This is a genomic window from Enterobacter cloacae complex sp. I2 (assembly GCF_014896205.1).
GTDB classification, from domain to species: Bacteria; Pseudomonadota; Gammaproteobacteria; order Enterobacterales; family Enterobacteriaceae; genus Enterobacter; species Enterobacter quasihormaechei.
The window spans coordinates 56,356-171,698 of sequence record NZ_JADBRA010000011.1; the positions used below are offsets into that span (position 1 = coordinate 56,356).

A 115,343-nucleotide genomic window follows, 5' to 3' on the forward strand; every position below is an offset into this window, starting at 1 on the left:
CGTTGACACGCACCATCCGGATGGTTTCGTCTCGCGCACCTGTAAGCGTAAGGGCTACGACATTGACGGCAAAAACAATAAGTCGTTCAGCGCCGTAACCTGTAGCCAGGAGCATATAGCGGCGTTAATCGAGAAAATTAAAGCGTCGCCCTATTTCAAAAATACGGTCATCGTCGTGTCGTCTGACCATCTGGCGATGAAAAACAGCGCCTGGGATGAGCTGAACAAGCGGGATCGCAGCAACCTGTTCTTTGTACTGCGCGGCGATAAACCGCAGCAGGAGGTCATTGCCGCTAAGCGTAACTCGATGGATAACGGCGCTACCGTGCTCGACATTCTGGGCGGCGACAACTTTATCGGCCTGGGCCGCAGCACGCTGTCGGGACAGTCCCTGTCGGAAATCTTCCTCAACATGAAGGAAAAAATCCTCGCCTGGAAGCCGGATATCATTCGCCTGTGGAACTTCCCGAAAGAGATAAACGATTTCACCATCGATCGGAATAAAAAAACGATCGCCTTCTCCGGCAGCCACTTCCGCCTGCCTCTGCTGCTGCGCGTGTCGGATAAGCGCGTCGAGCCGCTGCCGGAAAGCGAATACTCCGCGCCGCTGCGCTTCCAGCTGGCGGAATTCGCCCCGCGCGATAATTTCGTCTGGGTCGACAGGTGCTACAAAATGGGCCAGCTCTGGTCGCAACAGCTGTCGCTGTCCACCGACTGGTGCGTTTCTCAGGGGCAACTCGGCGGTGAGCAGACCGTGCAACACGTTGACAAACCGCAGTGGCAGGGAAAAACCGCGTTTAACGATACGGTCATTGATACCGCACGCTATCAGCGCAACGTTGACCTGCTGAAAATCGTCGACAACGACATTCGCTACAAAGCAGACAGCTTCATCTTCAATGTTGCCGGCGCGCCGGAAGAGGTGAAGCAGTTCAGCGGAATTTCACGTCCCGAATCCTGGGGGCGCTGGTCTAACGCACAGCTGGGGGATGAGGTTAAAATTGAGTATAACCATCCGCTGCCGGAGAAATTCGATCTGGTGATCACCGCCAGGGCATTTGGTCCCAATGCAAACCGCCCGATTCCGGTGCGCGTCGGTGATAAAGAACAGATGCTGACGCTGAGCAATGATGTCTCCACCAGCACGCTGCATTTTGATAACCCCTCGCACAGCAATACGCTGGTGATCGTGCCGCCAGACCCGCAGTCCACTAACGAAGGAAATATCCTCGGCCATGCCCCGCGCCAGCTTGGGATCGGCATGGTGGAAATCAAAATCGTCAAAAACAGCGGCTAACGCGCACAAAGCCCGGCTTCCAGCCGGGCATTTTTGAAATTATATAATCCTTTATAATGTTTATAAATTAGATAAAAACGCTATATATAAGCAATTTTTATTTATAAATATCCCGCCAAATTCACAATTTATAAAATGTGCAGCTTCTGAATTCACCACGGAGCGTTACGCACTTTTATCATGCTAACCGGCTACAAGTTCGAATCCATCCGGGCACTGCGCAGCGAAAACGTCATTGCCTGGGAGGTATTGTCCACGGCGATGCCTCACGTCGATCTCGAAGACTATTTTTGCTCAATGTCCGCGACGCAGCGTAAAGCGCATTTCTTTGCGCAGCTTCGTCATGCCATGTTCTGCGAAGCGGGCGACAAATATTATCTCAACGCGACGACGGATCTGCTGCTGGAAACGGACTTCCTGGACAGGCTGAAAGAAGAGACGCCCAGCCCGGAGAGGCTTGCTATCGAAGTCACCGATCTTCACAGGCTGGTACACCTTGACGATACGCAAAGCCGGGCCCTGCGGACGTGCATCGCCACGCTGCACCAGTGGGGAATAGAAGTGTGGGCCGACGATGTGTGCGAAGACATTCTTCCCGACCTGCTTGCCAGCCAGATCCGCTTCTGCGGCGTAAAAATTGACAAGCATACCTTCTGGAGCGGACGCACCGAGCGGGAAAAGTTTTTACAGCTCACCCGCCAGTGCAAACGTCTCGCCGGCAAGGTGTTGATAGAAGGCATCGAAACCGCGGGGGATTTCGCACTGGCCCGCGCCAGCGTGGCCGATTACGGCCAGGGTTATCTGTGGGGCAGATCGTGACGTCTTGTATCGTTAACGCTGGCTATCAGGTCATCGTCCTGAGCGAAAACGCCTATTTATGGCTTGGCCTCGAGTGGCTCATCTCGACGGCGGTCACCCCTCGCCCTGATATGTACTGGATCAAAAATGCGAGTCCGGAAGGGCTTGTGCGCCTACAGGAGCGCCTGCTGGATACGCATGCCGGCGTGGACTGGCTGATATTTACCGATGCGGACCGGGTCAGCGACGTCAACGCCTTCCTGCGCGGCGAGCGGGCGAGAGCGGTGGCGGACAATGTATCGCTTGCCCAGCTGAGCCGCTGTTTTAGCGACACGACCTTCACCTTCGAAAACACCGCCACGCTGACGTATCAGGAGATGCGGGTTTGCATGCTGTTTCATAAAGGATTTAGCCCGGCACGTATCGCGCAAATCCTCAATAAATCACCAAAAACGATCTACACCCACAAGCGTAACGCGATGAACAAATTTTGCTGCCATACCCTGGCGGAGTTTCATCGGAAGCTCTGCCTGCTGGACGCTCAGTCCTCTTCTTTGTCAATGCACCGTTAATCACGTTAGGAAATACAATCATGAGAATTATCTCCACCGCTGTATGTTGTTCAGTTCTCCTGCTTCCTGCCGCTGCAATCGCCGCAGACAACAGCACCGCGAGCGCGACGATGCACGTCTCACTGGAGGTGGTAAAGTCCTGCACCCTCAACGCCAACGATCTCAACTTCTCGCGCCACGGTACGGATGAAGCCGGTGAAATTGAGGCCAGGACGCAGGTCGATATCGTCTGTACCAACGGTACCCCGTTCACCCTTTCCGCGACCAGCAGCGACAGCAGCGAGAACGGGACCTTCTGGCTGAAGCCGGAAAACGGCGAAACGGGCGCGCAAAAGATTGCGTGGAAGCTGTTTGCTGACGAAGGCAAACAGACGCAAATCACCGGCACCGGGGGGCTCACCGATACCGGCAACGGGATGAAACAGGAAGAGACGCTGTATGGCGTGATTGATGCGGGCGCCCTGACGACTGCCCAGGCGGGTACCTACAGCGACGATGTTACCTTAAACCTGGAGTACTGATCGTGCGTCGCTTTCTTCCCTGCTTCATTATCTGGCTCATGATGCTGGCGCTGCTGTCACGCTACGCGCTGGCCGCCACGCTTCAGGTCGCGCCCATGACGCTCGACATGCAGAGCGGTCAACGCGCAACGGCCGTTTACCTCACAAACAGCGGGAAAACGGCCATCCACGCTCAGATACGGGTGTACGAATGGTCCCAGAAAAACGGCAAGGATGTGCTGGAAGGGACCGAGGAAGTCGTCAGCAGCCCGGCGATGACCTCGCTGGCACCGGGCCAGCAGCAGCTGGTGCGTATTATCGTGATGCAGCCGGGTGCTCATGAACAGGAGCAAAGCTACCGGCTGATCATCGATGAGCTGCCAGACGCCGCGTCCCGTGCGGCCAACCCCAGCGCGGTCCACTTCCTGCTGCGCTATTCGATTCCGGTCTTCATCGCCGGAAGCCAGACAACGCCCGTCAGCCAGGCTGTCCTGAGCTGCGAACAGGCCGACATTCCGGCCACGCTGCGCTGCTATAACGCCGGAAACCGCCATATTCGCCTCAGCCACCTTCAGGTGCTGACGGCCGACGGGCAGGTTGCTGCCGCAGTCAAAGGACTGGCGGGCTATGTGCTGCCGGGACAGACCGCGCTTGTGCCGCTTAAGCAGACTCCCCGCCACGCGCTCAGCGCGTTACGCGCCTACATCAATGACGATCGCCATGCCAGCCAGATCCCACTGCGCCCGCTCGCTGCTCGCGCTCCTGCTTTGGCTACCGCTCATGCTGCCAGCAGCCCGGGCTGAACCTCCGGTTGACGCCGTTCAGTGGCTGGCCATTACCGTAAACCACGCCCCGCGCGGCGAGCTGTGGGCCTGCCGCGTAGAGGGCGATGCGCTGTGGATTGGCCGCAGCGACATCGCAAAGCTGGGGCTCCGCGCCCCGGAAGGCCGCAGCGAGTGGGTTGAACTGACGTCCCTGCCGGGCCTGAAGGTCAGCCTCGACGTGCTTTCGCAGCAGGTGTCCATCAGCGCCGAGGCGAAGGCGCTTGAGGGGCAGCAGCACGTGACGTTCGGGAGGCCTCCCTCGCAGTACCGCTATCCTGAAGCGCAGCCCGTCAGCGCCTTTACGCTCGGGTACGCGCTCTATGCCAGCGAGTCCGAGGGAAAACGCCAGCTTAACGCGCAAACCACGCTGTCCGCTTCCGGGCCGCTGCCCGGCCTGTTCAGCAGCAGCTTTTCCAGCCATGCCGGGGAGGAAAACAGCGCGGGTCGCCCCACCCATACGCGCCTTGAAACCCGCTGGCAGCGGGATAACCCAGACTCGCTGACCAGCCTGGCGCTGGGGGACAGCATCACCACCGGCACCCGCTGGAGCCGCCAGGTTCGCTTCGGCGGGCTGCACTGGGCGCGCAACTTTGAGCTCAATCCGCAGCTCAACACCGAACCGCGCAGCCGCTACAGCGACACGGCCGTGTTGCCTTCAACGGTCGATCTTTACATCGACGGCCTTAAGCAGAGCAGCCAGCAGGTAACGCCGGGAGATTTTCTGCTCGATACCCTGCCCGCCTTTACCGGCAGCGGGCAGGCGCAGGTGGTGATTACCGACATCAACGGCCAGCGGCGCACCGTTCAGCTCGATTTGTACGGCGCGCCGGGAATGCTGGCGGAGGGGCTCAGCAGCGGCTCGCTGGACATCGGCTGGATGCGGCAAAACTATTCGCTGCGCTCCGATGATTATGCCGCCTCGCCGATGCTCGACGCCGGCTGGCGCTATGGCGTGAATAACCAGCTAACGCTGGCGCTGCATACGGAACAGCAGCGAAAGCTGCGCAACGTGGGAACAGGCGCGGACTGGCTAATATCCCCCAGTGCGGGCATTCTCAGCCCGCACGTTGCCCTGAGCGACAGCGCCTACGGTAAGGGGATGCAGTGGGGCATCGGCTGGCAGTGGAACGGTAGCGGAACAGGATTTTCCGCCAGCACCGTTCGTACCGACGCCGCCTTCGCCGATAACGCCCGCATGAGCGGGGCCGAGCCCGCCCGGCGCAGCGACAGCGTATGGGTCAGCCACGCATTTCCCCACTTCGGTACGCTGGGTGCGGGCTGGGTGCAGCAAAATATACAGGGCAACCGGCAGCGCTATCTCAATGCCTCCTGGTCCGTTTCGCTCCCGGCCCATCTCTCTACCACGCTGAGCTATACCCGCTCGTTTACGGACGGGTCGAGCAACATCCAGCTTATGCTCTCCGTCCCGCTGGGCCGCCAGAATACCCTCTCGGTTCAGGCCAGCCGGGAAAGGCCGCGCGTGGACTATCGTCACCAGCCAGACAATCAGGCGGGCGGCTGGTCCTGGCAGCTGGGGCAGGGCTTTGGTCAAAACCGGGAAAGGTATGCAGACGTGGGCTACCTTGGCCGCGCCGGAGAGTGGCACGTCGGGCTGGAGCAGAGCACTAACGCGGTCAACCAGTACGCCTCGGCCGAAGGCAGCCTGACGCTGCTGGACAACAGCCTGCACGCTTTACGCTACAGCCAGCAGGGGCTGGCGCTGGTCTCCACGCGCGGTATCGGGCACGTGCCGGTGATGCTGGAAAACCGCCGGGCGGGCGAGACCGATGAGAAGGGATACCTTCTGCTGACCGACCTGCCGCGCTACCACAACAGCAAAGTCACCATCGATCCGCTGGATCTGCCGCCCGACGTCATCGCCCCCGTCACCGACATGTATGCCAGACCGGGCAACGGCAGCGCGGTAAAAGTCGATTTTAACGTCCATCGCGCCGTGACGGTTCAGGCCCGGCTGGTCGACAGGCGCCGCCAGCCGCTGCCGCTGGGCAGCGTCGTTTCAACGCCACATGGCGCCACTATCGTGGGTCGCGACGGGTTTATCTGGCTTGAAGATCCGCCCCTGCCGGGCGAGCTGGTGGTGAAAACCGGTGAAGGCGAGTGCCGGGTCACGCTTCCGGCCCCGCGCACCGCGTCAACCGTAATCAATATTGGAGAACAGCTGTGTCAATAAAAACGCCGTTAACATTGTTGCTTGTGCTGTCCATGAAGGCGATGGCGGCAGCGTGCTGGATTACCTCCCCCGCAGTGATTAACTTCGGCAACGTCGTGCCGGGTAACGCCGCCTCGACCAACACCGAGGTAAAGTTTAGCTGTCAGGCCGATAACTTCGGCACGGCAGAGTACATCAACGTCTGTCTGAGCAGCATCGACGCCCCGCCCTTTCAGATGCTTTCGACGGGCGACCAGGAGGGAAAGCAGTACACCCTGCTGTTTCGCCTGCTTAACGGCCTCGCGCGATCGCAGGAGCTGGGCCCCGCCAGCCGCGGGGATCTCATCCAGCAGACCCTCACGGCGCGAAGCAACGCCAGCGTCAGCGGCAGCTTTCCGCTTAACGCCACCCTGCCGGCGGGGCAAAGCCAGCTCCCCGCGACCCACTATTACAACTACAACATGAATCTGCGCATCGCCTGGCACAGCGCCACCCGCCAGGATGCCCTGCAAAGCTGTGCAGACGGCTCCGCGGAGGGGGAACAGGTGCAGGGCGGGAGCAATGCGCAGGCCGAAATCAGCGAGGGATGCTACATAGAGCGTGTCACCCCGCTGAACTTCGGCACCCTGACCAGCACCACCGCGCTGCGCCCCACGCGCTCGACGGCGACCCTCACCACGCGCTGCCCGACCGGAACCGCATTCACGCTTGCCATGGGGAAAGGCAATCATGCCAGCGGCGACTGGCGGCAGCTTTGCAACGATGAGGGGCAGTGCCTGCGCTATGGGCTCTGGCAGGATGCGGGGGCGACGCAGCGCTGGGGCGATCAAAGCAGCGGCGATACGCTGAACGTCACCAAACCCGCCGGCGGCACGCAGGACTTCACCGTTTACGGGGAGGTTCCGGCCCAGCCCCTGAGCGGGACGGGGGAGTTCATTGACGACGTGATAGTCACGCTGACTTATTAAACTCACCAAAAAACCGTCTGGATCAATGTTATCGGTAACAGTGGCGCTAAAATAACCAACAACGCTGTTTGCTCAGGCGTAATGCCTGTTTTTTTTAATTGAATATCTCTGTTTGTATTACAACAACTTATGAAATACCTGCTTGCTGACGCCCTCGTTTACAACGACGAGGACGGTACCATTGCTCCTGTTAATGCGCCGGACGAGGATGCGCAGATCCTCACCTGTACGGCCAATACCATCCTGAAGCTGCTGGTGAAGCATCACGGGAACGTCGTTGAACGGGAAACGTTCCTTAATGAGGTCTGGGATCGGCGCGGGCTTCAGGGATCCAACAACTCGTTAAACCAGTACATCAGCATCTTGCGCAAAATGCTGGCCAGCCTGCTTCCCGACGTGCTGTTTATCGTCACGGTGCCGAAAACGGGCTTTATGCTCTGCGCGGACGTCACGGTCACGGCGCTGGAGGAAGAGGCGCCAGCGGGCGAAACGGCGAAACCGACATGGCGCCTTCGTCCGGAACTGCTGTTCTGCGGCGCGCTCACGCTGGCGATTGTTGCGCTGTGCGTCTGGATAACGGCCATTAAGCCAGATGCCCCGCAGAGTGAAATTCACCTGCTTACCCATATCGACACGTGTCCGGTTTACACCTTTACGCCGCTGGCGGATGTGTTCCACGACAGGGCAATTGCCCTGGCGCAAAAGCTTCAGCAGGACGGTCATCTCCCGTGCCTGAAAAATTCGATCTTTTACATGCACATTCAGAGAACGCTTTTCTACGGTCACGAAGGGCGGCTGGTGCTCTCCCAGTGCTCGCTCACGCACGATAAAGCCAGCGCCTGTCGTACGCTTTACTATTACGAGTGGTGATATGAAACACAAAAAAGTGTGGCTAATACTGGTCCTCAACCTGCTGCTTCTGGGCGCCGCGCTGGCGTGGTATTACTACACGCCCCCGCTGTCGGTGGCCTGCGATGGCAACCTGACCTTCTCCGACAGGCGCGACAACCATGAATTCACGTTCGACGGGGAGATCATAATGCGTTTTCACCCGGATAAAACGGGCTATATCACGCTTAACGGCAACGTCGAGAATGCCCCGAACAGCTGGGAGGTTTCTCGTCAGGAGATGTTTAAATGGCGGCACGTGGAGGGAGAGCTGTATGAAATTATTATTCAAAAAGTGGAGCGCTTCAGCCATGACGCCATGCCGCCGGGGGTGTTTGAAAAGTACGTCGCGGGCCTGACGCTGGGGAAAAAAAGGCTCCTGACGATAGAGCGCACGCCGCAGAGCGCGCTGGTGATCAGCAATTTTTACTCGCCGGTGCTGGTTTGCTCGGAGTAATAGCGGTCGCTCAGGCTATACTTCCCGCCATGAATATTGAAATCCGCCCCACAACCTGCGATGACGCAACCGCCCTGCCCGCGATCGAACGCGCGGCCGGGCAGCGGTTTCGTGACGTTCCTGAGCTGGCCTGGCTTGCCGACGGCGACGTAATTTCGATTGAGGATCACCTCGGCTATGCCGCGCGGGGATTAAGCTGGCTGGCGCTGGCTGACGGGTGCCCGGTGGGCTTTATTCTCGCCGAAGCCCATCCATCATCGCTGTTTATCGTGGAACTGTCGGTTGATCTGGACTGGCAGGGACAGGGGATCGGACGCCGGTTGATTAACCGTGTTGCAGAGTGTGCCCGCGCGCTGGGGCTCGCCTCGCTGACGTTAACGACGTTTCGTGATGTCCCGTGGAACGCGCCGTTCTATGCGCGGCTGGGGTTTGACATGATGGCAACGCTGACGCCGGAGCTGCATCAGAAACGTGAGGAAGAAGCGGCGCACGGTTTAGCGTATGGTTCCCGCTGCGCCATGCGCCTGCCTCTGTAAAATCGCCCGGTGGCGCTGCGCTTACCGGGCCTACAAAACACGCGTTTCGTAGCCGCGATCCCACACCGTAGGCCGGGTCAGGCGCAGCCGCCACCCGGCAAAACGCACATCCCGTAGGCCGGGTCAGGCGCAGCCGCCACCCGGCAACACGCACAATCCGTAGGCCGGGTAAGGCGTAGCCGCCACCCGGCAAACCGCACATCCCGTAGGCCGGGTCAGGCGTAGCCGCCACCCGGCAACACGCACATCCCGTAGGCCGGGTCAGGCGTAGCCGCCACCCGGCAACACGCACATCCCGTAGGCCGGGTCAGGCGCAGCCGCCACCCGGCAAACCGCACGCGATCAGAACGTTTCCCAGTTATCGCCCGCATCTGCGGTCGCCGGTTTACGCGCTATCACCGGTGCGGCAACGCTTTTCGCGGAGGCGAACTCGCGCGCCTTCATCTGCTCCTGCTGGATACGGAACACCGCAACGGCCTGCGTCAGACGGCTCGCCTGCTCTTCCAGTGCCGCTGCCGCTGCCGCAGACTCTTCCACCAGCGAGGCGTTCTGCTGGGTCACGCGGTCCATCTCCGCCACCGCCAGGCCGACCTGGTCGATACCGCGGCTCTGCTCGTCAGACGCAGAGGCAATCTCGCCCATGATGTCCGTCACGCGGGTAACCGCATTCACGATTTCACCCATGGTTTCCCCGGCGCTTTCCACCAGCGTTGAACCCACTTCCACCCGGCCAACGGAGTCCTCAATCAGGCTCTTGATCTCGCGCGCCGCCTGGGCGCTACGCTGCGCCAGGTTTCGCACTTCACCCGCAACTACCGCAAAACCACGGCCCTGCTCGCCCGCACGCGCCGCTTCTACCGCCGCGTTCAGCGCCAGAATGTTGGTCTGGAAGGCAATGCCGTCGATTACGCTGATAATGTCGGCAATCTTCTGCGAACTGCCGGCGATGTCGCGCATGGTCTGCACCACGTTATCCACCACTTTACCGCCTTTTTGCGCCGTCTCAGAGGCGCTCAACGCCAGGTTGCTCGCCTGACGGGCGTTCTCGGCGTTCTGCTTCACGGTGGCAGTCAGCTGTTCCATGCTGGCCGCCGTCTCTTCCAGAGAGGCAGCCTGCTGCTCGGTACGGGATGAGAGATCGTTATTGCCCATCGAGATCTCGCTCGCGCCGCTGTAAATGGCGTTTGCGCCGTTACGCACGTCACCCACGGTACGCACCAGTTCACCCTGCATATGGCGCAGGGAGTCGGCCAGCTCGCCCATCTCGTTGGAGCCTTCCACGTCGATGCGCTTCACCAGGTCGCCGCTGGCGATATGACGAATGCTGTCGATCAGACGGTTCAGCGGCGATATCAGCGCCTGCTTAATGCCCAGCCAGACGGCGACAATCACCACCAGCACGGCAACCAGCACGCTAATCAGCACCCAGATAGCCTGGCGGTAAGAGCTGTTGCTGTCTTCAACCGCGGTCTGGTACAGCGCGTCGTTCTGTTGCAGGTAGGCGACGTACTGCTTCTCAAAGCCGTCCTGATAGCTCTGGGTCGGCTGGTCGAAGAACGCATTGATCTTGCCTGCCCCCAACAGCTGGATCAGCTCGGCCAGCGCGCCGTGGTAGATATCGTAATTACGTTTAATTTCCAGCGCCGCAGCGTCGCTCTGACGCGGGTCGCGCGGCAGCGCTTCGTAATCCGCCCAGTTTTTTTCCGCCTGCTTCAGGGACGCAGACGCAATTTGCATCAGCTCGGCGACGGTAGAGCCGCTGCCGATATTGTTCTGATCCATCATGTAGCGGATACCCGCGCGGTTCAGGGTATTACGGGTTTGCAGCAGCGCCACCCAGCTACCGTTCAGGGTGGATTGTTGCTGTCGAATGGTTTGCAGGACGGTGAAATTCTCTTTGTCATGCTTCAGGGCATTGAAGAAAAGACCACCGGACGTGAGTTGTAAAAGGCCAAATATCGCTAAAACCAGCAGTAAGCTGGTGACAATCTTGATTCGGTTTAACATGTTTTCTCTTTCCTCAGACAGATACAGAATATTCGGCCTGGCATGAGAAAACTTTACGAAAATCATCCTGGAATTTAGGGTTTTTACGCTTCGTCCCGCGCGGCGATATGTCGGTTTCCGAGTTCAATAAACTCTTCCAGCAGCGCCGTGAGCTGCTTCATCTTCTCCGGCGTATATTCCGCCTCAATCTGCTGGTACGCCTCTTCCACCTGCGCCTGAGCACGCTGGTACAGCGCGTTACCTTCTTTCGTCAGCGACACGTACAGCTTGCGCTGGTCGTTCACCGGCTTTAAGCGCAGCACCAGACCGTCGCGCTCCATGCGCGTCAGAATGCCGGTCAGGCTCGGGCGCAAAATGCAGGTGCGAAACGCCAGATCGTGAAAATCCATGGAGGGATGCTCGGCCAGCACGCGGACGATACGCCACTGCTGCTCGGTCAGATTATGCTGCTTCACTATCGGGCGGAAGTAGCCCATCGCCGCTTCACGCGCCTGCAACAGCGCGATGGTTAATGAATCATGCATAGCCTTCCCCTTACATCATTAACAAGTAAACAATTCAAAACAGATGCTTTTATCAACAGCACGTTTTTACCTAAAAAGTCTAACAGAAACAACGCGCTTTTTTTAATGCATTGATTCAATAGTACATTTACCTGTTTATGTAAATTTATTGTTACTCATATCACAAATTATTCACTTCTGATTGCGAAACGTTCAGCAAAAGCATAAAACCAGATCATTAACATATTAATGAAATCCAAACCGGATATCCGGTCTGAGGAGTATGGGAATGAAAGGTACTGTTTTTGCCGTGGCGCTAAACCACCAGAGCCAGCGTGCTGCCTGGGCAGAGGCGTTTGAAAAAGCCCCCTATAACGCGCCGCCAAAAACGGCGGTATGGTTTATCAAGCCACACAACACCGTTATCCGCGCAGGCGAACCGATTCCTTTTCCGCAGGGGGAAACGGTGTTAAGCGGTGCGACGGTGGCGCTGGTGGTGGGAAAAACCGCCAGCAAAGTACGCGCTGAAGAGGCGGCGGCGTACATCGCCGGGTATGCGCTGGCCAACGAAATCAGCCTGCCGGAGGAGAGCTTTTATCGCCCGGCCATTAAGGCCAAATGTCGGGATGGATTTTGCCCGCTCGGCGAGCCTGTCGCCGTTGATAGCGTGGACAACCTGACCATCATTACCGAGATCAACGGCCGCGAAGCGGACCACTGGAATACCGCCGATCTGCACCGCAACGCCGCCGAACTGCTGAGCGCCCTGAGCGAATTTGCCACCCTGAATCCCGGCGATGCCATATTGCTCGGCACGCCGCAAAGCCGCGTCGAGATCCGTCCGGGCGATCGGGTACGCATTCTGGCAGAAGGATTTCCGCCGCTGGAAAACCCTGTGGTGGATGAGCGCGACGTCGCCCTTACCCGTACCGCGCCGCCGCACGCCACGCTGTTTGCCCTCGGCCTTAACTACGCCGATCACGCCAGCGAGCTGGACTTCAAGCCGCCCACCGAACCGCTGGTGTTTATCAAAGCGCCAAATACCTTTAACGGCGACAACCAGACCTCGGTGCGTCCGAACAATATCGAATACATGCACTACGAAGCCGAGCTGGTGGTGGTCATCGGCAAGACGGCGCGCAGGGTCAGCGAAGCCGAGGCGATGGAGTATGTCGCGGGCTATACGGTCTGCAACGACTACGCCATCCGCGACTACCTGGAAAATTACTACCGCCCGAACCTGCGGGTAAAAAGCCGCGACGGGCTGACCCCCATCAGCCCGCACGTCGTGCCGAAATCAGCGATTCCCGATCCGCACAACCTTCGTCTTCGCACCTACGTCAACGGCGAACTGCGTCAGGAAGGCACCACCGCCGATCTCATTTTCAGCATCCCCTACCTGATTGCGTATCTGAGCGATTTTATGACCCTGCAACCCGGCGACATGATTGCCACCGGCACGCCGAAGGGGCTGTCCGACGTGGTGCCGGGCGATGAAGTGGTGGTGGAGGTGGAAGGCGTGGGCCGCCTGGTAAACCGAATTGTCAGTGAGGAGACTGCAAAATGAAAAAGATTAACCACTGGATCAACGGTAAAAACGTCGCCGGAAGTGAGTACTTCCACACCACTAACCCGGCCTCCGGCGAGGTATTAGCGGAAGTCGCCTCCGGCGGTGAAGCGGAAATTCATCAGGCCGTTGCCGCCGCTAAAGAGGCGTTCCCGAAATGGGCCAACCTGCCGATGAAGGAGCGCGCGCGCCTGATGCGTCGCCTGGGCGAACTGATTGACCAGAACGTGCCGGACATTGCCGCAATGGAAACCGCCGACACCGGCCTGCCGATCCATCAGACCAAAAACGTGCTCATTCCGCGCGCCTCGCACAACTTCGAGTTTTTCGCTGAGGTGTGCCAGCAGATGAACGGTAAAACCTACCCGGTCGACGACAAGATGCTCAACTACACGCTGGTGCAGCCGGTGGGTGTCTGCGCGCTGGTGTCGCCGTGGAACGTGCCGTTTATGACCGCCACCTGGAAGGTCGCGCCCTGTCTCGCGCTGGGCAACACCGCGGTGCTGAAGATGTCCGAACTTTCGCCGCTGACCGCCGACCGACTGGGCGAGCTGGCGCTGGAGGCGGGCATTCCGGCGGGCGTGCTGAACGTGGTGCAGGGCTACGGCGCCACGGCGGGCGACGCGCTGGTGCGTCATCACGACGTGCGCGCCGTCTCCTTCACCGGCGGCACCGCCACCGGGCGCAACATCATGAAAAACGCCGGGCTGAAGAAATACTCCATGGAGCTGGGCGGCAAATCCCCGGTGCTGATATTTGAAGATGCGGATATCGAGCGCGCGCTGGACGCCGCGCTGTTCACCATCTTCTCCATCAACGGCGAGCGCTGCACCGCCGGCTCGCGCATTTTCATCCAGCAGAGCATCTACCCGGAATTCGTCAGGCGCTTTGCCGAGCGCGCCAACCGCCTGCGCGTGGGCGACCCGACCGATCCGAACACCCAGATTGGCGCGCTCATCAGCCAACAGCACTGGGAGAAAGTCTCCGGCTATATCCGCCTCGGCATTGAAGAAGGCGCAACCCTGCTGGCGGGCGGCCCGGACAAACCGACCGACCTGCCCGCGCACCTGAAAGGCGGCAACTTCCTGCGCCCGACGGTGCTGGCGGACGTCGACAACCGCATGCGCGTCGCGCAGGAGGAGATCTTCGGGCCGGTGGCCTGCCTGCTGCCGTTTAAGGATGAAGCGGAAGGCCTGCGCCTGGCGAACGACGTGGAGTACGGCCTGGCGTCGTACATCTGGACCCAGGACGTCAGCAAGGTGCTCCGTCTGGCACGCAACATTGAAGCGGGCATGGTGTTCGTGAACACCCAGAACGTGCGCGACCTGCGCCAGCCGTTTGGCGGCGTGAAGGCCTCCGGCACCGGGCGCGAAGGCGGCGAGTACAGCTTTGAGGTGTTCGCGGAGATGAAGAACGTCTGCATCTCCATGGGCGACCATCCGATTCCAAAATGGGGGATCTGACAATGGGCAAGCTAGCGTTAGCGGCAAAAATCACCCACGTGCCGTCGATGTACCTTTCCGAGCTGCCGGGGAAAAACCACGGCTGCCGCCAGTCGGCCATCGACGGGCATAAAGAGATCAGCAAGCGCTGCCGCGAGCTGGGCGTGGACACCATCATCGTGTTCGACACCCACTGGCTGGTAAACAGCGCGTACCACATCAACTGTGCGGATCATTTTTCAGGCGTCTACACCAGCAACGAGCTGCCGCACTTTATCCGCGACATGACGTATGACTACGACGGCAATCCGGCGCTCGGGCAGCTGATCGCCGACGAAGCGGTGAAGCTCGGCGTGCGCGCCAAGGCGCACAACATCCCGAGCCTCAAGCTGGAGTACGGCACCCTGGTACCGATGCGCTACATGAACGCGGATAAGCACTTCAAAGTGATCTCCATCTCCGCGTTCTGCACGGTTCACGATTTCGCCGACAGCCGCAGGCTGGGCGAGGCCATCGTCAGCGCCATCGAAAAGTACGACGGCACCGTGGCGGTGCTCGCCAGCGGCTCGCTGTCGCACAGGTTTATCGACGACCAGCGCGCCGAGGAAGGGATGAACAGCTACACCCGCGAGTTCGACCGCCAGATGGACGAGCGCGTGGTCAAGCTGTGGCGTGAAGGCCAGTTTAAAGAGTTTTGCAGCATGCTGCCGGAGTATGCCGACTACTGCTACGGCGAGGGCAACATGCACGACACGGTGATGCTGCTGGGGATGCTCGGCTGGGACAACTACAACGGCAAGGTGGAGTTTCTCACCGAGCTGTTCGCCAGCTCCGGCACCGGCCAGGTTAACGCCGTTTTCCCGCTGCCCGCGTAAGGAGTCGTTATGCCGCACTTTATTGCTGAATGTACCGACAACCTCCGCGCGCAGGCCGACCTGCCGGGGCTGTTCGCCAAAGTGAACGAGGCGCTGGCCGCCACGGGGATCTTCCCGCTCGGCGGCATCCGCAGCCGCGCCCACTGGCTGGACACCTGGCAGATGGCGGACGGTAAGCATGATTACGCCTTTGTGCATATGACGCTGAAGATCGGCGCGGGCCGGAGCCTGGAGAGCCGGGAAGCCGTGGGGGAGATGCTGTTTGCGCTGATCAAAACCCATTTCGCGGCGCTGATGGCGGAGCGCTATCTGGCGCTGTCGTTCGCCATGGAAGAACTCGATCCGACGCTCAACTACAAACAAAACAACGTACACGCGTTGTTTAAGTAGACATCTTTTTCGCCCGGTGGCGCTTCGCTTACCGGGCCTACAACGGCTCGAACGTAGGCCGGGTAAGCGAAGCGCCACCCGGCAACAGCCGCACAAAGGATACGCCATGCTCGACAAACACACCCATACCCTGATCGCCCACCGCCTGCATCAGGCGGAACAGTCCCGGGAGCAGATCCGCGCGATCTCGCTGGAGTACCCGGAGATCACGATTGAAGACGCCTACGCAGTCCAGCGCGAATGGGTGAGCCTGAAAATTGCCGAAGGCCGCGTGCTGAAAGGCCACAAGATTGGCCTCACCTCGAAGGCGATGCAGGCCAGCTCGCAGATCAGCGAGCCGGACTACGGCGCGCTGCTGGACGACATGTTCTTCCACGACGGCAGCGACATCCCCGTTGACCGCTTTATCGTCCCGCGCATTGAAGTGGAGCTGGCCTTCGTGCTGGCAAAACCGCTGCGCGGCCCGAACTGCACGATCTTCGACGTTTACAACGCCACGGACTACGTGATCCCCGCGCTGGAGCTGATCGACGCCCGCTGCCACAACGTTGACCCGGAGACCCAGCGCCCGCGCAAGGTGTTCGACACCATCTCCGACAACGCCGCCAACGCCGGGGTGATCCTCGGCGGTCGTCCGATTAAGCCCGACGCGCTGGATCTGCGCTGGATCTCCGCCCTGCTCTACCGCAACGGCGTGATCGAAGAGACCGGCGTCGCCGCTGGCGTGCTTAACCACCCGGCGAACGGCGTGGCGTGGCTGGCGAACAAGCTCGCGCCGTACGACGTGCAGCTTGAGCCCGGACAAATCATCCTCGGCGGCTCGTTTACCCGTCCGGTTGCCGCCAGCAGAGGCGACACCTTCCATGTTGACTACGGCAACATGGGCTCCATCAGCTGTCGCTTTGTGTAAGGAGGCGATCATGCAAAACGCATTCAAAGCGGCGCTGAAGGCGGGCCGTCCGCAAATCGGCTTATGGCTGGGGCTGACCAGCAGCTACAGCGCGGAGCTGCTGGCCGGGGCCGGTTTTGACTGGCTGCTGATCGACGGCGAGCACGCGCCGAACAGCGTGCAAACCGTCTTAACCCAGCTCCAGGCCATCGCCCCCTATCCCAGCCAGCCGGTGGTGCGCCCGTCGTGGAACGATCCGGTGCAGATCAAGCAGCTGCTGGACGTGGGGGCGCAAACCCTGCTGGTGCCGATGGTGCAAAACGCCGACGAGGCGCGGCTGGCGGTAAGCGCCACCCGCTACCCGCCTGCGGGCATTCGCGGCGTCGGCAGCGCCCTGGCACGCGCGTCGCGCTGGAACCGCATCCCGGATTACCTGCATCAGGCTAACGACGCCATGTGCGTGCTGGTGCAAATCGAAACCCGCGAGGCGCTGAAAAACCTGCCGCAGATCCTGGACGTGGAAGGGGTGGACGGCGTGTTTATCGGCCCGGCGGATCTGAGCGCCGATATGGGCTTTGCCGGCAACCCGCAGCACCCGGAGGTGCAGGCCGCCATTGAGCAGGCGATCGCCCAGATCCTCAGCGCGGGTAAAGCGCCCGGCATCCTGATGGCGAATGAACAGCTGGCGAAACGCTATCTCGGCCTCGGCGCATTGTTTGTGGCGGTCGGTGTGGATACCACCCTGCTCGCCCGCAGCGCCGAAGCGCTGGCGGCCCGCTTTACCGACGTCACCACAGCAGTTGATAACAATAAATCCGTCTACTAAACGTACGATGTGGAGCGCAACATGACGACCTCAACCCTGCATAATAAAGATGTAGAACATCGCGCAATAAATAAGCTGTTCCGTCGTTTGATCGTGTTTCTCTTTATCCTGTTTGTTTTCTCGTTTCTCGATCGCATCAACATCGGCTTTGCCGGACTGACGATGGGCAAAGATCTGGGCCTCACGTCGACCATGTTTGGCCTGGCCGCGACGCTGTTTTACGTCACCTACGTGCTGTGCGGGATCCCCAGCAACATCATGCTGGCGAAGGTCGGCGCGCGGCGCTGGATCGCCGGGATCATGGTGGTGTGGGGCATCGCCTCCACCTGCACCATGTTCGCCACCAGCCCTGAAACGCTTTACGTCCTGCGCATGCTGGTGGGCATTGCGGAAGCCGGTTTCCTGCCGGGGATTCTGGTCTATCTCACCTGGTGGTTCCCGGCCTATCACCGCGCCCGCGCCAACGCGCTGTTTATGATCGCCATGCCGGTGACCATGATGCTTGGTTCGATCCTCTCCGGGTATATTCTGGCGATGGACGGGCTGTGGAACCTGAAGGGCTGGCAGTGGCTGTTTCTGCTGGAGGGATTGCCGTCGGTGGTGCTCGGCGTGGTGACCTGGTTTTACCTCAACGACACGCCGGATCAGGCCACATGGCTGGATGAAGACGAAAAGCAGGCGCTGAAAACGATGATCGCCCGCGAGCAGGAGGTCGCTATCGCCCAATCCGTCACGCCGCGATCGACACTTCGCGAGGTGCTTACGCCCGCCGTGCTGCTCTACACGCTGGCCTACTTCTGTCTGACCAATACGCTGAGCGCGATCAACATCTGGACGCCGCAGATCCTGCAAAGCTTCAACACCGGCAGCAGCAATATCGTGATTGGCCTGCTGGCGGCGATCCCGCAGTTTTGTACCATCCTCGGGATGATCTGGTGGAGTCGCCGCTCCGACAGGCTGAAAGAGCGAAAAAAGCACACCATCCTGCCGTACCTGTTTGCAGCGGCGGGATGGATGCTGGCCTCCGCGACGGATCACAGCCTGATCCAGCTGCTTGGCATCATCATGGCCTCAACCGGATCGTTTACCGCCATGGCGATATTCTGGACCACACCGGACCAGGTTATTAGCCTGCAATCCCGCGCGGTGGCGCTGGCGGTGATCAACGCCATCGGCAACGTCGGATCTGCCGTCAGCCCGCTGCTGATTGGTATTCTGCGCGACGCGACCGGCAGCTTCAGCTCCGGGCTGTGGTTCGTGGCGGGTCTGCTGGTGGTCGGCGCGCTGGTGCTGACGCGCATCCCGATGACGCAGCGGGTTCAACAGAGGAACGAGCATGTGCCAGAGCCCTATCGCCAACATTGATATCAGCAAGGAGTACGACGAAAGTCTGGGCTCCGACGACGTGCACTACCAGTCGTTCGCGCGCATGGCGGCCTTTTTTGGCCGCGACATGCAGGCGCACCGTCACGACCAGTATTTTCAGATGCACTTTCTCGACACCGGGCAGATTGAGCTCCAGCTCGACGACCACCGCTATTCGGTGCAGGCGCCGCTGTTTGTGCTGACGCCGCCGTCGGTGCCGCACGCGTTTATCACCGAATCCGACAGCGACGGCCACGTGCTGACGGTGCGCGAGGATCTCATCTGGCCGCTGTTAGAAGTGCTCTACCCCGGCACGCGGGAAGCGTTCGGCCTGCCGGGGATCTGCCTGTCGCTTGCCGACAAGCCTGACGAGCTGGCGGCGCTGAAGCACTACTGGCAGCTCATTGCCCGGGAATCCACGGCACAGCTGCCGGGCCGTGAGCATACGCTGGTCCTTCTGGCGCAGGCGGTCTTTACCCTGCTGCTGCGCAACGCGAAGCTCGACGACCACGCGGCCAGCGGCATGCGCGGCGAGCTGAAGCTGTTTCAGCGCTTTACCCAGCTGATCGACACCCACTATCACCAGCACTGGACGGTGCCGGAATACGCCAGCGAACTGCACCTCACCGAATCCCGCCTGACGGACATCTGCCGCCGCTTCGCCAACCGCTCGCCGAAACGGCTGATCTTCGACCGGCAGCTGCGCGAGGCCAGGCGTCTGCTGCTGTTTTCCGACAGCGCGGTCAGCGAGATTGCCTGGCAGCTGGGATTTAAAGATCCGGCCTATTTCGCCCGCTTTTTCAATCGCCTGACGGGCTGCTCGCCCAGCGCGTATCGGGCGCAGAAAGTACCGGTTTCCTGAGCGCATCGCGGTATGTAGGGCGGGTAAGCGCAGCGCTACCCGCCAAAAACCCGCACAGATCACAAATCCCAATCCCGCCCGAAAAGTACCCGCCGTTGTCCCAATCGTCCCTTCACGTTCCGCCCCTCTCACGCTTCAATTAAACAACAAAAACAAAACATAAATTTAACAATCATCTTCCGATACGAGGTCCCTATGAAGCCTGAAGATTTCCGCGCTGATGCCAAACGCCCGTTAACCGGTGAAGAGTATTTAAAAAGCCTGCAAGATGGCCGTGAGATTTATATCTACGGCGAGCGCGTTAAGGACGTCACTACCCACCCGGCATTTCGCAATGCGGCGGCGTCCATCGCCCAGATGTACGACGCCCTGCACAAGCCAGACATGCAGGATACGCTGTGCTGGGGCACCGACACCGGCAGCGGCGGCTACACCCACAAATTTTTCCGCGTGGCGAAAAGCGCCGACGACCTGCGCCAGCAGCGCGACGCCATCGCCGAGTGGTCGCGCCTGAGCTACGGCTGGATGGGGCGCACGCCGGACTATAAAGCGGCGTTCGGCTGCGCGCTGGGAGCGAACCCTGCCTTCTACGGTCAGTTCGAGCAGAACGCCCGCAACTGGTACACCCGCATTCAGGAAACCGGCCTGTACTTTAACCACGCCATCGTCAACCCGCCGATCGATCGCCATAAGCCGGCGGACGAGGTGAAGGACGTTTACATCAAGCTGGAGAAAGAGACCGACGCCGGGATCGTTGTCAGCGGCGCGAAGGTGGTGGCGACCAACTCGGCGTTGACCCACTACAACATGATCGGTTTTGGCTCCGCGCAGGTGATGGGCGAAAACCCGGACTTCGCGCTGATGTTCGTCGCCCCCATGGATGCCGAAGGGGTGAAGCTGATCTCCCGCGCCTCGTACGAGATGGTGGCAGGCGCAACCGGCTCCCCGTATGACTATCCGCTCTCCAGCCGCTTCGACGAGAACGACGCGATTCTGGTGATGGATCACGTGCTGATCCCGTGGGAAAACGTGCTGATTTACCGCGATTTTGACCGCTGCCGTCGCTGGACGATGGAGGGCGGCTTCGCCCGCATGTATCCGCTTCAGGCCTGCGTGCGCCTGGCGGTGAAGCTCGACTTCATCACCGCCCTGCTGAAAAAATCCCTGGAGTGCACCGGCACCCTGGAGTTTCGCGGCGTGCAGGCGGATCTCGGCGAAGTGGTGGCGTGGCGCAACATGTTCTGGGCCTTGAGCGACTCCATGTGCTCCGAAGCGACGCCGTGGGTGAACGGCGCGTACCTGCCTGACCACGCGGCGTTGCAGACCTACCGCGTGATGGCGCCAATGGCCTACGCGAAGATCAAGAACATCATCGAACGCAACGTGACCTCCGGGCTGATCTACCTGCCGTCCAGCGCGCGGGACCTGAACAACCCGCAGATCGACCAGTATCTGGCGAAGTACGTGCGCGGCTCCAACGGGATGGATCACGTCGAGCGCATCAAGATTTTGAAACTGATGTGGGACGCCATCGGCAGCGAGTTTGGCGGTCGCCACGAGCTGTACGAGATTAACTACTCCGGAAGCCAGGACGAGATCCGCCTGCAATGCCTGCGTCAGGCGCAAAGCTCCGGCAACATGGACAAGATGATGGCGATGGTTGACCGTTGCATGTCCGAATACGACCAGCACGGCTGGACCGTGCCGCACCTGCATAACAACACTGATATCAACATGCTGGATAAGCTGCTGAAATAGCGCAGCGGGAGGTTTCAATGCAATCTGAAGAACGCCTGCGTTTTCGCGACGCAATGGCCAGCCTGTCGGCGGCGGTCAATGTGGTCACCACCGAGGGCGACGCCGGTCGCTGCGGTATTACCGCCACTGCGGTCTGTTCAGTAACGGATACCCCGCCCTCGGTCATGGTCTGCATCAACGCCAACAGCGCCATGAACCCGGTCTTTCAGGGCAACGGCAAACTGTGCGTCAACGTGCTGAACCACGAGCAGGAGATCATGGCCCGCCACTTTGCCGGAATGACGGGCATGGCCATGGAGGAGCGCTTCGCGCTCTCCTGCTGGCAGAAAGGCCCGCTGGCGCAGCCGGTGCTGAAAGGCGCGCTGGCAAGTCTGGAAGGGGAGATAACCCAGGTGCAAACTATCGGCACCCATCTGGTCTATCTCGTGGAAATAAAAAACATCATTCTCAGCAGCGAGGGGCACGGCCTGATCTACTTCAAACGCCGTTTCCACCCGGTGATGATGGAGATGGAAGCCGCGGTTTGATCCCGTTGCACAAAAAGCGCTGCGTTTCCGCACAGGCGTGAACGGCCGCGCCCGAAGCGCCAGATTATCCTTAGTGATCTCAATCACATATTTCTTTCCGCCGGGGGTGAGCCTTAACCACTCGCCCCCGCTTTCGACCGCTCACGCATCGCTTTCAACCACTCACCCATTTACCGTGCTTTACGCGCGCGGGGATCTGGCACGATCGCTCCAGCATTAATCAATACCTCCTCACAACGAACCCTGACCCTTTTTTCTTTACATAAAAAACCAGGTCTTACTATGGATACTAAAAAACTACTCAAGCACGTGCCCTGGGCCTTACTCGGGATCCTCGGTGCTTTCTGTCTGGCGGTTGTCGCATTGCGCCGGGGCGAGCACGTCAGCGCCCTGTGGATCGTGGTCGCGTCGGTTTCCGTCTACCTTGTGGCTTATCGCTACTACAGCTTATACATCGCGCAGAAGGTCATGAAGCTCGACCCGACGCGCGCCACCCCGGCGGTCATTAACAATGACGGCCTGAACTACGTGCCAACCAACCGCTACGTGCTGTTTGGTCACCACTTTGCCGCCATTGCAGGCGCGGGTCCGCTGGTCGGCCCGGTGCTGGCCGCGCAGATGGGCTACCTGCCGGGCACGCTCTGGCTGCTGGCGGGCGTGGTGCTGGCGGGGGCGGTGCAGGACTTTATGGTGCTGTTTATCTCCTCGCGCCGTAACGGTTCGTCGCTGGGCGAGATGATCAAAGAAGAGATGGGCCGCGTGCCGGGCACTATCGCCCTCTTCGGCTGCTTCCTGATCATGATCATCATCCTCGCGGTGCTGGCGCTGATCGTGGTGAAAGCGCTGGCCGAAAGTCCGTGGGGCGTCTTCACCGTCTGCTCGACCGTACCGATTGCGCTGTTCATGGGCATCTACATGCGCTTCCTGCGCCCGGGCCGCGTGGGCGAGGTGTCGGTCATCGGTATCGTGCTGCTGGTCGCCTCGATCTACTTCGGCGGCGTGATTGCGCACGACCCGTACTGGGGCCCGGCGCTGACCTTCAAGGACACCACCATCACCTTCGCGCTGATCGGGTACGCGTTTATCTCCGCCCTGCTGCCGGTGTGGCTGATTCTGGCTCCGCGTGACTACCTGGCAACCTTCCTGAAAATCGGCGTGATCGTCGGGCTGGCGATCGGGATTGTGATCATCAACCCGGAGCTGAAAATGCCGGCGGTGACCCAATACATTGACGGTACCGGTCCGCTGTGGAAAGGCGCCCTGTTCCCATTCCTGTTTATCACCATCGCCTGCGGCGCCGTTTCAGGCTTCCATGCGCTGATCGCTTCCGGCACCACGCCGAAGCTGATGGCCAACGAAACCGACGCGCGCTTTATCGGTTACGGCGCGATGCTGATGGAGTCCTTCGTGGCGATCATGGCGCTGGTAGCGGCGTCGATTATCGAGCCAGGCCTGTACTTCGCGATGAACACTCCACCGGCGGGTCTTGGCATCACCATGCCAAACCTGCATGAGATGGGCGGTGAAAATACCGCGCTGATCATGGCCCAGCTGAAAGAGGCCAGCGCACACGCGGCGGCGACCGTCAGCTCCTGGGGCTTCGTGATCTCGCCTGAGCAGATCATGCAGACCGCGAAAGACATCGGCGAACCGTCCGTGCTGAACCGTGCCGGTGGCGCGCCGACGCTGGCCGTGGGTATCGCACACGTGTTCCATAAAGTGCTGCCATGGGCGGACATGGGCTTCTGGTACCACTTCGGTATTCTGTTCGAAGCGCTGTTCATCCTCACCGCGCTGGATGCCGGTACCCGTGCAGGCCGCTTTATGTTGCAGGATCTGCTGGGCAACTTCGTGCCATTCCTGAAGAAAACCGACTCTCTGGTGGCGGGTGTTCTGGGTACGGCGGGCTGCGTAGGCCTGTGGGGTTACCTGCTGTATCAGGGCGTTGTCGACCCGCTGGGCGGTGTGAAGAGCCTGTGGCCACTGTTCGGCATCTCTAACCAGATGCTCGCAGCCGTAGCTCTGGTGCTGGGCACCGTTGTTCTCGTGAAGATGAAACGCACCAAATACATCTGGGTGACCGTGGTTCCTGCGCTGTGGCTGCTGCTCTGCACCACCTGGGCGCTGGGTCTGAAGCTGTTCAGCACCAACCCGCAGCTGGAAGGCTTCTTCTTCATGGCTAACCAGTACAAAGAGAAGATTGCCGCAGGCGGCGCGGATCTGACCGCGCAGCAGATTGCCAACATGAACCATATCGTGGTGAACAACTACACCAACGCGGGTCTGAGCATTCTGTTCCTGGTGGTGGTGTACAGCATTATCTTCTACGGGATTAAAACCTGGATGAAAGTGCGCAACGCCGATGGACGTACGGATAAAGAGACCCCGTACGTGCCGGTGCCGGAAGGCGGCGTGAAGACCTCTTCACACCATTAAAAAAATGGCGGGTGGCGCTACGCTGACCCGCCCTACAACGGTACTGTAGGCCCGGTAAGCGTAGCGCCACCGGGCTTTGTCTTATCAGGATGCATTATGTTTGGTAACTTAGGCGAAGCGAAAAAATACCTCGGTCAGGCGGCGAAGATGCTGATTGGCATTCCGGACTATGACAACTACGTTGAGCATATGAAGACCAACCATCCGGATAAGCCGTACATGACCTACACCGAATTCTTCCGCGAGCGTCAGGAAGCGCGCTATGGCGGAAGTGGAGAAGGCGGCGTCCGCTGCTGCTAAAGGAGAGACCATGACCCCGATTGCCGTTACCCTGCTGACCGGTTTTCTCGGCGCAGGCAAAACCACCCTGCTGCGCCACATCCTGAACGAGCAGCACGGCTTCAAAATCGCCGTGATCGAAAACGAGTTCGGTGAAGTCTCGGTGGACGACCAGCTGATTGGCGATCGCGCCACGCAAATCAAAACCCTGACCAACGGCTGCATCTGCTGCACCCGCTCTAACGAGCTGGAAGACGCTCTGTTGGATCTTCTCGACAGCCGCGATCGCGGCGACATCGACTTTGACCGTCTGGTGATCGAATGCACCGGCATGGCCGACCCGGGCCCGATTATCCAGACCTTCTTCTCTCATGACGTTTTGTGCCAGCGCTACCTGCTGGACGGCGTCATCGCGCTGGTGGATGCGGTGCACGCCGACGAGCAGATGAACCAGTTCACCATCGCCCAGTCACAGGTTGGCTACGCCGACCGCATCCTGCTGACCAAAACCGACGTGGCGGGCGACAGCGAAAAACTGCGTGAGCGCCTGACGCGCATTAACTCGCGCGCGCCGATTTACACGGTAACGCACGGCGATATCGACCTGTCACAGCTGTTCAACACCAACGGCTTTATGCTTGAGGAGAACGTCACCACGAAACCACGCTTCCACTTTATGGGCGACAGGCAAAACGACGTGGCGTCGATTGTGGTGGAGCTGGACTACCCGGTGGACATCAGCGAAGTCTCCCGCGTGATGGAAAACCTGCTGCTGTCGTTTGCCGACAAGCTGCTGCGTTACAAAGGGATGCTGTGGATCGACGGCGAGCCGAACCGCCTGCTGTTTCAGGGCGTACAGCGCCTGTACAGCGCCGACTGGGACCGCCCGTGGGGCGATGAAGCGCCGCACAGCGTGATGGTGTTTATTGGAATACAGCTGCCGGAAGAGGAGATTCGGGCGGCGTTTGCGGGGCTACAGAAATAACCGCTTTGCTTCCCCTCTCCCCTTTGGGGGGAGGGGTAAGCCCTGGTATTATTTCAACGCCTCCGGCAGCGTCACGATCCACAGCTCGCTGTCAGATTCCGGCTTCTTCAGCGGCTTCACGCTGAGCGTGGTCTCCACCGGTTTGTCATCCAGCGTCAGCTTGCCTTCCGCGTTTACCCGATAATCCTTCAGCTTCTTGCCGTCGACCGGGTTCTGCATCGCGACCTTCACGCCAAAGTCGTTATCGTTCGCCACCGCAAGCGTTTTGCCGTCTATCAGCGCCAGTCCTTCGGCCTTTTCCTGCTGCCAGCCCAGCGCGCGCAGATCGACCACCTGCGTTTTTGCAGCAAGGGTAATGCCGCGCTGCGCCAGCGTTTTCTCATCGTCAAACTCCGGGTAGTCGCCCGGCTTGTCGAAGGCGGTCAGGTCGCTCGCTTTGCTCAGATCCACCTTGTAGATGAGGTTACGCATTGCGTCGTTTTTATCCTCACCCTGTTCAATCAGCAGGATAGTATGATTATCCAGCGCCACGATATCGCCGATTTTAGCGTCGCTGTTTTTGCTGTAGGCTGCGCTGTCAACGGGGTAACCGTACATCGCGGTTTTCCCGGTCGCCGGATCGAAGCTAACCAGACGCGTAAACAGCGCCTGCTTTTTGCTCTTACCGTCGATATCCAGCGTGCTTTGCACGGCGGCGATAATGCGCCCGTCCGGCATCCGGGTCAGGCCCTCAAAGCCACGGTTCGCCTGGCGCCATTTGATGATGTTTGGCAGACCGCCCGCAATGGATTTCTCCCCTTCCGTCGCCTGCGGGCCGTGGATCGCGAGGATTTTACCTTTGCTGTCGATATTGATCAGGAACGGACCATACTCATCGCACAGCCAGTAACCGCCCTTCCCGTCCGGCGTGATGCCTTCCGTATCCAGCCCGCGGTTATCGCCTTTGAGCACGTTTAAGGTGTCGCTGAACGCCACTTCATTGGTCGAGCCAATCACGCCGCTTTCCAGCGGCAGGCCGTTAATCTCGCCTTTATCATCATGCAGCGGGCGAGCATCGACGGCCTCCGCTTTGCCGTTCTGGACGCGGATGGTCATCAAGAGCGGAGCGAAATCCGGCGTAACAAAAATTTTGGCTTCGTTTTTGCCCTTCTTTGGCGCGTCGGCGTTTGGACCGCGATCGGTCACGGTCGCGAAGGTCAGGGTATCGCCCTGCTTGCCGGTGAACAGCAAACCAGAACCCACCCCCACAGGAAGCCCGTTCGGAAACGCGCTGGCAAACGCACCGCTGTATTTAACATGCGATCCTTCGGGGAAGCTGACGACGTAGCGCTCCGCGGTTGGCTGTGCCGCCAGGGCAGAGAAAGAGAGCGCACAACCGATCAGCACAGGAATGATTTTTCTTTTCATATTGTTAGCACCCAGTAAGTGAAGCCAACAACGTAATGAAGAAACGTGTCAGAAAAATGACATGTAACGACAGCGGATCGGCAAAGAAATACGTATAGCAACCACCAGAAATGTAAACCTCTGTCTTTATCTGTGACAGCTGAAATATTTTTGGAAATTATTAGAAACTTAATTAATTCACCTCAAACGGCTTTCTTCGCCTCGTTCATTAAACGTTTAGCCAAAAATATAAACTTTCCCTAAACGCGAATGGATTGGGGATTGACGATTTGCCTTACAAACATCTCATCAACATTTAAGATTAAAAAACCCAACAAAAACAGCATAAAACTGCGATACCCATCACATTTGCAGTCATAAACATCCCTTGTTAAGGTGCCCTCAGATTAATTTGATGACGAGGAAACACTCATGAAAAAGCTTAACGTTCTCATCCTTTCTGCTCTCACCGCCGTATCGGGCTCCGCACTGGCAATGGGCGGCAGCATTGAGCAGGGTAAAAACTTTACCAACCTGAATGTGGAAATGGGCAAATCTACCTCTGGTCTGTACACCGAAGGTAACTGGCTGAAAAACACCGACGACGGCACCACGACCGGTGGCGTGGGTGCAGGCTACAACTTCGAGGTCGGCCCGGTGATGCTGAACGCAGGCGCTAAGGCCCTCTACGTTGGCCCGAAGAAAGGCGATAACGGCGTGGCGTTCCCGGTCGGTGGCGGTGTGAACGTTGCCCTGACCGACAGCATCAGGGTATTCGGTGAAGGCTACGTTGCGCCAGACGGCCTGAACAACAGCGTGAAGAACTATGTTGAAGCTAACGGCGGCGTAAGCTGGACCCCGGTCAAACCGGTTACGCTGAAAGTGGGCTACCGCCACGTGAGCGTTGATGGCAAAGACGGTCGTCCAAACCACACGCTGATTGACGGCGCATATGTTGGCGGCGGCGTGTCCTTCTAAGACTGATTGCCCGTTTCGCCCGGCGGCGCTACGCTTGCACGGGCCTACAATGAAGGGTGCAATAGAGTAAAATTATTGCACATTGTAGGCCGGGTAAGCGCAGCGCCACCCGGCAAGAAAGGCGATGAAACTGTTAATAAAAAACCTGCCGGATGGCAGGTTTTTTTTATTTCCGACATTACTTGCGAACAACCACCAGCTTCTGGTTCACAAACTCTTTGATCCCCAGGTCCGACAGCTCGCGTCCGTAACCCGAACGTTTTACGCCGCCGAACGGCAGTTCTGCCGCCGTATCGGTGAGCCAGTTGATGTACACCATCCCGGTCTCAATACGCGACGCCATTTTCTTCGCGCGCTCGATATCCTGGCTGAACACCGCGCCGCCCAGACCGTAGTGCGAGTCGTTCGCCAGAGCGACCGCCTCGTCGTCATTTTTCACTACGTAGATCTGCGCCACCGGGCCAAAGAACTCTTCGAAGTACGCCGGGTTCTCACGCGATATATTCGTCAGGATGGTCGGTTCAAAGAAGCTCCCGTCACGCTGTACCGGTTTACCGCCATAGTGCAGCGTTGCGCCGTTTTTCACCGCCTCGTTGACCTGTTTGGTCAATGTTTCAAGCGCGTCTTTCGACGACAGCGGCCCCAGCGTAGTGCTTTCGTCCAGCGGATCGCCAATCTTCACCTGCTTAAACGCCTCGGTGAATTTCTCGAGGAAGGCGTCTGCGATGCTCTCGTGCAGGATAAAGCGCTTTGCTGCGGTACAGACCTGCCCGGCGTTATTAAGCCGCGCGTTAACGCCGATCTTCACGGCCTTCTCCAGGTCCGCATCGTCGAGCACCACGAAAACGTCGTTTCCGCCCAGTTCAAGGGTCGATTTTTTGATGTGCTTCGCTGCCTGCGCCGCAACCACGCTACCCGCTTTTTCAGAACCGGTCAGCGCCGCCCCCTGTACGCGATCGTCGGCGATGATGTTCGCTACCTGATCGGAGGAGATAAACAGGTTGGTCCACGCCCCTTCCGGCGCGCCCGCCTCACGTACCAGATGGGCAAAGGTCTCGGCACAGTGCGGCACGATGCTGGCGTGCTTGGCGATCACCGGGTTACCCGCCGCCAGGTTTGGCGCCAGAACGCGCATCAGCTGATAGTACGGGAAGTTCCACGGCTCTACGGCCATCAGCACGCCGATGGGGTGATGTTCCACCCACGCTTCCCCGAGTTCAGACGTATACTTCACCGGGGCCAGGAACTGCTTCGCATTGTCCGCATAATAGCGGGCGATTTGCGCGCACAGCTTCACTTCGCCGCGGCTTTGTTCGATGAGCTTACCCATCTCCTGACTGGCAATTTTCGCCAGCTCCTCGGTGCGCTCGTCGATCAGGTCGGCAAGCTTATGCAGTACCGGCAGGCGCTGACTGATGTCGCCTTTGGCCCAGTCAGAATGATAGAGCGCATCGGCCGCCTTCAGCGCCGCTTCAACATCCGCGTCGGTATGTGAGGGGTATTCTTTGATGAGCTGGTTGGTGGCAGGATTTACTGTCTGGTAAGCCATATCGAATCTCCTTGTTTTACCGCTTAGGGTATTAAGGGTAGTCAATGTGACTGGCTATGAAGGTAAAGTTGGGTATATACGGAAGGTTCTTAGTAAGACGCTGCCAGGGCAGGCGCATACATGGTATAAAAAAAGCTCATCACTGGAGCTCTTATGACCGATACCCGCCACATCCGCCAGACATTTCATCGCGCCGCAGGTCTTGAGCTGCGCAGTACGTGGCAGAGCACCCGGGCGTACAAACGTCATTGTCATCCGCAGCTCTCCATCGGCGCGATTATGGAAGGCCAGACCTGCTGCGTCAGTCATGGCAGAGAGTCTATCCTGAACCCCGGCGATCTCATTGTCATCCCGGCTTACGCGCCGCACAGCTGCAACCCCGTCAATGGGCAACCGCGCAGCTACCATATGCTCTATATCGACACCGATCTTCCCGTGGCGTTCCAGGTGATTCGCGACCCTGCGCTCTTTAAGCGCTACCTTGATGTTGTTGAGACGATGTCATCTGCATCCGTGGACACGCTACTTTCTGCCCTTCCCCGCTGCGTGGAAAACGCAGACGCGCTTCGCTCTACCAGTCAGCACCTTCAGCAGGCATTTCTTGCCGACCTGGCCGCACCGCCTTCGCTTGACGAACTTGCGCAACGATTCTCGCTGCGCAAAGAGACGCTGATCCGCACCTTCCGGCAGGACACCGGCCTGACGCCGGTCAGCTTTCTCAACGTCTCCCGCGTGGAGTTTGCCAAAGCGCGGCTGCGTGCCGGGGACGACATCGCCGACGTCGGCTACCAGAGCGGGTTTGCCGACCAGAGCCATTTTCATAAGACCTTTGTCAGCTATACCGCGGCCACGCCGCGTCAGTATGCGACAGGCCGATCAATATCTGACAATAAATAGCGTTTGCATCACCGTAGGCTGACCTCAGATTGTTAACCGAGGTTGCTATGGAACTGTTTTTCCCTTCCGCTTTTCTCGCCCTGGCGCTGGCGCATTTTGTCGCCCTGTTAAGCCCGGGCCCGGACTTCTTCCTGCTGGTGGGCTACGCCGCGCGCTACCGACTGCGCGGCAGCGCCGGGTTGTGCTTCGGTATCGCCGCGGGTAACGGGCTGTATATCTTACTGGTGATTATCGGCTGGAGCGCACTGCGCCAGTTTGCCTGGCTGTTTACGCTGATAGAGCTTTGCGGGGCGCTGTATCTGCTGTGGATCGGCTCGCATCTGGTGCGCAGCCAACCGCAGGCGCTGGCGCTTGCAGAAACCCGACAGCGGTGCCCTTCTCTGATGAAGCAGATCCTGCTGGGGCTGGGGTCGGCGCTGTTAAATCCGAAGAACGCGCTGTTCTACCTGGCGCTGATGACGGCGTTACTCGGTCCGGACGTCACGCTGCTTCAGCAAACAACGTGCGGCGTCTGGATGGTGACGGTGGTGCTGGTGTGGGATCTGGCACTGGTGTCGATGATGGGGCTATCGGCGGTGCAACAGAAGCTTAGCCGTTCGCTGTGGTGGATTGAGCGCACAGCGGGCGTGGTGCTGATGGGGTTTGGCGGGTGGGTGCTGTGGCGGTTTTTGCACATTCCCCCCGTCTCCCTCTATCCTTAACCCATGGAAAAAATAGCTGAACTCAAACGCGCCAAGCTTCTGGCGCTGTCGCTGCTGCTGATTGCCGCTGCGGCCTTTATCACCACCCTGTTTCTGCCGCAGACCTTCTGGGTACGCGGCGTGAAGGCCATTGCCGAGGCGGCAATGGTCGGCGCGCTGGCGGACTGGTTTGCCGTCGTCGCGCTGTTTCGCAGGGTGCCCATTCCATTCATTTCACGCCATACGGCAATCATTCCGCGCAATAAGGACCGGATTGGCGACAATCTCGGCCAGTTCGTGCAGGAGAAGTTTCTGGATACCCAGTCGCTGGTCGCGTTAATTCGCCGCTACGAGCCGGCGCAGATGATCGGTGCCTGGTTCAGCAAGCCCGACAACGCCCAGCGCGTCGGGCTGCATCTGATGCAGGTGATGAGCGGTTTTCTTGAACTGACCGACGACGGGCGCATTCAGCGCCTGCTCAAACGCGCGGTGCATAAGGCTATCGACAAGGTCGATTTCACCGAAACCAGCGCCGTGATGCTGGAAAGCATGACTAAAAACAACCGCCATCAGGTACTGCTGGACGCCATCATCAACCGCCTGATAACGCTGATTCAGCGGGAAAGCACGCGGGAGTTTATCTCTGACCAGATTGTCCACTGGCTGAAGACCGAGCACCCCCGTAAGGCGATGGTGCTGCCCACCGAGTGGCTGGGCGATCAGAGCGCAGAGATGGTGTCGAACGCGGTTAACACGCTGCTGGACGATATCAGCCACGACCGCACGCACCAGATCCGCCAGGCGTTCGACCGCGCCACGCTGAAGCTTATCGACAACCTGAAAAACGACCCGGAGATGACGGCCAAAGCCGACAACATCAAGCACTATCTGAAGAATGATGAAGCGTTTAACCGTTATCTGGGTGAAATGTGGGCCGACCTTCGCCAGTGGCTAAAGGCAGATATGCAAAGCGAGGACTCGCGCGTGAAGCAGCGCATTGCCAACGCCGGGCTGTGGTTTGGTGAGACGCTGTCGAATGATGCCAGCCTGCGCGCGTCGCTGAACGAGCATCTGGAGCAGGCGGCGCACCGCGTAGCGCCGGATTTTGCGGCGTTCCTGACGCGCCATATCAGCGACACGGTGAAAAGCTGGGACGCCAAAGATATGTCACGCCAGATCGAGCTTAACATAGGCAAAGACCTACAGTTTATCCGCGTCAACGGCACATTAGTGGGCGGGACGATTGGTCTGATCCTGTTTTTACTCTCGCAACTACCCGCCGTGCTGGCGCACTAATCCGCTTTTGGCGGCGCGATAACGTAGCGCGTCGCCTCGAAGCGGTTCAGGATCAGGTGCACCAGAAAGACCATCGTCAGGGTGACCACCAGCGCGAAGGTGACGGAGGTGATGCGGTACAGATCGCTGAACACCAGGTCGCTGTCCGGGTGCATGTTCTGTCCGAACATGATGCCGATGGTGGTAATACTGGCGAAGCCTACCCCGGCGCCGACCTTCTCCATCACGTGCAGACGTGCCCCAAACGCCAGCCCAAGGCCGATCAGCGGCATCATCAGCAGCATATGGCTGCTGTGATCGTACAGAATAAGCTGAACGACAAGGATATAGAGACACCCCAGCACCACGCCGACCACGCGCCAGATAGAGCTGATCACCGAGCCGCGATAGTGCATCGGGAACAGGATCAGAATGCCCGCCATCAGCGCCGACAGGGAATCGCTGAGATCGCTTATCTGGAAAACCACGAAAATCAGCGTCGCCACGGTGCCGGAGAGCAGCGACTCGTGGCGCACGCGGGCATCGTCTTTCTCGATCAGCGGCGGCGGCTTACGCGGCTCAACGTCCGGCAGCAGGTAATTCATCAGCGCGCTCAGACACACCGCCATCACGCTCGCTTCGATGTTAGAGAACAAAAGCGTGTGCCAGTTAGTGGTGGGGTAGCTCATAAAGTTGAGCATCACGCTCTGGCATACCACGCCCATTGAACCGAACAGGAACAGCGGACCCTTGCTCATAAAGCGAAAACGCATCACGTACAGGGCGAACACCACCAGCGTCATAATGACCGGCCATTGCGATAAATAGCCGATGATAATCACCATTTCGACGCAGTTCAGCGATGCGCTGAAGATAAACTGCTTCGCCACGTGGCGGTTAAATACCGGCACCAGCGAGAGGAGCATGATCGGGTAGACCACGAAGAACACGCCGTAGCTGGTGTTGTAGAAGCTCGAAATGCTCAGCGCAATCATCCCGGCGAAGACGATGCGCAGGGTCTGGCGAAAGTCGTTTGCCGTGTAGACAATGTTGCCGTGCGGGGTAAAGACCCGCGCCAGGGTGCTAATAGACATAGTGAAGCAGGCTCACCAGATGGATTTGCATTCCGGAGAAGAATCGCGCAAACGGCCCTTCGCTATTATAGAGCTGCACGGTGGCGCGCGCGCCGGTCGGCAGCGGCTTCGGTAAGGCTTCATCCAGCGCCACGTGAATGCGCATACGCTGGGCATCACGCACCCAGCGGTTGGACGTTTCCGGTTCAGAGAGTTGGCCGTTCACCGCCTCCTGGCCTGCAAGGATCCCCGCGTCGCTGCTGGTCACGTGGGCGCGGAAGACCTGCCCCGGGAAGGCGTCAAACACCACGGCGGCGTCGGTCCCCTGGTGGGTATGACGCAGGCTCTTCTCGCGGAAATCCGCCACAATATCGGTCTGGGTGTTCACCAGCGCCAGCGCGGCCGAACCGGACGAGGCGTAAAAACCGGGGCTTAGCTGCAAATTACTGACCGTACCGTCCGCCTCGGCGTAGACCTTCGTCCAGCCAAGGTTCAGCTCCGCGTCATCCAGCGCGTTACGGTATTTTTGCAGCGTCACGTTACGGTGCTCGTCCCGCTCGCCGCGCTGAATGCGCAGGTTATGAATATTCGCCTGAATCGAGCTGACGGACTGCTCGCTGCTCTGCCAGGTGGTGCGGACTTTATCCAGATCCGCCTGCGACACGTTCTGCAAGGTGCTCAGTTTCTGGTAGCGGTCGAAGGTCACCTTGTCGTTACGCGCCGTCAGCACGGCGGTTTTCAGGCTGGCCTGCGCCGCGGCAATCTGCGCATCCAGCTGATCGTTAGACAGACGCGCCTGCTCCAGCGCGATTTGCGCCGCTTCGACCTTATTGCGAAACGGCGTGGGGTCGAGCTCAAACAGCAGATCGCCTTTCTTGACCTGACTGTTATTGTGGACATGTACCGCCGCCACATAGCCAGAGACGCGCGCGGACACCGGGGTCACCACGCGCATCACGGTGGAGTCCGGCGTCAGCGGGATCCAGATATCCGCGACGATAAAGTAGACAAACATCAGCAGGAAAGAGGCAATACTCACCCTTACCCAGCGGGCAAACTTTTGTTCAGGAGTCATTATTTTTCGGTCTTATTATCTTCTTCGCGGATTGTCCGCAAATTGCAGGCGATTTGATTGAGTGTGGCGCTGAAAATGTCGATATGTTCCGGCGCAATGTTTTGCGATACGCGCGCCTGAAACGTCTCGATCACCTGAGTAAGCCTTTCAAGGATGGCTTTGCCCTCGGGCGTCAGCGTCAGCAGCCGGATACGCTTGTCGTATGGCGAGACGGTGCGCAGCAGATAACCCTGCTTTTCCAGCTGCGTCAGCGTGCGCATCAGCGGGGGCAGTTCAATACCCTGCACTTCCGCCAGCTCGCTGACCGAGACGTTATCCCCGAGCTGATGAAGCTGCATCATCACCGTCCAGCTCGACTGGGTTAGCCCGGTGTCGAGAATGGCGTCGTCGATGACGGCGCGCCACTGACGCACGATCATCGCCATCCGCATGCCCATCGGCCTGCGGCTAAACAGATCTTCTTCACGCATGGGGAATCCTCTCGTAATACGCCATTACGATAATAGTTATCAGGGTAAGTATCAAGAAACGAGAAGTTAAAGCGCAGGAATTGCGAAAATGGAATTCTCCCTCTCCCTGTGGGAGAGTGCCGGGGTGAGGGCATTAGCCCGCAGCGGAGTTTAGCGGCTAAAAAGTCTCTGAACGGCACGTTTCCCCGACACCGTTACCACCACCTCCCTGTACCCCGCCACCCGCTGGATCCACTCTTTGCTTTCCAGATAAATAAGCAGCGCCGCGCCGGCTTCTCCTCCGAGATGAAACCGCCGCTCGCTCCAGTCCAGGCAGGCGCAGCAGACTTTGCGGCGCGGGTGAGCGCTCAACGAAACGCCGAGTGTCAGAAACTGCTCCCGACCATACGGCGTGAGCGCTGAACCGTCCGCCTCCAGCCAGCCTTCCGCATGCATGAATTCGTAGATCTTTACCGCCACCGCGCCCGCGAGATGGTCATAGCAGGTCCGCGCCTCCCGCATGGCCTTCGGCGCGGTGGTTTCCGGCGGCGCAATACGGCGCCAGGAAAACCCCATCATCTGCTCGACTAACTCCGCCACGTCGTGCCCCGCCAGGCGATAGTAGCGATGCCGCCCCTGAGACAGACAGGTAATCAGTTTACCGTCCACAAGCCGGGCGAGATGCCCGCTGGCGGTCGACGGCGCAACGTCCGCCGCGGTGCTCAGTTCGGTCGCGGTCCATGCCCGCCCGTCCATCAACGCACAGAGCATTTTCACGCGCGACGGATCGGCCATTGCCGCCGCCACCGCCGCAATGGCCTGTTCCAGCGCCGCGCTGTTCTCAGGAGGTTGGCTCGTTATTAACATATGTTGCCCAGGACTCGGTGATCTCTGCGGCCAGCTTATCATCATCCGTCAGCAGAATAAGGTGATTCGCATGGTCGCTGTACTGAGTAAGGATAGACACGCCGCGCGCTGCCAGCGCAGCCGCAATTTCACCCAGCTCGCCGGGGCGCTCCTGCCTGAGTTTTCTGATAACCGGCCTGCGCACCGCCTGCACGGTAAACCCGGCCTCCATCAGCACGCGGCGGGCTTTTTCCCCGTCCTCCACCAGAAAATGGGCTTCCGTACCGAAAACGCCGCCCCCCTCAAGCCCCACGTCGTTGCGCCCCAACAACTGTCCAAAGCGCGCCAGCTCGCCGGGCCCGTCGTTGAAAACCACATAAACGTCATACATAAGCGTGTCCTCCGGTTTCGGAACTGTACTCCCGTACCAGCTGCGCCACGCGAATACGGTAGAAAGAGAAAATCGACTCCCGGCCTTCCGCCTGCGCGGCCTGATGAAAAACGTTCTGCTTCCAGTTGCGGATAGCCTCTTCGTCCCGCCACCATGAGAGCGAGAGAGTTTTTCCGTCGGTGGTCAGGCTCTGGAAACGTTCGATATCGATAAAGCCGTCAACATCCGCCAGCAGGGGTTTAAGTTCGGCCGCGAGCTGCAAATAGCGCGCCTGATGCGCCGGCGCGGCTTTGGCTTCGAAAATGACTGCGATCATGAAGGTCTCTCCGTTGTGATGTTATGGAGAGAATGCAGGACTAATGATGTGGATGCTTCGGTATGGAGCGAAGTGTTTGCCGGATGGCGCTGCGCTTATCCGGCCTACGGTGTTTTGCAGGCCCGGTAAGCGCAACGTTATCGGGATTATTCCAGATTAGCCTTATTCAGCCCATATGCCGCATCCAGCGAGCCCGGCTCCATGCGGGAAGTAATGCCCAGGCGGTTCCAGGCGTTGATCGCGACAATGGCGAAGTTCAGCTCTGAAATCTCCACGTCCGAGAAGTGCTCCGCCACGCTGCGGTACAGCGCGTCGCTCACCCCGTGTACGCCAATCTGGGTCAGCGCTTCGGTGAAGGCCAGCGCGGCTTTCTCGCGGGCGCTGAACAGCGGGGATTCACGCCACGCCGCCAGATGGTACAGGCGCAGCTCGCGCTCGCCGGCAATTTTGGCCTCTTTCGAATGCATATCCAGGCAGAAGGTACAGCCGTTCAGCTGCGACACGCGAATGTCAATCAGGTGCTTCAGCGCCGGGTCAATGGAGGTTTTCGCCACTTCCATGCTCAGGGCGGAAAGCGCGTTGGCGAGTGCAGGTGTGGCTTTGTGGTGGTTTACGCGAGTGCTCATTGTCTTTCCTCTTTTTTTGCCGTTTTTGTCATGCGATGAGGCAAATCTACGCCGTTAATGACATAGTAAAAAGACACAAAAGACATTAAATGAGGTAGGACATGAAGCTGGGCTATCACGAGATTTATACCCGCTACCGCGATAACATCACGCGCGGCGTGCTGAAGCCCGGCGACAAGGTGCCTGCCATCCGCGTGCTGGCGGAAGAGCTGAAGGTCGCGCGAAAAACCGTTGAAACGGCCTATGCCATTCTGACGGGGGAAGGGTATCTGGTAAGCCAGGGCGCGCGCGGGACGCGGGTGAACCCGGATCTTCTGCTGCCCGCGCAAAACGCCCCCGCAGAACAAGCGACCGGCACGCTGCCACCGTCGTTGATTAGCCAGCGCGAACGGGCCGGTTTTCTGCGCCCCGGCATTCCTGCGCTCGACAGCTTCCCCTACAAAAAATGGCTGCTGCTGGCGGGCCAGGCGACGCGCGCCATGCGTCAGGATGAAATGCTCAATCCGCCGGTGCTGGGCTGGTATCCGCTGCGCGAGGCGATTGCCCGCTATCTGAATATCTCGCGCGGGTTATCCTGCACTGCGGAACAGGTGCTGATTACCAGCGGCTACAGCGGCAGCCTGCGCCTGATCCTCGACACGCTCGCCAGCCGCAGCGACAAGGTGGTGTTTGAGGATCCGGGCTATTTTATGGGCCAGCAACTGCTCAAGCGGATTGTGCCCCGCCTGCACACCGTGCCGGTCGATCGCGCTGGGATGGATACGGACTACCTGCTGCGCAATCACCCCGATGCCCGCTTCGCCATTGTCACCCCGTCGCACCAGAGCCCGCTGGCGGTAACGCTCTCCCTGCCGCGCAAGCAGCAGCTGCTCGACTGGGCCAGCCAGAACGAGGCGTGGATCGTTGAAGACGATTACGACGGAGAGTTTCACTACACCCGCAAGGTGCTGCCGTCGCTGAAAAGCCTCGACCAGCACGACCGGGTGATCTTTATGGGCACCTTCAGTAAAACCATCATGCCGTCGCTGCGCATGGGCTACGTGGTGATGCCCGCCAGCACTGTCGGAGCGTTTACTGACTGCGCGGACATCCTCACCAGCGGCCAGCCGGTGCTGACGCAAAAGATCCTCACCGCGTTTCTCAACGAGGGGCATTTTTTTCGCCACCTCAGGAAGATGCGTGCCCTCTATCAGACCCGCCGCGACTGGATGATAGCCGCCCTGCGTGAGGTCTATGGTGACCTGTTCTTCACCGAACAAAACGACGGCGGGATGCATATTGTCGCGTTCCTCGCAAAGGGAAGCGCGGACCGGGAGATCGCCCGCTGCTGGCAGGAACACCAGCTCCAGGTAAATGCCCTCTCGGCGTGGTATCGCGGCTCGGGCAAACGCTACGGGCTGGTGATGGGCTATAACAACGTGCGGACGTATCAGGAGGCGGTGGATTTACTGGAAAGGCCGAAACGGCAGATGCTTGAACTGTTGAGCTGAACATCGCCGGGCGGCGGCGGCGCCTTACCCGGCCTACGATCCGCGTTATACATCATGTCGCGATAACCCTACGTCCCTGAGCTGCTCGTCGCTCATCTGGCTCAGGATGCGGCGGGTCCGGTTGATGCGATACCAGTTGCGGATCGCTTTGCCGATCCAGACAAACACGACGAACGGACGTTTTAAACGGTTCTCGTAGAATTCCATGATGCTCTCCTCACTGTGCCAGTGGAGTTATCATCCTGGAAATCGGCCTGCGCAATACAGATGCAAAAACAACTTTTGTTTAACATACAGATCCGCTAAAACGGTATCTGCATGCCGTTTTTTGCGGCAATCTGTACTGGTTTAACAATCTGTATGGTGAAAATAAAGGATACAGCATGACGCGCTATCAACATCTCGCCAACCTTCTGGCAGAACGCATTGAACAAGGGCTGTATCGCAGCGGCGAGCGTCTGCCGTCGGTGCGCGCCCTGAGCCAGGAGCACGGCGTGAGCATCAGCACCATACAGCAGGCCTACCAGATCCTCGAAAACCTTCAGCTGATCACCCCCCAGCCGCGCTCCGGCTATTTTGTCTCGAAACGCAAAGCCCAGCCGCCCGTTCCGGCGATGACGCGCCCGGTGCAGCGCCCGGTGGACGTCACCCAGTGGGATGAGGTGATGATGCTGCTGGACGCCCGCGCCGACAAAGAGATGATTTCGTTTGGCGGCGGCTCGCCGGACATCAACCAGCCAAGCCTGAAGCCCCTGTGGCGCGAGATGAGCCGCCTTGCGCAGCATAACCCGAGCGAGATGCTGAGCTATGACGTGCTCGACGGCCGCCTTGAGCTACGCGAACAGATCGCCCGCCTGATGCTGGACGGCGGCTCTACCGCCGCGGCAAACGAGATTGTCATCACCAACGGCTGCCACGGCGCGCTGTCGATCGCCCTGCTCTCGGTGTGTAAACCGGGGGACATCGTGGCGGTGGAGTCCCCGTCGTTTCACGGCACCATGCAGATGCTGCGCGGGTTTGACATCAAGGCAATTGAAATCCCTACCGATCCCGAGACCGGGATCAGCATTGAGGCGTTAGAGCTGGCGCTGGAGCAGTGGCCGATCAAGGCGGTGATCCTGGTGCCCAACTGCAACAACCCGCTCGGGTTTATCATGCCGGAAGCGCGCAAGAAGCAGGTGCTGGCGCTCGCCCAGCGGCACGATATCGTGATTGTGGAGGATGATATCTACGGCGAGCTGGCGGCGGAGTACCCGCGCCCGCGCACCATTCACTCGATGGACATTGATGGCCGCGTGATCTTGTGCAGCTCGTTTACCAAGACCGTGGCGCCGGGCCTGCGCGTCGGCTGGATTGTCCCGGGGCGCTATTACGACCGGGTGATGCACATGAAGTACGCCGCGGGCGGGTTTAACGTGCCGGGCACGCAGATGGCGGTGGCGGCGTTTATTCGCGACGGCCATTACCATCGCCACGTGCGCCGTATGCGCCAGATTTATCAGCACAATATGGAAACCTACACCTGCTGGGTGCGGCAATATTTCCCGGCAGAGATTTGCGTCACGCGCCCGCAGGGAAGCTTTCTGCTGTGGGTCGAGCTGCCGGAGACGGTGGATATGGTGTGCGTCAGCAAGCAGCTGTGTCGGCTGAAGATCCAGGCGGCGGCCGGGTCGCTGTTTTCCGCATCAGGGAAGTACCGCAACTGCCTGCGGATCAACGTGGCGCTGCCGCCGACGGATAAACATCGCGAGGCGTTGAAAAAGATGGGTGAAGCGATTGTGATTGCGATGGAGGAGTAGTACGTTTTTTGCCCGGTGGCGCTACGCTTACCGGGCCTACGGGGGAGAGTAGGCCGGGTAAGGCGAAGCCGCCACCCGGCAAAATCAACGACTCAGAACTTCCACGAAACGCTGCCCACAATGCTGCGTTCTGCACCGAAATAACAGTAAGAGAGCGAGTTACACGCCGCAACGTAGCTTTTGTCCGTCAGGTTATTAACGTTCAGCTGCGCGCTCACGCCCGTGAGCCCCACTTTCGACAGGTCATACCCCACGACCATGTCCACCAGCGTGTACGACGGAAGCGTATGGGTGTTCTGGCGATCGCTGGCGATCCCGTTGACATAGCGCACGCCGGAGCCGACGGTCAGGCCGTCCAGCGGGCCGGTTTTGACGTCGTAGCTCAGCCAGGCGCTGGCCATGTTACGCGGGGCATAGACGGCGCGCTTGCCCTCCTCTTCCGGGCTACTCTTCTTATAGCGAATATCCGTGTAGGTATACGCCGCCTGCATGCGCAGGCTGTCGGTCAGCTGACCAATCGCCTCCAGCTCAACGCCTTCGGATTCGATTTCACCGATGGAACGGTACGGATCGGTCGGCTCCTCTTTGGTGGCAATGTTCTTCTGGTTGATGCGGAACACCGAGGCGCTGAACTGGCTGTTCATCCCCTCCGGCTCATACTTCACGCCCGCTTCCCACTGCTTGCCCTTCATCGGATCCAGGATATTGCCCTGCTCGTCGGCAAAGCTGGTCGGCGTAAAGGCGGTGGAGTAGCTGACGTACGGGGCAACGCCGTTATCAAACAGATACAGCAGCGCCGCGCGGCTGCTGAAGTTGTTTTTATCCAGATCGCTGCGGGTGTGGTTAAAGTTGTCGACGTTCGACACGCTCACCTGGTCGTAACGCCCGCCGAGCGTCAGGCGCCAGCGGTCAACGGACATCTGATCCTGTAGGTAGTAACCGGTCTGGCGAAGCTTATGCTTTTCCCTGCTGTACTGGGTGATGTAATCCGGCTTCGCACCGTAAACCGGGTGGAAGGCGTCAATCGGCGGGAAGCCGCCATAGTAGCCGGTCACGTTGTTGGTGCGGTCCTGGTAGTCCATGCCGATCAGCACGCGGTGGTTTACCGCCCCGGTGTCGAAGCTGCCGTCGACCTGATTATCCAGGGTGATGGCGTTCATCTTCTCGTCGGAGCCGGAATAGCCGCGGTTCAGCTCGGTGTCATTCAACCAGCCTGCGGCATACACCTGGTTCAGCTCCACTTTGGTGTGCAGGTAGCGCAGCTTCTGGCGCACGGACCAGCCGCTGTCAAACAGGTGCTCAAGGTTATAGCCGACCATGTTTTCCCGACGATCGTACTTGTCGTAATCGTCTTCACCTTCAAAGAACGTGTTGGAGATTTTCTTCCCGCTGTGCGGCACAACGGTGCCCTCATACGGCAGGCCGGAGTGGCTGCCGCCTTCCGGATCGCGGTGCAGGTAGGCCATCAGATCCAGACGGGTGTTATCGGTGATACGCCAGGTCAGGCTCGGCATCAGCGCGTAACGCTCTTCCTTCAGCGGATCGAACTGGGAATCGGCATAGCGGGTCAACCCGCTGAGGCGCACCGCCACGCGGTCGTTATCATCAACCGGGCCGGTGACGTCGAACATTGCCCCACGCTGGCTATTGTTTCCGGCAAAGAGCTTGATCTCCCCGCCCGGATCGAACGATGGCTTACGGGAGGTAAGCGCCACAATCCCGCCCGGCGATGAACGGCCATAGAGCACGGAGGCCGGGCCGCGCACGACTTCGATACTGTCCAGGAACCAGGGATCAACCACCAGCGAGCTGTGGGAGTTGGTGTCGCCCATCATCTTCAGGCCGTCCAGGTAGACGTTGTCCAGGCTGCCGTCAGAGAAGCCGCGCAGCACCATGTAGTCAAAGCGGTTAGACGCCCCAATCTGGTTGCTGTAGACCCCCGGCGTGTAGCTCACGGCCTGACGCACGCTGGTTGCGCCCTGCTCTTCGAACTGCTCGCGCGTGACGATAGAGACCGACTGCGGAGTTTCAATATCCGGCGTTTCAAGCTTGGTGGCCGCAGACTGCATCTGCGAGGTCACCACCACGGTGTCAGTTTTTTGCGCATCCTGCGCCAGTAATGGAAAAGCGACGCTACCGGTAACCCATCCCACCAGCAGTGCCAGACGCGATTTAGCAAACATAACCCTCTCCAGAGATATTTCTTATTGTTAATAAGAATTATTACCTTTTTGAGAGTGCAAACGGCTATGCGCGCCGCCAGGTTACGTATGCGCGATGCTAAACCGCACGGGATGCGTTCGCGCGATGGGCGAAATTACGTTAGCGGAGTTTGCGCACGTCGCCCGGTGAAATCCCGTAATGACGACGAAACGCGGTGGCGAAGTTGGTGGCATGCTGATACCCGCACATCCAGGCCGCCTGCTGCACGCTGTGGCCCTCCAGCAGATAGCGGCGCGCCAGCGCAAGGCGACAGTCGCGGAGATAATCGAAAAGCGTGCAGCCGTAGCGCTGACGGAACTTGCTGCGCAGGCTGCTTGGGCTCATTGCAGCCAGGGCCGCCAGCTGCGCGAGAGTATGATCCCGTTCAGGAGATTGTTCCAGCATGCTCCGCACGCGTTCCAGACGCGCATGCTCAGGGCGGCTCGGGCAGGGCTGCTGGCGCTGGTTCAGGCCGTGGCCGAGCAGCTGGTACATCAGCCCCTCAAGCAACAGCTTACGCGCGAGCACGCTTCCCCTCTGCTGCTGCGCATGCTGAATGCCTGACATAACAAACTCGGGAACGTGCCAGACAAACGTGGGTGTATTCAGGTTTTGCCATTCCAGCAGCAGCGACTCAAGCAGGGCTTCACGCCCGGCTTCATGCGGGTACACGCCAAACGAGAGCGTTTTCAGCGAGCTGTCGGCGTCGTGACGCGCGCTCATCACCTGTTCCTCACTCAGACGGGCGCTGAACGCCATGCCGGGACGCACGTGATAGTCGATGCCATTGAGCGCGATCGTAACGCACCCTTCCAGGACTACCAGCATATAGAGCGGGCTGCTGTGGCGGGATGTGGTTTCGTAGGGTTGTAATACATGCACGTCGGAGTGGGTCAGCGAAATGCCGGACGAGAGCGTCATCTCTTCCACATTCCCCTGCAACACCGGGCTGCCGCTGACCTGCTCCCCTTTTAACAGCGGGAAACGGTAGTCGATGCCGTAGCGCTCGCCGAATATCTGAAAATCTTCAACAAAAAATAGGCGTTTCGCTGATCTATTTTCGCTCTGGAGCATAATTCGGGGCCTGCATCGGGGAAAGGTCAGGCAAAACAGTACCATCCCTTTGCCATGTCAGCAATCACCGGGCGCAGACACTATTACGCTCCGGACAAAGCCGGAGCGAAGGCGTATATTTCTTAACGAGAAATATATTTTATGCTTCCTGCCACTCAGCAAAAACCTCTTTATGGTTTTTGGTCAGGACAACTTTATTATCTTCGACCTTATCGACCCAGCCGAGAGGAATAAAGTGGTGCTTGCCGCCCGATTCCGGGTCGCTCTTCGCAAGCTTGATACGCTCACCGTCTAAATGGTCCACAACCCCGACGTGCGTTCCGCAGCTGGCGACAACCTGAGTGTGATCCTTAATTGCGCTTTTATCTACCATAATCATTCTCCTGTTTCGGTTATTTGCCTGTTGCACGAAATTAACTGTAGCGCATAAATTCAGGCTTAAAAGGCTTATTAGCATTTTGAAACATCATTGACAGAATGGAATATTATGTCTATTTAACGCCGAACTAAAAAAATAAGAATGAGATGAATTATTACCGAGTGATTATTTCCCGTTCATAATTAAATTATCGCAACCAACGAGGAGGTATTTATGACGATTCGCAACAATAATCGGGCAGAAATTTCGCTGGCTCTTGGTGAAGCGGTCTTAGACATCGTGCAAAAAGGCCATGAGGTATCGCGAGAGAATCTGGCCCAGGCGATGAAAATCAAAGCGGAGAAAGAGCGCGACGACGAGCGGCTTTTGAACTACTGGAAGGCGTGTAACATGCTGGTTTGAACGTAGCGGCGTTTAGGCTGACTAAACGCCGCCTGCTGTTACTCGTCGAAGAACCAGTAGCCCTGGTTAATCAATCCGGTCAGCTCGTCCACAAACGCCGGATTATTCAGCGCGTCGCCCAGCTCGGCCTGGCCGAGCTCGGTATAGCGGCACAGCGCGTCTGCCACGTTCATATCCGCCGTTTCCAGCTGTTCACTGTTGATAAAGACGCTGCCGTTGACGTTCAGCACGCGCAGCCCGCTCAGGCGGGAGAGCGTTTCGCCCCCTTGCAGCGCGTCGAGCACCTCTTCCGCTGAATACGGCGGCTCGGCGGCGGCAATATCCAGCTCGTGACGCGGCGTGGAGACGAAGCTGCCAAACCATTTCGTAAAATCGTCCGGCTTGCTAATCATGTCGATCATCATCTGGCGGATACGATCGAGCTCATACTGCTCGACGCGGCCCGGGTGTTTGCGGCAGGTCAGATCCGGATCGCTGTAGTGCTCGCCGCCCAGATCGTTTTCCAGCGCGTAATCAGCAAAGCTGCTGATCAGATCGCGGCCGTTCGGCCCGCGGAAGCCGACGGAGTAGTTGAGCGCGGTTTCATGGGTGAAGCCGTCATGTGGGAATCCAGGCGGAATATAGAGGATATCGCCCGGCTCAAGATCTTCGGCGATGATCGGCTCAAACGGATCGACATGCAGCAGCGCCGGATGCGGGCAGAACTGACGCATCGGCAGCTTGTCACCCACGCGCCAGCGACGGCTGCCCATCCCCTGGATGATAAACACATCGTACTGATCGATATGCGGCCCCACGCCGCCCCCCGGAACGGAGAAGGAGATCATCAGGTCATCAAGACGCCAATCCGGCAGCACGCGGAACGGACGCACCAGTTCGGCGGCGGGCATATGCCAGTGGTTCACCGCCTGCGCCAGCAGGGACCAGCCGGTTTCACCGAGGTTATCGAAATGCTCAAACGGACCATTGCTCGCCTGCCACTTGCCGTTGGCATGGCTTACCAGGCGGCTATCGACTTCCGGCTCCATCGCCAGACCCGCCAGCTCGTCCGGCGTAATCGGATCGACAAAATTCGGGAAGGCATTTTTCAGCACAACAGGTTGTTTTTGCCAGTATTTTTCAAGAAATTCCGGCCAGTTCAGGTTCAGTTGATACGCCATGGTTAGCACCAGTGAGAGGGTAAACAGGCGCGATTATAGGGGAGACGGCTGGGGGGGAACTTGTCATGGGTCAAACGAGCGCGCGTAGGTCGGGTATGGCGAAGCCGTCACCCGACGCACGCGCGGGCTAAAACTTAATCCAGGTTCAGCTCGTCATAATGGGTAATCAGCTTGCCCACAATCCCGTAGTCCAGCGCTTCCGCCGGGGACATCCAGAAGTTGCGGTCAGTGTCTTTCTTCACTTTCTCCAGCGGCTGGCCGGTGGCGTCAGCAATCAGCTTGTTCACGCGTTCCAGCATGCGGATGATCTCGCGCGCTTCGATCTCGATATCCGTCGCCTGACCGCGCACGCCGCCCAGCGGCTGGTGGATCATAAAGCGAGTATTCGGCAGCGAGTAGCGGTGCTCTTTTTTCGCTGCCAGGAAGATGGTGATCCCGGCGCTCGCCACCCAGCCAGTGCCGATCACGTGCACTTCCGGACGGATGAACTTGATGAAGTCGTGGATGGTGTCGCCCGCTTCCACGTGGCCGCCCTGGCTGTTGATGTACAGCTTGATCGGATCGTTGCTGACGCTTTGCAGCAGGATCAGCTGGGTGATGACCTTCTGGGCCAGCTCCTGGTTAATCTCACCGGAGATGACAATCGAACGGGATTCCAGCAGTTTTTGCTGTAGAGCGCCCGCGCCGGTCGTTCCTTCCGCTTTTTCTTTATCGTCACTGCTTTTCAGTGTGTAGTGCATTGTTATGTCCTCAGCTTGTCGCGCTCAAAACCAGAGTGTAGCCTGTTTTACCCGTCTCCGTCCTCACTCAAAAACATCGCGGGTTAAGATGCATATCGCCTTGCGGGCGTTCGGGTTCCGCAAGCAGAAAGCCTCTAAAAACAGCGTTTCGATACTAACTAAATCGCCACATTTTTATTACACTTTCATATCATCTTCATATTGATAAATGATAATGATAATTAATGTGTTAGTATGAATGAGCATAGCAAACAGTCCCTTACGTTCATTTCGGGGGCGTTTTTATTCTCAATGATTTACTGAGCGCACACCGGGGCGGTGAATGGAACACATAGTTTATGTGGTTGATGACGATGACGCGGTCAGGCAGTCCGTTATCAGGCTGCTGGAATCCGCGGATTTACACGCCCTTGGCTTTTCCTCGGCAGAAGCCTTTCTTCAACACCCCTTTGACGATTTGCCCTCCTGCGTGATCCTCGACATGCAAATGCCCGCCATCTCGGGTTTTGAGGTGGCGGACGCGCTCAAAGACAGCGGACGCGAGATCCCGATTATCTTTCTCACCGGCCACGGCACTATTCCCATGTCGGTGCGCGCCATTAAAGGCGGGGCTTATGAATTTCTCACCAAGCCCGTCGAATCCAGCGCGCTGCTCGACGCCATTGAATCCGCCCTTCAGCTGGCGGAAAACAACGCCGTGCGCAACAAAGAGCACTACGCCCTGAAGCAGCGCCATATGTCCCTCACCCCGCGCGAGCGTGAGGTGCTTGAGCTTGCCATCATCGGCAAGCTCAACAAGCAGATCGCCGCCGAGCTGGGCGTCAGCGAGATAACGGTAAAAGTGCACCGCCGCCGGGTGATGGAGAAAATGCAGGTTCGTTCCGTGGCCGAGCTGGTCAGGGCCGTCGAGCGCCTGACCCAAAGCCAAACCGTGGAATAACCCTTACGCCTCCGGGCCGGCAAGCGGCAGCGCGAAAGCAAACACCGTGCCGTGCGGCTCCCTGCGGCGCGCGCTCAGTTTTCCCCGGTGCCGCTCAATGATGCTGGCGCTGATGGTCAGCCCCATCCCCATTCCCTGCGCCTTGGTGGAGTAGAACGAGTCGAAGATCCGCTCGGTAAGCTCCGGCTCAATGCCGCTGCCGGTATCGGCAATCTCGAAGATCACCTTTCCTTCAATGCCGTTCGCGGTGGAGATCGTGATGCTGCACGGGCGATCTTTTATCTCCGCCATCGCTTCCACCGCGTTCATCACCAGGTTAAGCAGCACCTGCTGGATCTGCACGCTGTCGCCAATGATAAAACTGTCATGAGCGTTCAAAAGGTAATCAACGCTAATGTGTCGCAGCTCAAGCTCGCTGCGGGAAAGCATAATAATGTGGTGGATCAGGAAGTGCAGATCGATGCGCGTAAGCGTGGGATCCTGCTTGCGGGTCAGGGACTGAATGCTGCGGATGATCTCCCCCGCCCGCTCGCCCTCGGCGGCGATCTCTTCCAGCCCCTCGCGCACCTTGTCGAGCCGCGCCGGATCGCGGCCAAGCCAGCGCAGGCTCGCCCCGGCGTTCGAGACAATCGACATCAGCGGCTGGTTGATCTCGTGGGCGATCGAGGAGGTCAGCTGCCCGACGGTGGTGGCCCGGGACACCCGCGCCAGATCCGCCTGCGCCACCCGCATCGCATCCTCCGCCGCCCGCTGGCTGGTGATGTCGGTGATGATGCCGTAATACTCGTTCACCTCGCTGCCCACGCCCACCGGATCGCCAATCCCCAGAATGTAGCGCACGGAGCCGTCGGTGCGGATAATGCGAAACTCCGCGCGCATGGAAAGCCCGTCGCGCACGCTCTGGTTAACGAGGGCGCCAATCCGGCCATAGTCGTCCTCATGGACGTAGGTCAAAAACTCCGCCATTGACAGCATTTTTTGCTGTTCCGGCAGGCCGAGAATGCGGGCGTACTCTTCGGAGATAAACATCAGATCCTGCACCAGTTCCCAGCGCCAGCTGCCGGTGTGGCTGATCTGCTCGCCCAGCATGAGGGACGTCTGGCTGGCGCGCAGCTCTTTCTCCACGCGCCGACGGTGGATGTTTTCCGCCAGCAGCTCGGCGTAAAGCCGCGCCGTCTCCAGCGAAACCGCCGCCTGCGCGCCCAGCAGGCTGACCACGCGCGAGTGCTCGGCGGTAAACACCTCCGGCATCAGGCGGTTTTCCAGATAGAGTACGCCCACCAGCCGCGCCTGCTTGAACATCGGCACGCACATCACGGCAGCGCCGGACGTCACCAGATACGGATCCTGGCTGAACGGGTGGAACGCCTCCGGCTTGCCGGTGCGGATCTCCTGCCCGGTGCGGATCACCGCGGCCAGCACCGACAGCGGCATGTCCGTCGCCATCGGTGACTCTTTCACGATGCGCACCCGCACGCCGTCGGTGCTGGTCCAGGCGCTGGCTTCAATTTCCGGTATATGATTATCGCTGACGCGCAGCAGCAGACCGCGCTGCGCCCCGGCCCGTTCGAGCAGCAGCGTCATCAGGTTTTCGATTAAGCGTTCGAGGTTAATCTCTTCGGACAGGGCGCGCGAGGCTTTGATGACGCTCTGTAAATCGCGGATCACCTCGTCCTGGGCGAACGCCACCGACTCATACGCCCGGCTCTGCCCGGAGGCCAGCAGGTGCGGGAAATCCTGCTCCAGCTGGCGCACCTTGGCCTGCGCCCCGGCGCGGCCCCAGGCGGCAATCGACCCGCGGAAATGGGCGTCGGAGGCGGTCGGGTAGCCGCAGGCTAGCGAGAAACGCCCCGCCAGCTCGTGCGCCAGGGCATTGATCGGGTTAAACCCGCCCTCCCGCGAGAGGCGCACCGCCTTTTCATACTGTTCCAGCGCGATGCTGTTCATGCCGTCCAGACGGACGATTTCGGCGTAAATCAGCGCCTCTTTATCGGCAAACGTGCCCGGATTGATCCGCGCCCAGAGGGCAATTTTGTCGTAGTGGTGATGAATGCTGCGGCGATAATCCGCCGAAAAGGTCTCCGGCGTGAGCTGGCGCGAGAGGGCCAGCGCGCTGTAAAGATGGTAATCCAGCAGATGGATATGGCCCGGCGCGGACCACGCATACCAGCCCGCCATCTCTAAATCCGCCTGCGCGTCGGCATATTCGCCACAGGTAAAGTGCGCCATCCCGCGATAGAGCCAGTACCAGAACAGCATGGTCGACGTCTGCTCGGGCGCCTGCTCCGGCGGTGCGGGCAGCAGATCGTCAGGCAGCGCCTGGGCGGCACTCCAGGTGCCCGTCACCGGCGTGCGTAAAAACTCCACGTAGCGGCGCTGAATGTGCAGAACGGTTTCAATGTCCTGGAAATCCGTTTTACGCACGAAGGCCAGACCGCGATCGATGCTGGTCAACACGCCGTCCAGATGATCGCCTCGGGAGAGGAAGTTAATGATTTGATGACAGGCTGCGAAGCAGGCCATCGTCGTGTCGCCGTGCGTTACCGCTGAGGTAAAACAGGCTTTCGCGCACTCGATAGTGTACGACAGCGGCTGGGTCCAGACGCTGAGCTGGTCGAGCGGCAGCAGGGTTTTGGCTTCATAGGCATCATAGCCGTGGCGGTTTACCAGCTCGCGAGCCAGCGTGCCGTACTCAAACCCGAGACGGTATTCGGCGTAGCGGTGGCCAATCAGCACGCCAAACCAGGCCATCGCCGTGGTGGATGCCCCGGTAATGCCGTGGTCGAGCGTGAGGTGCATCATCCGGCACAGGAGTAAAAAGTGCAGCCGAGGGCAGGTAAAGCTGGCGAACATACTGGCACTGTAAAGCAGGTTCATTACCGCTTCAGTCTCTGCATTCTTCATCAGCGTCAGCTGAGAAAACGGGTTCTGCGGCGCGTCGGCGATGCGTTCGCAGAACTGCTGCCAGGCCTCGTCACAATCGGCATTTTCCGGATAGCGGCTGACCTGGATCCCGAACACGCCCAGCCAGCACAACGAGGCCTCCAGCGCCAGGCGGATCTCCGACTGGCGCATATAGACTTCCGCCAGCAGGTTGGCCGCCAGCGCTTTCTCCGTCAGCCCGCCCGGTGAGCCGAGGATCGTATCGCACAGCGCGCGCGTACGCTCCAGGTGCCCGAGCGCAAACTCGCAGCCCGCCTCTTCGATATCCAGCATAAAGTCCGAGACCGGACCCGCATTCCCGAGCGCTCTGGCAGTCTGGATATAGCTCAGGGCGGAGAGGTAATCGCCGGTACGCTTCGCACGCCGCGCGGCCTGGAGGCTAAGCTCACGGAATCTCTGGCGCTGCGGCGCAGGCTGGATGCAGTCCAGCGCGGCGCTGACGTGATGAACCGCGCGGAACAGCAGCTCATTGCCTGCCGCCTGGCGCGCGGCGTCCGCCAGCAGGCCGGCGGTGGTCAGGTGCAGATGGCTTTTCTCGCCCTCATCCAGCAGGGCAAAGGCGGCTTCCTGCACCCGATCGTGGGTAAAGGCGTACTCTTTTTCCGTCAGCACAATCAGCTGAGCGGTCACCGCCGGGTGAAGCGCGTAGCGGATTTCCGCCGCCGACAGCCCCACCACGCGGCACAGCATCTCCAGCTCGCCCGTGCAGCCGAGGCAGGCGATGCTGCCCAGCAGACGGCGCGTTTCGTCAGGCATCTCCTTGAGCTGTTCCAGCACCAGCGTTACCACGTTTTCGGTGTAGTGCCGGGCGCGGATCGCCTGAAGATCGTAATGCCATTTACCCTGATATTTGTTGTGCACTACCAGACCGTCATCGACGATGCGGCGGAAAAATTCCTGCACGAACAGCGGGTTGCCGCCGGTTTTTTCGTGGATCAGCGTGGCAAGATCGGTGGTGCCGGCGCTGCGGGCATGAAAAATTCCTCCGAGCCAGCGCGCCACGGCCTTCACCGACAGCGGCTGCGGAACGATCGTCGTGGCGTGCTGCGCCGCTTCCGGCAGGCTCGCGAGCGCGGTCTGCAAGCTGGGGTCAGAAAGCGAACTGAGATCGCGGTGCGCCACCACCACCAGCAGCGGAATGGCGCCGCAGGTACGCAGCAGGTGATCGAGCGTTTGCAGGCTGGCGACGTCGATCCACTGCACATCATCCAGCAGCAGCACCAGCGGCGTGCCCTGGGTGGTGAAGGTTTTCACCAGCGCCAGCACCATATGGCTGAAGCGCGCCCGCGCGTCGATGGAAAACGTATCCGCTGAGAAACGCGGTTTGTTCTCAAGGAGTAAATTCAGCTCCGGCACCAGGCTGACGGCCAGCTCCTCGTAGCCTTCCAGCGCGCGCGTCAGGCGGATCTTCCACGTCGCCACCTCCCCGGCTGGCAGCCCGAGCAGGTGCAGCGTGAGCGTCCGAAACGCCGAACTCAGCACGCCGTAGGGCAGCGTGGGGGAATATTGATCGACCTTGCCCACCGCCAGCAGTACCTTGCGCTGTTGCAGCGATTTCAGCGTGGTGGCGATCACGGAAGATTTGCCAATCCCCGACGGTCCGCCAATCGTAACAAGTTCCGGCGCACCGCTCTGGCTCACCCGCTCAAACGCGGCGATGACGTCGCTGGCCTGCGGATGAGCGGAAAAAAGCGAATCGGCCAAATGGATCGCCGGAGAGCGATCCTGCTGGCCGGGAATAAAGTCGACAATTTCGCCTTCAACGGTCAGTGTCGCCTGGCAGCGCCTGAGGTCGGCAATCAGCCCGTCGACGGTCTGATAGCGGTTCTCCGGATTCTTCTCCAGCAGCTTAAGGATGATGGTCGACAGCATGTCGGGTACATCCGGGCGCACCCGGCCCGGCGCGAGCGGCTCAGAGGCAATGTGGTAATGCGCCCAGCTGGTCTGGTCATCTGCGCTCAGTTCAAACGGTAATCGCCCGGTCAGAAGTTCATACAGCACGATACCCAGGCTGTAGAGATCGCTCCGGCTGTCGACGGCGCGACGGGTACGCGTGGTGTGTTCCGGTGACATGTAGGCGGGCGTGCCGCCAGACGCGGCAAGCCGGGTCTGGGAGAACGCGTCGGAGGTGCCGCAGGCGAGGCCAAAGCTGCACAGACGGCAGGTGGCGTCATGGTGAACGAAGATCGACCCGGGTTTGATATCGCCGTGGATCAGGTTGTGCAGATGCATCTGGCGCAGGGGACCGCAGATGCGGATTGCCATCTCAATAAAGCGGGCGATCCCGGAAATCGCCTTGCCTGCCCGGCACGCCAGCAGTTCAAAGCAGAACGGCGCGTAGACCAGCGCAAAACGTCCGCGGTACTGGGTAGAAGCGACGGGCCGGATGGCCCAGCCGTCATGAAGCCGATCGCGCAGGGCAAACTCGTTCTTCAGCAGGCGGGTTGCCCGCTCCTCTTCTTCATCGCTGACCGCGGTGGCAATAATAAACGAACCGCCGGACTGGGGATGCCGCGCATTCATCCAGGAGATGCCGCCCTCCTGCGCCAGCACGGTAAAAATAACATCCTCTTTCAGAACAAAAGCCCGCCCTTCATGGAGACTTCCCCGGGCGGGCCAAAATGCAGGCGACGTATGTTCGTTCATCCGCGATCCTTATTGTCGGCGGGTCAGCTCCCGCTGAATATGATCCAGCAGAATATCGATGTTAATCGGCTTACGCAAAAATGCAGCGGCGCCCAGACTGAGTGCATACCGCTGCATATTTTCATCAGCATGGCCGGAGATAAACAGTATTGGCGGCGGCGGCGCGGCCAGCAACCGCAGCTTCTCAAATAACTCGATGCCGTTCATGCCGCGCAGCTTGATGTCGGCGATTACCAGCGACGCGCCGGACAGGGCGAGAGGGTGGCTTAAAAACACCTCTGCCGAATCGAAGGTATCGGTAGCATACCCTTCCGATTGCAGCAGATTACTGAGCCCGCTGCGAACAGAGCGTTCGTCATCGATGATGGCAATGCGCCACGGCAGCGTCATGCTGTCTTTCCTCAAACAAATCGTTACGCGTCGCGGCTTTCCTTCGCGGGCGCGGGGGGCGCAGTACCGCTGATTTTCGGTACGCATTCATGACGAAACCAGGCCAGGGTCAGCGGTTCGCGGCTCACCAGACGACGCCCGATGGGGATCAGCTGTTCACCCACCAGCATGCCGAACAGGCCTAGCAGCGCGACGACCGGCGGCGCCGGAGAATGCACGTCAAGCAGGGCGTAAAGTACCCCAGCCGCGACCCCGCACACCAGCGAAATAATCCAGGCCTTCATGATGACGCTCCGGTCGGGTGTTGAATGTGGGGAACCGTCACCTGCACGGCAGCCGGATTATCGCGGGATAAAAGATGACGCATCGCCTGTTCGCCTGCCAGCATGCCCAGCAGGCCAATCAGCGCCAGCGCGGGCGGCGCGGGGGACCGCACCTTCAGCACGGCGTACATCAGGCCAATCAATACGCCTGCCGCGAGGGATATCAACCCTGTACTCATTGAGAACTCCAGAGAAAAAGGCGCGGCGAGCCGGATGAGGGACCAGCCCGCCGACGAGGCTTAGCGTGCCGGGACCGGCGCTAAGGTGCGGTGCTCGCTCTTCTGGCGAGACGGCGCTTTGTGCACCATGGTGTAGGCGTAGTCCACGCCCATGCCGTAGGCGCCGGAGTGCTCGCGCACGATATCCATCACCGCGGTGTAGGTCTCTTTGTGCGCCCAGTCACGCTGCCACTCCAGCATGACCTGCTGCCAGGTCACCGGGATCACGCCCGCCTGGATCATGCGCTGCATCGCGAAGTCGTGGGCCTCTTTAGAGGTGCCGCCGGACGCGTCCGCCACCATATAAATTTCGTAGTCGCCTTCCAGCATCGCGCACAGGGCAAAGCTGTTGTTGCACACTTCGGTCCACAGACCGGCGACAACCACTTTCTTCTTGCCGTTGGCCTTCAGCGCGTCACGCACTTTCTGGTCGTCCCAGGAGTTCATGGAGGTACGCTCCAGAATGTCCTGGCCCGGGAACACGTCCAGCAGCTCCGGATAGGTGTTGCCGGAGAAGCTTTCGGTTTCAACGGTGGTGATGATGGTCGGGATGTTGAACACTTTTGCCGCTTTCGCCAGCGCCACGGTGTTGTTTTTCAGCACCTGGCGGTCAATAGACTGCACGCCAAACGCCATCTGCGGCTGGTGGTCGATGAAGATGATCTGACAGTTGGCAGGGGTTAAGACTTCGAGCTTTGAAGTGGTCATAAGATTATCCAGTGAGGTTAAAGGTTAAAATCGTCGCGAAAGGCACGCCGATAAAATCGCATTCATCCTATGACCCACGCCGCCGGGGCGTAATTATCTCTTCGTATAGTTAACCTTAGGTATAGTTATACTTTGGTATACCTATCCTATTGTATAACTGGATCTTTCCCGAAACCGGTTCCCATAATCCTGACCATTCCCCTCTTAGTCTGGAGCTATTATGGTTACCCTCGGTAAAGCCGATCTCATTCTGGTTAACGGCCAGTTTCACACCGTCGATCGCGAGAATCCCCTCGCGGGGGCCGTTGCCGTGCGCGACGGGAAATTTCTGGAAGTGGGTACCGTCGCCGAGGTGATGCAACACCACTGCGACGGCACTAAGGTGGTTGATTTGAAAGGCCACACCGCCATCCCCGGCCTGAACGACTCGCACCTGCACCTTATCCGCGGCGGGCTGAACTACAACCTTGAGCTGCGCTGGGAAGGCGTGCCGTCGCTGGCAGACGCCCTGCGCATGCTGAAAGAGCAGGCCCTGCGCACGCCGTCGCCGCAGTGGGTACGCGTGGTGGGCGGCTGGAGCGAGTTCCAGTTTGCCGAGCGCCGCATGCCGACGCTGGATGAGATTAACGACGCCGCGCCGGATACCCCGGTCTTCATTCTGCACCTGTACGACCGCGCCCTGCTCAACCGCGCCGCGCTGAAGGTGGTTGGCTATACCAAGGATACGCCGAACCCGCCGGGCGGCGAGATCCAGCGCGACGCCAACGGCAACCCGACCGGGATGCTGATCGCCCGCCCGAACGCCATGATCCTCTATTCAACCCTCGCCAAAGGGCCGAAGCTGCCGCTGGAGCAGCAGGTCAACTCCACGCGCCAGTTTATGCGCGAGCTGAATCGCCTGGGGCTGACCAGCGCCATCGACGCAGGCGGTGGCTTCCAGAACTACCCGGAAGATTACGAGGTGATTGCCGAGCTGCACGAGAAAAAGCAGATGACCATCCGCATCGCCTATAACCTGTTTACCCAGCGTCCGGGCCACGAGCTGGAAGACTTTGAAAAATGGACCGACATGCTCACGCCGGGCCAGGGCAGCGACTTCTTCCGCCACAACGGCGCGGGCGAGATGCTGGTCTTCTCCGCCGCCGACTTTGAAGATTTCCTCGAGCCGCGCCCGGATCTCGCGCCGGGCATGGAGGACGAGCTGGAGCGCGTGGTGCGCCATCTGGTGGAGCACCGCTGGCCGTTCCGCCTGCACGCCACCTACAACGAATCCATCAGCCGCATGCTGGACGTGTTCGAGAAGGTGAACCGCGACATTCCGTTCAACGGGCTGCACTGGTTCTTCGACCACGCCGAAACCGTATCGCAGGCCAATATCGACCGCATCAAAGACCTGGGCGGCGGCATTGCCGTGCAGCATCGCATGGCCTTCCAGGGCGAGTACTTTGCCGAGCGCTACGGCATTGAAGCTACCCGCCACACGCCGCCGGTGGCCAAAATGCTTGAGACCGGCGTGCCGGTGGGCTTAGGGACCGACGCCACCCGCGTGGCGAGCTACAACCCGTGGACCGCGCTCTACTGGCTGGTCTCTGGTCGTACCGTTGGCGGGATGCAGATGTACGATCACAGCGCCCGTCTGGATCGCGATACCGCCCTGATGCTCTGGACCCAGGGCAGCGCGTGGTTCTCCAGCGAGCAGAATCAGAAGGGGCAGATTAAAGCGGGCCAGCTCGCGGATCTGGCGGTGCTCAGCAAAGACTACTTCCGCGTGCCGGAAGAGGAGATCAAGGGCATTGAGTCCGTCCTCACCGTGGTGAACGGCGATATCGTCTATGCCGCAGGCACCTTTGGCCCGCTCGCGCCGCCGGCCATTCCGGTCCTGCCCGAGTGGTCCCCGGTGGTGAAAGTGCCCGGCCACTACCGCAGCGCGCCGCCGCAGGCCGCACGCGTGGGTATGAGTGTGGCTCACCACTGTAGCGGCCCGTGCGGGGTTCACAGCCACCAGCATGATTTTGCCCGCACGTCAGAGATGCCGGTATCCGACGATAACGCTTTCTGGGGGGCGCTGGGTTGCAGCTGCTTTGCATTCTGATGAAACATTATGACGCTTCGCCCCGGATCGATCCGGGGCTGTTTTTCCTGCGCCTGACCGGCAGCCTGCTGTTGCTTTACGTGCACGGCCTGCCGAAGGTGCTCCACTTTAGCGAAGAGCTGACGCGCATCGAAGATCCGTTTGGCTTCGGGCCGTATGCCAGCCTGATCCCGGCGATCGTCGCCGAGGTCATCTGCCCGCTGTTTATCATTGCAGGCGTCTACACCCGCCTGGCGTGCCTGCCGATTATCGCCGTGCTGCTGGTGGCGATGCTGGTGGTCCACCCGGGCTGGTCGATTGCCGAGGGGCAGTTTGGCTGGCTGCTGCTGATTATCTTCACCACTCTCGCCCTCACCGGGCCAGGCCAGTGGCGGTTGCAGCGTAAGGCGACGGAGAGGTTCGCATGACCCAGGTTAACGACGTTCGCGACGCACACGTCGAGACGACGCCCGCACCAACGGTTTCGCCATGGCAGCCGCTGAGCCAGCCGGTGTTCCGCATGCTGTGGATCGCCACGGTGGTCTCTAACGTCGGCTCATGGATGAGCGACGTCGGCATCAACTGGAGCATGCTGACGCTCAGCGCCGATCCGCTGGATATCGCGCTGGTGCAGGCGGCCAGCAGCCTGCCGATGTTCCTCTTCGCCCTGCCGTCCGGGGTGATGGCGGACATTGTCGACCGGCGTAAATACCTGCTCTTCTCCCAGCTGTGGGTGTTCATCGCCGCCGCTGGGCTGACGGTGCTCTCTTTTACCGGACACGTCACCCCCACCGTTCTGCTGGCGGCAACGTTTCTGCTGAGCGTGGGCGCGGCCATGAGCTCGCCGCCGTTCCAGGCGATTGTGCCTGACCTGGTGAGCAAGCCCGAGCTGGGTTCCGCCGTGGCGCTTAACTCGCTCGGGGTCAACATCAGCCGGGCGATTGGCCCCGCGCTGGGCGGTTTTCTGCTGTCGCTGGCCGGGCCGTGGATGGTATTTGCCCTGAACGCGCTCTCCGTAATGGGCGTGGCGTGGGTGCTGTGGCGCTGGCGTCCGGCGCCGTCCGTGCAGCGCCTGCCGCCGGAGCACTTCTTCTCTGCGGTGCGGTCCGGCATCCGCTACGTGCACGCCGCGCCGGTGCTGCGTAACGTGCTGGTGCGGACCGTGGCCTTCTTCGTTTTCGGCAGCGCGGGCTGGGCGTTACTGCCGCTGGTGGCGCGCCGCGAGCTGGGCTTAGGCCCGGCGGGGTACGGCGTGATGCTGGCGTGTATCGGCCTGGGGGCGATTGCCGGAGCCATCCTGCTGCCGCGCCTGCGCCAGCGGCTGAACGCCGACCGCCTGATGGTGGCCGCCAGCCTGACGTTTGCAATCACCATGCTGGCGCTGGCGTTCGTGCGCCACTTCTGGCTGCTGAACCTGTTTGAGTTCTTTACCGGCTTCGCGTGGATTGCGGTGCTCTCGACGCTTAACCTCGGCGCGCAGCGCAGCGCCGCCCGCTGGGTGAAGGCCCGCGCGCTGGCGGTTTATCTGACGGTGTTCTTCGGCTCGATGTCCGCAGGCAGCGCCGTCTGGGGCCAGCTCGCCTCGCAGTTTGGCACCCCGACCTCGCTGGTTGTCGCCACGCTGGGGATGGTGCTGGCGAGCGCGACGGTGTTCCGCTGGAAGCTGGAGAAAGATCCTGACCTGAACCTCGACCTCAGCGGCCAGCCGCTGGACGGCGTGGAGATTGAACTCCCGAACGAGCGCGGCCCGGTGCTGGTGTCGCACGAGTACATCATCGACCCACAGAACGCGAAAGCGTTTTTGCAGGCCGTGCACGAGCTACGCCGGGTGCGCCGCCGCGCCGGGGCGATGAGCTGGGCGGTGTACGAGGATATCGAACGTCCGGGGCTGTTTATCGAGACTTTCCTGATGGGCTCGTGGATTGAGCATCTGCGCCAGCAGGAACGCCACACCATGAATGACCTCCTGTTGCAAAGCCGCGTTCTGGCTTTTCATCAGGGCACAACATCACCGGCAATTCGCTACCTGGTCGCGCCGGTATAACCATAACCATCACCTGTACAGGAACACACTATGGCAACGTTTAAGGCAAAAGACGGCACGCAGATTTACTACAAAGACTGCGGCGCGGGCAAACCGATCCTCTTCAGTCACGGCTGGCCGCTGGACGGCGATATGTGGGACAGCCAGCTGAACTACCTGGCGGAGCGCGGCTTTCGCGCCATCGCCTTTGACCGTCGCGGGTTTGGCCGCTCCGAACAGCCGTGGAACGGCTACGACTACGACACCTTTGCGTCCGACATTAACGATCTGATTACCACTCTGGATCTGCGCGACGTGACGCTGGTGGGCTTCTCCATGGGCGGCGGCGACGTGACGCGCTACATCAACAACTACGGCAGCGAACGCGTGGCCGGGCTTGCGCTGCTGGGCGCGGTAACGCCGATTTTCGGCAAATCCGATAGCTACCCGGAAGGCGTGGATCAGAGCGTGTTCGACGGTATTCGCGACGGACTGCGTAAAGATCGCGCCCAGTTCATCAGCGATTTCGCCACTCCGTTCTACGGCACCAACGCCGGGCAGACCGTTTCTGCGGGTGCTCTGACGCAGACGCTGAACATCGCCCTGCTGGCGTCGCTTAAGGGCACCATCGACTGCGTGACCGCCTTCGCCGAGACCGACTTCCGCCCGGATATGGCGAAAATAGACGTACCGACGCTGGTGATCCACGGCAGCAACGACCAGATCGTACCGTTTGAAACCACCGGCAAGCTGGCGGCGGAGATGATCAACAACGCCACGCTGAAGGTGTACGACAACGCCCCGCACGGCTTCGCGCTGACCCACCAGGACCAGCTCAACGAAGATCTGCTGGCGTTTGTGAAGTCGCTGTAATTTTCTGTAGGCCGGGTAAGGCGCAGCCGCCACCCGGCGCTTTCGCAGACGCGTTCCGCTCCGCCAGCAGCCGACAAATCTCCGCGTGCTTCTCCTCGGTGAAGGTAAAGCGCGACATAAAGCCCATGCGGATCAGCGAACCTATCGCCGGCAGCAGGCAGATCCCGAAGAACAGCCCCGATAGCACGCCTTCGCTCTGGATTTGCGCCTGCGGTACGTAGCCAATCATCGTCAGGAACACGCCGATGAGCCCGCCGCCCACCGCCACCGACATCTTGCCGGTAAAGGTCTGCCCGGAGAAGGTGATCGCCGCGCAGCGCTTGTGGGTGTGGTACTCCGCGTACTCGATGGTGTCAGCAATCATCGACGAGGTAAGAATGTTGGTCATCATCACGAATAGCGTGCTCAGGCCGAGCAGAATAAACAGCATCGTCACCTGCTGATAGCCAACAAACCACATCACCACGCGCACCGCCACGTCCAGCCCGCAGAGGATCATAAACAGCTTCCGCTTTTGCATCCGGCGCGTCAGCATCGGTGCGACCAGGCACAGCACCGCCGCCACAATGCCCATCATGCCAATGGCCATTTGCAGGCTGCCGTCGCCCATATTGTTGATAAAGAAATAGATATACAGCCCGCCCGCGACGTTGTGAAACACGCAGAAGAAGAACGACAGCAGGACGATAAACAGCGGCTTGTTCTGGCGCAGGTTGTGGAAGGTGTCGCGCATCGTCACCTTTTCCGGGCTCGGCGGCACGCGCTCTTTGATCTGCATAAAGCCGTTGAGCATCAGCGGCAGGCCCACCAGCATCATCACCAGCGCCGCCATAAAGTAGCCTTTATCGTTGCTGTACTGGGCGAAAAACGCTGCCAGCTTCGGGAAAAAGATGTTGGCGCAGGCAATCCCCGCGTTCACCCCGAGCATCGCCGCCGTTACCGCGCGGGTGCGCTGGCCGGAGTCGTTGGTCATCACCGACGACATCGACCAGAACGGGATATCGGAGATGGCGTACAGCGTCCCCCACAGGATGTAGGTCACCCCGGCGTAGAGGATTTTGGTGGTCATGTCCGCTTCGATTTTATAGAACGACAGCAGCGTGACGCCGGTAATCAGCAGCGGCGCGATCAGCAAAAAGTGGCGAAACTTGCCGAACCGGCTGTTAATGGTGTCCATAATGCTGGCAAACAGCGGATCGTGAACCGCGTCCCACGCACGGGCAATCAGGAAGATGGTGCTCGCCGCCAGCGCCGAGATCCCCAGCACGTCGGTGTAAAAATAGTTAATAAACGAACCCACTAAACCAAAGCTAAAACACTGACCTAAACCATAGCCAAAATAAGACCATAACTCGCGAGACGGTATTTTCATTGTCGTTGCCATAGTGCGTACCAGGTTGCCCGGCGACAGCGCGCCGGGTCGTTATTATTAGCCCTGCACCTTCGGGGCGATTTTGCGTAGCTTCTGCATCAGCGCGATTTCAGCGCGCGAGAACGGGATACCGTTCTCCTCAAACACGTCGTGGAACCAGAAGCGGCAGTAGTCTGTGGACTCCTTCATCACCACCGGCCACGGCAGCCACGTCTGGGTTTTGCCGCGCACCAGCCCCCACTGGTACGGCGCGACCTTCGCCATGTACATCAGCGGAAGCTGCTCTTCAATGGTGCTGCCCACATGGCGCGCCAGCCATTCGGTGCAGAAGATGGGGCGGCCCAGCGCCTGTAGCTGCTGGATAATCGCCGTCATGCGCCCGGTGTGGGTGTAGGCGTGGAAGCTCACCACGTCCGAGAGCGCCAGCGCAGTCTGGTCCAGCGGATGCTGGAAGAACGTCTCGCCTTCTTCTTCCGCAGGCAGACGCCACGCGCAGACGGTGAGCGGCTGGGTCGGGTCTTCCTCGCGCACCCAGCGAAACGCGAGCTTCATCAGTTCGTGGGCGCAGGTTTCCAGCTTCGCGTCGTACTGCACCTCCTGCGTGCCGGTCGCGAAAATGCCGCGGTTGCCCGGCTCGTTATAAAGATCCCACAGCAGCACGCGCTTATCGTCGCGGAACTGGCGGACAACGTCGCGGATATAGCGTTCAATGTCTGGCCAGCAGTCGGGATCGCACACCTTGTCGCGCCCCGGGCTCGCCGCCGCCTGGCTGTTGTGCTTGCCCGGCACGGGCGGCTTTTGCGGCCCGAGATACGGCTCGTCGCCGGAGAAGCCGCAGTCGTCCATCAGGGTCAGCATGGTGCTGAACCCGTGACCGTCGGCAATCGTCAAAAAACGATCGATACGCGCCATCAGCCCGTCGCGGTCGTGCTCCCAGACGATAAACGGCAGGTTGATGCGCAGGGTGTTGTAGCCCGCCTCCGCCGCCCAGCCCAGCTCGCGCTCGATGGTTGCAGCATCGAAGGTCTCCTCCTGCCAGATATCGGTCCAGTTCACCGCCGTCGACGGCAGATAGTTAAACCCGCACAGCCAGCCCTTCTGCTGATACCACGCCTGCGCCTGCTCCCTGCTCCACTGCTCTTTCATTACGCGCCCTCTTACTGATAATGTTTAGCTAATAAATATTAGCTGCGGAATAAATGCGCAAACCGCGGCGCTCTGAAAAGCGATGCCCCTCACAAAGTTCACGCTTCGATGAATGAGAAACGTGATCGACGGCGCTAAAGCGTGCGGTTAGGGTATGATGCGAAGTCGCGAAAGGGAGAGGACGGATGAAGCGAAAAACGAAGGTAACGATGAACGATATTGCGCGGGCGGCGGGGGTGTCGCAGGCGACGGTATCGCTGGTACTTAACCAGTCCCGCAACATCAAGCTCAGCGACGACACCCGACAGCGGGTGATTAGCGTCGCCACCGAGCTCGGCTACGACCGCCTCCCCGCAGTTCACGCCCCGCGCAACCAGGAGGAGATCGCCCTGCTCGTCAGCTCGTTGCAGAGCTTCGACCCGTTTATCGACGCCATCAGCCAGGCGCGGGAAGCGGCGTGGCGCAACGAGACCCTGCTCACCGTCTACGACTACGGTGACGACGTGGAGCTGGCGCTGAACATTATCCGCCAACTGGAGAAGCGCAACTGCATCGGGATTATTCTCGCCTCTCCGGTCACCACGCTGGTGGACATGACGGCGTTTCACGACTGCACCCGCATCCCGCTGGTGCTACTCAACCAGCGAGACCCCGGCTCGCCGCTGCTGCCGTCGTTTATCCCGGACGATTACGCCAACGCTTTTCAGGTCACCAGACACCTAATCGCCTGCGGGGCCACGCGCATCGCCCACATCACCGGGGAGAGCTGGATGGAGGCCTCCCGCCAGCGTCTGGCGGGCTACCGGGCCGCGCTGCAGCAGGCCGGACTCGCGTGCGACGACGGCCTGGTGCGCCAGACCAACTGGCAGTTCAGCGAGTCCTTTACCGCGACCACGGCCCTGCTGGAACTGGCCGAGCGCCCGGACGCCATCTTCTGCGCCAGCGACTGGCTGGCGATTGGTTGCTATCAGGCGCTGGCGGTGAACGGCGTGCGCATTCCGCAGGACATGCTGCTGGCGGGCTACGACGACCAGAAGATTTCCGAGCAGCTCACCCCGCCGCTGACCAGTATCCAGCTGCCCTACAGCGAGCTGGGACGGCTGGCGGTGGAGTACCTGTGCAATCAGGAAGATGCCGCCACGCACGTGACGCTGGCGGGCAGGCTGAAGGTGCGTGCCTCAAGCAGCGGCGCCTGAGGCGCTTTACCCCTGCGCTTTCGCATGATAGGTTAACTGGATGAACACACGCTCCGCCGTACTCACCGTTAAACGCTGGTGGCTGCCTTCTTAAAGGCGGCCCGGAGTAGTTTTCCCCATTTTCAGATAGCCGCCGAAAGGCGGCTTTCTCACATCTAAGACCCCTTTCGGCAATTGCACATTAAGGAGTCTTTATGAACGCACCAACCATCCTCACCGGCGATCGCCCAACCGGCCCGCTGCATCTCGGCCACTTCGTCGGATCGCTGCGCCAGCGCGTGGCGCTCCAGCATACGCACAACCAGTTTGTGCTGATTGCCGACCTTCAGGGGCTGACCGACAACGGCAGCAACCCGCAAAAAATTCGCGACAACATCCCCGAAGTGCTGGCCGACTACCTCGCCGCCGGTATCGACCCGAACCTGACCACGATCTGCCTCCAGTCCGCCCTGCCCGCCCTTGCCGAGCTGACGATGCTGTATATGAACATCGTCACCGTCGCCCGCGTGGAGCGTAACCCGACGGTGAAAAACGAGATTGCGCAAAAGGGCTTTGCCCGCTCGCTGCCAGTCGGGTTTATGGCCTACCCCATCAGCCAGGCGGCGGACATCACCGCGTTCAAGGCCGAGTGCGTGCCCGTCGGCGACGACCAGCTGCCAATGATTGAGCAGACCAACGAGATTGTGCACAAGATGAACAGTCTGCTGCCCGCCCCGGTGCTGCGCCATTGCAGGGCAATGCTGAGCGACACCAGCCGCCTGCCCGGTATCGACGGCAGCGCCAAGATGTCGAAATCGTTGGGCAACACGCTGCACCTTTCGGCCAGTGAAGAGACGATTCATCGTGCGGTCAGCGCCATGTACACCGACCCGAACCACCTGAAGGTAAGCGACCCGGGCCAGATTGAGGGGAACGTGGTGTTTACGTATCTCGACGCGTTTCATCCGGACAAGGAGAAAGTGGCGGCGATGAAGGCGCACTATCAAGCAGGCGGGCTGGGCGACCGGGCGTGCAAGAACGAGCTGGAGGGGTGTTTGCAAGAGCTGATTGGGCCGATGCGGGAGCGGAGGGCGATGTATATGCAGGACAAGGGGGAGCTGATGGCGATGCTGAAGCGCGGAACCGAACGGGCGCAGGGGGTGACGCAGGAGACGTTGAGGGAGGTGAAGGTGGGGCTGGGGGTGCCGGTGTTTAGTTAAAGTCGATTTAGCGGTGGAATGCGGGGGATTAGCATGAAGCCGCTATCTTGATTATTGCGGAAATAAGCAAGGCGCAATAAATTCTTAAATGCATTATTAGCCATTGTCGTTTGTTATTTTGTTAAGAGCGCTATATTTATAGACTCTTAATATTTTAAACGCCACGGCAACTGCTATGAGTAAGTTTATTATTCCCATGCTGAATACGTTACTTTGTGTTTTTGTAATTGTGTTATGCCTCATATGCGTGGGCGTCACTGATAACTGGAAAGAATGCACTATAGCTATAATCATCACTTTAGGATGCGCACATTTCATGGCCGTTTTACTGAATCGTGTATTGCCTCATAAGTTATCTATCTTAGAAGGAATACTGGAATTATTGGGAGGACCACTATTAGTTATAGGAGCAATTGTGTGCTTTGATGTATTCGAACCCTGGCCGTTAAAAATCATTGGGATGTTTGCGTGGATTATTTTGATTTTCTTTGTACCATCAATAATCAGTCCCAGGCGTTAACTCGGTCTATTAATAAGTGTCTACGTCATTTTTTCACCCACGGAATCCAACATAATGTACCCCACTCTTTCGCAGGTCATTGAGGTTGTACGTCAGTCCTCGGGACATCATCGCAAGCGCATTGATGAGAACACCCTAATCGAAGCCGACCTCGATATATGCGGCATGGATGGCGATGCCCTGATAGAAGACTGCGAGGAAGCGTTTGGCGTTACGCTTGTCACTGAAGAAGATGGCTATGAGAAAACTTTATCCCTCGCTGAAAACGAGTTTCTTTTTAGCACCGAGGGCATAGATTACTTTGGTATCTGCCGTTTGATTCGCAGGCTACGAGGCATACCCGAACCTGTGATACGCGATTTAACCGTTGGCGAACTCCATGCTGTACTGGTTAAGGCAGTGAAAGAACAAGTACATCATTATTGAGTGACTTTTGGCATAGTGCGGGCATGTGCTCATATGCCCGCACTCGTTAGTCTTTAGTTTAAACGGCCTTCCCACTCCCACGCTTAATCACCGGAACATCACCCGTATCATTCAGCGCTCCCGGAAAGGTCTTCAGCCACTGCGCGACTTTCTGCTTATTAATATTCACCACACTCATACCCTCCAGGCATCCCCATAGTTCTCTTGTATGCTGCGGCGTAATCACAATGCAGTCTTTCATGGCGCGGATTTTCACCGGCATACCGTTGATAAAGCCTGCACGGGTTAACCATTCACCGCCCAGCAGAAGATATTTCATGTCTATGCGCGCATACAGTTCGCAGCAAGCGGCACTGTCCTGCGGCGTTTCCGCGCGGGGATGGACGGGCGCCGCGTTAGGCGGGTTGCCGTGAAGACGGCGGGCGCTGTTTTTGCGTACCAGCTCGCGGTTTTCAATCATGCCGGTGAAAGCGTCTGATTCTGTTTTGCAAACAGTAAACTCTGGCTTAAAATTCGTCGCAGCCATTTTCAACTTCTCCGTAGTTGTTGGTGGTTAGCGGTATGGGGGTGTTGCAGCACCTTCATATCGCGAATTCCTTGTTAAATTCTCTTTGATACTTCCTTTGCCGATTGGCGTAAATTCTGGTGACCATTATACAGGGCTGAATATAAATACAGCGGTTTTGGGTGAGGTAAATTTGATTTTTGCGAGGGGGATTCAGGAAAAGGGTTGGGTCAGGGAAATTACGCAGCGAGGACTATCAGAATATAAGGTGAGCGCCCGCATGGACCTCAGAGCAACCATTCGCCGATCTGCGGGCTGGCAATGAGTCATTTTATTATCAAGTTCGGTGACCGACTGAGCGTTCACCTTTAATACGATGGCAGTTACACAGCATTACGGACAGGCTCCTTTGGGAGGATAAGCGTTAATAAAGAGGAGGCACTCAATGCCTCCGTTCTATTTGTTACGCTCTTACGTTCCAATCGTCCGTATACTGGACATTACCATCAACATAACGCCAGGTGATTTTGTCATACATCAGGGAAACAGATTCCATGTGGTTGATCTGCGAGTTTCCTGTCATCTTAGCGTTTGGCATCCCTGGGTTAATGCCCGTCACTTTCACACCCTCAATGGTCATGACGAAGTAGCACTCTTCTTGTCCTGCATGGTTAATGCGATACCAGCGAATCTCCGCACTTTTCAACGTTTGACCGGTGGCAACGGCTTTGTATAGGTACGGGCTGGAGCTATCAAACTCCTTTTCAATCATCATCGGAGAATGTGAACGCTTGCCAGTAATCTTCCCGTTGGCACTGTCTACTGGAATGTTCAGACCATGACTAAAGCCAACAATCTCTATACTCCCCTCACGCTCCTGAACGTCTACAGCTCCTTTAATGTCTGCGCCGCCATCGTCCTTAATCCACATGTAAGCCGGAATAGGCATTTTACAAACTCCTTTTAGTTGTGATTTTCTTCGTGATGAACCAGTAGCAAACAATCGTTAAGAGCAACTGAAAGCCCACAATCGCCGCTATTGTGAAATTTGAATACGTTTGATCCGGGAATAAAGACTGATAAGGCAGCAAGCGAAATAGCGCCCAAAACAGGAAGGTAAACCCGAAGATTTTAGCTAACCGTCGCAATGTGGAATTGAACCACTCTCTGGGGATGCCAGCTGGACTAACTTTGTGTGTCGCGCCACTGTACGCCGTGGTTATGGCGCTCATGACAGGTACGCTGATTAATGTATTGATTAAGATGCTAAAATAGCCGTCTAACGATTCCCAAACTTCTAAATCAGGTTCACCCAAAATGAAGCGGGTAAACTTGTCGGCGCTCTGGAAATCGAAAAGCCCCGTAATAGAATTAACTAATCCATCATGCGGAACTATTTCAGCAACGATCAGCACAACAACAGCGAACAGCACTATCTTGATGAATAAACTAAGGGCATGTTTTGCCATTGGAGATCACCTCAATCGTGCCGTATGCCTGTAGCTTCCTCATGCAAGGAACATATATTCTCTGGCTTCTCAACAGAGCATTACGCAACATGGCAAAATCAGAATCATGTGGGAGAGTGATACAACCTTCTGATAGTACGCCAGGATGCAAACGGAAATTGCCACGCTGAACGCTCTCAACCCATGTGTAATCGTCGATCCCCCAATCATCACGCCATAATGCGAACCATTCAGAATGTTTGAATGTTGCACCATTGGCGAAGTGATTATAAATGTCTCTTCCCACTGTGTTTAGCTGTGACTTGAGTCCACCCTGAGGGCGGTCAACAATCCAGTATTTACCCACTGGTGCTGGCCCCTCTTTGGGGATCATTCCACATGCCCCACGATTACGGTAAGCACCATTACCAGAGAAAGCTAAAAACGTGCCTATTCCAGGAAACGATAACGGGGGAGTAGTACGCATCATTAATTACGAACTTTCCATGTAGAGCCATAGATAATCCTTTTATCTATAATGATTTGTTGGCTTATCGTACTCCTACGCAATCGGACACAAGAAGATTTTCTTCCGAGAGACCTCTGATTTTCAGACAATAGCTCGTTGGTGGTAAGACAACGTGTAAGGCCGTTAGGCGGTAACATCAGAGGTGTTTAGGAAGCGAAGTTTATCAAGTTGACCATGTACCCTCAGGGGCAAGACCGAACCACTGGCAGAGTGACCTGCTCCCTGATGTTAGTTATGTCTTCATAAGCCACATGAGGACATCCCCATGAAGAGGCGTTTTTCCGACTGGCGTAATTACTGCTGCCTATTATACAGAACTGAATATAAATACAGCGGTTTTGCGATAGGTAAAATTGGGAAATACGATGGGGATTCAGGAAATGGGTTTGGGGGATACTGGTAAATCGCTGGCTTGAAAATCAGTCTTATTTTCCTCATCCAGAAATCTATTCATTCGCTAAAGTACCTTAGACGACAAATTCATCGCATCCAGCCTTTCTTCTCAGATCCCACAAAAATTCATCAAACCTATAGATTAACGATTTACATCACCCTGATTTTGTTATGTGATCCTGTTACAGGCTTTAGTAACGCCCTGCCCAGCCAACCGTAACAGGACTTCATCGATGGAATTTTATCAGGCCGATCCGACGCTTGAGAACTACTGGCGTGGTGTGATCCTCTTTGGAAGGAACGTCGCATCTTACAAATTTGCGCTGGCGTCGGCGTTGTATGAAGTGGATAAGACGGGCAGCGATTTGATAACGCTCGACCAGCTTGCCGTGCCGTTCAGCCGCTATCTTTGCGAGCACCTGAAGCATGCGCCAAAACAGATCACCTCCCGCAGCAGCCAATTTCTGGAAACCTGTCTGAAGTTCAACAGAGGCGAAATCACCCACGCCCAGCTCATTGAAGCGACGGTGCGCCTTGGCTTTAACAACGTGATTGATGCCTTTCATTACGTGAACCAGGGCGAGATCGATAAACGTTTTTTCCTTGATGAGCGCAAAACTAACAACGGGATCCGCCTGACGGATAACTTCTTTAAACTGGGCGAACGCCTGCAGTATAAAAACCTCGCCTTTGAAACCAATGCCCGCTGGAACCTGGTGGAACAGGCCTGGTCGATGGGGATATCGCGTAACCTTGTAGGCGTAGAGTTCGACGAAGATAATCAGCTGTTGTTCACGAGGGTGAACGCGCGTCGCGTAGACATCACCAGCTGCCGCGACAGCCTGAATGGATACCAGAAAGGACGGTGTTTTTACTGCTTCAAGTCCATCAGTCTGGTACCGGGAGACGCAGAACTGGCGGACGTCGACCACTTTATTCCCTGGGCTGCCCGCCATGAAGTGAGCAATATTAACGGCGTATGGAATTTAGTGCTGGCCTGTCGGTGCTGTAACCGTGGCGTTGAAGGCAAATCTGCACGCATTCCCGAGCTCAGGCTCCTGCAGCGGTTACACACCCGCAATGAGTATTTTATTCAGAGCAAACTGCCGTTACATGAGACGATTGTTCTACAGACAGGGCAACGTCCTGAAGCACGTAAAAGCTTTCTCCAGCGTAACTGGCAGGCCGCGCTGGACAAGCTTATCCATAGCTGGAAACCCAACGCGGAAGGCGAGGCAACATTTTAATGACACTTCACTACTATCAGAACCACGCACAGGATTTTTTCGATGGCACGGTCAATGTCGATATGACCCCGCTTTACGAGGCCTTTACCCAACATCTGACGCACGGTGCCCGAGTTCTGGATGCGGGCTGCGGTTCAGGACGAGACGCAAAAGCATTTCATGAGATGGGTTATCAGGTGGATGCTTTTGATGCCTCTTGCGCGATGGTGGAGCTGGCAAGGCAACATACCGGGCTACCCGTGCAGCTGATGACGTTTTCAGAGGTCGACGTTAAAGCGCAGTACGATGGGATCTGGTGCTGTGCCTCTTTGCTGCATGTCCCCTCTTCTGAGTTGCCTGCGGTGATGCAGAAGCTTGCGGATGCGCTTAAGCCTGGCGGCGTCTGGTACGTGTCGTTTAAGTATGGCACTGGTGAGCGTGTGCAGGGTGAAAGACGGTTTACGGACCTGGATGAAGAGGGATTGCGGATGGGAATAAGTAATATGACAGATGTGGCGATAACTTCGCTTTGGGTTACGAAGGATTATCGGCCGGAAAGAAGTGAGAGATGGTTAAATGGGATATTGCATAAAAAAAACACTATTTTTTAGAGCGGCTTTTACTTATTGGTGAAGGACTCATATTGATATGTTGAGTTGCACACATCTCATCTTCATGCCGACATAAATGGCTATGTCAATCTATCCTCAACAAAGATGTTATCGCAGCTCTAATGAACTTAGAAACTCATAGTCCAAACATTTAGCTCGTTCTCTTTTTTTGACAAGTCATACAAATTTCGTATTTTACTATTGAACCATCACCATAATTGTTATATAGCGTAACAGGTGGTTTTTCAGATATTATATTTACTCCTCACTAAAGTGAAATTTGCTTTTACTTAGAAATCATAAATGAAAGCAATGATGATCAAGCAATTAATCAATATTTGATATGTCATGTATCAGTAGTGTTTCTCCTGGCCACCTACAAAAATTAGTGATTGCCATACAAACGCCTCGAGGGTACGCTAATAGGTTTTTTAAATTAAACATTCGTTAATGTCTTGTCTCGCTTGACTATAAGGAGAATGCTTTGGTTCACTCAGAATGCATTTCATGGACAAAATGTACTTCATGGCTAAGAAATTTTCTTAGTCGTAGAGGATTGAGACAACCCGATGGCCGCCCGCTTTATGAATATCAAGCGACGAATGAAGAATATGTGGACTTAACGCAGTTACTTCGAGCGGTTAGCCAAACTACAAATATTGTTGATGATAAAGGCTATGCTTCCTGTTTTGTGTTTTTTTGCTCTGAATGGTATCGCAGAGACTATGAGCGGAATTGTGGGTGGACTTGGGAGCCCATTTATAAAAAGATAGGTACATCGTTAACGGCGACTGAACTAAGGCATATCGTTCCTAAAGGGATGAAGAGTTACTGGATGCGACCAATTCGATTTTATGAATCGGATAGACGTAACTTTCTTGGAACGTTGTTCAGTGAGGGTGGTCTACCTTTTCGTTTACTGAAGGAATCAGATAGTAGTTTTCAAACCGTATTTTCTCGGATCCTTAAACAGTATGAACAAGCTCAGATAGCAGGTTTTTCCATGCTTTCGCTGGTAAGAAAAATTATAGAAAGATCTTCGCTTCCAGCTGTATTTATTGAAGATACATCAGTAGAGCTCATCAGTCATATGGCAGAAAAACTCAGCTCATTGGTACTGATGTATAACCTAAGCGATGACTCTGAACCAGTAGCGCAGCTTGATAAAACGCATCCAAAATGGCGGGATGAATTCCCTATGCCATTGGATGATGAAACTGGCACCCGCTTTCTAAATGGATTGTTACGTACTGCATCTATAGAAACAAAACCCCGTTCACAAAAAAATAAATGTACCGGTTGTCAGTTCTTTTGGACAGAAAAATCACCGGATCAAATACGTGCGATAGTTTCGTTACCAGATGAACTGTCTTTTCCGATTATTAGTGAACCTTCAACTACACGATTTGAACTTGCTATTTACGAAGGCATTAACGAAGTTGCAAGCCTTGGTGTGGTCTATGCCTCCCTCGAAAATGCTCATGCCAGAGTTCGCATCCGCAAAAATGAATCACGATTTGCCAGACATGACCCCTCTGCGAATTTATTGTTAGTTGCTCGGGCAGGCGGAATGACTGTTGGCGCAATAAAATTGGATGATAGCGAAATCGCCATTGGTGAGGTTCCACTTACTTTCGTTGCTGATGGAGAACGATGGCTATTACAAGGGCAAGCTTCGTGCAATGTTCGTAACAGCGATGTTCTTATTGTTTTACCTCGAGAAAAGACAACTGTTTCAGGATATGAAACAACGTTGAATACAATTTCAGTCTTAGGACTCGAAACACTCTCCGTAAAAGGTTGCCATGAATTAATTATTTCCGGACATGAAACATATCGTATACGCACTGGAAAAGAACAGACTAACCTTGGGGGTTTTGAGTTTTACGGTAAAAGAGTAAATTGGGTATGCCACCCTACTGAAACATTTCTTGGGGTCCCTAAAGTCATCTCGAAAAATCCGGATATAAAACACATCCAATTTAAACCTTATTTTAATAGTAAATCAATCGAAGAATGCCAGTTGCAAGAGATGATGGGTTCTCAATTTGTTTCCGTCAGGAATAATGATAATGAGACTATACTTCGTCGAAAAATTGGAATATTACCGGCAGACTTTAATGTTGAGATTCGCGGTGGCGATCAGGTCAATGAAGGTACCATTGTCATCTCGACGCAACATCCCTGCATGTCTGTCTTAAAAAATAAAACACTCGAGATTGCTAGAAAGCGCGCAGCAGGACGCACCGAAATATTACTCAAAGCCGAAGGCATCCCTCCTGCATTTATCTCTCTGGAAATTTATCCTAATCTAGGAGCTGATTCAATTGAATTGACTTTTCCTTATCCTGCTAAAGGTTGTTTGGTTCTTGATGCAAATGGAAACCTTCTGGAAAAAAATATCACTTTGCATGATTTACTTGGTTCAAGAGCCTACTTGTTTGGTAAAAATGGTGAACCAACTCGATTTTCACTGGAATTACATCTACGCACTATAAATGGTCAACAGGCATGGCATGAATGGTTTTATACGGCAGGAGAACGCCCTATTGAACTCAATTTATACAGTCTAAGAGAGCATATTGAAAATTTGCTATCTCTTGAGTCAGGAATTGACCAGGTTGTGGATATGCGAATCAGAGGTGCTGGCGTAGCGATGAGCTGGCAGATTCGGCGCTACAAATACAGTTTGCGTTATGATTATGAAAAAGAAATTCTGATCAGCCAGTCTACAAACTATCGTGCCGGGCAATTCCCTTCTCCCGTCCTCATGTTATTGAGCGAGCCAGAGAGAAAAGCAGTCTCCTTGTCATCGAGGTTAAGTGAGGGTGTACCTGTTGGTGAATATGAACTGAGTTCTATAGTTAGCAAAAACGGGCCTTGGCTAGTAGTCCCAAAGGAAGGTGATGAAATGGCATTTCGTCCATGCTTCATTCGTGGCGAATCTTCCTTACATGGCGATGAAAGTAGCGTTCGTTCACTTCAGAAAGCCACCCAACTTTTTAATCCCCAGGCAAAAGTGAATACCATTACGCTGGTGCTTGATCAGATGGCTACCGATCCTGCTCACTCCGGTTGGCAGTTTATGCGCAGCCTTTATGAATATTTTGGCTATCTTCCGCTGGCTACATTTGAAGTATGGCGAGCACTCGTACAACATCCAAGAGCGCTGGCGATGTCCCTCTTCAAGTTTGAAATGTCCGCCGAGTATTTAAACCGCATTGAGAATGAATTCCCTGTTTTTTGGGAGTTTTTCCCTATATTAGAAATCAAATCCGCAGCAGAAACCTTCAAACGATTCCTGACCCAAAAAGGGGCACCAGATGAAGTTTTGGTAACACTGCTGAGTAAGATGTATCGACAATTAGGGATCGTATTTCCAACTTATGCCGATGAAGTTGAAAAATGGTTAAGTTATGGGAAATTCCCTCCTCCCATTCCAACATCGTTTGTCCGTGAGTGGTATCAGGAGCTTTTACGCGAACACAGTGAAGCTCGGTGGCCAGAATATGGCTGTAAGCGACTGCATAACTGGATGTCATCACAAACAGATGTAGTGATAGATATTTATCCCGAGGCTGATTATCGCTATTCAGTTGCCTGGTTACCTGTTTTCGCGGCTGCAGTGGCAAGCGGTAAAACTTCCTTTGAAACTGTGTTTGAACACAAACCTGGCGCCGTATTTTTCCTGAGACAAGTTCGGGACTTCGATTCTCGCTGGTTCAAGGCCATATTCCAGTGCAGCCTTCTGCGTTATATTTCAAAAAATAAAAAGGATTAAAGATGACTACACGCTTTTTTTCGTCGCTTATTGAACAATCGTTGTCTCGCTCAACCGAAGCAACGCTCAGTATTATGGGGATCACAAACCCGAACTTACGCAAGCATCTCACAGAGCAAATGGGTGCCGATTGTGGGAAATCAGGCTCATTTCTTGCCTCACCAGTATTCCAGCAAATGTTTGGCTGGAAAGAGTCGCATTATACAATGCGCAACCTGACCGAAGGTAAGGCATTACTGAGTAAAGCTGTTGTTGATTCACTAGATGATCATAACAACGGTCGTTACCGTTTTGGTGCAGACTGGAAACCCTTCACTCACCAGCTAGCCAGTTGGAAGGCTTTACTGGAAGATAAACATTCGGTAGTGGTGACAAGTGGTACGGGGTCAGGCAAAACGGAATGTTTTATGGTTCCTGTGCTGGAAGACCTCTACAAAGAATTACATGAAAATTGCAACAACCCACTTGTCGGCGTCAGGGCCCTTTTCCTCTACCCCCTCAATGCCCTAATTAATTCACAGCGGGAGCGCTTGGATGCGTGGACACGTGGATTTGGTACTGGGATCCGTTACTGTCTTTATAATGGCAATACAGAAAATCTTCACGCTTCGGTAAAAAGCGAGCAGGCAAAAAGGCCAAATGAAGTGCTTTCACGCGAAAAGATGCGTGAAGAACCCGCACCAATTCTGGTAACAAACGGCACGATGCTGGAATATATGATGGTCCGCCAGATTGATGCTCCAATTATTCAACAGTCTAAAGCACAAAAATCATTACGCTGGATAGTACTGGATGAAGCGCATACCTATGTCGGATCGCAGGCCGCTGAATTAGCTCTGCAGTTACGCCGCGTGATGACGGCCTTTGGCGTGACGCCAGACGATGTGCGTTTCGTGGCAACCTCTGCAACTATTGCCGGAAGCGATGCCGAAAAACAACTGAAAAAATTCCTCTCTGAATTATCCGGTATACCGCAGGAGCGCATCGATGTACTGGACGGAAGCCGGGTGATTCCGAAACTGGCATCGTGCAAACACGTTTATATTCCTTTAGAAGAAATTGAACAAATCCCTGATACGGACATGAAGGGCGTAAGCCCAGACCGCTTTGAAGCTCTTACGCATTCACCTGAAGCACATTACTTGCGTGAGATGTTAGTTACTCAGCCGGATCCAATGAAGCTGGATACGATGACGAAGCGGTTGAATACGCTGACCAAGCAGAATTATAGCCAGCTGGAAGTACTTCGCTGGATCGACGTCTGCTCTGGTACACAACCTAATCCTAAAGATCCGGCATTCCTGAAGATAAGAGCGCATATTTTCCAGCGCAATACCCAGGGAGTATGGGCTTGTGTTGATAAAGAGTGCAGACAAAAGCATGGCACTCCGCTGGAAAAGGGCTGGCCCTTTGGTTATGTGTATGTGAATCAACGGCAAAATTGTGAATGCGGGAGCCCGGTCTACGAACTGGCATTCTGCAATGAATGTAACGAACCGCATCTTCTGGCCCGGGATAAAAATGGCAAACTTGTACAATGGGAAAATAAAGGTGGCGATGAATTCTCTTTGCAGGATGAGGTGAATGTTGAAAACGACGCTACTGAAGAAAAAGTTGAGAAAGAAAGTAGTTACCGCCCTCCACTTATTATTGCGGCAGAAAAGGCCAGTGAAACTGGTTATATTCTACAGCGACTCGATCGCAAGACTCGTCGTATTGGTGTAGTTAATAATGAAAGTATTGAACTGATTATTAACGATATTGAACAGGTATGTAGTGCCAGCAGCTGCGGCTACAGAGGCACGAGTGGAAAACAACCTTTCCGCCGCGCATTGTTGGGTGGACCGTTTTATGTCACCAATATTGTGCCAACCGTTCTGGAGTATTGTCAGGACTTTGTCTGCGAAGATGGAAAGGAGGGAGTGGGGCCTGATTCACTGCCAGGTAGAGGCCGCCGTCTCATTACCTTCACCGACAGCCGTCAGGGAACAGCGCGCATGGCGGTACGCATGCAGCAAGAAGCTGAACGCAGTCGCTTACGTGGCAGCGTAGTAGAAATATTGGGCTGGCATCAACGGACACAGACTTCCACCACACCAAATGCCAATACAGATCTTGAAAAGTTAGCAGCGTTGGCAAAACAGGCACGCGAACAGGCCGATGAATTTAGAAGCTGGGGATTACCTGAACAAGCGAAGCTGGCAGAAGTACAGGCCGAGCAGCTTGAACAAGCTTTTCAGGCTGCGACCGGAGGTAACGTAGCGACCATTCTCATTTCCCGAACCTGGACAGAAATAGTCAATGAGCTTAGAGAGAAAGCCGATATTAGCGGCCCTATTCTGCAATATAATCACTATCTGAAGCCTGAAATTTTCAACGAAAACGGCGGGCCGCTGAAGCTTTCGGAAATGTTGCTTTTCCGGGAGTTCATGCGTCGTCCTAAACGAACTAACAGCCTGGAAACGCAAGGGCTGGTGCGGGTTGGTTATCAGGGGCTAGAGAAGATTCATAAGATGCCGATGCATTGGCAAGAGCAAGGGCTGACGCTGGATGACTGGAAAGATTTTCTTAAGGTTACTCTGGATCTGTACGTACGTGAAAGCAACTTCACACAACTGGACGATGAGTTAAAAAACTGGATTGGTAGTCGTTTTTCGTCAAAATTCGTCCGTAACCCGGAAACAAAAGATCCTGAAGATAATCAGAACAGACGCTGGCCACAAATTCGTAATGGCAATTTGTCCCATCGTTTGGTGAAGTTATTAATGCTTGGTGCGGGATTAAAAAAAGTAAATACGGCGACGATTGATATTATCAATACATGGTTAAAAGAAGCATGGAACCAGCTTACCGGATCACTTGCCGTACTGAAGCCTGATGGTAACCGTTTCTATTTGCCGAAAGAGCATTTGACCTTCTCTTTAATAACGGATGCCTGGATTTGTCCGGTCACCAATAAAATTCTGGACACTGCTTTTAAAGGGTTAACCCCATATCTACCCACTCACATTTCCTTTGAACAACTCACCCAGACGCAATATGACACATTTGTCGCGCAAAAGGTCACCATGCCAGAGATCTGGAAGGTGGATCGCTCACAAGAAGACTACGCTCCGGGTTTGGCTAAAGTACGTGACTGGGTCAGCAACGAGCCGCTGATCGCACAATTGCGTTCGGAAAATGTCTGGACGGATATCAACGATCGTGTCGTAGAAGGTGGCTTCTACTACCGCACTGCAGAGCACTCTGCCCAGCAGTCTTCAGAACGCCTGCAAAGCTACGAAAAGATGTTTAAGAACGGGCAGCTTAATGTTCTCAACTGTTCCACCACCATGGAAATGGGGGTTGATATCGGTGGCATTACCGCCGTGGTGATGAATAACGTACCGCCGCATCCGGCAAATTATTTACAGCGAGCCGGACGAGCCGGACGTAGCAAGGAATCGCGCGCGATATCTTACACATTGTGTAAAGGTAACCCGCACGATCAACAGGTATTTGCCAACCCGCTCTGGCCGTTTGAAACGATGATCCCTGCACCGATGGTGGCAATGAACTCAGCCCGGCTGGTGCAACGCCACGTCAATGCGTTATTGCTCTCTGACTTTTTATGTCACGTTATTGGCGAAACGGACAAAGAAAAAACCAGCCTCGACAGCCTCTGGTTTTTCGGTGATGACGAAGATCAATCAAAATGTGAACGCTTTAAAGTCTGGCTTGAACGCCCCGTGCTTGATATTGACGCGGCGCTGGAAAGGCTGGTAAAAGGCACGGCGCTGCATGGCGCCAGCTCCCACAAATTGCGAGAGAAAACAGTTGATGCGATTACTTTTCTGCAACAGAGATGGCTTTCCGTCTATCGCGATCTTGTTGCACAGGAACGCGAATCGCAGCCGCAAACGCCTTATCGCAAGCGCATAGAACTGGAAAAAAAACGACATTGCGGCGAATATTTACTGCGCGATCTGGCGGCCAGAACCTTCCTTCCCGGATACGGCTTCCCAACGGATGTGGTGACGTTTGATAACTTCACAATGGAAGACTATATTCGCGAAAAATCGCAGAAAAGCCGGGATAAAAAAGATCGCGAAGATAACGTGTCGCGTTATAAAGGGCTCCCGTCCCGCAACCTTGGGGTTGCTATCCGTGAATATGCACCAGGTGCAGAAATTATTCTTGATGGCAGGGTCTTCCGTTCTGCCGGTGTCTCCCTGCACTGGCACAATATTAATGCCGATACGAATGAAGCGCAGCGTCTGGATTGCGCCTGGCGCTGCCACAAATGCGGGACCATCGGCTATGAAGAGGGAATGAGCAGTTCCGGGGTATTATGCTGTACCAACAGCACCTGTGGTGAAAAAATCATCATGGATAATCGCCGCCAGGTGCTGCAGCCTGCCGGGTTTGTGACCGATGCGCATGCACCTGTGACAAACAACATTGAAACCATGAAATTTATCCCGGTTGTCCCTGCCTGGGTATTTGTTAAAGCTGAACCCGTACCGCTGCCTAACCCGATAATGGGGTATATGACGTCTGGTGCTGATGGTCATGTTTTCCAGCAAAGTCTCGGAGAAGGTGGGCATGGTTACGCGTTATGCCTGAGCTGTGGGCGTGCAGAGTCGATGCTGAATGAGAATGATGCACCGAGAAGTATGGAAGCTCACTACCCACCTCGTCCAGGAAAAGCGGACCGCGATAGCCAAAATCAGCGGCTGATTTGCCCCGGTTCGACAGCACTGATGAAAAACGTCACGCTGGGGGCATTAGCACGAACAGATGTATTTGAAATGGTTTTGCGAAAGCCTCAAAACGGTGAATACCTGCCGGATAATACAGAAGAAGGTCGGCTTGTCGCCATGACTCTGGCGGTTGCCCTGCGTCAGGCGCTGGCGGGTGTATTGGGTATTTCTGCTGCAGAACTGGGCTACGCAGTACGTCCAGTCAGACTGGAAGATGGACAATCGGTGTTAGCCGTTCAACTCTACGATGTGATTAGCGGTGGCGCAGGTTTTGCGTCCAGTGCTCCATTACACATTGAGACCATTCTGCTGGGGATGGTGAAACAGCTGGGCTGCAACCATTGTGGTACCGCATGCAGTGAATGTTTGCTCGATTCCCAAACCCGCCACGATCATGACCTGCTGGATCGTAAAGCGGCGCTGACCTGGCTTGGGGATGACTTCAGTTTCTACATTGGTTTACCAGATGAAGAGACATTCTCGCTACCGGATGCCCGCTACTGCCCGGGAGCCATTGGCGATACCCTTCGTCGGGCGATTAACGAGGGAGCTGAAAAACTCACACTGTGGATGAACGGGCCACTCAATGAATGGGATCTTTATGCCCGTCAATTCCGGGCGGCTATTCAGAACTACCGGATTAAAGACAATGTTGCGGTCGACCTTGTCATTCCTGCTGGCGTCGATGATCCAGAGCTGTTGCATGAGCTTTCGCAGTATACTGCTTTGGGTGTGCGTTTGTGTCATAGTGAACAGGCTCTGGAATTGCCGATTGTGGCGCAAATCGCTTTTGCCGATCGCGTAATGACGCTGGCTTCACGCAGCCAGCAGGCAACTATCCCGGGGCCAGGCTGGCACCTGAATGACGAACTGGTCGTTCGCAGCCTCGGCTATAAAACGGTAAAACTGAACGAGTTTGTTCTGCCGGGGAAAGCGGCGAACTCTGTTGAGCGTGTAAAAGACATAGAGATTCATAAACAGCTAAATGGCCCACTTTCGCAATTCGGACAACGCTTCTGGGACACGCTGTTTAACAGCCATGAAGAAGCACAATCGCTGATGAAAAACCAGCGAATCACCAGCGTTCACTATACCGATCGCTATCTGCAAAACCCGGTTGCGCTGGCACTGCTGGGGGCGATACTGAAACCGCTAAAAACAAAGCTGACCGATGACGCGGAGCTTGAGCTTGATACTCTGTTTAAACCCAAAGATCGTCCCGGCAACCGGCCGTTCCATGACTGGATGAGCGATGCGGATTTTCAGGATTTCGCCGACCAGTGGTTTACTGCGGCAATGGGCAGAGCGGTAGAACTGACGGTGTTCGATTCGCCACGTGATATTCCACATCATCGTAAGCTGACGGTGACCTTTGAAGATGGTCAGACGTTGAAGATTCGATTCGACCAGGGAATGGGATACTGGCGTATCGACTTCCCGTATGTATGGCGTAATTTTGACTTTGCCGAAGATGTGACTTATCAACTAGTAAAACTGGCGCAAGCCTGCCAGGAGGGCAAAGTCCTTAATAGCGAGGAAAGCTGGGCAACGGATGTGCTGGTAGAGGTGATGCCGTCTTAATGGATTAGCGCTCCCAATAAGGAATTGGGAGCGCTAAAACGACTCGAGTCAGCGATGGCCGATAACCCCAATTACGCTTTTTTACGCGAGTTTTTTTTACCGCTGCTGGCCGCGCGTTCGGCTTTAATCCTTTCCAGCAGGGCGGCAGCGCTGTTTTCTCCGCTGATAAGACTTGGGTTTTCAGCACGCCACTGGGCGGTAAGCTCGCCGCGGAAAGCCTTCGCCAGGATCGACTGGGTGAGGCTGTTGACGCGGGTTAAGGCGCTGTTGACCTGCTTTTCAATGGTGTCGGCGTAGGCGAAGAGTTGTTCGACGCGGCGGACGATTTCGTGTTGTTCATGAAGCGATATAAGTTTGAAACTGAATTCTTTGACATCACGAATGTAAATCGCTTGCTGGGCTGTTGCTCCAGAGGCAGAGACCAGCTGTTGTTGCCCAGAAATATCATTAAATATTAATTTCATATATTCAGGTATTACTTGTTCTGTATCCAACTTAATAAGTAAAACACTACCCATCAGACAAAATGTTTTACTCGTTGATACTAAATGTGTTCTGCCAACAGTTGCTCCTCTGCTTACAATCAAAATATCATTTTTTTCTGGATTGCATCTATTCATTGCTTTAGCTGCAACGGTATCTGATAAATACTTGACATTATCAAATAACAATTCATCTTCTTGCACATCTTTAGCTGATAATAGTGGAATGCCACTATTAATTGTTTTAGGTGTAAGATGTTCTCCATCAGTAATTTTTTTAGTGACGTCTATGAGTTTAACTATTTTAGCAGTGTTTCGTGATTGTTCTGAACTTCCATTTAGCGCCATAGCCAGCACTGCCTGACGAAAACGTTTCAGGATTTGTGGGATTTGCTCAAGACGTGCTTTGGTGCTGTTCACCTGCGCCAGCAACGTATCGAGTTTTTCGGCGATGATTTTTTGTTCAGCAAGCGGTGGTAGAGGAAACTCATAGGATTGAACATCACTTGACTTTGCAGCTGGGTATAATGCTCCCTGAACTAATCCTGAAATTGAGTCAATAAAATGACGTGAGCGAACCAGTGCAAAAATATAGCGACTTTCTACCAGAGCTGGTCGAATAACCTCGAAGCCAGTTGAGGCAATTTGTTCATCATATTTTTCGCTTACTAAAGCAACAGCATTTAAATTCGGTCTTGTTAGCGAAACAATGATGTCATGGGCTTTAATCTCTTTTCTTGCCCGGCTTGGAGCATCTTTACCAATAAGGTATTGAGGATTTTCAATTATTTTGAGCTCACGGTTTATGCTACCAATATCAACATAAATGAATTGCTCGTTTTCTTCAGGCACTCGTTGTGAACATTTAACCGAGATGTCTCCAATGGTTGTGTTTACCCACCCCTCCGGCAATTTCCCTTCACTCATGCCTTCACCTCGCCAAACGCCTCTTCCTGCAACTGACGCTGCGCATCCGCCTCATCCCCCGCGCCCAGCTCGCGCATAAGCGCATCCAGCTCACCCAGCGCCTGCACCAGCTCGCCCATCGCTTCAGCCGCCAGCACATCCGGCTCCGGCAGGCTGTCGGCGTCGATACTGTATTTATCCTTCAGCCAGGAGATATCCAGCGAATCGGATTTCGCTGTTCGGATCCACTCGCGGCTGAACTTGCGCCAGCGGCTGGTGGCCTGATGCTGGTCGGTGTTTTTGTTCTCTTCGCTGTCCGCAACCTCGCTCTCTTCGGCGTTAAAGCTCCACTCGCCTTCGGTACGCGGGCTTAAGCCGTGCGGATCCTCACCGTAGACATTTTCAAACGGCAGCAGATGCTGTTCGGTAAACGGCGTGCGCTTGCCGAAGCTCGGCATATTGGTACGCAGGTCATACACCCACACGTCGTCGGTGCAGTTTTTATCCTGATTCGGATTGGCTACCGTGCCTTTGGTAAAGAACAGCACGTTGGTTTTTACGCCCTGGGCGTAAAAAATACCGGTCGGTAGACGCAGGATGGTGTGCAGATGGCATTTGTCCATCAGGTCACGACGAATATCGGTACCCTTGCCGCCTTCAAACAGCACGTTATCCGGCACCACCACCGCCGCGCGACCACCGGGGTGCAGGGTGTCGATAATATGCTGCATAAAACACAGCTGTTTGTTGCTGGTTGGGTGCACGAAGGTGCGGGTAATGTTGGTGCCCGCAGCGCTGCCAAACGGTGGGTTGGTGGCGACAATATGCGCCTTCGGCAGGTTTTCGCCGTCGCTGCCCAGCGTGTTGCCCAGACGGATGGCGCCTCCGTGATCAAGGTTGCCTTCAATATCGTGCAGCAGACAGTTCATCAGCGCCAGACGGCGGGTACCAGGCACCAGTTCGAGGCCGATAAACGCGCGGTGGATCTGGAAATCCTGGGTGTCGCCATCAAGGTCATCCAGATCGTGAGTCTGAGATTTCACGTAACGGTCGGCTTCAATCAGGAAGCCCGCCGTACCCGCCGCCGGATCCTGCACCACTTCACGCGGCTGCGGCTTCAGCAGATGGATAATGGTTTTGATCAGCGGACGCGGAGTGAAGTACTGGCCCGCGCCTGATTTGGTTTCGTTGGCGTTCTTTTGCAGCAGCCCTTCGTACATATCGCCGAAGTCATCGCGGGACTTCCCGTGGTTGCCGTTGTACCAGTCCAGCGCGTCCATATAGCTGACCAGCTCAGTCAGCTGTTTGGGTTGCTCAATGGTGGTACTGACATTATGGAACACCGCCTGCACCAGCTTTTTCTCATCAGCGCCTAACTGGACCAGCAGGTTACGGTAGAACTGCATCTGATCCTGGCCAATGCGCGACTTCAGATCATCCCAGCGGTAGCCTTCCGGCAGGTAGTCCGTTTCCTGGCCGGTCTCTTTACACATTTTCAAAAACAGCAGCGAGGCAAGTTCATTCACGTAGTTTTGATAGGAGACGCCGCCGTCGCGCAGGTTGTCGCACAATTTCCACAGTTTGGCGACCAGATCGTTATTGTTCATTGAAGATCCCATGTAAAACAGCGGCCCTTATCGGGGCCGCAGAAGAAGAAATTGCCGGGGATGATAACGCGTCAGGCGAGCTCATCCCAGATGTAATCGCTGAACTTATCCAACACGCTGTCGAGGTTGTCGTCAAAGGTGCGTTGTAACATTGGCTTACCGCCGCGACGGTGGAAATTACCGGTTTTGAAGACGTCGTCGTCGAGCACCACCTTCTCTTTGAGCGCCTGCGCTAAACGGTCGAGCCAGCTTAGCTGTTCATCGCTCCAGTCGTTCTCGCCCTTGATACGCGTCAGCGCGTGGTCGACACGCTCGTCGAACGGTTTGAGCGCATCGCCCACCGCCGCACGGCGGATATGACCAATCAGCCTGGCGGCGATATCCTGATTGCGCGTCGCTTTCCATGCGCTGCGCAGGGAGGACTCTTCAAAATGCTGGCGGTCAAACCACTCCTGCAATTCCACCAGCCCTTTACGGGTGAGGTCGCGCGGACGATTGATCACCGCCTGCAGCGCGGGCTGAGCGTTAGGAGCGTGCTGCACCAGCGCATCGAACGCTTCGAGGAAATCCTGCGGCGTGTCGTAATCACCGTACAGCGATTTAACGCTCACTACCTCATCATCAATATCGAGGAAGATGGGGGCGTCGCGCAGAGCATTGATATCGGTTTTCAGCCTTTCGAGGCGGGCGATAAAGCCAGGAAGCTTATTGAAAATCTCGGCGCTCCAGTGCGGTCCTTTTTCCCGCAGGCGTGAGGCCAGACCGCCAAAGTTGACACCTGCGGCATCCATGCACAGTTCATCCAGACGGCGGATCTGCTTATCCACCGCTTCGCTGCGATCGCGATTATAAGTAGCGAGGCCGATGATTCTCTGCAACTTGGCGACCAGCTGTTCATGGCTGTGCTCGGCAAAACTGCGGCCATCCGCTTCAATGGTTTTGTAGGTTTCTGAGTCGGTAATTTCATTGACCAGCGTTTGCAGTTCCACCTGTGGACGCACAACCACAGGGCGCATGGTATCGACGCTTTCCAGCGAGCTGTAGATATCAACGCAGTCGAAAATCCTAAAGCTGGTTTTCCCCACCGACGGGCACAGACGCGTGGCACGGCCCTTCATCTGCTCGTAGAGAATGCGGCTTTTAACTTTACGCAGGAACACAATATTACAGATAGACGGGATATCCACGCCGGTGGTCAACAGATCAACGGTGACCACAATATTGGGCAACCGCTCTTTGTTGAAACGGACGATCATGCTTTGCACTTTCTTCGCGTCTTTATCGGCATCACCGGTGATCTTGATAATGGCGTCGTGTTCAAGCTGCGGATAATTTTTCTTAAACGCGGTGCGCAGCTCGTCAACCACCATGTCGGCATGGGCGTTGGTGACGCAGAACACCAGCGTTTTTTGCTGGCCGGTGGGATCCAGGTATTTGGTGAGCTCACCGCATACCGCACGGTTAAACCCCGGGATCACCAGACTGCGGTTAAAGTCGGCGACCTCAAAATCCTGATCGTCGGCCAACGTGTCGTTGATCAGCTCGCCCTGTGGGTTCAGGCGTTCCACCTGTTCGCCTTCGGAAAGATAGACCCCATCCTGCGCGTTGCGGGTGACGATCTGAATAGGCGGATCCTGGTCGATCAGGTAACCGTCGATCACCGCCGTACGGTAGGTGTAGCGGTAAACCGGTTCACCGAAAATATCTACCGTGTGAAGGGCTGGCGTGGCGGTCAGGGCAATTTTTACCGCATCGAAGTGGTCGAGAATGCGACGGTAGGCGGAAACGTAATCCAGCTGGCTGCGGAACTGCAGCTCGCCTTCGGTTTGCTCTTTATCGAGAATGTAGCCGCGGTGGGCTTCATCGACGACGATACAGTCGTAGCGGCCGACCGGCATCGGTTCATCAGATTGCAGCGTACGCTTGACCAGTGACTGCACCGTGGCAACGTGAATTTTGGTGCTGTCTTCCGGGAATTTATCGGTCAAGCCTTTGATATCAAAAATACTGTTAAAGGTGTAGCCGTTAATGCGCGTATCTTCGAACGACCCCAGCGCCTGCTCGCCAAGCGAGCGACGGTCGACCAGAAACAGGACGCGTTTGAAACGCTGCGACTGGATCAGACGGAACATCAGGGCGATGGCGGTACGGGTTTTACCAGTACCGGTCGCCATCGCCAACAGGATCTCTTGTTGGCCGTTAACAATGGCCTTCTCTACCGCGCGAACGGCATCCTGCTGGTAATAACGCAGGCCCAGTTCGCTCATTCCGGGGTTATCTGCAAACCACTGATTCTGTTTTTGCGGGTCGCTGCCCAGCATATCCAGCAGCTCTTCCGGGCGATGCCATTCCGGCAGCGCTTTCGACATATTGGTGGTGTGGCGGACGTCGCGATACCAGATACCGCTTTTGGTCTTCATTGCCGCGCGGTATTCACGCCCGTTGGTGGAATAGCAAAAGGGGATTTTAAAACGCTGTGTTCCGCTGGAATCTTGCCAGCTGATTTCGTAAACCGGTAGGGCTTCGTGTATATCGTCGGGGGTAAATTGCTTCAAAAGCGTATCGCGCAAAAACGCATTATCGAAATATTTACTGTATCGATAAGCCTCATTCAGCTTGCCGGGAACATCAATATTTTTACGTTTTGCTTCCACTACGGCGATGGGCTTGAGGCCAACGAACAGAACATAATCCGCAAATCCTTGCTTACCCATTTCATCTATACCCGTAGGCCATTCGGCAATCGCTTTATTGATACCCGGTTCCGGGCGAGCGCCTTTGGCAAAGCGCAGCATTTTACTATCCGCCTGCCAACCCGCTTTACGTAACTGAGCGTCAATCAGGAAGCGACTCTCCTCTTCACTGAGATTCAGTGTACGCTTGACGGCCTGGTCGGTGATTTCTTTATGGTAGGCTTTTCTTTCCTGTTCCGTGAGCTTAGCAAGCTTCGCATTTTTCTCAGCTAACTGCGCTTCCAGAGCTGAGAAACGAGCCAATGTCTGTGCTTCAGTTTCCTGTTGCTTACCTTCAAGAATGGCAATATAGCCGTTCAGAGCAATCAGTTTCTGCTGCTGTGCTTCGAGTTCAGCCTGACTGAGTGCTTTCTCACGTGACTGCTCTTCTAACTTTTGTTTTAACGTCAGTACTTCCTGACGGTAAAGATTTTCTCCGCGCTCCGGTAAAACAAAAATAGGCACAGGGAAGTCATAATCTTTCGTAACCAAACGGTAGTACCAGACCCCCAGCCGAAAACCCAGCCTTAAGCACATCTGAGCATCATCAAGATCGTTATGGTATTCGTGGACAGCCTGGTTACCAATACGACGTAATTTATGAAAAACGGAAAGAATGCTGTCGTCAACGAAGGCAATTTTGCCAAGCTCACGCAGGAGTTCGTGCTGATTTTCACAGGGAGGAATATCCAGCAGCAGGCCAAGATGTTTTGCTGTCGCTTCGCCAAACATCCGCATTTTTACCAGCGCCGTATTGGGATCATCCGGGTAGTTATTTTCCGCCGCGCATGCGATGGCATAGGTGAAATCGTTCACGCCCTTCAGGAACTCAAAATTGGATTTATTCATCATTGTTATGCAGGCCTGCGCATACATTTTAGGAACATAACTTTTACTTTAACTATCTGAAGATTCTGGAGCAATGACTAAAGTCACAGCAAGTTAATCATTGATGAAGAAATTTTGATGCTCGTTACAGCAGATGAGTGATATTTAAACCATGCGGGACATGCATACATTCCTTTTCCAGGTAAAGCGGAAAGCATCAGGCTAAGACAAATATCCTTTCAAAATCACCGGAAGGCTTATGAACAAATATGTCAATTATCGAATGAGGATATTCTGTTCTATACTCGCAAGAAATTTGATATTGGCTGAATCAGATTGTCTTCCGTTGAAAGGAAAACTTTACGTAGATTTCAGACACAAAAAAAGCCGCCCTTAAGCGACTTTGATATGCATCTTATGGTGCGAAGGCCGGACTCGAATTTAACACCCAATATGCTGATATCAATGTAGTTTATAAACAGGGATAAATAGTTATACCCGCACTTGTACCCACAAGTTAAAATCCGCACAAAAAATATACACTACGAGTGGGTATAAAGCCATACCAGTAGAACACCGATATGGCTATCAAAGCAAGATTCAGGCAGGCAGGAACGTTTTCTTCAGAGGTACCAAAAGTTTGGTCTCAATATCCACTTGCTCATAGTTCTCAATAAGCGCACGGACGAGATCATCAAGCGTCCAGAGCGTTAGTGGTATCGTCGAACGGTCGGCTTCATATCGAGCATCTTTCGTAAAACCCCCTGTACTGACATAAAGCCCGCGATCGTCTTTATGGCGACCGCCGATAAAGCTGCGGATCTGTTGGCTTCCCATTTGCTCCCTGCGATGTTTTACCTCAACGATAATACGTGGATTTTCAAAACCGAATCCATCAGGTGAAGCAATGATATCTTTACCCCGATCGGCTCCCGCAGGCGAGACCTGCGTTTTATAGCCCATACTGCGTAAAACTCCGGCAACCAGATTTTGCATCTCGTCCCAGTCAAGAGAGTTGATGCGATCTTTGATACCTTCAAACGCGAGCATTTCCATATCGCGGAGCGGATCAGAAACGACCTCATCTTCATCCATCGCAATTGGATTCTGAGTAATCACATCTACCGTAGGTTTCTTATCCTGCAAAAGCTCTTCTAGAGCATATTCCGGAATCTGGAAAACCGTCAGCGTAGAACCCAATGTGTTTTTCGTAGCAACAGATAGTCGATCGCGATCGATTTCTTCAGTATTCCATTTAACCTGTCGAGCGATTCCCATCCCCTCTTCTACCCATTCAGGGTGGTACTGGAAATCAGATGTAACCTTACCTAGCAGATAAGTACGATTGGCTGGCGAATAGGTAATAACCCAATCACCCTTTTGGATCTCATTCACAAAACGCCAGACCTGCGATGCACCAGAACGCACAGTTCCCAGCTTTGTTAAAGGGTCTGCCTCCTGGTATAAGGCGAGTAACTGGGCTCGGGATAGGCCGGGTTTGACTAATGGAGCCAGCTGAGACCAACCGATGCCTACAATTTGCTTATCGCGAAAATCGTCATAGAGCTTGCCGCCGTCACCGCGGATCATCCACATTCTGTTGCCCATACCCGTCCCTTTATGAGGAAAAGAAATTATGCTGGATCATAAGCTTGTTCGTAGTATGCGTCAAAACCATCAACAACGACGGCCCAGCATTCCCGGATTGTGCTTGCGATAATGTGCCCAGTTAAAATTACAGCTTCAATTTGCATGATATTTCGTCCATATAAGTAAAAGCACCAACCAGCATCGGCAGGTGCTTTTTGGAGTGAGTAAATAAGTAAGACTGCAATGTGAATCAGGGAGGCTATTCCCAATGTTCACCGTGCCGCGCTAATACGATTTCTTTTCAATAAACCAGTTGCCTGTCGCGCCCGCAGAATATCGACCGCCCGCAGATATGGGGACTGTTCTTGCCAGTTGAATCCCCTGCGATCAATACGAACCAGCCCGTACTTTTCCACCAGAAAATTAACGGCATCGGCCAAAGATATACCGGCATCGATATGTTCCTGAATTACCGTTTCATCACTGAATGGCGTGTCGTTGAGTGTCAGGCCATAATGTTGTTCCAGCAGGCGTGCAAGCAGCATTTGCCACACTGCCACGGGCGACAGACATAGCTTCGCCGCCTGCGGAGTTGTTGCAGGTAGAGTTTTCATATTTGCTCTTGTAGAGTTAGTTAACGTTGAGTGGGGTAAACGGCGATGTATACGTAGCCGTAACTGCCAAGGGTATCGGCTTCGCAGGTGAAACCATTGTGGTACAGGGTGACACAGTGGGCATGGCGAGGATTCATTCCACCAGTAGTCAACATCGACTCCATCTGGCTGATAAAATGTGGGAATGCCACATCCAGCTTAAGACATTCTGCTTCGCTGAACTTACCGGTGATACTGACCCGGTCAGCCAGATAGTGCAGCCGGTTTCCCTCCTGTACCAGACGAGCGCCAAAGCAAGGTGTCACATTACGATTCAGACCCCACTTGAGAAATGAATCGTTCTCTGAGTCAGTAGATTTCATTGAAGTGCCCTCATATCCAGCCTCGCTCTGCAAACGACACAATTCCATCTGAACCGATAACCAGATGATCGAGAGTGTTCACATCAACCAGTGCCAGCGCTTCTTTAAGCCTGCCCGTAATGTTGCGGTCACATTGGCTGGGCTCCGGATCACCGGATGGATGGTTATGCGCCAGCACAACAGCAGCAGCATTGAAGCGAAGCGCTGACTTCACCACCTCACGGGGATGGACCTGGACATGGTTAACCGAACCGGCAAATAGCGTTTCACTCTCCAGTAAACGGTGCTGGTTATTGAGATAGAGCACCATAAACACTTCCCGCTCTTGTCCTGCCAGCTGTAACCGAAGCCAGTCACGGGCAGCCGTGCTTGAGGTAAAGGACATGCCGGGCTGGCGCAGATATTTATCCAGCAGGTTGATAGCACGTCGAATGGTCCGTTGGGCATAAGGTGTCAATCCGGAGGTCGCGGGGAGCAGGCAACCATGCCGGGCCATAACCGCCAGCGGAAAGAGTTCAGGCTGCGTTGACACCGGGGATAATGCGGTATTCATGTCAGGTATTCCTCAGTCGATTAGATGCATAATGGCGCTGCATTCCGGATGGTTCAGCGCGTAGTCGCGTAAGAGATAATAGTGTTCAGTCATCGCGTCACACTCGGTGCGACAGGCATGGTGGCTGTATGCCATCAGGCAGACGACAATCCCTGCCGCTACACTGATAAGCTCTGCACCGTTGCCGTTCATGCTGTTGAACAATGTCCACGTCTCATTGTTCTCTGGCTCAGGAGCCATAAAAGCGCCGCCGTTGCTGAGCGTCGAAAAGCGCCAGATACCGCCGTGGTAATCGGCACAGAGACGGTCCATCCAAGCAAAGATACGGGGCCCAAGCGTTATCCACTGCGGGATTGCGCCAAAGTGCTGAGGCCAGAAACTGATGCGTAATTCATCAGGGACCGTTGAGGCAGTAATTGCTGCCTGCTCAGCGAACTGAAGGTTTTGTGTATTCATTAAACTATCTCCTTATGCCGGAACGGTTGTTTAACGCCCGAAAAAATCGAGCATGTTTTCTGCCATTACCCACAGGGCGCGATTGAGCTTCACATCGCCATCAATACCGGTAACAGCACGGGTGCGGCTGCTTTTCCCCTGAGCGGTTCGCCCTGACAATCCACCTTTCATCAGGTTCTCCTGCACGCGCTGGTATACGGTCCACAGGTCATCGCTGTAGTCCTCCCGGCGACGTGGGGTCAGCACCTGCGATACCGTGACCGGCTGGTGGTCTTCACCAAAGCGATACTTCAGCGCGGCATTCGCCAGGGCATTACGGGCTGGTTCTGGCAGTGCCAGTGACTGCATTGCATCGCGCTTCTCCTCCACCCGGTCAAAGACCCCGAGCACTTCGTAAGCCCCTTCAATCACCTTCTCAACAACATTCCCTTTATGTGGTACCCGCACTTCGCCAAATGACTGTCCGCAGACCAGACCGTTGGTACAGACGCCTCGAAACAGCCCCGGTAGCATCTGGTAGCTTGATGAGCCGTCATGGCTGTTAAGAAGAATGATTTCCGGCACCTGATGTCCGGTCAGTTGACCGGCACGACGCAGGCGAAGCATATGTTTGGTGTGTTCCCGCTTGCTCTGGTCGCGAACCTTTGTCTGGCAGGCAAAGAACGGCTCAAAGCCTTCACGCTGCAGGTTTTCGAGGATGGTGATGGTCGGGATGTAGGTGTACCTGTCTGAACGAGATTCATGCTTGTCACTCCCGAACACGCTGGGGACATGACTCATCAGCTCTTCGTGGGTCAGAGGCCGGTCACGGCGTATCTGATTTATACGACCAAAGCGGCTGGCTAATCGCATGGCTAACTCCTTATCTGATAATGAATTAAAAACAAAAAGGCCATGTTCCCGAAGGAGCATGGCCTGTTGCTATCTGGTGTTGGTATGTTGTGGGGTGGAGAGGTCTGAAATGTAAGTAACTAATCGCTGTAGTGTGTGGTCCGGCACTCACTGAGGTCAGACAGCTCTTTTTGCGTATTCTTCAGACCCGGACTGAAAGTGCCTACTTTTTTATCGCTGACATAAACATCGAAATTTGCTGCCTGCCCCAGTGCGTCAATAAATGACACCCAGGCATTATCGCCATTCCTCCAGCCGAGGGATGAAGGTAATGGGAACTGACTGTTATCCATGACGACCGTTATTTCCTTCCTGTCGTCATGAGAACTTACTGATGTTCCATCAGGCAGGGTGAGATTAACGCCGTGTTGCAGAATATTCTGCGCATCCGGATTGCCAGTACAGTTCAGATTAAACACCACCTTATCCGGGCTGGTAATGATATATTCGGTCACGCCCATCCCAAAACCACTCGTCCACATATTGGGAATAGCCTGTGCTGTTGATACAGAAGCCAGCATAGCTAATGTAACTATTACGTAAGGCAGTCGCATAATGTTGTCCTCAAATCATGTAATAAAGCTTTTGTTCTTTAAAACAATAAAGTAATGAAAAAAGTTGGATTATTTTATTTGTTTGTAGCGAAACGCTTCTTTCCCGGCATAAATCCCGACGAGATCGTCATAACGAGGGTCCTTTTTATTCGGGCGGAACGTTACTTTCATATCGGGACTGCACATATCCTTCATGGTGAGGTTGAATTCTTTACCTGGCGTAATGGTATAACCTGTTGCCACATCGTCTTTACTGGGAGTGATCCACCCCCATATGCCACCCGGACAATCTCTGGAAGCTTTCGAGCGAACAACAATAAACCATCCCATTGAATCCACTTCCGTCGCTGTACACAGTTTTCTGACCTGGCGGTGGGCATCACACCAGAATATATTCCCACTCTTATTATTCACTGCCGCAGGCAGGAACCCGTTATAAGGACGTGCTGCGTGAGCATTACCTGCGATAAGTAAGGGGAACAACATGACTGGCAGTAAAGATAATAAGTTCAATTTTATCATTGCATTAACCTTACATTTAATTATGGAGACCATCTCTAATCAGTTTGTCCGGATTGCCCCCGAATTTCTGAGGGAGAAAATGAATTCAGCGACTGCTGAATAAAACGGAAATGAGGTAAGGCAGAGATAAAATGCTTATCCTCCGACAGCTGATAGAGAAGCTCACTGCGAATAAATGTTTCCCGCGATGGCCTTACCAGATGAATCTCATCCAGCCGGAAGACACGTAATTGCCTGTTATATTCAGCGACAAGGTACCAGTAACCGTCAAGAGCGATTAGCCGGTAAGGTGCGATGGCCTCATGACGCTCCCCTTCTGTCAGAACGGTGATCCGCTGACATCCCGAAATAGCTCTGACCAGCCTGTAGAAGGAGAGCTTTCCTGCCGGGGGATGAGGTCTGTCCTGATGCCATACCAGACAGGGTCGCTCATCACAGTCCAGCAGGCTGCTGACCAGTCGCCGGTCAAAGCCCGGGAAAACCCCGGCCAGCCCCGTGCGGTGAGCAAAGGTCAGAATATCTATTTCCTGCCGTGTACTGTGAATATCCGAGCGCAGACTGCACTGCCCCTGGTAGTAATCCAGGTCGAGATACATCAGACGTTCCCGAAAGTCACGACGCAGCGTGCGCTCTGACACCCCGAATTCAGTTGCCAGTTTGCGAATAAACAGAGTTTCACCGGACACCAGGCGGCTGATAATCAACGACAACCTGACGGCAAGCCGGTCATGTCGCCGCTCCTGAAGCGTCATGAAAGATTTCTCCTGAGAAGTTAACTATCTGAATTAATAATGATTACTTTAAAGGAAGGGGTGGACAGGGTATGGACAACATCGGAACTATTTTTTATGAGCAGCCCGGCCTTATGAGCGCTCGTCTGACAAATAATGATGCTTCTCCTGATTTAGTTGATGATAAAACGCAGTGGAAAGGACGTGTCCACAAACAACACATCATTAACAACCAGTTCATCGTTCGCAGAGAAAATTGCGATATCAGAAGAATATCCAGTCCCAGACGGCCCGTGCGACCGACACCACCGCATCACGCACGGTACGAATCACCGTTTTCAATGGCGCAGGCAGGAATGACGATGACTCAGCCGTATCGAAAACCCGGCTCACAGCTTCACCGAAACTGTCACGGGCCTGCGACTTTACCGGCTCTGTGCAGAATCTCCCTTGCAGTTGTGTCACCAACGGGCTGGTGGCGCGGTCAGGCAGACAGCGCATCATGGTTGCCACCATCTCCTCCACGCCCCAGCCGCTGCAGGCGGATACCACGCAGACCGGGTGATGCGGCTTAAACATTGCGGTAATGGCGGTCTGCTTTTCCTGAAGATTTGTCCGTTGCTGCGCTGAAGGCGTGCTGGTTCGGGTATCCCATTCGTGACAGGGTTCGATTTTGTCGGCCTGGTTCAGCACGAACAGCACCTGCTGCTGGTAAGGCTGCATCACACCGCGCCAGAACTGCTCGTCCACCGACAGCGCCCGATCATCGGCCTTGATGACCCACAGCACCAGGTCCAGCTCCGGCAGCATTCGACGGTACAGGGCCCGGTACTCATGATCCCGTCGCCCGTTTTCACCTACACCCGGTAAATCGACAATCACCAGACTGTGACGACCGCTGCGCAACCGGAAGCGCAGTACGTCGCGAGTACAGGCGTTCACATCACTCACCGGGGACACCTCGCCCTGAAAAAGTTCGTTGCAGAGAGAGGATTTACCTGTACCACTTTTGCCCATGATTCCAATCACCGGCTCGTAATGGGTCAGGTTCTGGATACGTTCAAGAATAAGCTGGCGAAGTGTGCACGGAAGCGACGCAAGCGGTTGTTCAAAGGCCTGAAGGCCGTCAGGTTTATTCATACAATAGTCTCAGCGTGAAAAATTAAAAACCCCGCGATCCAGTCAGGAAGGCGGGGGATTCACAGAGATGATATCCATCTGAAATTATTTGGAATTTTAGATTAAAACATAAAGGACCTTGTGTAGCCCAGAACTGAACGATTTCCGCTTAGTGCCAGTAGCGGACGTCTAGGCCGCTGAACCACAAAAAATATTTTCTAGCTATATTACTGGCTCATCAGCATCTTTATGCGATAATATTTCATACAAACTGAATTTATGACGAAGGGAGTGCAAATGGCAATTACGGTCTATTCTCGTACATTCAAAAAAGAATTGGACATAGTTCAATTGCTAAACCTTTACTTATCAAATAACGTACTTAACTTTAGTGATTTCAAGGAATTTGTTGCGTTTGATGCCGAGTGCCCAATTTGCAATGTAAGCGGTGCAATTGTTGTTTCAGAAGGTTCTTCGAAAACAACAAATAAAATAGTTAGCCAATCTCATTTTTCGTTTAGAACAAAAGACGGAACAGACGCGCACAAAATATTTTGCGATCATTACAATGGCGATGATAAGCAAATAGACTCTTCAAAGGATGGTTTTATAAAATTAGGCAATTCCGGCTCTGAGATTACAAGTATAATTCGAGAGCTTGTATGTAGAGGTATTGAACATGAAGAGTTCAATCAGGAAGATATTAGAAACATGCGACGGTGGTTTACTGAATTACGCCAATCAGGCACTTTTTCTGTTAACTACAGCCCTCACATGATCAACCTAGTAAGAGCCAGCATGTATTCCCGCAAAGGTGAAGATACATATATTGTCGATGAAGAGAGAAAAAATAATTCTTGGTTTGATATAAATGATGAAGTTTATCGTTCTTTAAGATTCAAATACCCATCATTGATGATCGATATGACCAATAAGAATAATGCTATTTTCTATAATCTTGTGAATAGCACCACATTTACTAAACAAGCATATCGGTTAGTAGCACGAGATCGAGGTTATCAGGTTTATGATAGAAGGTTGCTTAAAGATAAATATGAAGCAACGATAAGGATAGCACAAAAAATAACTAGACATCACGAGTTTCTTTTCAGAAAGATCAGGAGCTTATCCGCTGTAAAAAAAACAATCCCCTTTTGGCTGTTTCTGCCTTGCTTCTTTTTGTTTCTGACTGGAATGAAACAACTGCAATCAACAAATTCATCAAATTATGTGGTGTAGGAAAATCTAAAAATAATGATGAGGGAAACGTAATTGGCTTAAACCCCTTTATTCATTACGATGTTTGGAATGTTATTCATCAACTTAAGGATTTAATAGATACACTTCCAGACTTCTCGAACCTTGATGAAGAATTTGCCAAAGAAAAAGCTAGATTAACTGAGCTTTATAGGCTCTAGCATAAATTAAAAGGCTGTGTATACAGCCTTTTAATTTGCATAGTAAAGACTTCTTGTTCCGGTCTCGGATCGGAACTAATCGGCACATATCAACCCGGCAATACAACCGAATCTTTCATGGGTGGGTAGAAAAGCTTGGTCTCGAAAATTCGCTTTACAGCACACATTCCATGAGAAGAACAAAACCTTGCCTCATCTACAAGAAAACCAAGAATCTCCGGGTGATCCAACTTCTGATGGGCCATAAGAAACTGGAAAGCACAGTCCGTTATCTGGGCATTGAAGTCGATGATGCATTAGAGAGCTCTGAATCGATCGAAGTCTAAGGTTGTCAGGGCTGCAACAGCAGCCCTGTGCCAATGGCGGATCTTGCTAATCTGCCTGTGTATGGAGCAATGGGAACTAGTCACAGGACAATCTGCTTCTAATTGCTTAATATTCTGGGCATCGGTTGTGAAAAATTTCAATTTTCTGTCAGGACTATGCCGTGGCAATCTTCGATATTAATAAAGATGAATTACTCGGACTCTCGGATACTCTTTTGGAAGAGTTAATTGCGCGCCTTGCTGAAGCCGAAGTGGCGACCTGCGGTCATAGCCCGGCGCAGGTGCGCTGGTCGGGATCGATCAACGCACCTGATGGTGGAATTGATGTCCACGTACAGGTGCCGGTTGAACAGCTCAACTCCGGGTATATTGAGCGACCGGATACCGTCTTCCAGGCCAAAAAACACAGAATGCGCAGGGCAGATATTCTACGAGAGATGGCTCCTTCTGGCGTCCTTTCTCCCATGATATCCGGCCAGGCCACAAAGGGGGGAAGCTATATCATTGTCAGCCTGGATGAGGACTGTTCCCCCTCTATGCTTGCCGAACGCGTCAAGGCGATGCATGAGGCCGTCAGGCATGATCCCTCTCACCCAACTCTTCATCTGGCTTTCTATGATCGCGCAAAGTTGGCTCAGTGGATACGACAGCATCCGTCAGTAATGCTGTGGGTAAACAGAATACTGGGGCGGGGATATTCCGGCTGGCAGCCATATGGAGCGTGGAGTTGCCCTCCAGAGGGGGCGGAAGATACCCTGATTACCGCGTCCGGTATCACGATCTCACTTCCGTCAGAAAAAGGTCACCCCCTTAGTATTAAGGATGCCATCGGGCCGATACGCCAGCTTATTCGGACCACTCGGAAGGCCGTGCGTATTACTGGTTTATCTGGCGTCGGTAAAACGAGGATTGTTCAGGCCTTGTTTGATGAATCCGTAGGAGCCGATGCCCTGGACCGCACCCTAGCGGTCTATGCCGATACCGGTGACGGTCCGATCCCTTCGGCTGCAGCCATGCTGGAACGCCTCATCGCTGACCAGCGCAGCGCAATTATGGTTCTTGATAACTGCCCGTCTAAACTGCATGCTTCCCTCGCGGCGAGAGTTACTTCGGTGGGGAACAGAATCAAGCTAATTACCGTTGAGTATGATATTCGGGAGGACAAACCTCAGACCACGGAGGTGATCCACATCGAGGCGGTAGGACCGGAAGTAGCGGAAAAACTTCTGCTACGGCGTTTCCCCGGTATCGGACGATTGAACGCCCGTCGAATCGCTCAATTCGCTGACGGGAATGCCAGAGTCTCGCTGGCTATCGCCGAGAGAGTGGAGGAAGGGGAGTCGCTGGCCGTTCTGTCTGATGCACAACTCTTCAACAGACTTTTTGAACAACGTCATGAACCGGACGAGGGATTACGGGAGCAAGCCGAGCTACTTTCACTGGTCTACTCGTTTTCGATTAACTTTTCTGAAACAGGCGACAGTGAACTGGAGAGCCTAGGTACGCTCGCGGGCTATTCACATAACCAGCTGTACCGGACGCTCAAAAAGCTGACCGATCGCCACATTCTTCAGGCCAGGTCACACTGGCGAGCCATCTTACCCCATGCTATCGCGAACAGGCTGGCCGCCTCCGCGTTGGACAGCTTTCCGGTGGCGTTTCTTCGTTCATGCTTTGAAGTGCCGGGACGGGAGCGCCTGCTTATGTCGTTTGCTCACCGGCTGGGTCTTTTACACGATCATCCGGTGGCAAAGGAGATTGCGGCTGCATGGCTTCAGCCGGGAGCGTTGCTTAGTAATTTACTGGCGTTAGAGGACTTACCAGCTCGTATGCTGGAGTACATTGCACCGGTGGTGCCTGACGTTCTACTTAACCGGATTGACGAGGACCTCAGGGCTACAGACTTTAAAGGCCAGAAAAGACATTACGATCCGCGCTGGAGCACTATCCTCGACCTTTTGCAGGCACTGGCCTGGGAGTCTTCATACTTTGACCGGTGCGCCAGCCTTCTGCTGCAAGTCGCGGATCATGAAACGGATAAGCCTGGTCAGAAGAATGCACGGGACAAACTCACCTTGTTCTATCAGCCCTACCTGTCAGGCACACATGCTTCTCTGGAGCAGCGAGTTGCGCTTCTTGAAGAATGTCTCTCTTCAGGTATGTCACAGCGTCGGGCGCTCGGACTGAGAATGCTTTCTGCTGGACTTAGTGGTTCGACGTGGACAGGTTCGGGTATCTGTGAGTTTGGTGCCCGGCCGAGGGATTATGGGACAGAACCAGACTATGAAGAGTTGATGACGTGGCGGCGTGCGTTCATTGCGATTGCTGTTCGCATCGGGAACGCTGGTGATATGCGTCTTGCCAGCGGTGCACGAACTATTCTGGCAAATTCACTCAGCGGCCTGTGGAGTGACAAGAAGATGGGCTCAGTCCTGGTTGATGCCGCACGTACACTACATGCCCATCGTCCTTGGGGGGAGGGCTGGAAGGCGATTCGGACAAAACTGTACTTTATGCAGAAGGATCCTCAGGTATCACCCGTTCTGCTTGAAACTTTTGATGCTCTGCAAAGGGAGCTCAGACCGAATGATTTGCTTTCCGGTATCCGGCTTTATGTCCTGAGCAAAGGTCACCATAACTGGGTGCTTGATGACGAATTTAACCGAAATGATCAGGACCGATACGCTGAAGCTGAAGAGCGACTGATGGCCAGAGCAGAGCAACTGGGGCGTGAGTTTGCCGCTTCAACACTTTGCCTTTCTGATCTGAGACCCAATTTGTTCTCTTCTGAGTGGATGCCTTACCGGAGCGCATTCGGGCAGGGGCTTGCTCAGGGAACTGCGAGTCCTCGTGAAATCTGGCAATTGCTTATAAAAGAACTAGAACAGGACTCTACTGAAAATAAAGATTTTTCGGTCTTTCTTGGCTTTATCGACGGTGTGGATCGTATTAATGAAGCTATGGCCCATGAATTTCTGGATCAGTGCGCTGTGCATCCTTCCCTATGTCGAGTTCTGGTTAAATTGCATCCTCAGCGAGATTTTACAGAAAGGGATTTGAATCGATGCATGTCGCTTCTGGATAAACCGGATATCCATCCGTTTATGTTTGACACCTTTTTGTGGGATAAAAAATGCCGGCATCTCCCAATCTCCCGGGTGCTCGAACTGGCGGAACGACTGTTAGTCATGGAAAGCGGCGAGGAACCGATTTTGAATGGGCTCGGCATGAGGCTACACGGCAAAAAAGCGACAGAGGACATGCCTGGTCCGGAACTTCTTCAAATCGGTTTCAGGGCAGCCATTCAGGTTTTACAGAAAGATACTGACGCTCGGAGTAGTCTTGTAGATGTCTTTATGGAATCGGTCGTGGCGGAGGCATTGCAATTAGATGAACATGACGTGCTCAAGCATCAGTGGCTGGATGCTATCTTCTCAGCGATTGATAAACACTACGGCTATATGAATGAGTATCGTAAAACCATAGAGACAACAGTGGCACTTATACCTGAAGCGTTTCTCTCCCGCCTGTTTGCAGATTCTGAAGACCAAAGGTGTATGCGGTTGTTCTTTATGCGTGGAAGCATTGGGGATACTCCGCTGCTTTCAGGCGTTGACATCGAAATCTTGATTGACTGGTGCTCCAGCAGAGACGATCCGAGGATATGGGCCTTTGTGCCGCAGGGGTTAGAACTCTGGGTAAGAATTCCAGACACAAGCGGGACGGTCTTACATGAAAATGCTGTCAAATTCCTGGAGGCGGCACCTGAACCATCCTTGGTCCTTGATTCTTTTGCAGAATTAACGAGTCCTACAAGCTGGAGTGGCAGCCTTGCAAACATATGGCAGTCACGGGCTGACGCTTTCAATAAACTCATTGAACACGAGCGGGACGACATTTCAAACGTTGCAAAAAAAATCCACGAGAGATTGATGCTTATGATTGAGCGTCAAAGGAATCGGGAACAACAGGAAGATCGTAAAGGTGAACAGCGGTTTGAGTAATGATGACTACCCAAAAGGATCTTAATGACACTTTAACACAAGTGTTTTCAGACATCTCAATTGCAGTCAAATCGTCCGCTCTTCGCTAACAGCGGACCTCAAAGCGCTTCAGGCGGTCCGCTCTGTGCCAAGAGCAGTCGTTCAGCGGCGAGCGAGCTCTAGTCAAAGTTGTTCAGAGCTGCTTGCAACGACGAAGTTTCAAGTGCAGACTACAACCAGAAAAAACAACTAATTGTGATGAAAAATGGCTGAAAGATACTCAGGCGAAATTACAATGCTGCGGCAGTGGTTTGGTTTTTTGAAAACAGATGATAGTAAGTCGAAACTTTATTTTTCGCGTTCAGAATTGCAGAAAAAGTCTGATTATCGAGTAGGTGATAAAGTCAGCTATATTCTTGGGACAAATAGTAAAGGCCCATGCGCTTGCGACATCAAGCCAAGCGTAGCCCCTGCCGATTTAAACCTCTCTCGAGAGATAGATACGGCTACTGGTCAAGACTACAGGGCCCAAGCAGTGATCGCTCGAGACAATCGGCAATTTGAACAGGCGGAAAAACTTTTTCGAAAAGCTTTTGAAGTATCGCCGTCATTACAGGTGGTTCTCAGCTTCGCCGCAATGGAGAAAAACCGTGGTCGAAAAAAAGAAGCTATGGATGTTTATCGAGAAGGGTTAAAAAAATTTCCTGTAAGAAAAATATATGAAGACGCTGCAACTCTAGCCATTTCTCTCGAGATTTTTTCGGAAGCTCGTAGCCTTCTTACAGAAGCACTCAAGAACGCTAAGCCTGGCACGCATGGTGGGATATATTTGCTTTTAGGGCGAAATGCATTTAAAGAAAACACTAATGCGTCACTCCAAGAGGCACTAATCTATTATGAACGGGCCATTCAGACACTATCACCTGCATCATTTCCTGAAAGCGACCTCAGGTCTCTGAACATTGCCCGGTTACGAAGCAAGCACCATAGGGGAAATCTTGCCTTCAATTTCTTTAATGGTGAAGGTTTTAAAATTATCGACGTTGAGCCCCTCGATGCGGTGACTGAAGGCGCTGATATTGTGGTTGGCATCGTAGATAAAGAGCTAATTGAAAGCTTTGGTGTTGAAACTACGATATTAGTAAGAGTCTACTTCAAGTCACAGGTATCATTAGCTGACATAAATGAACTCACCGAAAAAATTGCGGTTTCTGCTGCTGCGCGCGGCACAGATGAGCAACTATGCCTGATGGTCACTGCATCAGTTTCTGAAGATTTGAAGAAAGTACTGTTCTCAAGAATTGAAAACAAGAATAAACTTTACCCTGCTATAATTCCGCTTTCTCAAGCGGAAATAGAGGGCGGGGAGACTCATGCGACACTGAATGAATTATTTGGGCAGTGGCTTTACCGTAGAGACTTATTTAACGTTAATTTTCCCGTCGTCGGACGAAAATTTTTTGGTCGAAATCGTGACCTTGATGAGTTAAAACATTCAATTGCTGATTCGATGCCAGTAGGGTTGTTCGGCCTGCGAAAGGTTGGAAAGACGTCACTTCTTAAAGAGTTGTCGCGTAGAGCAAGAGATGATGGTGATATCTATGTATATGTCGACCTCTTACGCGTACCTGGAGATGTCAAAGATTTCAGTTGGATATATTGGCGCTTGTCATCGGAGCTTCATCGGCTCGTGTCGTCCAGTGAGACGTTAAAAGTATCTAAGTGGAGGCTAGGTGGGCACTTTGAAAGCGTTCTAGATATACCACATGATTTTCCTGTGGCAACAGCCTTCGACGCGGATCTAACCAGTATTCTTGAGTCAATCGATAGTTCGCCAGCTAACTCAAAGCCCAAATTGGTACTTCTTCTAGATGAAATTGAACGACTTCTTCCTACCTCACAAGGAAAAGAAGGTCTATCAGGCTATTTTGACTTTTTTAGTTACTTGCGGGGTGTTTCTCAAGAATCAAGCTCGTTTTCTCTTGTAGTGACTGGTGCAAATGCGGCGATTTCAGAAACAGCTCAGTTCGAGGAACGTGATAACCCCGCATTCAACTTTTTCAAAGAAATTTATCTTCGACTATTGCCTTCATCTGAATGCAACGCAATGTTAACCGCTCTTGGACGAGGCATGGGTATTAAGTTTGCAAAGGGAGCGGTACCTGCGATTGTTAAATTAACAGGTGGGCATCCGTTCTTCTCAAGGCAGTTCTGCAGTTTTCTTGCCGAAAAATATATTGATCGGCCGTTATTGATCACAGAAGCAATAATAGAGGAAAGCGTTGATCAATATATCCTTTTTTGCGACAAAGATATGCGAGAGATCTTCGAGAGGCTTTCGAGAGATTACCCAGATGAAAAGAATTTTTGTTTAAAGCTGGCATTGGATGGTAACGAAGCGCATATGTCAAGTGAGCTCGTCAAAAGCGGTTCCTCGGGTATGGCACTAAGGCACTTATTAGGTTACCAGCTTATTGAACTCGAGGGCGGTCATGCTAAATTCACTATGGACTTACTTGCCCTTTGGCTAAAAAGAAAAATTGGGGAGTTTAAATGATGCATACGTTTGACCCTTTTCAAGCCAACGTCAGTATCTTTGCTGGTAGAAGCAAACTTATAGTTGCTCTGGAGCGCGAGGCTATAAACAGAAGATGTGTGCTACTTTTTGGCGGACGTCAAAGCGGGAAGACAACGCTTCTCCTTAAGGTTCATGAGACTTTGCAGCGATCTGTCAGCGTCGAAAACCTTGATACCTTCACTTGCCCTGTTTATATTGACCTTACCAGACTTCCTGTAGAAGCAACCCCCAGCGACTTCTTTACTTACTTGGTTGTGAGGACTATTGAGTCGTGTAAGGCCACGATTGATGGGTTTCCTATAAATTCCCTCGAAGAAAACAGGTGCGTCACAGTAGAAGATTTTTCATCACGAATATTAAGTATAACCAGTAGTGCTGGCAACGTTGATTTAACAATCTTATTTCTCATAGACGAATCTGAGCGTGTTTTGGGTGAGCGTTTTCCACGCGGATTCCAAGATAACCTTTTTACTATTCTTTATGGGTCAGAATTAGCTGCTCAAGCAAAAATAGGTATGGTTTTTGCGGGGGCTCAACAGCTTTTTGTGTTTTCGGAAGATGATACATCGCCTATAGGTAGTCGAGCGGCATATTATTATATCCAGAACTTTTCAAAAGATGACGTGGGTGTTCTTGTAAAGAACATTGAAACAAGTTATGCACTCTCTATCGAAGAAAATGTTGCTCTCAAACTACATTCCATAACTGGAGGCCATGCAGGGCTTACGGTTAGGTTGTGGGACTTTATTCAACGTAACGAGATAAATACTGTTGAGCATCTTTCTTCGTCGCTTGCGATTTTCCGCACAGAGTGCAGTCAGCTTTTGCGCCTTTGGGCGGTAGCTTTGTCGAAACAAGCGCGAGCTGTTCATGATGTACTGGCGGTCAATGATAAAATCCCTAACAGTCAAGTAGTCTCCATCTTTAAAGATCATGGTTGGGACCCGATGCTTTCTGAAAAGGCCATTGACGAGCTTTTATTCACTGGTATCGGTAAATATGAAAACGGCTTTCTTAGTGCAATTAATGAAGTATATTGGGGTTATATAAAAGAGTATATTTTTGTCGATGAAGTTCCACCCGCCCCCCACAATGACATGAATGATGGCCCCACGCACGATGCCATCTGGAGTTTAATTGAAAGTGCTGAAATCAGCCTTCGCTCCTATGTGCGATACATCTACGAAAAAACTTTTGGTATGGCTGTTCAGGCAAAGATTGAGCAGGCTCTTGGAGGCGCTGCTTTTAAGAAGGTGCAGGGAAATGTCGTTAAGTCTAATGCGCGCTACAAATATACTCCACGAGACCAAATTTTAGGAATCTTTGATGGACTATATCTGGGCCAGCTTGGTCAATTAATGCTATGGAGAGATGCGTGGGCAGCCTTCAGTCATCTTGCGCAAGACAAACGAGAGTTGGAAATAATGCTGGCTCCGATCAATGCTGTGCGTACGGATAAAGCCCATTTTTACAGTGTTCCAATCAGGGAGCTTATTCGATGCAAATTACATTGTGAGGATTTGATTTATTTGATAGATCAGCATAGCCCCAAAAACACATTGTAAATTTAGGTTTTACGTATGGGTTTCCTAGCCGAAGGGAATAGGATATTTTAGGAATTTGAGATCATCGCATCCTCTTGTAAATGCCATCGCAAATGATCGCCTCTCGTTCGTTACAATTGGGAGCGATCATGGCGCTGAATGCCGTAGTTTGGTAGTACCGCGAGTACCTCCTTGTCAGCATAACGACTCATAGTCAGTACCTACGGCGCAGACTAATCTGCTCCCTGTTGATTCACACAGAATGATCTAAGTGATGTCCGTTCCTCGCTCACAGCGGACCTTCAGATCAGTCAGTTTGTACGCTTCGAGCCAGAAGTAAAAGTTCTAACTTCCATGCCTCGGCTACGGTGCTCTGTACGTAACGGGCAAGAGAGAGACAGCTATAGAACCTTGGTCGATTAAGATTCATAACAATACTGAGAAATCAGGCGAAGAAACCACTGGGATCACAACGCTATTTAGCAGACCGCCGATAAGATTTCGCCGCTTGCCAGGCATGTTTCATCTTCTCAATAAACTCCAGCTTCTCTTCAGGTTGGACGTTCCACACATCTATAGCCGCAATAATCATGTCATAACGCATAGAGGTATTATAAGGGCGAAGATAGCCTGCTATTCGTCCTTTTCCTTTGAGATAGTCCCAGAGATAGACTAACTGAATTTCATCATCACGTGACATCCAGTCAAAATCTGTCAGAAAAAAATCATATTGCTCAAGCCAGCGCTCATGCAGTTTTTTGAAATAAGAGATCTTATCTCCAAGTGAACATGGCGCTTCATCAATGTACCTCATCACACCATTGATGAGTTCACGCTCAGTTACCGGAGTGGGGTTATACAGAGAGGTACTAGCTCCCGCGTTCAGATAAAATCGGGAGAAAACGCGTTTCGGTTTCTTTGAAGCAGTGGCCTGTGGATTTCTTATCAGGTCCCAATCTATATCGTCCAGGTCGGTATTCAAATTAGAGAAATCAAGATTTGTGAAGATATTATCGTCCATTAAAAGAGAATTAAAACTACCAGAACAACCGACGTCATTCCCCAACCCACCAAGCGTCAGCCCTGCAGAGAATACTGGGTATTCAAAAATATAATGGTGAGCAAACCACAATGCTCTTGGTGTACCTTTGAAACAATCAAAATAATCTTTATCAATCAGTAGCAGCTCAGCCCATTCTTTAAGAGTTTTCCGGCCAACTTTGATCCTGTCCTGATCGCCCAGGAAATGCCGTTCAAGGATCTCAGAGATTAAACGTCGAAACTGATCCGGCGAATCATAAGTACTCCACTGTAAGGAGTAATCAGTGTTGGAAAGCGCACCAAGCATTTTTAGATACATTATCTCGTAACGGATCATATCGTAATGCAACATCGTCTCTTCCCTCTAATTCTGGCTCCTGGACACAGATTAGCATGAGCATTTTTTAGGTAGAGGGGGGCGGGTCACAGGCTGAGAAATGGCTGATTTTTTACTGATATCCCCATGATTTTATTGTGATAATACTCTGACACTTTACTGCATTATTCCTGTGATTTTTTCCCTAGGATCGTCCTCTGTTCACCTCATTAGCATCGTTCAACAGTAAATATGAACATTTGGGTTTTTAGTATAATTAAGGGGGACTCCCTGTTTCTATACCACCCTGTTCATAGCTTCTTCCCTCATTCATTAACCCTGCCTGTCTTCTGCTGGATACACAGTTTCCTTTATCTGCCGTTTCCCTGCTTCTCTTAAAAATTACATCTCATCCCAATCCTTTGTACTCCACCTGACAAAGGATAAATCAATGCACACACCTTACCCTTTTAATTCCAGATACACGATGAACTGGTTTCTACTGTCTCTACTCAATGACCACCTGAATCAGCTACTGAACCGATACTCCCGAATACAGGCACTCAGACTCGACCTGTTCTATCAGAAAGGTACAGAGCGTTATAAACGTCATTCATGGAACGAAACCGAGCAAGAGGTGCGCATGCTGGTTGAACGCACCCTGCAGCACACAAATCTGGCTGGGTATTTCTGGGTACTCGAGAATTCTGTAGACCACGGCTGCCATGCCCATATCGTATTCTATCTCGACAGGCACCTTAACCAGGCTACCTACCCAATAGCTGAGAGAGTCGGAACAATATGGCGGGAAATAACGCAACGAGAAGGGTATTACAACCGCTGCGAATACAAACCTACTTATGACGTCTGTATTGATAAGCCGGTGAACTACGATGATACCGAAGCCATCGATAACCTGCGCTACATCATCAGCTACCTTGCCAAAGAAGAGCAAAAGCACGGTCACTATCACTACGGAGCCAGTGAGGTACCGTCGCCCAGCGGACTGGGGCGTCCTCGCACGTTGTAACCTACATTCTGCACTTTTTTACGTATCAATCCATTGATGTGGAAGGGCTGGTGGTAACGAGCAATCACCCACCAGCTCAGGATAATCCCACACTGGAAGACAGCATCATGACAAAAAATATTTCTTTACTTGATGACCAACTGGTGGATATGCGCTTCATCACAAAGCTAACGGGGCTGACGGATAAATGGTTCTATAAGTTGATAAAAGACGAACTGTTCCCGAAGCCAATTAAGCTGGGCCGCAGCTCCCGCTGGAAGAAAAGTGAAGTCGAATTATGGTTACAGCAACGGATTGCCGATTCACGCGGTCATTGATACAACCCATTCAATTAAGCTACACCTTTCCCGATATCCCAATCCTTAAAGCACCATTAGACTCGGCACAATTCAAGCGATATCGTTTATCACCCTATTAACTAAAGTTCTCAATTCTGAAGCTGAAAAACTGAAGCTCCCCTATCCCCGGCCTATCTGGCATTATGTTGAACCGCTGCCACACGGGCGTTTATTACCTCAGGGGAGCTTAATATTTTAACGATGCGTCAGAACAATCCTGCGCCTGGCATATAACGTTTCCACAGACAGCTGGAATTCATATTCCGCTGCCTTTAGCTTTCTCGATTTAAGCATCTTCATCGTAACGCCGCTGATCTGCCCTGACTCCAACCCTCTCAGAATTTCACCAGCGCTCAGCATGAGCTGTTGCTTCAAAATCGACAGCAGACTTACCTGAAATGAACGGGAGATCCTGACACTAACGCGAACCCGCTGGTGGGCGGTGATGCTTAACGGCCAGCGCTCCTGAACGGTAAAATCAGGCCGACCCGATAGCTCGGCGTTGTTCCGCTTCAGCGTCGCGATATCACAGGCAAAATGTTGAACCGTGGCGGCATCGTTTGTCATTAGCCGATGATAAAGCTGGCGGTCAATTTTGCTGACGTGCAGACGCGAAAACAGGGAGATATCCCAGGTGTAATCACAGTGTGTGCATTTATAGATACTCCACACGTCCAGCACCTTCTTTTGCGAATTAACCCGAAATGCACCTGACGGCGTGAAGTCCCGTTTAATGTTGCATGAAGGGCATCGTTTCGCGATGCGCTGATACCCCACAGGCGTGACGGTCCATGTAACTTTCATAACGTACCTTTTTTAACCCATACAAAATCGGATCCGTACTGAACGGACCATAAATTTTTATGTATGAAAAATATTTAAGAGATATTTTTCAGCAGGTTAAAAAAAGATTTCCAACGTTACATTCCTGTAGATGTTCAACGAGATAAGTCGAGACTATCAAAATGGCGCTTTTTAGGTAAATGAGTTCAATCAATATTTATGGTGGTTAATCACGCTACTTAACCCCCCGGGAATCCCCCGGCCAGGATGTAATTGCATTGATGGCTAATCAGAAGCAATTATCTCTCCAGTTCTCATGAGCGCCTATCAATTAGCAGTACTTGATAGTCCCACCTTGTTTATTATTTGAGTGCGTATTATTCGGAAGGCATTATTTAAATAAACGCTAAACAACCATTTATTTATTATGGATATACTGATTTTATCCGTTAACCTGTTCTGGCTAACAAACGAACAGTTCTACAGGAGGAAACTGTCAACCCGGAAGGAAAACGGTTAGCCACTTGTGGCTTGTTTTTACCGTTACGTTAGCACCAGGGCAACTAACCTTGCTCACAAGTGCCTTGTTTGTGGAATGATTCTTTTTTCATTGTTTAGCAGCCTGTGCAGGCGGCTCTTTTTAAGGAGGCAGCATGCCACTCAATAAAATGAAGCGTCATGCCATACTCCACACGCTCTCTATACCTGAACGTAAACTACGCCCCGTAAAATGGCTTGCTCTTATCTCATCCCTGCTCGTTATATTACAACTGGCAATTGAGAGCCTGGTCATAAGCGAATAACGGAATAGCAATTCCTGTACAAAGACCAAATCTGGAATGATTTTCTGATATCTGTCGGGTTCAGAGCACAAAACTTAATGTATTTTTTTCCAACAACACAATCATTACGTAGAGCTGTGCCTCTGTTGAGTTTCATAGGTAAAGACCTGACTGACAGAATCTGAATAAGGAAATGAACCATGGATAACTATACGCTGCATCGTGGCAGACTTATCGACCATATCCAGCTCGTGGTAAACAACTTTGCCGCAAGCAAAGCGTTTTACACTGCTGTTCTGTCGGAACTTAAGATCCCCATGGTTATTACCGATGACGATTATATCTGGGCTGACGAACTGGTCATTTCGTCGGTAAAAAGTTCGGAGTCTGGCAGAGTGCCTACAGGACGGCACCATCTGGCCTTTCAGGCCGCAGACCGTGAATAGGTGAACGCGTTTTACCACGCAGCACTAAATCATGGCGGACGTGATAACGGCGCACCTGCCGAACGAACCTATCATCCCGGATACTATGCCGCTTTTGTTCTGGATCCGGACGGTAACAACATCGAAGCTGTTTACCATGGTGAGGGCGATCGCAGTGCCCGCTCTGTAGAAATCAGCTTCACTGTCCGAGAAAACAGGGAGCATATTTTCCCCCTGTAGCTCCCGGTAACCGCAATGGAGAGCTTTATCTATGACCGTTATTCCGGTATCAGCCCTTGAATGCAGCATTACTGAGCTGTGCCGTATTCTTGCAGACAGCTTTAATGAATCATTGACACCGTTTGCGTTGCCACCGGAAATGTTTGCCTCACGTTTCATTTCCGAAGGACTCAGCCTTGAAGACTCGTTTGTCTGGCTGGTCAATGATAACCCAGCGGCAATAGCCATCGTAACCCGCAGAATGGACAAAGCGCGTCTGGCAGCATTTGGTGTGTTACCCGAGTACCGGAGCCAGGGACTGGCAAAACAGATGCTTACTCCTCTGTTTATCTCCTTAAAAGAGAAAAAGTTTTCCAGCGTGAGGCTGGAAGTGATGCGCGAAAATACCCAGGCCATCGCTCTCTATCATGCGCTCGGTTTTCAGGTTCGCCGACATCTGTGCAAATACCGGGGAGATTCACAGTCTCGTCTGGAAATACCTTCAGAGGATATGGAATCCAAGGCTGTTGATGACTTCCTGCGTACCGTCTGGTCTGCACCAGATGATGATCTTCCCTGGCTGGCCAGTCCCCTGCAGCTCTTGTCTATTCCCTGCGACATCCTCAGGGATAACGAACATGCATGGTGTGCTGTCGCGAAGTTCATGGGACAACCTCAGCTCCGCTGTTTGTTTGTGGAACCGGTGTATCGTTACCAGGGACGGGCTAAAAAAATGCTTCAGAAAATGAATGCCAGATGGCCTGGCATAGGTACATCAGCAGCGATCCCAGAAACGCTGGCACCATTATTTACTGCGGCAGGTTATCAGGCTGAACCGTTATGCCAGTTTGAAATGGAACTGACATTTTAAACTATCGTTATGCTGCGTTCCGCATGACAGGAGAACAATGATGAGTTGCAAGTTTGAATGGATCAATGAGCCCGCCGTATGGTGCTACGAAAATAACGCCCTGTCGGTAATCACTGATGAGCATACTGATTTCTGGTGCCGTACCTGGTACGGGTTTGAGCGTTTTACCGGCCACATCTACGCTACTGATGTAACAGGTGATTTTACTTTTCAGGTCAGGATCCGCGCAGACTTCACCACACTCTATGACCAGGCCGGAATTATGATGCTCTCTGACGAACAGCACTGGCTCAAAGCTGGCATCGAATTTAACGATGGAGCACCTGCAATCGGGAGTGTACTCGCGATGAGAAATTCCGACTGGGCTACAGGACTCTTTCCTGGGGATCCGAAGGAATTCTGGCTGCGTCTGACCCTTAAAAAAGATGCGTTACGATTGCAGTACTCCTCAGATGGACAGCACTGGCCATTACTTCGCTTATGCCATTTCCCTACGGGCCCTGTAAAAACGGGCATCATGTGTTGTACACCTCAGCGCAAGGGGTTGGAGGTAGAATTTCTTGATCTCAGACTGACTCCTGCGATGGATAAGGAACTGCACGATCTAAGTTGATAATAACCATTCAATAATAAAAAACAGAGAACCCGTTTATGAAGCCATTTTCGGGACGCCTTAGAAGGTATAGCAACGTACTATTATTTCCACTGGCGATGATCATCTACGATTTTTCAGCCTACCTGACAACGGACCTTATTCAGCCGGGCGTCATTAACATTATAAATGAGTTACAGGCGGATGTTACGCTGGCTCCAGTATCAGTCAGTTTGTATATGGCAGGCGGACTGGCGCTCCAGTGGCTCCTGGGTCCTCTCTCCGACCGGATTGGACGCCGCCCGGTCCTGCTCACTGGTGTAATGATCTTTGCCCTGGCATGCCTGAGCATGCTGTTTGTCACCTCGATCGAACAGTACTTTATTGCCCGTTTTATACAGGGAACCAGTATCTGCTTCATCTCCACCGTTGGTTATGTATCAATACAGGAGGCCTTTGATGAAAAGGATTCCATCAGGATCATGGCTGCGCTGACCTCTATTGTTCTGCTTGCCCCAGTTATCGGGCCGGTGGCCGGCGCTGCGCTGATGGCGTTCATTCACTGGAAACTGCTCTTTGCCATCATCGGTGTGTTTGGTCTGGTAGCATGGTTCTTACTACTGTTCAAAATGCCGGAAACAGTTATATCTCAGGGAAGAGAATTCAAACCGGGTGAAGTACTGTCAGATTTCATCGCGGCATTTCGCCATCCAGTGGTGCTGACCGGCTCACTGGCAGTCGCTTTTGGTAACCTGCCAATCATCACCTGGGTGGCGCTCTCCCCCGTGATCCTGATTGAGCACGGGGGTATGTCTCCCGGTACCTATGCCTGGACACAGGTGCCCGTGTTTAGTGGGATCATTATCGCCAGTGCGATCGTAGCGAATTTTATCAAAGACCCGACTTCACCGCGTTTTATCTGGGGTACTGTTCCGATACAGCTTGCTGGCTTGCTGGCTTTGCTGGTCGGCAACCTGCTATGGCCACACGTCTGGCTATGGTCAGTACTGGGAACGAGCTTTTATGCCCTGGGTATTGGACTGCTCTATCCGGTGCTGTTTCGCTTTACGCTCTTTTCTCATAACCTGCCAAAAGGCACCGTTTCTGCCACGCTGAATATTCTGGCGCTCGGCATAATTGCCCTTAGCATTGAAATAACCCGCTGGGTTTACTTCCATGCTGGCGGCAGGATTGCTTTCCACTGCGTGGCGCTGCTGGCCGGTATAGCCGTCATCATATCAGTTGCCCGCCTGCTTAAACTGCGTGGGCAGCATCAGAGCCAGTCAGTATCACCGGTAGGCTGCCAGGAGCAATAATGCAAAAGAGATTAAGGAGGGTTTATGTTTTCTTACGTGATGCTGGGTACTAACGATCTACAGCGCGCCATAAGGTTCTACGATCCGCTGATGGAATTGCTTGGACATCCAAAGGCAGGCTGTAATGAAGAAGGCGCATCCTGGGGGACGTTCAGCAATAACCATACCATCGGATTGTGCGTCGGCAGGCCCTTTAACCAGCAACCAGCGAGCGTTGGTAATGGCACGATGGTCGCACTGAACACCCACTCGTTTGAACACATCCAGCAGTTGTACGAACTTGCTATCAGTCTGGGCGCCAGGGATGAAGGTACACCGGGGCACAGGCCACAATACGGACAGGGATTCCATAGTGCCTATGTACGCGATCCGGACGGGAATAAGCTGGCGTTTGTGTTCTATGCCGATGAGGGTTGAACATCAAACTGACAGTTTTCGTGTTGTGTATGAAAGCGGCGACGCACCGGACATAGTCAGAGAGTAGCCGTCGGGCGTAGCGTCAGGCGGTAACTCTTGTAGTCGCAGAGACTGGGGCAGGAGAATCACTAAACAGGAAGCCTTATGCAAATAATATCGTCAAGATGCATCATTCGACCATTTCAGTCACACGAAATTGATAGTTTTATGGTGTATCGTAATGATGCTGAGTGGATGAAATATCAGGGATTTAAGGGGCTAACAAAAGAGGACTATGAAGCAGAGTTGCTGGGAGTTCTTACACTTGCTCGCGGTATTCAATTGGCCATTGTCAACAAGCTGACGCAGGTTTTGATTGGTGATATCTATTTACATCAGCAATGCGATGTGTTTTGGCTCGGCTATACCATCAGTCCCGCTTATGCTCGCCAGGGATATGCAATTGAAGCAATTACCGCCACGATCGACTGGATAAAAGAGAACGGTTTTTCACTCATCAAAGCCGGTGTGAATCCGGAAAATATCCTTTCAATAAAATTACTTATCAGGATTGGCTTCAACTTTTCAGGCATCGAAGATGGTGAGCATGTTTATGTTCTGGATTTAACAAAAGGAGAATAATCTCCCGAGGGGAAAAGCCGATGAGGCCATTTCTGGCGTACTTCAACATGCATTCGTCAGTGCCATCAGCCTTTCCCAGTAAATGGGTTGGCATTCAATTTCCAAAGTACATCACACTTTTTCTACTGAAACATATCCCTCCTAAAACTACGTGTTACTATTCGCTCCGTAAATACCTTTCAACTCAACCCGAGGCTTTGATGCTGGAGAATGTAATCATCCGATAATCAGCTTACCGACCTTTTCAGGCCGGACTGATTATCAATGCGCCGAAATCGAATGCGGACACCGCTGTGTGTTTGCACGTTTTGCACATGATGATTAAACAGGTTCTTCAGTATGAATTTATCCCGTCAGGAACAACGTACCTTACACGTTCTCGCTAAAGGTGGACGTATTGCGCACGTCCGCGATTCTTCAGGCCGCGTCACTTCCGTTGAATGCTACAGCCGCGAAGGGCTGTTGCTGACCGACTGCACGCTCGCCGTCTTCAAAAAACTCAAAACAAAAAAACTTATCAAGTCCGTCAATGGTCAGCCCTATCGAATCAACACTACCGGGTTGAATAACGTTCGCGCTCAGCTCGATAATCGCTAAGGAGAGTTTCTATGACAGCACACCACTTCACTTTTCAAATCACAGATGAAAGTGATGCCAGTGATATCCGGGAAGTCGAAACCCGCGCATTTGGTTTCAGCAAAGAAGCCGATTTAACGGCCTCTTTACTTGAGGATGAAAGCGCGCGCCCTGCGTTATCGCTGCTGGCCCGACATGAAGGCAAAGCCGTCGGGCATATTTTATTTACCCGGGCAACCTTCAAAGGGGAAATGGATTCACCGCTGATGCATATCCTCGCTCCTCTGGCGGTCATACCGGAATACCAGGGGATGGGCGTGGGAGGACGGTTGATACGCACTGGCATCGAGCACCTGAGATCGATGGGCTGCCAGATAGTATTTGTTCTCGGCCACGCCACCTATTACCCCAGACATGGGTTCGAACCCTGTGCCGGAGACAAAGGCTATCCGGCACCTTATCCCATCCCGGAGGAGCACAAAGCCTGCTGGATGATGCAATCACTCACCGCTCAGCCCATGAACGTGACCGGCCACATCCAGTGCGCGCAGGCCCTGATGAAACCGGAGCACTGGCGTGAATAACAATCTTGTTGTGCCCTTTTTGGTGCTTAACCCAATAACAGGAATTAAATAATGGATATCCCACGTATTTTTACCATCAGCGAAAGTGAACACCGCATCCATAACCCGTTCACCGAAGAGAAGTACGCCACGCTGGGCCGCGTGCTGCGTATGAAGCCGGACACCCGCATTCTTGATCTCGGCAGCGGCTCGGGCGAGATGCTCTGCACCTGGGCCCGGGATCATGGCATTACGGGGACTGGCATCGACATGAGTTCGCTCTTCACCGCGCAGGCAAAGCGACGCGCGGAAAAACTCGGCGTCAGCGAACGCGTACATTTTATTCATAACGATGCGGCCGGTTACGTCGCCAATGAGAAATGTGACGTGGCAGCCTGCGTCGGAGCGACATGGATTGCTGGAGGCTTTGCCGGGACGGTCGAACTGCTGGCGCAGAGCCTGATACCGGGCGGGATCATGCTCATCGGTGAACCCTACTGGCGTCAGGTGCCTGCAATGGACGAGATAGCCCAGGCCTGTGGCGTCAGCTCGACGACCGATTTCCTGACGCTGCCGGGGCTTGTCGGCGCGTTCGACGATCTCGGCTATGACGTGGTGGAAATGGTACTGGCAGACCAGGAAGGCTGGGACCGGTATGAAGCCGCGAAATGGCTGACCATGCGCCGCTGGCTGGAAGCCAATCCTGACGACGACTTCGCCGTCGAAGTCAGGGCCGAGCTAAACATCTCGCCGAAACGCCACGTAACTTACGCGCGGGAATACTTTGGCTGGGGCGTGTTCGCGCTCATCGCCAGGTAATAACAGGTTCCGGTATTTCTGACTGGAGATACCGGGGCTTCGCCTTTGCTTTGATCTGTTGCATCACCTGCACAATACATATTCTGTATGTTTATTAATCAGGACGTCACTATAAGGAGCATCATATGTCACAACATGAAAAGTTCTGTCAGGCTTGCGAAATGCCGATGTCTGCACCCGATGCACACAGTGCCAGCGATCAATATTGCGCGTACTGCTGTGACAGTAACGGCAATCTTAAACCCTGGGAAGAAGCGGTATCAGGCTTAGCCAGCTTCCTTGATTCCTGGCAAAAAGTCGGCCCGGAAGAAGCACAGAAGCGGGCAAAACGTTATCTGACGGCAATGCCCGCCTGGGCGCATAAAGCGGACGAGTGATTTGAGCTGATTATCTACACTCCCCCTGAATCCTTTAAGGAGAGCCGATGTTTTCTTACATTATGCTCGGAACCAACGACCTGCCACGCGCTATTACATTCTACGATCCGTTGATGGAGATGCTGGGGTATCCCCGTGGTGGC

At 54.5% G+C, this 115,343-nt stretch carries 99 protein-coding genes and 4 pseudogenes (2 of these 103 only partly in view); 60 read left to right on the plus strand and 43 right to left on the minus strand.

Annotation, left to right across the window (positions count from 1 at the left end):
* The 10 genes from opgB to IM300_RS11425 form a co-directional block, all read left to right on the plus strand.
* Window positions 1-1,297: the 3' portion of a phosphatidylglycerol--membrane-oligosaccharide glycerophosphotransferase gene (gene opgB, locus IM300_RS11380; protein ID WP_193036529.1), read on the plus strand. It extends 995 nt beyond the left edge of the window; only the last 1,297 of its 2,292 coding nucleotides appear in the window; its start codon lies beyond the left edge, outside the window; its stop codon occupies window positions 1,295-1,297.
* Between the two features lie 180 nt (window positions 1,298-1,477).
* A complete protein-coding gene (locus tag IM300_RS11385; RefSeq protein WP_063867385.1) occupies window positions 1,478-2,116 on the plus strand; it encodes an EAL domain-containing protein in 639 nt (212 codons plus the stop codon).
* Window positions 2,113-2,667, plus strand: coding sequence for a LuxR C-terminal-related transcriptional regulator (locus IM300_RS11390; protein ID WP_193036531.1), 555 nt, complete (start codon window positions 2,113-2,115; stop codon window positions 2,665-2,667). Before IM300_RS11385 ends, IM300_RS11390 begins: the two co-directional genes overlap by 4 nt.
* A 20-nt stretch (window positions 2,668-2,687) precedes the next feature.
* On the plus strand, window positions 2,688-3,188 hold the full coding sequence (locus tag IM300_RS11395) for a spore coat protein U domain-containing protein (RefSeq protein ID WP_063450747.1): 501 nt from the start codon (window positions 2,688-2,690) through the stop codon (window positions 3,186-3,188).
* Window positions 3,189-3,190: 2 nt separating this feature from the next.
* Entirely contained in the window at window positions 3,191-3,970 is a 780-nt protein-coding gene (locus tag IM300_RS11400; RefSeq protein ID WP_193036533.1) for a molecular chaperone, read from the plus strand.
* The gene (locus IM300_RS11405; protein ID WP_226842239.1) at window positions 3,888-6,182 is read left to right on the plus strand and encodes a fimbria/pilus outer membrane usher protein; all 2,295 of its coding nucleotides are present in this window, start codon (window positions 3,888-3,890) and stop codon (window positions 6,180-6,182) included. Before IM300_RS11400 ends, IM300_RS11405 begins: the two co-directional genes overlap by 83 nt.
* A complete protein-coding gene (locus tag IM300_RS11410) occupies window positions 6,173-7,129 on the plus strand; it encodes a spore coat U domain-containing protein (RefSeq protein WP_193036535.1) in 957 nt (318 codons plus the stop codon). The genes IM300_RS11405 and IM300_RS11410 overlap by 10 nt, the downstream gene beginning before the upstream one ends.
* Before the next feature lie 129 nt (window positions 7,130-7,258).
* Window positions 7,259-7,999: a winged helix-turn-helix domain-containing protein gene (locus IM300_RS11415; protein WP_193036537.1), complete on the plus strand. Its 741-nt coding sequence runs from the start codon at window positions 7,259-7,261 to the stop codon at window positions 7,997-7,999.
* Between the two features lies 1 nt (window position 8,000).
* A complete protein-coding gene (locus tag IM300_RS11420) occupies window positions 8,001-8,474 on the plus strand; it encodes a hypothetical protein (RefSeq protein WP_063867381.1) in 474 nt (157 codons plus the stop codon).
* Between the two features lie 29 nt (window positions 8,475-8,503).
* Window positions 8,504-9,010 carry a GNAT family N-acetyltransferase gene (locus IM300_RS11425; protein ID WP_193036539.1) on the plus strand — a complete coding sequence of 169 codons (507 nt, stop codon included), beginning with the start codon at window positions 8,504-8,506 and terminating at the stop codon, window positions 9,008-9,010.
* A 342-nt stretch (window positions 9,011-9,352) separates the two neighbouring features.
* Here IM300_RS11425 and tsr read toward each other — a convergent pair whose 3' ends face one another.
* Both tsr and hpaR read right to left on the minus strand, forming a co-directional pair.
* Window positions 9,353-11,017 (minus strand): methyl-accepting chemotaxis protein, encoded by a 1,665-nt coding sequence (tsr, locus tag IM300_RS11430; RefSeq protein WP_063450753.1) that lies wholly within the window; start codon window positions 11,015-11,017, stop codon window positions 9,353-9,355.
* Window positions 11,018-11,100: 83 nt separating this feature from the next.
* Window positions 11,101-11,541, minus strand: a complete 441-nt coding sequence (hpaR, locus tag IM300_RS11435) for a homoprotocatechuate degradation operon regulator HpaR (protein ID WP_063867379.1) — start codon at window positions 11,539-11,541, stop codon at window positions 11,101-11,103.
* Between the two features lie 268 nt (window positions 11,542-11,809).
* On the opposite strand from hpaR, the gene hpaG reads away from it, so the two are divergent.
* The 13 genes from hpaG to yjiA all read left to right on the plus strand — a co-directional run bounded on the left by hpaG (window position 11,810) and on the right by yjiA (window position 25,721).
* Complete coding sequence (gene hpaG / locus IM300_RS11440) at window positions 11,810-13,087, plus strand: 4-hydroxyphenylacetate degradation bifunctional isomerase/decarboxylase (RefSeq protein ID WP_193036541.1); 1,278 nt, start codon at window positions 11,810-11,812, stop codon at window positions 13,085-13,087.
* Window positions 13,084-14,550 (plus strand): 5-carboxymethyl-2-hydroxymuconate semialdehyde dehydrogenase, encoded by a 1,467-nt coding sequence (gene hpaE, locus IM300_RS11445; protein ID WP_193036543.1) that lies wholly within the window; start codon window positions 13,084-13,086, stop codon window positions 14,548-14,550. The genes hpaG and hpaE overlap by 4 nt, the downstream gene beginning before the upstream one ends.
* 2 nt (window positions 14,551-14,552) lie before the next feature.
* Window positions 14,553-15,404, plus strand: a complete 852-nt coding sequence (gene hpaD, locus IM300_RS11450; protein ID WP_107534635.1) for a 3,4-dihydroxyphenylacetate 2,3-dioxygenase — start codon at window positions 14,553-14,555, stop codon at window positions 15,402-15,404.
* A 9-nt stretch (window positions 15,405-15,413) separates the two neighbouring features.
* Window positions 15,414-15,794, plus strand: coding sequence for a 5-carboxymethyl-2-hydroxymuconate Delta-isomerase (locus IM300_RS11455; protein WP_112792024.1), 381 nt, complete (start codon window positions 15,414-15,416; stop codon window positions 15,792-15,794).
* A 106-nt stretch (window positions 15,795-15,900) separates the two neighbouring features.
* A complete protein-coding gene (gene hpaH, locus IM300_RS11460; RefSeq protein ID WP_045259529.1) occupies window positions 15,901-16,704 on the plus strand; it encodes a 2-oxo-hept-4-ene-1,7-dioate hydratase in 804 nt (267 codons plus the stop codon).
* Between the two features lie 10 nt (window positions 16,705-16,714).
* A complete protein-coding gene (hpaI, locus tag IM300_RS11465) occupies window positions 16,715-17,509 on the plus strand; it encodes a 4-hydroxy-2-oxoheptanedioate aldolase (protein WP_041911315.1) in 795 nt (264 codons plus the stop codon).
* Between the two features lie 21 nt (window positions 17,510-17,530).
* Complete coding sequence (hpaX, locus tag IM300_RS11470) at window positions 17,531-18,874, plus strand: 4-hydroxyphenylacetate permease (protein WP_064910200.1); 1,344 nt, start codon at window positions 17,531-17,533, stop codon at window positions 18,872-18,874.
* Entirely contained in the window at window positions 18,846-19,736 is an 891-nt protein-coding gene (gene hpaA / locus IM300_RS11475) for a 4-hydroxyphenylacetate catabolism regulatory protein HpaA (protein ID WP_063867369.1), read from the plus strand. The genes hpaX and hpaA overlap by 29 nt, the downstream gene beginning before the upstream one ends.
* 195 nt (window positions 19,737-19,931) lie before the next feature.
* Window positions 19,932-21,494, plus strand: a complete 1,563-nt coding sequence (gene hpaB, locus IM300_RS11480; protein ID WP_102750121.1) for a 4-hydroxyphenylacetate 3-monooxygenase, oxygenase component — start codon at window positions 19,932-19,934, stop codon at window positions 21,492-21,494.
* A gap of 17 nt (window positions 21,495-21,511) precedes the next feature.
* Window positions 21,512-22,021 carry a 4-hydroxyphenylacetate 3-monooxygenase reductase subunit gene (locus IM300_RS11485; protein WP_003856606.1) on the plus strand — a complete coding sequence of 170 codons (510 nt, stop codon included), beginning with the start codon at window positions 21,512-21,514 and terminating at the stop codon, window positions 22,019-22,021.
* 282 nt (window positions 22,022-22,303) lie between these two features.
* Window positions 22,304-24,457, plus strand: coding sequence for a carbon starvation CstA family protein (locus tag IM300_RS11490; RefSeq protein ID WP_063867366.1), 2,154 nt, complete (start codon window positions 22,304-22,306; stop codon window positions 24,455-24,457).
* A gap of 96 nt (window positions 24,458-24,553) precedes the next feature.
* On the plus strand, window positions 24,554-24,757 hold the full coding sequence (locus IM300_RS11495; RefSeq protein WP_003856610.1) for a YbdD/YjiX family protein: 204 nt from the start codon (window positions 24,554-24,556) through the stop codon (window positions 24,755-24,757).
* Between the two features lie 10 nt (window positions 24,758-24,767).
* A complete protein-coding gene (gene yjiA / locus IM300_RS11500; protein WP_193036545.1) occupies window positions 24,768-25,721 on the plus strand; it encodes a GTPase in 954 nt (317 codons plus the stop codon).
* Window positions 25,722-25,769: 48 nt separating this feature from the next.
* On the opposite strand, the gene IM300_RS11505 is transcribed toward yjiA, so the two are convergent.
* A complete protein-coding gene (locus tag IM300_RS11505; protein ID WP_193036547.1) occupies window positions 25,770-27,128 on the minus strand; it encodes an esterase-like activity of phytase family protein in 1,359 nt (452 codons plus the stop codon).
* Window positions 27,129-27,539: 411 nt separating this feature from the next.
* Between IM300_RS11505 and IM300_RS11510 the strand changes: the two genes are divergently transcribed.
* Window positions 27,540-28,085 carry a YfaZ family outer membrane protein gene (locus IM300_RS11510; RefSeq protein ID WP_063450766.1) on the plus strand — a complete coding sequence of 182 codons (546 nt, stop codon included), beginning with the start codon at window positions 27,540-27,542 and terminating at the stop codon, window positions 28,083-28,085.
* Between the two features lie 178 nt (window positions 28,086-28,263).
* On the opposite strand, the gene IM300_RS11515 is transcribed toward IM300_RS11510, so the two are convergent.
* Window positions 28,264-29,634, minus strand: a complete 1,371-nt coding sequence (locus tag IM300_RS11515) for an NAD-dependent succinate-semialdehyde dehydrogenase (protein WP_193036549.1) — start codon at window positions 29,632-29,634, stop codon at window positions 28,264-28,266.
* 153 nt (window positions 29,635-29,787) lie between these two features.
* Here IM300_RS11515 and IM300_RS11520 point away from each other — a divergent pair, with 153 nt between their 5' ends.
* The 3 genes from IM300_RS11520 to IM300_RS11530 are packed head-to-tail and all read left to right on the plus strand — an operon-like array spanning window position 29,788 to window position 32,507.
* A complete protein-coding gene (locus IM300_RS11520; protein WP_193036551.1) occupies window positions 29,788-30,531 on the plus strand; it encodes an AraC family transcriptional regulator in 744 nt (247 codons plus the stop codon).
* Window positions 30,532-30,578: 47 nt separating this feature from the next.
* On the plus strand, window positions 30,579-31,232 hold the full coding sequence (locus IM300_RS11525) for a LysE family translocator (RefSeq protein ID WP_063867352.1): 654 nt from the start codon (window positions 30,579-30,581) through the stop codon (window positions 31,230-31,232).
* Window positions 31,233-31,235: 3 nt separating this feature from the next.
* Entirely contained in the window at window positions 31,236-32,507 is a 1,272-nt protein-coding gene (locus IM300_RS11530) for a DUF445 domain-containing protein (RefSeq protein WP_193036553.1), read from the plus strand.
* On the opposite strand, the gene IM300_RS11535 is transcribed toward IM300_RS11530, so the two are convergent.
* The 7 genes from IM300_RS11535 to IM300_RS11565 all read right to left on the minus strand — a co-directional run bounded on the left by IM300_RS11535 (window position 32,504) and on the right by IM300_RS11565 (window position 37,262).
* The gene (locus tag IM300_RS11535) at window positions 32,504-33,580 is read right to left on the minus strand and encodes a DUF2955 domain-containing protein (protein WP_063450771.1); all 1,077 of its coding nucleotides are present in this window, start codon (window positions 33,578-33,580) and stop codon (window positions 32,504-32,506) included. The two genes, IM300_RS11530 and IM300_RS11535, sit on opposite strands and share 4 nt — an antisense overlap.
* Window positions 33,570-34,637 (minus strand): HlyD family secretion protein, encoded by a 1,068-nt coding sequence (locus IM300_RS11540; RefSeq protein ID WP_107534625.1) that lies wholly within the window; start codon window positions 34,635-34,637, stop codon window positions 33,570-33,572. Before IM300_RS11540 ends, IM300_RS11535 begins: the two co-directional genes overlap by 11 nt.
* Window positions 34,634-35,104: a MarR family winged helix-turn-helix transcriptional regulator gene (locus tag IM300_RS11545; protein WP_063867344.1), complete on the minus strand. Its 471-nt coding sequence runs from the start codon at window positions 35,102-35,104 to the stop codon at window positions 34,634-34,636. Before IM300_RS11545 ends, IM300_RS11540 begins: the two co-directional genes overlap by 4 nt.
* Window positions 35,105-35,254: 150 nt before the next feature.
* Complete coding sequence (locus IM300_RS11550) at window positions 35,255-35,950, minus strand: helix-turn-helix transcriptional regulator (RefSeq protein ID WP_193036555.1); 696 nt, start codon at window positions 35,948-35,950, stop codon at window positions 35,255-35,257.
* Window positions 35,925-36,320: an amino acid-binding protein gene (locus IM300_RS11555; RefSeq protein ID WP_193036557.1), complete on the minus strand. Its 396-nt coding sequence runs from the start codon at window positions 36,318-36,320 to the stop codon at window positions 35,925-35,927. Before IM300_RS11555 ends, IM300_RS11550 begins: the two co-directional genes overlap by 26 nt.
* Window positions 36,313-36,636, minus strand: coding sequence for an antibiotic biosynthesis monooxygenase (locus tag IM300_RS11560; protein ID WP_193036559.1), 324 nt, complete (start codon window positions 36,634-36,636; stop codon window positions 36,313-36,315). The genes IM300_RS11555 and IM300_RS11560 overlap by 8 nt, the downstream gene beginning before the upstream one ends.
* 146 nt (window positions 36,637-36,782) lie before the next feature.
* A complete protein-coding gene (locus tag IM300_RS11565) occupies window positions 36,783-37,262 on the minus strand; it encodes a carboxymuconolactone decarboxylase family protein (RefSeq protein WP_010427243.1) in 480 nt (159 codons plus the stop codon).
* Between the two features lie 101 nt (window positions 37,263-37,363).
* On the opposite strand from IM300_RS11565, the gene IM300_RS11570 reads away from it, so the two are divergent.
* The gene (locus tag IM300_RS11570; protein ID WP_193036561.1) at window positions 37,364-38,752 is read left to right on the plus strand and encodes a PLP-dependent aminotransferase family protein; all 1,389 of its coding nucleotides are present in this window, start codon (window positions 37,364-37,366) and stop codon (window positions 38,750-38,752) included.
* 45 nt (window positions 38,753-38,797) lie between these two features.
* On the opposite strand, the gene IM300_RS11575 is transcribed toward IM300_RS11570, so the two are convergent.
* Window positions 38,798-38,959 carry a DUF1127 domain-containing protein gene (locus tag IM300_RS11575; RefSeq protein ID WP_193036563.1) on the minus strand — a complete coding sequence of 54 codons (162 nt, stop codon included), beginning with the start codon at window positions 38,957-38,959 and terminating at the stop codon, window positions 38,798-38,800.
* Between the two features lie 176 nt (window positions 38,960-39,135).
* Between IM300_RS11575 and IM300_RS11580 the strand changes: the two genes are divergently transcribed.
* Window positions 39,136-40,551, plus strand: coding sequence for a PLP-dependent aminotransferase family protein (locus tag IM300_RS11580; RefSeq protein WP_193036564.1), 1,416 nt, complete (start codon window positions 39,136-39,138; stop codon window positions 40,549-40,551).
* Between the two features lie 92 nt (window positions 40,552-40,643).
* Here the strand turns inward: IM300_RS11580 and foxA are convergent, their stop codons facing one another.
* The 3 genes from foxA to IM300_RS11595 all read right to left on the minus strand — a co-directional run bounded on the left by foxA (window position 40,644) and on the right by IM300_RS11595 (window position 44,200).
* A complete protein-coding gene (foxA, locus tag IM300_RS11585) occupies window positions 40,644-42,752 on the minus strand; it encodes a ferrioxamine B receptor FoxA (RefSeq protein WP_193036646.1) in 2,109 nt (702 codons plus the stop codon).
* Window positions 42,753-42,873: 121 nt separating this feature from the next.
* Window positions 42,874-43,827: an AraC family transcriptional regulator gene (locus tag IM300_RS11590; protein WP_102750134.1), complete on the minus strand. Its 954-nt coding sequence runs from the start codon at window positions 43,825-43,827 to the stop codon at window positions 42,874-42,876.
* Between the two features lie 139 nt (window positions 43,828-43,966).
* A complete protein-coding gene (locus IM300_RS11595) occupies window positions 43,967-44,200 on the minus strand; it encodes a DUF2171 domain-containing protein (protein WP_003863067.1) in 234 nt (77 codons plus the stop codon).
* Between the two features lie 219 nt (window positions 44,201-44,419).
* Here IM300_RS11595 and IM300_RS11600 point away from each other — a divergent pair, with 219 nt between their 5' ends.
* Window positions 44,420-44,608, plus strand: a complete 189-nt coding sequence (locus tag IM300_RS11600) for a hypothetical protein (RefSeq protein ID WP_047363975.1) — start codon at window positions 44,420-44,422, stop codon at window positions 44,606-44,608.
* A 38-nt stretch (window positions 44,609-44,646) separates the two neighbouring features.
* On the opposite strand, the gene IM300_RS11605 is transcribed toward IM300_RS11600, so the two are convergent.
* Window positions 44,647-45,768: a cupin domain-containing protein gene (locus tag IM300_RS11605; RefSeq protein WP_193036566.1), complete on the minus strand. Its 1,122-nt coding sequence runs from the start codon at window positions 45,766-45,768 to the stop codon at window positions 44,647-44,649.
* Between the two features lie 134 nt (window positions 45,769-45,902).
* Window positions 45,903-46,508: an ATP-dependent Clp protease proteolytic subunit gene (locus IM300_RS11610; protein ID WP_063450782.1), complete on the minus strand. Its 606-nt coding sequence runs from the start codon at window positions 46,506-46,508 to the stop codon at window positions 45,903-45,905.
* Between the two features lie 322 nt (window positions 46,509-46,830).
* Here IM300_RS11610 and IM300_RS11615 point away from each other — a divergent pair, with 322 nt between their 5' ends.
* Entirely contained in the window at window positions 46,831-47,448 is a 618-nt protein-coding gene (locus tag IM300_RS11615; RefSeq protein ID WP_063867328.1) for a response regulator transcription factor, read from the plus strand.
* Between the two features lie 3 nt (window positions 47,449-47,451).
* Here the strand turns inward: IM300_RS11615 and IM300_RS11620 are convergent, their stop codons facing one another.
* From IM300_RS11620 to IM300_RS11640, 5 genes are read right to left on the minus strand one after another with little or no spacing between them, the layout of a single operon-like run.
* A complete protein-coding gene (locus IM300_RS11620) occupies window positions 47,452-53,037 on the minus strand; it encodes an ATP-binding sensor histidine kinase (protein WP_193036568.1) in 5,586 nt (1,861 codons plus the stop codon).
* Window positions 53,038-53,046: 9 nt separating this feature from the next.
* Complete coding sequence (locus IM300_RS11625; RefSeq protein WP_045894247.1) at window positions 53,047-53,427, minus strand: response regulator transcription factor; 381 nt, start codon at window positions 53,425-53,427, stop codon at window positions 53,047-53,049.
* A gap of 23 nt (window positions 53,428-53,450) precedes the next feature.
* Window positions 53,451-53,711 carry a XapX domain-containing protein gene (locus IM300_RS11630; RefSeq protein ID WP_003863056.1) on the minus strand — a complete coding sequence of 87 codons (261 nt, stop codon included), beginning with the start codon at window positions 53,709-53,711 and terminating at the stop codon, window positions 53,451-53,453.
* Window positions 53,708-53,929 carry a DUF1427 family protein gene (locus IM300_RS11635; protein ID WP_193036570.1) on the minus strand — a complete coding sequence of 74 codons (222 nt, stop codon included), beginning with the start codon at window positions 53,927-53,929 and terminating at the stop codon, window positions 53,708-53,710. Before IM300_RS11635 ends, IM300_RS11630 begins: the two co-directional genes overlap by 4 nt.
* A gap of 60 nt (window positions 53,930-53,989) precedes the next feature.
* Complete coding sequence (locus IM300_RS11640) at window positions 53,990-54,676, minus strand: hydrolase (protein ID WP_023315321.1); 687 nt, start codon at window positions 54,674-54,676, stop codon at window positions 53,990-53,992.
* Window positions 54,677-54,896: 220 nt separating this feature from the next.
* Between IM300_RS11640 and IM300_RS11645 the strand changes: the two genes are divergently transcribed.
* From IM300_RS11645 to IM300_RS11660, 4 genes are read left to right on the plus strand one after another with little or no spacing between them, the layout of a single operon-like run.
* Window positions 54,897-56,768, plus strand: a complete 1,872-nt coding sequence (locus IM300_RS11645) for an amidohydrolase (protein ID WP_193036572.1) — start codon at window positions 54,897-54,899, stop codon at window positions 56,766-56,768.
* Entirely contained in the window at window positions 56,768-57,175 is a 408-nt protein-coding gene (locus IM300_RS11650; protein WP_063450788.1) for a DoxX family protein, read from the plus strand. The genes IM300_RS11645 and IM300_RS11650 overlap by 1 nt, the downstream gene beginning before the upstream one ends.
* The gene (locus IM300_RS11655; RefSeq protein ID WP_193036574.1) at window positions 57,172-58,791 is read left to right on the plus strand and encodes an MFS transporter; all 1,620 of its coding nucleotides are present in this window, start codon (window positions 57,172-57,174) and stop codon (window positions 58,789-58,791) included. The genes IM300_RS11650 and IM300_RS11655 overlap by 4 nt, the downstream gene beginning before the upstream one ends.
* 30 nt (window positions 58,792-58,821) lie before the next feature.
* On the plus strand, window positions 58,822-59,643 hold the full coding sequence (locus tag IM300_RS11660) for an alpha/beta fold hydrolase (protein WP_193036576.1): 822 nt from the start codon (window positions 58,822-58,824) through the stop codon (window positions 59,641-59,643).
* On the opposite strand, the gene IM300_RS11665 is transcribed toward IM300_RS11660, so the two are convergent.
* Entirely contained in the window at window positions 59,606-61,027 is a 1,422-nt protein-coding gene (locus IM300_RS11665; RefSeq protein WP_193036577.1) for an MFS transporter, read from the minus strand. The two genes, IM300_RS11660 and IM300_RS11665, sit on opposite strands and share 38 nt — an antisense overlap.
* Window positions 61,028-61,072: 45 nt before the next feature.
* Window positions 61,073-62,161 carry a cellulase family glycosylhydrolase gene (locus IM300_RS11670; protein WP_193036579.1) on the minus strand — a complete coding sequence of 363 codons (1,089 nt, stop codon included), beginning with the start codon at window positions 62,159-62,161 and terminating at the stop codon, window positions 61,073-61,075.
* 185 nt (window positions 62,162-62,346) lie between these two features.
* Between IM300_RS11670 and IM300_RS11675 the strand changes: the two genes are divergently transcribed.
* From IM300_RS11675 to IM300_RS11685, 3 genes are all read left to right on the plus strand, one after another.
* The gene (locus tag IM300_RS11675) at window positions 62,347-63,357 is read left to right on the plus strand and encodes a LacI family DNA-binding transcriptional regulator (RefSeq protein WP_193036581.1); all 1,011 of its coding nucleotides are present in this window, start codon (window positions 62,347-62,349) and stop codon (window positions 63,355-63,357) included.
* A 194-nt stretch (window positions 63,358-63,551) separates the two neighbouring features.
* A complete protein-coding gene (gene trpS, locus IM300_RS11680) occupies window positions 63,552-64,556 on the plus strand; it encodes a tryptophan--tRNA ligase (protein ID WP_193036583.1) in 1,005 nt (334 codons plus the stop codon).
* A gap of 574 nt (window positions 64,557-65,130) precedes the next feature.
* On the plus strand, window positions 65,131-65,502 hold the full coding sequence (locus IM300_RS11685; protein ID WP_193036585.1) for a hypothetical protein: 372 nt from the start codon (window positions 65,131-65,133) through the stop codon (window positions 65,500-65,502).
* Between the two features lie 58 nt (window positions 65,503-65,560).
* Here IM300_RS11685 and IM300_RS11690 read toward each other — a convergent pair whose 3' ends face one another.
* The 4 genes and pseudogenes from IM300_RS11690 to IM300_RS11705 form a co-directional block, all read right to left on the minus strand.
* Window positions 65,561-66,028: a SymE family type I addiction module toxin gene (locus tag IM300_RS11690; protein WP_074171839.1), complete on the minus strand. Its 468-nt coding sequence runs from the start codon at window positions 66,026-66,028 to the stop codon at window positions 65,561-65,563.
* Window positions 66,029-66,470: 442 nt separating this feature from the next.
* A complete protein-coding gene (locus IM300_RS11695) occupies window positions 66,471-66,956 on the minus strand; it encodes an Hcp family type VI secretion system effector (protein ID WP_193036587.1) in 486 nt (161 codons plus the stop codon).
* A 1-nt stretch (window position 66,957) separates the two neighbouring features.
* Window positions 66,958-67,476, minus strand: coding sequence for a hypothetical protein (locus IM300_RS11700; protein WP_193036589.1), 519 nt, complete (start codon window positions 67,474-67,476; stop codon window positions 66,958-66,960).
* Window positions 67,457-67,973, minus strand: a pseudogene (locus IM300_RS11705) (DUF2778 domain-containing protein). The gene IM300_RS11700 and the pseudogene IM300_RS11705 overlap by 20 nt, the downstream one beginning before the upstream one ends.
* A 637-nt stretch (window positions 67,974-68,610) precedes the next feature.
* Between IM300_RS11705 and IM300_RS11710 the strand changes: the two are divergent.
* The 4 genes from IM300_RS11710 to IM300_RS11725 all read left to right on the plus strand — a co-directional run bounded on the left by IM300_RS11710 (window position 68,611) and on the right by IM300_RS11725 (window position 80,318).
* Window positions 68,611-69,624, plus strand: coding sequence for an HNH endonuclease domain-containing protein (locus IM300_RS11710; RefSeq protein WP_193036591.1), 1,014 nt, complete (start codon window positions 68,611-68,613; stop codon window positions 69,622-69,624).
* Window positions 69,624-70,214 carry a bifunctional 2-polyprenyl-6-hydroxyphenol methylase/3-demethylubiquinol 3-O-methyltransferase UbiG gene (locus IM300_RS11715; protein ID WP_193036593.1) on the plus strand — a complete coding sequence of 197 codons (591 nt, stop codon included), beginning with the start codon at window positions 69,624-69,626 and terminating at the stop codon, window positions 70,212-70,214. Before IM300_RS11710 ends, IM300_RS11715 begins: the two co-directional genes overlap by 1 nt.
* 484 nt (window positions 70,215-70,698) lie before the next feature.
* On the plus strand, window positions 70,699-73,995 hold the full coding sequence (locus tag IM300_RS11720) for an STY4851/ECs_5259 family protein (RefSeq protein WP_193036595.1): 3,297 nt from the start codon (window positions 70,699-70,701) through the stop codon (window positions 73,993-73,995).
* A gap of 2 nt (window positions 73,996-73,997) precedes the next feature.
* Entirely contained in the window at window positions 73,998-80,318 is a 6,321-nt protein-coding gene (locus tag IM300_RS11725; protein WP_193036597.1) for a DEAD/DEAH box helicase, read from the plus strand.
* A gap of 71 nt (window positions 80,319-80,389) precedes the next feature.
* Here IM300_RS11725 and IM300_RS11730 read toward each other — a convergent pair whose 3' ends face one another.
* The 13 genes from IM300_RS11730 to IM300_RS11790 form a co-directional block, all read right to left on the minus strand.
* Entirely contained in the window at window positions 80,390-81,727 is a 1,338-nt protein-coding gene (locus tag IM300_RS11730; RefSeq protein WP_193036599.1) for a restriction endonuclease subunit S, read from the minus strand.
* Complete coding sequence (gene hsdM / locus IM300_RS11735; RefSeq protein ID WP_193036601.1) at window positions 81,724-83,313, minus strand: type I restriction-modification system methyltransferase; 1,590 nt, start codon at window positions 83,311-83,313, stop codon at window positions 81,724-81,726. The genes IM300_RS11730 and hsdM overlap by 4 nt, the downstream gene beginning before the upstream one ends.
* A 71-nt stretch (window positions 83,314-83,384) precedes the next feature.
* A complete protein-coding gene (gene hsdR / locus IM300_RS11740) occupies window positions 83,385-86,897 on the minus strand; it encodes a type I restriction-modification system endonuclease (RefSeq protein WP_193036603.1) in 3,513 nt (1,170 codons plus the stop codon).
* Between the two features lie 576 nt (window positions 86,898-87,473).
* Window positions 87,474-88,481 (minus strand): restriction endonuclease, encoded by a 1,008-nt coding sequence (locus tag IM300_RS11745; protein ID WP_071696538.1) that lies wholly within the window; start codon window positions 88,479-88,481, stop codon window positions 87,474-87,476.
* A 254-nt stretch (window positions 88,482-88,735) separates the two neighbouring features.
* Window positions 88,736-89,077 (minus strand): TA system toxin CbtA family protein, encoded by a 342-nt coding sequence (locus IM300_RS11750; protein ID WP_001616568.1) that lies wholly within the window; start codon window positions 89,075-89,077, stop codon window positions 88,736-88,738.
* A 20-nt stretch (window positions 89,078-89,097) separates the two neighbouring features.
* Entirely contained in the window at window positions 89,098-89,439 is a 342-nt protein-coding gene (locus IM300_RS11755; protein ID WP_039268717.1) for a type IV toxin-antitoxin system YeeU family antitoxin, read from the minus strand.
* A gap of 10 nt (window positions 89,440-89,449) precedes the next feature.
* Window positions 89,450-89,992, minus strand: a complete 543-nt coding sequence (radC, locus tag IM300_RS11760) for a DNA repair protein RadC (protein ID WP_193036605.1) — start codon at window positions 89,990-89,992, stop codon at window positions 89,450-89,452.
* 12 nt (window positions 89,993-90,004) lie between these two features.
* Entirely contained in the window at window positions 90,005-90,448 is a 444-nt protein-coding gene (locus IM300_RS11765) for an antirestriction protein (protein ID WP_193036607.1), read from the minus strand.
* A 30-nt stretch (window positions 90,449-90,478) separates the two neighbouring features.
* Window positions 90,479-91,300 (minus strand): DUF932 domain-containing protein, encoded by an 822-nt coding sequence (locus tag IM300_RS11770; protein ID WP_193036609.1) that lies wholly within the window; start codon window positions 91,298-91,300, stop codon window positions 90,479-90,481.
* Between the two features lie 119 nt (window positions 91,301-91,419).
* Window positions 91,420-91,893 (minus strand): hypothetical protein, encoded by a 474-nt coding sequence (locus IM300_RS11775; protein WP_193036610.1) that lies wholly within the window; start codon window positions 91,891-91,893, stop codon window positions 91,420-91,422.
* A gap of 69 nt (window positions 91,894-91,962) precedes the next feature.
* Entirely contained in the window at window positions 91,963-92,415 is a 453-nt protein-coding gene (locus IM300_RS11780) for a hypothetical protein (RefSeq protein WP_193036612.1), read from the minus strand.
* Window positions 92,416-92,450: 35 nt separating this feature from the next.
* Complete coding sequence (locus IM300_RS11785; RefSeq protein WP_193036614.1) at window positions 92,451-93,167, minus strand: YafY family protein; 717 nt, start codon at window positions 93,165-93,167, stop codon at window positions 92,451-92,453.
* Window positions 93,168-93,410: 243 nt separating this feature from the next.
* Window positions 93,411-94,286, minus strand: coding sequence for a GTPase family protein (locus IM300_RS11790; RefSeq protein ID WP_001546960.1), 876 nt, complete (start codon window positions 94,284-94,286; stop codon window positions 93,411-93,413).
* A gap of 276 nt (window positions 94,287-94,562) precedes the next feature.
* On the opposite strand from IM300_RS11790, the gene IM300_RS11795 reads away from it, so the two are divergent.
* The 5 genes and pseudogenes from IM300_RS11795 (at window position 94,563) to IM300_RS11815 (ending at window position 104,135) form a co-directional block, all read left to right on the plus strand.
* Complete coding sequence (locus IM300_RS11795; RefSeq protein ID WP_226842245.1) at window positions 94,563-95,504, plus strand: hypothetical protein; 942 nt, start codon at window positions 94,563-94,565, stop codon at window positions 95,502-95,504.
* 211 nt (window positions 95,505-95,715) lie between these two features.
* A pseudogene (locus IM300_RS11800) lies at window positions 95,716-96,009 on the plus strand (tyrosine-type recombinase/integrase); the annotation flags it as partial.
* 161 nt (window positions 96,010-96,170) lie between these two features.
* Window positions 96,171-100,013 carry a hypothetical protein gene (locus IM300_RS11805; protein WP_193036616.1) on the plus strand — a complete coding sequence of 1,281 codons (3,843 nt, stop codon included), beginning with the start codon at window positions 96,171-96,173 and terminating at the stop codon, window positions 100,011-100,013.
* A 244-nt stretch (window positions 100,014-100,257) separates the two neighbouring features.
* Window positions 100,258-102,549 carry a hypothetical protein gene (locus IM300_RS11810; RefSeq protein ID WP_226842247.1) on the plus strand — a complete coding sequence of 764 codons (2,292 nt, stop codon included), beginning with the start codon at window positions 100,258-100,260 and terminating at the stop codon, window positions 102,547-102,549.
* The gene (locus tag IM300_RS11815; protein WP_193036620.1) at window positions 102,546-104,135 is read left to right on the plus strand and encodes an AAA family ATPase; all 1,590 of its coding nucleotides are present in this window, start codon (window positions 102,546-102,548) and stop codon (window positions 104,133-104,135) included. Before IM300_RS11810 ends, IM300_RS11815 begins: the two co-directional genes overlap by 4 nt.
* Before the next feature lie 454 nt (window positions 104,136-104,589).
* Here IM300_RS11815 and IM300_RS11820 read toward each other — a convergent pair whose 3' ends face one another.
* Entirely contained in the window at window positions 104,590-105,507 is a 918-nt protein-coding gene (locus IM300_RS11820) for a hypothetical protein (RefSeq protein ID WP_193036622.1), read from the minus strand.
* Window positions 105,508-105,922: 415 nt separating this feature from the next.
* Here IM300_RS11820 and IM300_RS11825 point away from each other — a divergent pair, with 415 nt between their 5' ends.
* On the plus strand, window positions 105,923-106,501 hold the full coding sequence (locus IM300_RS11825) for an inovirus-type Gp2 protein (protein ID WP_193036624.1): 579 nt from the start codon (window positions 105,923-105,925) through the stop codon (window positions 106,499-106,501).
* A gap of 107 nt (window positions 106,502-106,608) precedes the next feature.
* The gene (locus tag IM300_RS11830; protein ID WP_047037260.1) at window positions 106,609-106,818 is read left to right on the plus strand and encodes an AlpA family transcriptional regulator; all 210 of its coding nucleotides are present in this window, start codon (window positions 106,609-106,611) and stop codon (window positions 106,816-106,818) included.
* A 216-nt stretch (window positions 106,819-107,034) separates the two neighbouring features.
* On the opposite strand, the gene IM300_RS11835 is transcribed toward IM300_RS11830, so the two are convergent.
* Window positions 107,035-107,643: a DUF1062 domain-containing protein gene (locus tag IM300_RS11835; RefSeq protein WP_193036626.1), complete on the minus strand. Its 609-nt coding sequence runs from the start codon at window positions 107,641-107,643 to the stop codon at window positions 107,035-107,037.
* Between the two features lie 961 nt (window positions 107,644-108,604).
* On the opposite strand from IM300_RS11835, the pseudogene IM300_RS11840 reads away from it, so the two are divergent.
* The 11 genes and pseudogenes from IM300_RS11840 to IM300_RS11890 all read left to right on the plus strand — a co-directional run.
* A pseudogene (locus IM300_RS11840) lies at window positions 108,605-109,069 on the plus strand (VOC family protein).
* Window positions 109,070-109,100: 31 nt separating this feature from the next.
* Window positions 109,101-109,919, plus strand: a complete 819-nt coding sequence (locus IM300_RS11845; protein WP_193036628.1) for an N-acetyltransferase — start codon at window positions 109,101-109,103, stop codon at window positions 109,917-109,919.
* Window positions 109,920-109,959: 40 nt separating this feature from the next.
* Window positions 109,960-110,532 carry a DUF1349 domain-containing protein gene (locus IM300_RS11850; RefSeq protein WP_193036648.1) on the plus strand — a complete coding sequence of 191 codons (573 nt, stop codon included), beginning with the start codon at window positions 109,960-109,962 and terminating at the stop codon, window positions 110,530-110,532.
* A gap of 38 nt (window positions 110,533-110,570) precedes the next feature.
* Window positions 110,571-111,827 carry an MFS transporter gene (locus IM300_RS11855; protein ID WP_193036630.1) on the plus strand — a complete coding sequence of 419 codons (1,257 nt, stop codon included), beginning with the start codon at window positions 110,571-110,573 and terminating at the stop codon, window positions 111,825-111,827.
* A 24-nt stretch (window positions 111,828-111,851) separates the two neighbouring features.
* Complete coding sequence (locus IM300_RS11860) at window positions 111,852-112,244, plus strand: VOC family protein (RefSeq protein WP_193036632.1); 393 nt, start codon at window positions 111,852-111,854, stop codon at window positions 112,242-112,244.
* A gap of 144 nt (window positions 112,245-112,388) precedes the next feature.
* The gene (locus IM300_RS11865) at window positions 112,389-112,865 is read left to right on the plus strand and encodes a GNAT family N-acetyltransferase (protein ID WP_102005009.1); all 477 of its coding nucleotides are present in this window, start codon (window positions 112,389-112,391) and stop codon (window positions 112,863-112,865) included.
* 339 nt (window positions 112,866-113,204) lie between these two features.
* Window positions 113,205-113,462: a YjhX family toxin gene (locus tag IM300_RS11870; protein ID WP_001054379.1), complete on the plus strand. Its 258-nt coding sequence runs from the start codon at window positions 113,205-113,207 to the stop codon at window positions 113,460-113,462.
* Window positions 113,463-113,473: 11 nt separating this feature from the next.
* A pseudogene (locus tag IM300_RS11875) lies at window positions 113,474-114,021 on the plus strand (GNAT family N-acetyltransferase).
* Window positions 114,022-114,076: 55 nt separating this feature from the next.
* Window positions 114,077-114,823 carry a cyclopropane-fatty-acyl-phospholipid synthase family protein gene (locus tag IM300_RS11880; protein ID WP_193036634.1) on the plus strand — a complete coding sequence of 249 codons (747 nt, stop codon included), beginning with the start codon at window positions 114,077-114,079 and terminating at the stop codon, window positions 114,821-114,823.
* Between the two features lie 125 nt (window positions 114,824-114,948).
* Complete coding sequence (locus tag IM300_RS11885) at window positions 114,949-115,200, plus strand: zinc ribbon domain-containing protein (RefSeq protein ID WP_193036636.1); 252 nt, start codon at window positions 114,949-114,951, stop codon at window positions 115,198-115,200.
* 47 nt (window positions 115,201-115,247) lie between these two features.
* Window positions 115,248-115,343: the 5' end (the start) of a VOC family protein gene (locus IM300_RS11890; RefSeq protein WP_071696527.1), read on the plus strand. The gene runs 297 nt beyond the window's last position; the window shows 96 of its 393 coding nt (coding positions 1-96); the start codon lies at window positions 115,248-115,250; the stop codon falls past the right edge of the window.

Bases quoted from the DNA above. Each gene is read 5' to 3' on its own strand.
- IM300_RS11385 (WP_063867385.1), top strand. From the start codon at position 1,478: ATGCTAACCGGCTACAAGTTCGAATCCATCCGGGCACTGCGCAGCGAA.
- IM300_RS11395 (WP_063450747.1), top strand. From the start codon at position 2,688: ATGAGAATTATCTCCACCGCTGTATGTTGTTCAGTTCTCCTGCTTCCT.
- IM300_RS11405 (WP_226842239.1), top strand. From the start codon at position 3,888: ATGCCAGCCAGATCCCACTGCGCCCGCTCGCTGCTCGCGCTCCTGCTT.
- IM300_RS11415 (WP_193036537.1), top strand. From the start codon at position 7,259: ATGAAATACCTGCTTGCTGACGCCCTCGTTTACAACGACGAGGACGGT.
- IM300_RS11420 (WP_063867381.1), top strand. From the start codon at position 8,001: ATGAAACACAAAAAAGTGTGGCTAATACTGGTCCTCAACCTGCTGCTT.
- IM300_RS11425 (WP_193036539.1), top strand. From the start codon at position 8,504: ATGAATATTGAAATCCGCCCCACAACCTGCGATGACGCAACCGCCCTG.
- tsr (WP_063450753.1), bottom strand. From the start codon at position 11,017: ATGTTAAACCGAATCAAGATTGTCACCAGCTTACTGCTGGTTTTAGCG.
- hpaR (WP_063867379.1), bottom strand. From the start codon at position 11,541: ATGCATGATTCATTAACCATCGCGCTGTTGCAGGCGCGTGAAGCGGCG.
- hpaG (WP_193036541.1), top strand. From the start codon at position 11,810: ATGAAAGGTACTGTTTTTGCCGTGGCGCTAAACCACCAGAGCCAGCGT.
- hpaE (WP_193036543.1), top strand. From the start codon at position 13,084: ATGAAAAAGATTAACCACTGGATCAACGGTAAAAACGTCGCCGGAAGT.
- hpaD (WP_107534635.1), top strand. From the start codon at position 14,553: ATGGGCAAGCTAGCGTTAGCGGCAAAAATCACCCACGTGCCGTCGATG.
- IM300_RS11455 (WP_112792024.1), top strand. From the start codon at position 15,414: ATGCCGCACTTTATTGCTGAATGTACCGACAACCTCCGCGCGCAGGCC.
- hpaH (WP_045259529.1), top strand. From the start codon at position 15,901: ATGCTCGACAAACACACCCATACCCTGATCGCCCACCGCCTGCATCAG.
- hpaI (WP_041911315.1), top strand. From the start codon at position 16,715: ATGCAAAACGCATTCAAAGCGGCGCTGAAGGCGGGCCGTCCGCAAATC.
- hpaX (WP_064910200.1), top strand. From the start codon at position 17,531: ATGACGACCTCAACCCTGCATAATAAAGATGTAGAACATCGCGCAATA.
- hpaA (WP_063867369.1), top strand. From the start codon at position 18,846: ATGTGCCAGAGCCCTATCGCCAACATTGATATCAGCAAGGAGTACGAC.
- hpaB (WP_102750121.1), top strand. From the start codon at position 19,932: ATGAAGCCTGAAGATTTCCGCGCTGATGCCAAACGCCCGTTAACCGGT.
- IM300_RS11485 (WP_003856606.1), top strand. From the start codon at position 21,512: ATGCAATCTGAAGAACGCCTGCGTTTTCGCGACGCAATGGCCAGCCTG.
- IM300_RS11490 (WP_063867366.1), top strand. From the start codon at position 22,304: ATGGATACTAAAAAACTACTCAAGCACGTGCCCTGGGCCTTACTCGGG.
- IM300_RS11495 (WP_003856610.1), top strand. From the start codon at position 24,554: ATGTTTGGTAACTTAGGCGAAGCGAAAAAATACCTCGGTCAGGCGGCG.
- yjiA (WP_193036545.1), top strand. From the start codon at position 24,768: ATGACCCCGATTGCCGTTACCCTGCTGACCGGTTTTCTCGGCGCAGGC.
- IM300_RS11505 (WP_193036547.1), bottom strand. From the start codon at position 27,128: ATGAAAAGAAAAATCATTCCTGTGCTGATCGGTTGTGCGCTCTCTTTC.
- IM300_RS11510 (WP_063450766.1), top strand. From the start codon at position 27,540: ATGAAAAAGCTTAACGTTCTCATCCTTTCTGCTCTCACCGCCGTATCG.
- IM300_RS11515 (WP_193036549.1), bottom strand. From the start codon at position 29,634: ATGGCTTACCAGACAGTAAATCCTGCCACCAACCAGCTCATCAAAGAA.
- IM300_RS11520 (WP_193036551.1), top strand. From the start codon at position 29,788: ATGACCGATACCCGCCACATCCGCCAGACATTTCATCGCGCCGCAGGT.
- IM300_RS11525 (WP_063867352.1), top strand. From the start codon at position 30,579: ATGGAACTGTTTTTCCCTTCCGCTTTTCTCGCCCTGGCGCTGGCGCAT.
- IM300_RS11530 (WP_193036553.1), top strand. From the start codon at position 31,236: ATGGAAAAAATAGCTGAACTCAAACGCGCCAAGCTTCTGGCGCTGTCG.
- IM300_RS11535 (WP_063450771.1), bottom strand. From the start codon at position 33,580: ATGTCTATTAGCACCCTGGCGCGGGTCTTTACCCCGCACGGCAACATT.
- IM300_RS11545 (WP_063867344.1), bottom strand. From the start codon at position 35,104: ATGCGTGAAGAAGATCTGTTTAGCCGCAGGCCGATGGGCATGCGGATG.
- IM300_RS11550 (WP_193036555.1), bottom strand. From the start codon at position 35,950: ATGTTAATAACGAGCCAACCTCCTGAGAACAGCGCGGCGCTGGAACAG.
- IM300_RS11555 (WP_193036557.1), bottom strand. From the start codon at position 36,320: ATGTATGACGTTTATGTGGTTTTCAACGACGGGCCCGGCGAGCTGGCG.
- IM300_RS11560 (WP_193036559.1), bottom strand. From the start codon at position 36,636: ATGATCGCAGTCATTTTCGAAGCCAAAGCCGCGCCGGCGCATCAGGCG.
- IM300_RS11565 (WP_010427243.1), bottom strand. From the start codon at position 37,262: ATGAGCACTCGCGTAAACCACCACAAAGCCACACCTGCACTCGCCAAC.
- IM300_RS11570 (WP_193036561.1), top strand. From the start codon at position 37,364: ATGAAGCTGGGCTATCACGAGATTTATACCCGCTACCGCGATAACATC.
- IM300_RS11575 (WP_193036563.1), bottom strand. From the start codon at position 38,959: ATGGAATTCTACGAGAACCGTTTAAAACGTCCGTTCGTCGTGTTTGTC.
- IM300_RS11580 (WP_193036564.1), top strand. From the start codon at position 39,136: ATGACGCGCTATCAACATCTCGCCAACCTTCTGGCAGAACGCATTGAA.
- IM300_RS11590 (WP_102750134.1), bottom strand. From the start codon at position 43,827: ATGCTCCAGAGCGAAAATAGATCAGCGAAACGCCTATTTTTTGTTGAA.
- IM300_RS11595 (WP_003863067.1), bottom strand. From the start codon at position 44,200: ATGGTAGATAAAAGCGCAATTAAGGATCACACTCAGGTTGTCGCCAGC.
- IM300_RS11600 (WP_047363975.1), top strand. From the start codon at position 44,420: ATGACGATTCGCAACAATAATCGGGCAGAAATTTCGCTGGCTCTTGGT.
- IM300_RS11605 (WP_193036566.1), bottom strand. From the start codon at position 45,768: ATGGCGTATCAACTGAACCTGAACTGGCCGGAATTTCTTGAAAAATAC.
- IM300_RS11610 (WP_063450782.1), bottom strand. From the start codon at position 46,508: ATGCACTACACACTGAAAAGCAGTGACGATAAAGAAAAAGCGGAAGGA.
- IM300_RS11615 (WP_063867328.1), top strand. From the start codon at position 46,831: ATGGAACACATAGTTTATGTGGTTGATGACGATGACGCGGTCAGGCAG.
- IM300_RS11620 (WP_193036568.1), bottom strand. From the start codon at position 53,037: ATGAACGAACATACGTCGCCTGCATTTTGGCCCGCCCGGGGAAGTCTC.
- IM300_RS11625 (WP_045894247.1), bottom strand. From the start codon at position 53,427: ATGACGCTGCCGTGGCGCATTGCCATCATCGATGACGAACGCTCTGTT.
- IM300_RS11630 (WP_003863056.1), bottom strand. From the start codon at position 53,711: ATGAAGGCCTGGATTATTTCGCTGGTGTGCGGGGTCGCGGCTGGGGTA.
- IM300_RS11635 (WP_193036570.1), bottom strand. From the start codon at position 53,929: ATGAGTACAGGGTTGATATCCCTCGCGGCAGGCGTATTGATTGGCCTG.
- IM300_RS11640 (WP_023315321.1), bottom strand. From the start codon at position 54,676: ATGACCACTTCAAAGCTCGAAGTCTTAACCCCTGCCAACTGTCAGATC.
- IM300_RS11645 (WP_193036572.1), top strand. From the start codon at position 54,897: ATGGTTACCCTCGGTAAAGCCGATCTCATTCTGGTTAACGGCCAGTTT.
- IM300_RS11650 (WP_063450788.1), top strand. From the start codon at position 56,768: ATGAAACATTATGACGCTTCGCCCCGGATCGATCCGGGGCTGTTTTTC.
- IM300_RS11655 (WP_193036574.1), top strand. From the start codon at position 57,172: ATGACCCAGGTTAACGACGTTCGCGACGCACACGTCGAGACGACGCCC.
- IM300_RS11660 (WP_193036576.1), top strand. From the start codon at position 58,822: ATGGCAACGTTTAAGGCAAAAGACGGCACGCAGATTTACTACAAAGAC.
- IM300_RS11665 (WP_193036577.1), bottom strand. From the start codon at position 61,027: ATGGCAACGACAATGAAAATACCGTCTCGCGAGTTATGGTCTTATTTT.
- IM300_RS11670 (WP_193036579.1), bottom strand. From the start codon at position 62,161: ATGAAAGAGCAGTGGAGCAGGGAGCAGGCGCAGGCGTGGTATCAGCAG.
- IM300_RS11675 (WP_193036581.1), top strand. From the start codon at position 62,347: ATGAAGCGAAAAACGAAGGTAACGATGAACGATATTGCGCGGGCGGCG.
- trpS (WP_193036583.1), top strand. From the start codon at position 63,552: ATGAACGCACCAACCATCCTCACCGGCGATCGCCCAACCGGCCCGCTG.
- IM300_RS11685 (WP_193036585.1), top strand. From the start codon at position 65,131: ATGTACCCCACTCTTTCGCAGGTCATTGAGGTTGTACGTCAGTCCTCG.
- IM300_RS11690 (WP_074171839.1), bottom strand. From the start codon at position 66,028: ATGGCTGCGACGAATTTTAAGCCAGAGTTTACTGTTTGCAAAACAGAA.
- IM300_RS11695 (WP_193036587.1), bottom strand. From the start codon at position 66,956: ATGCCTATTCCGGCTTACATGTGGATTAAGGACGATGGCGGCGCAGAC.
- IM300_RS11700 (WP_193036589.1), bottom strand. From the start codon at position 67,476: ATGGCAAAACATGCCCTTAGTTTATTCATCAAGATAGTGCTGTTCGCT.
- IM300_RS11710 (WP_193036591.1), top strand. From the start codon at position 68,611: ATGGAATTTTATCAGGCCGATCCGACGCTTGAGAACTACTGGCGTGGT.
- IM300_RS11715 (WP_193036593.1), top strand. From the start codon at position 69,624: ATGACACTTCACTACTATCAGAACCACGCACAGGATTTTTTCGATGGC.
- IM300_RS11725 (WP_193036597.1), top strand. From the start codon at position 73,998: ATGACTACACGCTTTTTTTCGTCGCTTATTGAACAATCGTTGTCTCGC.
- IM300_RS11730 (WP_193036599.1), bottom strand. From the start codon at position 81,727: ATGAGTGAAGGGAAATTGCCGGAGGGGTGGGTAAACACAACCATTGGA.
- hsdM (WP_193036601.1), bottom strand. From the start codon at position 83,313: ATGAACAATAACGATCTGGTCGCCAAACTGTGGAAATTGTGCGACAAC.
- hsdR (WP_193036603.1), bottom strand. From the start codon at position 86,897: ATGATGAATAAATCCAATTTTGAGTTCCTGAAGGGCGTGAACGATTTC.
- IM300_RS11745 (WP_071696538.1), bottom strand. From the start codon at position 88,481: ATGGGCAACAGAATGTGGATGATCCGCGGTGACGGCGGCAAGCTCTAT.
- IM300_RS11750 (WP_001616568.1), bottom strand. From the start codon at position 89,077: ATGAAAACTCTACCTGCAACAACTCCGCAGGCGGCGAAGCTATGTCTG.
- IM300_RS11755 (WP_039268717.1), bottom strand. From the start codon at position 89,439: ATGAAATCTACTGACTCAGAGAACGATTCATTTCTCAAGTGGGGTCTG.
- radC (WP_193036605.1), bottom strand. From the start codon at position 89,992: ATGAATACCGCATTATCCCCGGTGTCAACGCAGCCTGAACTCTTTCCG.
- IM300_RS11765 (WP_193036607.1), bottom strand. From the start codon at position 90,448: ATGAATACACAAAACCTTCAGTTCGCTGAGCAGGCAGCAATTACTGCC.
- IM300_RS11770 (WP_193036609.1), bottom strand. From the start codon at position 91,300: ATGCGATTAGCCAGCCGCTTTGGTCGTATAAATCAGATACGCCGTGAC.
- IM300_RS11775 (WP_193036610.1), bottom strand. From the start codon at position 91,893: ATGCGACTGCCTTACGTAATAGTTACATTAGCTATGCTGGCTTCTGTA.
- IM300_RS11780 (WP_193036612.1), bottom strand. From the start codon at position 92,415: ATGATAAAATTGAACTTATTATCTTTACTGCCAGTCATGTTGTTCCCC.
- IM300_RS11785 (WP_193036614.1), bottom strand. From the start codon at position 93,167: ATGACGCTTCAGGAGCGGCGACATGACCGGCTTGCCGTCAGGTTGTCG.
- IM300_RS11790 (WP_001546960.1), bottom strand. From the start codon at position 94,286: ATGAATAAACCTGACGGCCTTCAGGCCTTTGAACAACCGCTTGCGTCG.
- IM300_RS11795 (WP_226842245.1), top strand. From the start codon at position 94,563: ATGGCAATTACGGTCTATTCTCGTACATTCAAAAAAGAATTGGACATA.
- IM300_RS11810 (WP_226842247.1), top strand. From the start codon at position 100,258: ATGGCTGAAAGATACTCAGGCGAAATTACAATGCTGCGGCAGTGGTTT.
- IM300_RS11815 (WP_193036620.1), top strand. From the start codon at position 102,546: ATGATGCATACGTTTGACCCTTTTCAAGCCAACGTCAGTATCTTTGCT.
- IM300_RS11820 (WP_193036622.1), bottom strand. From the start codon at position 105,507: ATGTTGCATTACGATATGATCCGTTACGAGATAATGTATCTAAAAATG.
- IM300_RS11825 (WP_193036624.1), top strand. From the start codon at position 105,923: ATGCACACACCTTACCCTTTTAATTCCAGATACACGATGAACTGGTTT.
- IM300_RS11830 (WP_047037260.1), top strand. From the start codon at position 106,609: ATGACAAAAAATATTTCTTTACTTGATGACCAACTGGTGGATATGCGC.
- IM300_RS11835 (WP_193036626.1), bottom strand. From the start codon at position 107,643: ATGAAAGTTACATGGACCGTCACGCCTGTGGGGTATCAGCGCATCGCG.
- IM300_RS11845 (WP_193036628.1), top strand. From the start codon at position 109,101: ATGACCGTTATTCCGGTATCAGCCCTTGAATGCAGCATTACTGAGCTG.
- IM300_RS11850 (WP_193036648.1), top strand. From the start codon at position 109,960: ATGAGTTGCAAGTTTGAATGGATCAATGAGCCCGCCGTATGGTGCTAC.
- IM300_RS11855 (WP_193036630.1), top strand. From the start codon at position 110,571: ATGAAGCCATTTTCGGGACGCCTTAGAAGGTATAGCAACGTACTATTA.
- IM300_RS11860 (WP_193036632.1), top strand. From the start codon at position 111,852: ATGTTTTCTTACGTGATGCTGGGTACTAACGATCTACAGCGCGCCATA.
- IM300_RS11865 (WP_102005009.1), top strand. From the start codon at position 112,389: ATGCAAATAATATCGTCAAGATGCATCATTCGACCATTTCAGTCACAC.
- IM300_RS11870 (WP_001054379.1), top strand. From the start codon at position 113,205: ATGAATTTATCCCGTCAGGAACAACGTACCTTACACGTTCTCGCTAAA.
- IM300_RS11880 (WP_193036634.1), top strand. From the start codon at position 114,077: ATGGATATCCCACGTATTTTTACCATCAGCGAAAGTGAACACCGCATC.
- IM300_RS11885 (WP_193036636.1), top strand. From the start codon at position 114,949: ATGTCACAACATGAAAAGTTCTGTCAGGCTTGCGAAATGCCGATGTCT.